The organism is Gilliamella sp. CG13, assembly GCF_046635805.1.
In the GTDB taxonomy this organism is placed as follows: Bacteria; Pseudomonadota; Gammaproteobacteria; order Enterobacterales; family Orbaceae; genus Gilliamella; species Gilliamella apicola_I.
Genome location: NZ_JBIDFM010000005.1, coordinates 57,672 through 138,488 on the forward strand (window position 1 = coordinate 57,672; position 80,817 = coordinate 138,488).

An 80,817-nucleotide genomic window follows, 5' to 3' on the forward strand; every position below is an offset into this window, starting at 1 on the left:
GCATAAATTCGCGTAATGGCTTTGCAGCTGTTGTTAAGCCTTCTTGCATCGTGATTTGATTTTGTGAATAAGGAATATAAGCATCTTGATAAATTTTATCGATCACCGGTGACATAATAAAAAATGTCATAAATAGTGCAATGCCCAAAATAACTTGGTTGGGTGGGGCTGATTGCGTGCCAAGCGCATTGCGTAATAATCCCAATACAATGATGATTCGAGTAAAACTGGTCATCAAAAGTAAAATAGCAGGTATAAACGTGAGTAACGTTAAAAATACCAATGTTTCAACAGGTAATGACCAACTATGTTCACCATTTTGTATTGTTTCAGTCATAAACGGGAGTGATGAAGGATCGGCAAAACAAAATCGGCTAAAAAACAATAAGCTTAATAATGTCGTTAGCAATATAAAAATTTTTAACCGCACAAGGCATCACTCCTTTTTCGTTTTTAACGCTGATTGCAAGATTTGCTTGAACACATTGTTATCAGCTGATTTAGCAACGGGTGTTGATTGTGATAATAATTTTTCGGCACGTTGTTCATCAATGGTATGTAGCAACGTCATATGATGCGAAGTGATACCGACAACCAATAATTGCTTATCCACCTCAACTAACATGATTCGTTCTTTTGGACTAATGCAATGCGTTGCTTTAACATCAATAAATGCATTACGTTTCTTATTATGACCCAGACGTTTAACTATCCAACCTAACAATAGAATCATAAAAATGACACCAATTAGCGCCGTGCCAATTGATGTGCCCATTTGACTGTAAAGATTTAATTCAGATGATGACGATACAGTATTGCTCGTGATAGTTTGGGTACTTGAGGTTGAGATCTTCGTCATATTTTTTAGGTTTATCGCCATTAACGGCTCAGTCTGCGCACACGCTCGGAAGGAGTAATAATATCGGTAATACGGACACCGTAATTATCACCAACAACGACAATTTCGCCTTGCGCAATTAAATAACCATTGATCAAAATATCTAAAGGTTCGCCAGCAAGTCCGTCGAGCGCAATCACTGATCCTTGAGTAAGATTGAGTAAATCTTTGATTGTCATTTTAGTTCGACCAAGTTCGACACTTAAATGAACAGGAATATCTAAAATAAGATTGATATCTTGTTTTTTATCTTCTGTATGATTAGGTGAAAGTGTTTCAAAAATGGCTTCTTTGGCGATGAGTTCATCATTGAGCGTATCATTCGCTTGGTTTTCGTCATTATTTTGTTTGTTATCAGTCATTGAATTCCCCTTCATTCAATTGTTCTAATACAGGATTAATTACTTGTTCTACTTGAATAGCATATTGTTTATGGGTTTTTCCATAGTGACCTTTTAATATAGGTACACCCCCGACAGTAACATCAAGAAGAGTTGGTTTTTCGATTACTAAAATATTATCTACTTTGAGCGCAAGTAGTTTGTCTACTGTTGTTTGAATTGTCGTAAAGTTAGCAACTAACTCGACGGTAGATTGTTTGATGCCACTGGTTAAAGAACTCATCCAAATGTTATCATCTTGATGCGTTTGTTGCTCAATCGGTGGTTTTATCAGTAACTCTTTAATGGGTTCAACCATTGAATAAGGAATACAGATACTGAACGTGGTTTTAGAGTTACCAATTTCAACTTTAAAGTTTGATGTTAAAACGACATCATCCGGTGAACTTGTGATATTGGTGAATTTGCTCTGTATTTCTGAACGAATGTATTCAGTTTCAATTGAATATATATCTGTCCAGGCATTTTGATAAAACGTTAACGCTAGTTCGAGTACGCGTTTAATAATTTGCTGTTCGGTATGGGTAAATTCCCGTTCTTCTGTATCGAGTTGCGAAGCATGGCCATCCCCACCAAATAAAGTATCAACCACGGTATAAACAATCTCAGGCGAAAACGCAAATAAGCTTGAACCTCGCAATGGATTGAGGTGCACAAGATTTAAATGGTTAGCCGCTGAAATCTGTGAAAACTCTTTAAAAGTTTGAGGTTCAATCGGTGAGGCAATGACATCCGTATTCCGTCTTAATAAGTTAAATAAACCTATTCTAAATTGACGAGCAAAGCGCTCATTCACAATTTCTAACGCAGTTAAACGTTCAGGAATAAAACTATGTTTGACTGACAAATCATAAGGTTTAACTTCAATTTTTTTTGATGATATATGATTGTCAGGATCTTTCTTATTTGTTGTCATTGGTTTGTCTTCAGACGGTGGTAAGCTATCAGAAGACTTATTCATATTGGGCGTAGGCGCTTGCTTATCCGGCATGGTAATCACCGTATGATAAAATCGGTAAACAATACTTCATCCACCTTCACTGAATGTTTAGGATCGTATTGTCTGGATAGAGCGACTTTGATTTGCTCTTGTAAATCAAGTTTACCTGTTTCAAGCTTTAAATTATTGACATATTGTTTAGACGTTAACAGTAATACATCGCTTCTGACTTCTGGTAAATATTCTAAAAGTACTGATTTTTGTTCTTCATCTGCCACGCGTAATACCATACCAACATAAAGAATTTTATTAATTTCAACACTATCTTCTGAGGTGGGTAATGAAATTGTAAACGGTTTTAGTGTTAAAAATACCGGTGATAAAACAGGTGGCTCTTCTTTAGCTTTAATTGTATTTTTAGACTGATTTTGGAACCATAAATAGGCAGTTGTTGCTAATGCTAACATTGTAATGATAATAAGTATTAGGTTTAAAATACTCACTTTTTTCTTGGAAGTTGGCATGTTTATTCTTATCTCAGTTAAAATTTGGAAAAATAATAACCAATTGAATGGTTAAAAATACAAGAATAATAGATCAAGCTGACAGAATTGATTTGAAGAATAGGCGATAAAAATATCACCTATTCAGCCTTTTTATTTGCTCATCATTTAAAAAAATAAATGCAATGCCTTACTCAGCTTTACGCAAATATACTCAACCCCGATTTTGCCAAATGGTAACTAACCTGACTAGGTTGATGAATTTCCTCAATGACATTTGAATGTTCGATTATTGGTGTTTGACGATTCTTTGTTTGTTGATATTGCGCCGACTGATCAGCATCATTCATCATTGAAAAGTCACTAATATCGGCTTGCTCTAGTGTGATACCTTGCTCTTCAAGAGAACTTTTCAAATAGGGTAAGGCAGATTCTAAAACGCTTTTGACTACGGCGTGAGCAGCCATCATATGCAAGTTCATTTTATCCTCTATCATATCCAGTTTTATATGTAATGAACCTAGCTCTTGAGGATTAAGTTTAATATTCGCCGTTTGAATTCCTTGCCGGTTAAACATGATGATCTGCTCAGTAAGTGATGACGGCCATTGTTGATTTGTGACTGCGACAGGCAAGTTTATCGACGTGGTGATTTTTGCAGGCGTCAACATTACCCCTGTTGGATCTTGTCCATGCGACAATGTGGTTATTGCTGTCTCTTGATGGATAGTCATATCGCTTGTGAACTGCTGTATCGAAACATGACGTTGTTGGTTTTGTAATTCTGCTCTAGCATTATTCAACGGAAAACAATTAGTTGCGACGGCTGATAATTGACGATTTGAACTCTTTTTCAAAGTGGCTATTTCAGTGTTATTTAAGTTTGCACTAAAATGATGTGGGTTACTTCCCTTTATTGCCATATTGTTTTGCAATGAAAGTTCATCGATTATTGCTTCACGCTCATCAAGGCTATTAACGGGTAATCGTTGATCGTCATCAGTGATGTCTGATGCGAAAGAATTTAATCTATTGATTGCACTATTAAGATGATATGAAAGATGACTTGCCGGTAATTTGTCACGCATTTCCGATTGAATCATACTGGTATCATAAGGGAAAACAGGGAAGATTAATCCATCAAGACTATTGTTTTGATCATCAAATTCACATCCCTCATAGTCAATTTGATTTAGGTTGTTTGGCTGTTCTGGATGCGATAACGGCTTTTCATTGTCAGCCAATAACTGCTGAAAAAGATTCGCATCATTCACATTAGCTTCCTCATCAAGTTGTTTTGATAGATTCGTTGATATTAATTGCATATCACTATTTAAATTAATATTCATGTAATACTCTCCTTGATAACTGTTGCTGGGCAAATTCATCCGTCATTTTTTGCTGTATTCGATTTTGAAGTTGTAATTGCTTTTTGTGCTGTTTTTCTAATAACGTGGTATAGGTATTCAAACTTTTATTGGATTGATTAAGTTCGTTGGTTATCTGTTGTTGTTTAATCGCTAATGTGAGTAGCAATTTTTTTTGTTGTTCGATACCTTGCTCAATATTGGCTATAAATGCGGTAAAATTAGTTAATTCGCATCCTTTAATACCATTCGATAAAGCGCTATTTAATTGCTGTTGATATTCAGCGTAATAATCATTAAGTACCTTAAGTTGTGATTGTGCTTGTTGATGACTTTCGTTTGCTTTTTTTAATCGAATTAAACTATCATCAATCGATTTTTGTGCTAACTGTTTTAAGGTTAAAAAAGCATGTTGTGTCGAATTTTTATTGTTCATGATACTTCCTTACGATCCCATGGCGTTAGGATCAACAATTGCAACTAGCTGTTGATAGGCTTCTTGATAACTACAATGTTCATTAATCCCTTGCTGTAAAAAGGTTTGCATAGCCGGAAATAGCGTAATTGCTTTATCTAATAAAGGATCAGTACCGGCGACATAAGCACCAACATTGATTAAATCACGATTACGTTGAAAGCTCGAAAACAGTTGTTTGAACAGACGTGATTTTTTCTCATCTTCAGGCGCGGTGAGATCCGTCATAACACGGCTAATGGAGGCTTCTATATCAATAGCTGGATAATGACCCGATTCAGCAAGTGAGCGTGAAAGTACGATGTGCCCGTCTAAAATAGCCCGGGCTGAATCAGCAATCGGATCTTGTTGATCATCTCCTTCGGTTAAAACGGTATAAAATGCGGTAATTGCGCCTTTACCATGATTATCATTACCGGCTCTTTCAACCAGAGCGGGTAATTTAGCAAATACCGAAGGGGGATAACCTTTCGTCGCTGGTGGCTCACCGATAGCTAAGGCAATTTCACGCTGCGCCATTGCATAGCGAGTGAGCGAATCCATAATTAAAAGGACATTTAACCCTTGTTCACGAAAAGATTCCGCAATTTTGGTGGCGTAAGTCGCCCCTTGTAAACGTAATAATGGTGATACATCCGCTGGCGCTGCTACCACGACAGCGCGTGACAGTCCTTCTTCGCCTAAAATATTTTCGATAAAGTCTTTAACTTCTCGTCCCCGTTCGCCGATTAAACCAACGACAATAACATCTGCTTGGGTGTAGCGTGCCATCATACCGAGTAACACACTTTTACCGACGCCCGAACCGGCAAATAACCCCATTCGCTGTCCTTGCCCAACGGTGAGTAGAGCATTGATTGCTCTAACCCCTACATCGAGCACTTGATGAATGGGCGTACGTTGTAATGGATTGAGTGTTTTACTCGATAAGCCTTGATACTCGACATTTTCCGGTAAGGGTTTTCCGTCTAACGGTTTTCCCATTGCGTCAACAACTCGCCCCAATAACGTCATACCAACCGGTAATAATTTGTGACTAAAATGGGCTAAATCGTATTGTGCGGTGTACACTCTTGCGCCCAGTAAAATACCGTCAGTGGATTCGAATGGCATTAGGTAAAGTGTATGTGCATTAAACCCTACCACTTCGCATTCAACGGCATCAATATGACCTTGGCACTGTCTTTCAATATAACAGTTAGAGCCTAATGGTAATTTTAATCCGACTGCTTCAAGGACTAGCCCAGACGCTTTTACTAATCGACCATAATGACGAATCAATGATAAATCTTTAAGCTGGTTTGTTGCTTGAAGGAGTTTGGTTGACCATTGACTTGAGTATCGCACGTTAATGGTTCTCGCCTTGTAAGTGATCAGACATCATTTGCCAATGTTGATTAATATTGCTATTCACTTCGTTGGTATCTGTCAATAATTTACATCCGCCTTCTTCAACATTTGCATCAGCAATAAATTGCCATTGGTGTGGATTAATATCATCATTTAACATCGGTTCTAACCAGCGTAAATCAGCAGGGTTAAGGTGTAATACGATTGGATCAGATAACATAGAACATTGTTCAACTAATTGATTAATCGTGTGCATTAATTGCTTTTGTTTAACTTTAGATAGGCTACCAACCGTTTTTTGTGCTGCAACTAATGCCAAATCAAATAATTGAGGCACAATTAATTCGTCAATCTCTTTAATGGATTGCTCAAAATTGTTGATTAAGTGTGTGATAGCTTGAACAGCTTGCTTTTTTTCATCATCAAGTTGTTGTTCAATCTGTTCACGACCTTGCTGTTGACCAACTAAATATCCTTGGTCATACCCAGATTGTTTGCCATTCTCAAAGCCCTCTTTATGACCTTGTTCGAATCCTTCTTGATAGGCTTGTGATTTTGCTTCTTGCTTTAACAGTTCTAACTCTTCTTCACTGATAGAGGGAGCCGGTACAACATCTATGTGTTCTGGCTCAGGCTCACTTTCTACTTCGTCAACCTGAGTAGCCATAGATTGTTGCGTTAATGGTGAAAAGTCTGATGACGATAAATCCTGAAAACAGAGCGGTTCCCAGCTTAATTTATCTGAACTATTACACATATTCGTCATCACCGCTACTTAAGATAACTTCACCGGTTTCAGCTAAACGACGCGCAATAACCAAGATTTTCTTCTGCTCCGTTTCCACTTGTGATAAGCGCACCGGCGGTCTGTTTTCAAGATCTTCACGTAAAATAGAGGCTGCGCGTTGTGACATGTTGCTAAGTAACTTATCACGTAATGCAATTGATGCACCTTTTAAGGCAATAATGAGCGTCTCGTTATCGACATCTTTAAGTAGACGTTGGATGCTTCTATCATCCACTTCAACCAGATTTTCAAACAAGAACATTTCATCAATAATTTTCTGTGCAAGTTCATTGTCGTAATCGCGTAATGCGTTGATAACCAACTCTTCTTGTTGGCTCTTCATTAAGTTAATGATTTCGGCTGCGGTTCTGATTCCGCCTAAGTTATTAAGTTTAATATTTTGTCCGTGTAATAATGTTGATAATGACGTAGATAATAATCGGAGTGCTGAAGGTTCAACACCACCAAAGGTGGCAATACGTAACATTACATCATTACGTAAATCGTCATCAAATAGATTAAGAATTTCCGCCGCTAAATCTCGGTGTAAATGGACTAAAATAGTGGCAATAATTTGTGGATGTTCTTTTTTAACCAAATCAACAGCTCGAGCAGCATCAACAAAATTAAGCATTTCAAGACCGTCGGTGGCTTCTTCAATATCTTTTCCTAACAGCTCATCGAGTAAACGACCAGCTTTTTCACTACCAATAGATTTTTCTAATACTGAACGTAAGTAGCCATTGGTATCTGTATTAAGTACCGCACACTCTTCTAGTGTTTTTTGGCATTCATTAAGAATACCTTTTAACTGTTCTTGTGAAAGCTGTGGCAAAGACATCATCGCACTACTGATTTGTTGCACCTCTTTAGGATTGAGATATTGCATCACTTGTGCAGCGATTTCTTCACCTAACACCATTAAAACTGTTGCGGCTTTTTGTGATTCATTTAAATTCATTCGTTGCTGTCCTCTTTACTGATCCAGCTGCGAATAATTAACGCCATAACACGTGGATCCTTCTCAACAATTTTACGGATGTACTGCTGTTGTTGCATATTATCTTCAAATATCTTCTGTTGTTGTTTACTGTGCGCTTTGTAATCTAATTTTTCATCAATACTTGTTTGGGTATCTGATGTATTATCTGGTGTACTAAAGTATTGTCGTTGTAACTTCATCCAAACATTACGTAATACTTTGCGCCAAATTATCCACGCAATGAAAATATAGATCAGATATTTAATGCCTGTTTTAGTGTTTTCATAAAATTGGTGAGTTTCCCAAAATGCCAATCCGTCATTTTCATCATCAAGTTGATCACTAAATTTTAAATTAGCTACAGTTAAGGTATCGCCGCGTAAATCGGAATATCCCATTGCTTGACGAGCTAACGCTTCAATATTTTTTAGCTCTTCATTATCCAGTTTGACCCATTGTGGCGTATTGTTGTTGGCTTCATTTGGTTTTTCGTCTGTTTCAGATGTTGCAGACACATTATTCACATCGGAATCTGAATGATTAGCATCTGGATCGACATATTTATAATTGACTAACACGGCAACCGATAAACGTTTGATTCTGCCTTCGGGTATCTTACTGTGAACAACTTGCCGGTTAACTTCGTAATTTAAAGTGTTATTTGACTGTAAATTATAGATTTTTTGTTTATCATCTTGTTCTTTTGATTCAGGTTGTTCATCAATTGATGCACTTGCGGTTGGCGTAGGTTGATTAGATAGTGCACCGGGCACGCCGCCTATGCCCGCATTATTACCCACTTGACGATTTTCGATTCGCTGTTTACTGCGAATAGTTTGGTTAGCGATATCACTATTTGGATCAAAGGTTTCCGATGTCGTTTCTTGTCGACTAAAGTCAATATCAGCATTGACTTGTACCATGACATTTTTTTTACCTAAAATCGGAATAATAATTTTTTCCACACGCTCACGAACGCTATTTTCAATGCGTTCACTAAATTCTAAATGAGCAACATTAAATGTTTTATCACGATAATTTTCACCCGTAAGTAAATTACCATGCTGATCGATAATGGTAACTTTATCGGCTTGTAATTCCGGTACACTACTTGAAATAAGGTGAATAATGGCATCAATTTGACGTTGTGATAGACTACGACCGGGTAATAAGGTTAATGCGACAGAAGCTGAAGGAAATTTTCGTTCTCTGACAAATAATGAGGGTTTAGGCATAGCTAAATGCACTCTGGCATCATCAATACTACTAATGATTGAAATTGTTCGGGATAGTTCACCTTCTAAAGCACGTTGATAATTGATCTGCTCGTTAAATTGGCTCATCCCAAAACTTTCTTTATCAAGCAATTCAAAGCCAACGGCGCCCCCTTTTGGTAATCCAAGTTGAGCAATGCGTAAACGCGTATCGTAAACTTTTTCTTCAGGAATTAAGATGGTTGAACCAGATGATGTGAATTTATAAGGAATATTCATCTTATCCAATTGACTAATGATTTCACCGCCATCTTTGTCGCTTACATTACTAAACAAAACCCCATAATCGTCATTTTTCATCCATAAGTAAGTCATACTTAAGATGGCTAATATTACCACGCCGGCAATAAGTAGCAGCATTTTTGGATTTTGTTTTAATTGATTGATAAAAGGTAACTTATTTAATATTGATTCGCCTTTTTTACCGACAGTTTGGCTAGTCATAAATATCCTAATTCTAAACTAATTAGATGAATTCTAGAGTTTATTATCTGTGTATTTAGAAAAATCAATAGCTAAAAAAGAAAAGGATTTTCCCCTTACTTGTGGCATTTAAATTTTTTGTTGTATGGTAAATTGAGGATTAGTTGAGCAATTTAAATAAGATTAAAATTTTAACTACATGAATACTTTAAATAATTTTGACAATAGCGTTCTCTCATCGTTAAAAGCCCCCAATCTGCTTGAAAAGAAACAATCAATTTCCAATCAATCCGGTTTTGCCACTGAACTAAAAATGGCGTTGGATTCTATTAGCCAAACGCAAATACACGCTCAAAATCAAGCAAAAGCGTTTGAACTGGGTGAACCCAATATTGCCTTAAATGAAGTTATGGTGAATATGCAAAAATCGACGGTTTCACTTCAATTTGGTATTCAAGTTCGTAACAAACTTGTTGCGGCTTATCAAGAAATCATGAATATGAATGTTTAATATACATTAAACATTGATATAAGTGCAAGATCGTTAATGTCTAGTCAATATTTTCAATCTTGCACTTAGCAAATATTTAATAAAATTTATCTGTTAAATTAAGTTAGCGACGTGTTGGTAATTTTCAATTTTACTCTGTTGACGGACTTTTTCTCCGATTAATTCCCCTAATTCAGCATGCCGTGTGGTAACTAATTGGCTGATTTGCTGTTGATAACTTAAGATATTTTGAATATACATTCGTACTCTATCTTTACATTGCGTGGGGACGTGTTCGGTAGTTAAGGTACCGTCAAGTTCTATAATATTTTCAGATAATTGTGAGTATTGATTTTGCCAACTCAGTAACGTATTCCAATCTTCCTTATGTGCGCTGATTAACATTTGTTCTGTCACATAATCAAGTTGTTCATAGTGTTTTAATAATGTTGTTCCTTTCATAACCATCTCTTTTTTTATTTTGCAATTTCACGCCAAGATTCAGCAATATTGTTGAGTAGGTCAAAACAGTTTTGTAGCTTATCTTGATCGTTATATAAATTAGCCAGTACTAATTGTTGGCTGATATAGTGATACAAGCGCTCTAAATTTTCGGCAATTTCGCCTCCTTTTTCTAAATCTAAACAGCTTTTTAGTCCGTTATCAACGATATTGATTGCTTTTGATATCGCCATTCCTTTACCTGCTATGTTTCCTTTTTGAATGTATAATTTGGCAAGTTTGATCGCATTTAGTGCGCCATCATAGAGCAATACGATCAATTGATGTGGTGAGGCTTGGCTCACACATGTTTCTAAATTAACTTGCTCATAAGCTTGGGATCCTAATTTATACATTGTTGTTAATCCTTATTTTTTCATGTTTGCCATCATTTCGAATTGGGTTGTTAAATAATTACTCATACTGTCTAATGAACTAATTAAAACATCTAATTTAGTAAATTGGACTCGATAGCGTTCGACGGTTTGTTCAATCGAATTGTTCACTTGTTCATATCGTTTATCTAACGATTTCAATGTTGAATTTAATCCTGTGGTGGCTGAATCAATCATGCCTTCACTATCTATAAATCCACTGACTTTATTAAATACTTCATTAGCAATACCGGTGGTCTCACCGTCACCGGTAAATAACGTAGCAACAGCATCACTATTTTCACTTAGCGCTTTTTTTAATTGATTTTCATTGATAGTAAGTGAACCTTTGTTATCCATGTTAACGCCAATTTGGGCAAGAACAGAAAACTCACCTGATTGACCCTTAGCAAAGATTGAACGAATACTTTGATCGATATTACGTAGTGTAGAATCACCAATTAGTGGGCCATTATTGTTGCTTAACTCGTCAGAATTGGTCTCTTTAGCGGTAAATTGAGTCAGGCTTGAAATGGTTGATTGTAATTGATTAAATGCCTCAACCCATTCTTTTATTGCCGTTTCTGCTTTTTCATTATCAGCAGTAATAGCTAAATTTTGACTGGTCGTGGTGGTTGCTTTTAAGGTGATATCAACACCTTCAATCACTTCTTTAATGGTATTTGAAGCACTTGTTATAGCAACGCCATTAAATGTTAATTTAGCATCTTGCGCTTTAGCAACTTCTACCATATTACTTGTGTCGGGTTGCTGATGATTAAATCCAATAATTTTATTGAGTTTTTCATCGTCCGACGAAATTGACGTAATGGCTTGTTGTTCACCGGTTTCTTTCGATGTGATAACTAATTGATAACTATCTGAACCACTGCGAACAATCGCTGCACTCATGGTTGAATGACTAGTTGTCCCATCTTCATTAACCACTTTGGCATTATTAATGGCGTTGGCAATGGATTCTAATGATGTTTCGTCCTTAGACAGGTTAACTTCAAGTTTTTGACCATTAGCTTGTTCAATGGTAATGGTTCTTGTTTCATTGTCATTACCTAAATTTGTGTTCTTATCATTAATGGCTGATGTTGCAATACTGTGTGAAGTCGCCAACTGATCAACAGTCACCGCATAATTACCCAATGCCGCTTTATTATTAACTGTTGTGGTAAAATAATTGTCATTACCTGCAGATGCTCGACTATAAAAAAGTTCTTTTTTTTGTAGTTTTTCAGTCGCAGAATTAAACGAGCTCAACGCATTTTTTAACTTACCGAAGCCACTGATTTTGGCATTAATCGCTTTTTGTTGAGCGGTGATCGGGGTTAAACGTGTTTTTTCAACGGATTCTAATTGACTTAATACTTCATTAAGATCGATACCAGAACCAATCCCTAAAATGCTCATTGCCATAATTTTTTGCCCTTATTTAATCACTATTTATCAACCATAACTTATCTAGCTGTTATATCGGCTTTTGGCATAAAAAGTTTAGAAGAAATTTGTGATTGATTGCTGGTTTTAAAAAAATTAAAAAATAAAATATCTTTCTTATTGATTTAATAAACTGAATTATCAAAAGATATTTTAACTATGGGGTTTACTTTTAGTTTGATAACACAACAAAAAATAAAAATTATTAAAGTTTCCTATTTTGCTACCGATAAGTTAATTATCAGCAAATATATTGGACATCTTGCTTCAATATGCCGTTGATTTGACTAATCATATTAAGGAGATAAAAAAATGGCACAAGTAATTAATACTAATACTATGTCTTTAATGGCAAAAAATAACCTGAATAATTCACAAAGCGTTCTAGGTACAGCAATTGAACGTTTATCATCTGGTATGCGTATTAACAGCGCAAAAGATGATGCGGCAGGTCAAGCTATTGCTAACCGTTTTTCATCAAATATTCGTGGTTTAACTCAAGCTGCTCGTAATGCTAATGATGGTATTTCACTTGCACAAACTACTGAAGGTGCATTAAACGAAATCAATAACAACGTACAACGTATTCGTGAGTTAACTGTTCAAGCTGCAAATGGTACTAACTCTCAAAGCGATTTAGTATCAATCCAAAACGAAATCGATCAACGTTTACAAGAGATCGACCGTGTTTCTAAACAAACTGATTTCAATGGTTCAAAAGTATTATCAGAAGATAAAACCCTTAAAATTCAAGTAGGTGCAAACGATGGTGAAACCATTGAAATCAATTTGAAAAAAATCGACAGTACTGAGCTTGGTTTAGCGGGTTTCAATGTTTCTGATAAACCAACTGCCGATCCATTAAAAACCCTTGATGCAGCGCTATCTAACATTGATGCATTACGAGGTCAATTAGGTGCGGTGCAAAACCGTTTTGAATCAACTGTAACTAACATCAACAACACAGTAAACAATTTAAGTTCTGCACGTAGCCGAATTGAAGATGCGGATTATGCAACTGAAGTTTCAAACATGACTCGTGGTCAAATCTTACAACAAGCAGGTACTTCAGTTTTAGCACAAGCAAATCAGGTGCCACAATCTGTACTTTCTTTATTACAGTAAGAGTTAAATCTATCTGATATTCTACTCAATTGAATTGTACAACATAGTAATAACGGTATTTTTGATATCGTTATTACTAATAATCATAATTACCTCTTTTTTATATCTTTATTCATCACATTAAATCTACTTGTTAACGACATAATAGTATTAAGCATATTTTTAACCTTGGCTCCTAAAAATGGATGATAGCTTATATAACTCGCAAGGCATAATTAATCAAGTCGACTGGCAACAGTATATCCATTTAGTTCGTAATGAAGCATTAAAATTAGCCGTTCGTCTGCCTACCACAATTGAACTCGATGATTTACTGCAAGTTGGTTACATCGGCCTGTTAGATACGATAAAGCGTTATGATGTATCTCAAGGCTATACGTTTGCCACTTTTGCAATACCGAGAATAAAAGGGGCAATGTTAGATGAACTCCGTAGTCGGGACTGGCTACCAAGACAAACTCGGAAAAAGATTAAAGATATTACTCAAGCCATTAATCAACTGGAACAGAAACTCGGTACCACGCCGAATGATCACCAAATTGCAGAATATTTGCAATTATCGATTTCTGAATATCGTAAAGCGTTGTTGGATTCAAATTGTAGTCAAATCTGTTCTTATGACGAAATGCAGAAAAAATTAGGGGATAACATCGATGCTATTGTCGATCATGGTGAAGATAGTGATCCTTTTTCGACTATTATCAATGACGAAATTCGTGACCAAATCGCTCGACAAATTGATAAGTTACCCGAAAAAGAAAAAATGATTTTAGCCCTGTATTACCAAGAGGAACTGAATTTAAAAGAGATTGGAAAAGTCATGGATATTAGTGAGTCACGAGTCAGTCAACTTCATAGTCAAGCGATAAAAAGAATACAAAGTAAAGTGAAACCATAGAAAAATAAAAATAAACTGCGTAAAACAAAGCGTAATTAAACGAAAATAAATTGAAATGATTTTTTTATTGACCTTTCTCGTTTAAAAATGTAATTTTATGTGTAAAAAAACAGTTAATAATAAATTTTGATTGTTTTTTGTTTTTTTACTGCGAAATAAAATAAATAGGATTGGTGATTAAATTGGGTAATATACTAGAAGACGATATTCTTAAATGTATACATCATTTAAATCTTTCAACATTATTGTTATGCCAACGAATGCTTGAAAAAGACAAAGCGATGGCGATGTTTAGATTAGGTATTGATGAAGAAACTGCTGACGCAATAAGTAATTTAACTACATCACAAATGTTAGTGTTATCTGAAACAAATCAATTAACATTTCAATTACGATTTGAAAATTCAGAAATGATTAAAAAACTGACTGAAGATTCTCGGATTAGCGATATTAAACAGATGCATACAGGGATTCTTTTATCTAGTTTACTGTTAGATTCAATCAATAAGTAGGTAGGTAATTAAGATGAGATGTACAAGTATCGTTCAATCATATAAAGAAGTCCAACTCGCTATTCGTTTAATTTCACTCGGCGCCAGAATTCAAATGCTTGAAAGTGAAACAAATCTTAGTCGTGGTAAGTTGATAAAACTGTATAAAGAAATTCAAGGTTGCCCGCCACCGAAAGGATTGTTACCGTTTTCAACAACATGGTTTATGACATGGGAACCGAATATCCACTCAAGTATTTTTTATAATGCTTATCATTTTTTAGTGAAACATGGCACCAAACCCGGAATACAATCGATTTTAAAAGCTTATCAGCTTTATCTTGAACAATGTCCGGCTTACAACGAAGAACCAGTATTAGGATTAACTCGAGCTTGGATATTAGTTAAATTTGTTGAAAGTAAAGTGATGCAACAATCATGCTGTAAAGAGTGTAAGGGGCGTTTTATCACGCATGCATACCAACCACACAACAGTTTTGTTTGTAGCTTATGTCAACCACCATCACGGGCAGAAAAAAATCATAAGACACATCAAGAAAATCAGGCTAAATGTTTGCAAGTGCTATCTGTCGCTCATGGTTTTAATTCAGAGGTTGCAAAGCAGTTAGCAAGTTAAATAAATATTAGGAATATCAGTCCTATTTACTGTTATTTTATGGAGAAAGAAGAAAGCCAATGCTAATCATTATAGGATATATTGTTGTTATTGCCTCTGCTTTATTAGGTTATGTACTTAGTGGTGGTTATTTAGCAGTACTTTTTCAGCCATTAGAATTTTTGATTATTGGTGGTACGGCTATCGGCGCTTTTATTGTCAGTAATGAAAAAAAAGTGATCAAAAAAACGCTCAAAGCATTAGGGCAGTTATTTAAATCATCCAAATACAATAAAGCATTATATTTAACGCTAATTAATTTAATGTACACCATTTTAACTAAAATCCGTCAAAGTGGCGCACTATCGATAGAAGGAGATATTGATAATCCACATGAAAGTGAATTGTTTAAGCAATATCCGCTTATTTTAGCCAATCCTCGAATTTTAGATTTTATCACTGATTACTTGCGTCTGATGATTAGTGGCAATATGGATGTTTATGAAATCGAAGCCCTAATGAGTGAAGAAATTGAAACTTATGAACATGAACTCGAAAAACCGGTTAGTGCGATTTCAAGTATTGGTGATGGCTTACCAGCTTTCGGTATTGTTGCTGCCGTTATGGGGGTCATTAACACTCTAGCTCAAGCCGATAGACCTGCAAGTGAACTGGGTGAACTGATTGCACATGCGATGGTAGGAACGTTTTTAGGTATTTTATTGGCTTATGGTTTTGTTTCGCCTTTAGCTGCATTGTTAAAGCAACGAAATTCAGACACGGTCAAAACTCTTGAATGTACCAAAGTGATATTGATCGCCAGTATGCATGATTATGCGCCACAAATTTGCATTGAATTTGGTCGCAAAATGATATTTTCTGATGAACGACCATCTTTCTTTGAATTGGAAAAATATATTCAAGACGTGAAAGATAAAAATGCCAACTCAACCGAAAATAATTAACAATGAAAGATAACTCAATAAGAATTATTACTCGCAAAAAGTCAGGGCATGGAGAAGGGCATCATGGTGGTTCGTGGAAAATCGCTTATGCTGACTTTATGACCGCCATGATGGCGCTGTTTTTAGTTATGTGGTTAATCGCAAAATCAACACCGCAGGAACTACAAGGAATTGCTGAATATTTTAGAACACCGTTACTTATGGGGCAAAATGGCGGTCAAAATATCAGTGATAGTGAAAGCCCAATTCCTGGCGGTGGTGATGATGTCACTCAGCAACTGGGTGAAGAAAAAAACGATATTGCCAATCAACAACAACAAAGCGAATTTGAAAAAAAACAACTTGAAAAAATTCAGTTGATTGAAACAGCACGCAAAATTTTTGAAATGTTTGAACTCGATCCTCGTCTAAAAAAATTAGCACCTAATTTAATTATTGAACTCACTGAAATGGGGTTACGTATTCAAATTCTGGCATCAGATGATAAACCGATGTTCAATGTAGGCAGTGCGGTTATACATCCTGATATGCAAAGCATTTTGCATGCCTTAGCACCTATTTTAAATTCATTACCTAATAAAATAACCTTATCGGGTCATACCGATGAACGTCAATATGTCACTGGTGATAGAGGTTATAGTAATTGGGAGTTATCAGCTGACCGAGCCAATTCATCAAGACGAGAACTTATTGCAGGTGGATTGGATAAAAATAAAATTATTCGTATTGTTGCGCTTGCCGATACCGTGGGATTAAACAATCCACATTATAGTAAAGATGCCAACCGACGAATCAGTATTTTAATTTTAAATAAATCGGCACAACAATATATTGAGGATGAAAACAATATGACTGGCATTGATTTTTTAAAACAGGCTAAGCCAGTTAAACAAAATTAATCCTATCGTTATATTATGAAAGGCATGAATCAAAAAAAGAAATCTGCTGAATTGAAAATAAAAATATAAAAATTCAAAAAAAATAGCAAAAATGATTAAAGCTTTAATGAATTGTGCCGATATAAAAATTAAGTTTACAAATAATCATGATGTTATTAACTAAGTTATATTAAGGAGTTTTTTAATGGCAAATTCATTGATGAATACTGGAATTAGTGGATTAAATGCAGCGCAAAATATGCTTAATGTAATTAGCAATAATATCAGTAATGCCCACACCGCAGGCTATAATCGCCAACAACAGATATTAACGCAGGCAAATGGTACTCATCATCATTTTGGTTTTGTCGGTAATGGGGTTTCAGTGACAGCGGTAAATCGTGCATTTAACCAATTTGTTGTTGGGCAATTGCGACAATCGCAATCACAAAATGGATCGATTAAATCATATTATAATGAATTATCAAAAGTTGATAATCTTTTAGCTGAAAATGAAAACAGCATTTCATCGCAAATTAATAATCTTTTTTCTAGCTTAAATAAGCTTACGTCAAATGCGGGTGATGCCTCGACAAAACAATCGGTTATCAGTAATTTGACATCGTTGGTTGGACAATTTAATAAAACCGAAAATAATCTTAAAAATCAAATTGCCAATATCAATACTGAATTAACGAATAATGTCGCTCAGGTTAATACTTATTTAGAGCAAATTGCCGAATTAAATCAAAAAATTTCAAAATTACAGGCCGTGAGTGGTGGTAATGAACCTAATGCCTTGCTTGATCAGCGTGATCAGCTGGTCAATGAATTGAGCGAAATTATAGGAATTACCGTGACGGAGCAAAATGGACAATATAATCTGTCGTTAGCTAACGGTTTAAGTTTAGTGCAGGGATCGTCGGTGAACTTACTATCTGTTCAACCGTCACAACAAGATCCTGCAATAAATACAATTGTTTACACGCATAATTCTGGTGCGACTCAAGAACTGACAAGTCAAAATATCGCATCAGGCCGATTAAATGGATTATTAACTTTTCGTGATGGACCACTTTCTCAAGCTCGCAACCAATTGGGCTTAATTGCACTTAATTTAGCTGAGCGTTTCAATGAAGTACATATGTCTGGCGTGGATATCAATGGTCATGCCGGTGAAAAAATGTTTGATTACCGTCAACCAAGTAGTATCACCAATGCTAAAAATCAAGGTAATGCTGCCGCTAAAATCAATTTTGATTCAGTCACCGAAGTTAAAGCCTCGGATTATAAAATTGAATTTAATGGTACTGATTGGGTTGTGACAAGACTGTCTGATCATCAAACTATTACCCCTAAAATTGAAGATGGCAAACTAATGTTTGATGGTTTATCAATTGAAATAACGGGTAATGCGGTGAAAGGTGACTCGTTTTTAATTAAACCTGTTGCTGATATCGCATCGTCATTAGAGTTGTTAGTGACAGATGTGAACAAATTGGCAACCGGAATTAATGATGAAGAAAACGGTGCGGGTGATAACCGCAATGTGAGCAAATTATTAGACATACAAAATGAAAAATTAATTAACGGTACAACGACCTTAAGCAGCGCTTATAGCACGTTAGTTAACTATATTGGTAGTGAAACTCAAACCGCTAAAATTTCGGCACAATCAAGCCAAAATATAACGCAGCAGATTGACGAACAAAATCAATCAATATCGGGCGTAAATATTGAAGAAGAGTATATCTCTATGCAAGTTTATATGCAGTATTATCAAGCAAATGCCAAAGTTATTGATGCTGCAACAACGCTATTTGACACTATTTTAGGTTTAGCGAAGTGATAAAAGGATAAAAAATGCGTGTAAGTACCAATTCAATGTATCAAAAAAATTTAAATAGTATTTTAAATACCAACAATAAATGGCAAAAATCGGGATTACATTTAGCAACGGGTAAAAAGATTTTATCGCCTTCTGATGATCCTATGGGCGCATCACAATCATTAATATTAAAACAAGCGCAATCTCGAAACGACCAATTTCAAGCCGCGCGTGAAAGTACCGATAAGTCACTTAGTCGTCAAGATACTATCTTAAAAGAAGTTAATACCGTCATACAAAGTATTCAAGAAACATTGGTTTATGCCGGTAATGAAACATTAAATGATGAAAACCGACGTGATTTGGCAAATAAATTACAAGGTTTGAAAGATCAGCTTGTCTCTTTAGCCAATTCAAAAGATACTAATGGCAATTATCTGTTTGCCGGTAATAAAAATGATACGCCTCCTTTTGTAGTTAGTGAATCTGGCGAAGTGAGTTATGTCGGTGGTACCACCACAATTAATATTTTTATTGATGATTCACGCGAAGTCCCACTCAGTTTTACCGGTCTTGAAGCCTTTATGACAGGCTCTACCGTTAAGTTGCCAGACGGTTCGCCAGCAGAAAGTAATCTATTTGCGAGTATCGATTATGCGCTTGACGCATTAAAGCTCGATTTAGATGACAACAATGAAGATACCATTAAGCAATATCGAGAAGGCTTATCTAAAGCAAGTTGTGGTGTTGATAACTCATTTGATAATGTTTCGACCCTTAGAGCAAAAGGCGGAACAGTATTACAAGAAGTCGAAAGATTAACAACACTGGGTAAAACGCTAGATATTGAGTTTGAAACGCAAATTAGCCAACTTGAAGATGTAGATTGGTACGATGCCATTTCAGAATACGTTATGCTTCAAGCTAACTTACAAGCAGCACAGTATACTTTTATGAGTATGCAAAGCATGTCACTGTTTCAAATGAAATAGTCGAGTGAAAACAGATAATAGTATTCATTTCTACTCATTATAACTAGAATATATATCCAACAAGTTTAGGAGGCTTAAGCCTCCTTTTTTATGTCTCTGTTCTATAAGTCAATAATAACCCGTGGAATTAAATAGTTAGTTGCTAACTGACAAGGTTTAAACAGGGTGTTAGCAAAAATCCTGCCCCCTGTAAGGGGGGACATAAAGGCAATACTTAACATGACTATTTTTCCGCCCCGACTTCGCAACGAATTTTATCCCACCCTTGGTAAGGTTCGGGTTGGATATGTTTCATTGACTCAACCCGATTTTTATGTTCTTGATTATATAGAAGTCTTTTATAAGCACCAAACTTTGATCCATCTCTAATCCGTTCATCAGAAAAAGCGGCGGAAGGATAATAAAATTGGTTATATCTTAAACCTTGCCCATAATTAATATCGTCATAATCATAGGAAGCACCAAATATTACCTCGCCATTTTTTAACACAAAATAGCCGGTATTGCCCGAAATGGTAATAGGTGCATTTCTGTTTCCTGGTTTGCTATAAACTCCTTGTATTGGCGAATCATCAACACCAATAAAAAAATCGACTTCATCACCGGGTACCGCTGCCATGGGGGATACCACAGCAATAATAAAATGCCGCCCACCATCAACCGAAACGGCAAAATCGGTTAAATTTTGAGTAGGAATGGCAATATACTGCTTGCCGGGATTGTAATAGTGATATTTAGGTAAGTCATAAGCGGTATAAAACCGTTTTTGAATTAAGGTGTGAATATTATTTTTATCGTCATGAAACCAAATATGCCCACTGCAATTTTCGCCTTGCAGTTCAAGGTAGCGGTCAGCATCATAGCGGTAAATCACCTGCCGTTTGGTGCTGACATAATAGAATGATTTTTTCAGCACTTCATCGTTTCGGGCAATGCTATAAAAAAGTTGATACCCGTCGCGCGGTTCGGGTTTAGGTGGTCGCAGTGGCATTGGCTCTGAACTTGGAAAAGGGGCAATGATTGATAAAATACCAATCAGTACAACTGGCACAGCAAATAACATAATACATAATTTAACGAATGTCTGTTTCATTGATAAGTTCCTGATTTGGCAGTACCTAGCCATTGTTGAAAGACCGTCAATAAAGACAGATTATTGGGTAATTTAACGTCATCGGCATCAAAATCGCACTGCATTCATTATTCACCGGTAAAATTTTTATATGCCCAATAACAACAGCCAATACGTGTTGCTTGCACAAGTTTAAGACGTGGTTTAAACAGGTGTTAGCAAAAATCCTGCCCCCTGTAAGGGGGGACATAAGGGCAATACTTAACATGACTATTTTTCCGCCCCGACTTCGCAACGAATTTTATCCCACCCTTGGTAAGGTTTGGGCTGGATATGTTTCATTGACTCAACCCTATTTTTATATTCTTGATTATCTAGAAGCCTATCATAGGCACCAAAATTAGAGCCGTCTCTAATCCGTTCATCAGAAAAAGCTGCGGAAGGATAATATATTGGGTATTCTTTTAACCCAAGTCCGTAATCAATTTTGTTATAACGATAAGATGCGCCAAATATTACCTCGCCATTTTTTAACACAAAATAGCCGGTATTGCCTGAGATAGTAAGCGGTATATCACCTTTTATTGGATCAAAAAAAATGTCCTCAATGGGCGAATCATCAACACCAATAAAGAAATCGACTTCATCACCGGGTACCGCTGCCATGGGCGATACTCTGGCTGTAATAAAATGCCGCCCACCATCAACGGACATGGCAAAGTCGGTTAAATTTTGGGTAGGAATGGCAATATACTGCTTGCCGGGGTTGTAATAGTGATATTTAGGTAAGTCATAGGCGGTATAAAACCGTTTTTGAATTAAGGTGTGAATATTATTTTTATCGTCATGAAACCAAATATGCCCACTGCAATTTTCGCCTTGCAGTTCAAGGTAGCGGTCAGCATCATAGCGGTAAATCACCTGCCGTTTGGTGCTGACATAATAGAATGATTTTTTCAGTACATCACCGTTTTGGGCAATGCTATAAAAAAGTTGATACCCGTCGCGCGGTTCGGGTTTAGGTGGCCGCAGTGGCATTGGCTCTGAACTTGGAAAAGGGGCAATGATTGATAAAATACCAATCAGTACAACTGGCACAGCAAATAACAAAATACATAATTTAACGAGTGTCTGTTTCATTGATAAGTTCCTGATTTGGCAGTCCTAGCCATTGTTGAAAGACCGTCAATAAAGACAGATTATTGGGTAATTTAACGTCATCGTCATCAAAATCGCACTGCATTCTTTATTCACCGGTAAAATTGTTTATATGCCCAATAACAACAGCCAATACGTGTTGCTTGCACAAGTTTAAGACGTGGTTTAAACAGGGTGTTATCAAAAATCCTGCCCCCTGTAAGGGGGGCATAAAGGCAATACTTAACATGACTATTTTTCCGCCCCGACTTCGCAACGAATTTTATCCCACCCTTGGTAAGGTTCGGGTTGGATATGTTTCATTGACTCAACCCGATTTTTATATTCCTGATTATATAGAAGTCTTTTATAAGCACCAAAATTAGAGCCGTCTCTAATCCGTTCATCAGAAAAAGCGGCGGAAGGATAATATATTGGGTACTCTTTTAATCCAAGTCCGTAATCAATTTTGTTATAACGATAAGATGCGCCAAATATTATCTCGCCATTTTTTAACACAAAATAGCCGGTATTGCCCGAAATGGTAATAGGCGCGTTTCTGTTTCCTGGTTCGCTATAAATTCCTTGAATAGGCGAATCATCCACACCAATAAAAAAATCGACTTCATCACCGGGTACCGCTGCCATGGGTGATACTCTGGCTGTAATAAAATGCCGCCCACCATCAACGGACATGGCAAAGTCGGTTAAATTTTGGGTAGGAATGGCAATATACTGCTTGCCGGGGTTGTAATAGTGATATTTAGGTAAGTCATAAGCGGTATAAAACCGTTTTTGAATTAAGGTGTGAATATTATTTTTATCGTCATGAAACCAAATATGCCCACTGCAATTTTCGCCTTGCAGTTCAAGGTAGCGGTCAGCATCATAGCGGTAAATCACCTGCCGTTTGGTGCTGACATAATAGAATGAATCATCCAGCACTTCATCGTTTTGGGCAAAGCTATAAAAAAGTTGATACCCGTCGCGCGGTTCGGGTTTAGGTGGCCGCAGTGGCATTGGCTCTGAACTTGGAAAAGGGGCAATGATTGATAAAATACCAATCAGTACAACTGGCACAGCAAATAACAAAATACATAATTTAACGAGTGTCTGTTTCATTGAAAAGTTCCTGATTTGGCAGTGCCTAGCCATTGTTGAAAGACCGTCAATAAAGACAGATTATTGGGTAATTTAACTTCATCGGCATCAAAATCGCACTGCATTTTGTCCCATCCGGTGTAATCATCGGGAATCGGGGGGATGGTGTCGGGAATGATTTGACTGCGACCTAATATTTTTTTATGTTGATCCCATTTAGATAACATATGTGGTGCTTTCGTGCCAAAAGGGCGTTCCGAGGCATGTACATTGCCATCTTTAGCTAAAATAAAGGCTTGGTCATTAACTACATCGTATTGGGGAGAATCATGATTGCCTAACCAGTACCTGTTCGCTAAATGAATGCTTCTAAAGGAACGCCCACCGTCAATAGAAGTATCAATAGCAGACAGATCTGATAAAGGAACAGAAATATAGTTTTTAGCGGGGTGACGATAGGGTTCGGTATAAATTCGTTGTGAGTGAGCCGCTAAACGATAATAGACTTGCTCTTTATCATCAATAAAATAGACTTGTCCATTACAACGGTAGCCGGTTAATAACAGATAACGATTTTCGTCAAACCGATAGACAATTTGTGAAGGCCAAACATATTTTTGCTCTTGCAAATCGGTAATGGGTGAAATAGCGAGTATGCTAAAAATATAGATAAGATAGCTGAGTACTTGCCAACCTAAATGATATCGCTTAATGAATAACCAAGAAAAGCTTATTCCTCCAATTAAGGTAAGCAATATTGCTAGAATAATCATTTATTTTCTCCTTTTGGTGATAGGTTCAGGCATTGGCCATTGTATATCTTTATCAAACATATATGGGTAGTGTTTTCTAGTAATATCAGGGATTTTAGTTGGTAAGTTGGTGACAGTATCTTTCATTAGCGAGTAAGTCCCTTCTAACGAAAAAACAAACCTAAATTCATTCACTACGCTCTTAGGTACAGTGCCTTTTAAAAGATTCATACTCTTCTTAATTCCATCAGGTAAAATCCCCGAAATTTGGTAGATTATTGTTTCTTTCTCTTCATTTTGACGCGACCGCCAGTCGGCATTATTAATTAGCCGATGCCAAGTTCGCTGATTGGCTTTACTTGCAATACTAACTTCGCCAAGGGCAAGGTCATACGCCATAATATGCGATGGTACCTGTTCGTGTAGGGTTATGCCAGAGTGGTGGCTGCTATCCACGGGTGTAGATGCTTGGGTTTTTACGTCTTCATAAATCCTTTGTCTGATTTCGTCTTCATCAGGAAAACACCAAACTTCAAATTTATAAGGGTCGTCGGTAAATCGGTAGTGGACAACGTTTTTCCATTCAGGGTGCTCTGCTTCTCGATCTCTTTTCCATTGGTAATGATTATCTATAACGTTTTTATAAACCATCGATCCTAACACTGACTTTTTGGGGCGATTAGGTCCCCGATATTCAAATTCATATTTCGGGTAAGGCTTATAATGTTCCGATTTCTTATAATCATTTTCGTAATGTCTATATTTATCTTGTTGGATAAACAGATCATGATAATAAATTGCTTTGGCTAACTCAGTTTGAGGGCTTTTTCCACAGCCGGTGTAGGTAATGGGTTCGGGTACTTGTTCGCCATTTACTTTTAACTGCTCCTCTACTGCGTAGCTAGCATTACTGTATCGGTTAGCATCAAAAACACTATCTGACCCTGTTTCTGTTGGCGAATAAAGCCCGGATTGTTGATCTTGTTTTAATCGTTCTAAGTCTTCGTCATTTATTTTGTATTGAATAATGAGTTTACTTTTGAGTATATCGTAATAGCCGTTATGATAACGACCGTTTTTAACCGGATTATGTTGATTAATTAGCGAAATTTCATCTTGGGTTAAAAAGACTCTCGTTGTAATTTTATTATCATTAACAATTTCTAAATATCTGTTGTGCAAAGCTTTTCTATCAATATAGTTGGGCAAATCAATCTTGAATGTTCCACTGGGTCTAAAAAAAATAAACTTATCAGGATTTTCACCCACCGGAAAACCATGCCCAAAAGCGCGTTGCCTTAATTTGTCCCCACACTGTTTAAAAACGTAGTTAGGTATGCCTTGCCAACCCATTCCTTGAATGCTTTTTAACGAAACGACCTGATCATTAGGACTAAAGTAGTTATACACTTTACCGAAATTGTCACGCCAATACAGCGGATTGGTAAAATCGTAATCAGGCGTGGCAGGATTGAGTAAATCGGGTTTTGTTGGGGGCGATGCCACGTATTTTTCAATTAATACTTCAGGAGTATCAAATTTCTTTTCCCGTAAACTCTGTCCATCTTTGATAGCTTCTACAAAATTGATAAAGGTCTGTTCCCGTGCTTTATTGGTTTGTACCGCCATGCCCAGTTCTTTTGATTGCCCTTCTAAAAATGTGCCGTCAAACGCATACGGTGAGTGAGCCATAATCACGCAGTCTGCCGGTAAGTAATCCTCGTCTTTAAGCATAAGATTAGCTAACATAGTAATAATGGTGCCTTGGCTGTGGGCAACAATATTAATTGGCGCATGTTTTAATTTGTTATCATCCCTAATCTCTTTTATTAATTTAGCTAATCGATAAGCAGCGAATACCATATAGATTCGGTGCGGATTTTCATAAGCTTTTGACCCTTTTGGTGACCCTAATGTAGCCACGAAATTTGTCATAGATGTTAAACCGGGACCGTACATATCGGGTATGCAGGTGGTGGCGTCAGAAAACGGTCCACCATTACGCGTAAAAAGGTGATCGATCCAGTTACCAAATTGATCACTACTTAATTTGGAAAAACCAAACATGTCTTTTAGTTCTTTGGTTTCACGTTCAACCCAATAAGCATCATAGGGTAGTTCGGCTTTTTTGTCTTTTTTTAGTCGTTCTTCGTACGCTTTTTGTTCAGCGTAATAACTATCAATATCAACCGGTCGATACCCCCAGTAAAAAGGGATAATTGGCGAGTTACCTTTATGTTTTTCCTCACACGGTTTTAATGGCACCTTAATTATCTTGGGTTCTGTCCATTCTGTAAACATTTGCATTCTGGGCGAAAAATTTTCATGGTCGGTTTGCGTCCATTTCCATTTATTGGGTTTTAAATCGTTACGTCCTAACCGTTTGTTTAACCCCGCACAAATGCCTTTATCTAAATTAGGAAATGCTTCGCCTACATCGTTAACGCCGTGAATTAAAATCACAATACATGGCAATGGTGCAGGTACATCAACGACGTGGGTTTTCATGACATCAGTCGATTTTTCCGGTACTCCAATTACGCCTTCAACACAGGCAATGACATCATCATAGCTATTTTTATCCGTCATAAATTAACTCCTTGGGTAATCTTTTTACTATAATTGAGTTATTTTTGTTATTGTTAATTTTGATTTTTTCACTATTTAATCCATGAGCTGATGTTCTATACCATTGATAAAATACGTAATGCCATTGAGTGGATTGTTTAAGACTATTGGTATTTTTATTGAGTTTTTTCAACCAATTTTTAAAAAGGGTTGTTTTAACATGATTGATTGATAAAACGCGAAAGGTGGTTAGTTTTAGGGGTAACCTGTTATGGTTAATGACAGACATGATTAAAATCGACAATTGCTTAAAATTAACAATGGTGAACAAATTGTGATTAAGCGACAAAACGTCGATTAAAAAATTTTGCTTGTTTATTGTCGATTTCCTTGTGTTCATTGTGCATTCCTTTGGTGTTCGATAGTGATAATTTTTTACCGAATCATATCACTATCAGTATAAAAATTAGTCTAGTTAAAATACGTCTTTTTTTTCAACAATGCAACTTTTTTTTGATTAAAATTATCGAGATAAGTGATTAAACATGGTGAGCAGCTTGTTAGTAATCAAGGTGATCACTAACAATATAAGGCATTTATGACTATGCGATTATTGCATTCATAAACAACCCATATTGTGTTTTAAAAAAGGTTGTTAATTGTAAAATGTTACTCGTTAGATTGGTTCTTTTAGTCAATCAATTAAACATAATTCGTTTAAAACTTGTTATATGGGTGGTGGGGTGTGTTTGAGCAATTTGTTCTATACGCGCAATAATTTGTATGAGCTTGTCACTGTAGTTGGGATCGGTTGCGTATTTGGCTGCTTGTAATGCTTTGGCGGCGGTTCTTGCATCGGGTGCTTTGACCACCGCTTGGTAGCGAGGGCTTTTGGTTAATAGATTGATATAGTCAGTTAATGCATGTTGTTTACTGGTATAGACTTTAAAATTATCTTGAATTTTTATCATTCGGTCATTGATAAATTCTTGTGTTGTTAAGCGAGTCGCATTACCTTGCCATGTCGGCGTGGCTTTGATGCCAAAGTAATTATGGCTTGATTGGTTATCTGCGGTTTTAATCAGTTTTTGTCCCCAACCTGTTTCTAGTGCAGCTTGCGCTATGATAACTTCGTAAGGTATACCTGAACTTTTAGAAGCTTGTTGAGCAGGAATAAGCCATTCTTTGATAAATGCGGTTACATGATCTTGATTTGCCTTATCGGCAGGTTTTAACGATGTGATTTCTGATGCATTTATTTTTGAAGCATTATCGATTTTATGGCTATGATAAAGCATTTGTCCTAATGCTTCAGGCGTAACAGTCGCTGATGCGTTGCTAAATAAAGATTGTGCAAGTTTAAGGTTAGGTTGTTGCGACGATTTTTGGGGTTGAATAGGAATAGTGCCCGACGATGATACATTTGGTGACAAAGGTTTGCCATGCGTGAGTTGCTTGGTAATGATATTAGCAAGCCCCAACCCTTTACCTGCTGCTTGCTGAGCAATTTGCTGATCAAACATCGAGGTAAAGAGTTGTGTTGCAGGTTGATTGAATAATCCACTGTCCGGCACTGCTTTACGCATTGATTGCATCATCATATTAATAAATAGCGTTTCAAATTGTTCAGCAACTTGTTTAATACTTTGGTTAGTCCCTTTTGCCACATCGCGCTTTAATTGATTTAGTCCATTTACATCATAGGCAAAGCGGTGAACAGATTGATTAATCAAATTATTCATATTCTATTTTTTATATCTAAATGGTTTCTAACGAAGCATGTAAGCAACCGGCTTTTTTAAGTGCTTCAAGGATTGACATTAATTCGGTCGGATTGGCACCCAGTAAGTTGAGCGATTTAATTACACTATTTAAATTCACCCCTGCAGTGACTTTTTGCAATGCACCACCTTGCTCTTCAACCGCAATTTGTGTTTCAGGTGTGACCGCTGTTTCCCCACCCGCTAAAGGTGTATTGGGTTGGTTAACTTTGAGTCTATTATTGACGACAACCGATAAGTTACCATGGGCGACAGCGCAGTTATCCAACTGGACTTTTTGATTCATGACCACAACCCCAGTACGAGTATTAATAACAACTTTGGCTGAGATCGGCGTTGCACCAATTTCAAGATTTTGTATTCGTGATAATAATTTAACCCGTTCTTGACTGGTAACAGGCATTTTGACTGTCACCGTCGTGCCGTCCTGTGCCACTGCGGTGTTTTTTTGTAATTTATTAATTGCTTCGGAGATTTTTAAGGCACGAGTAAAATCGAATTGATTCAGATGTAGGTGAATAATGTCTTGTTCATCTAATCGCATGTCTAATTCACGTTCTATCGTTGCACCATTCGGGATTGTCGCGCCAGCTAATTGATTGACACTTACACTACTTCCGCCACTACTTGCGCCCATTCCGCCCAGAAAAAGATTACCTTGAGCAATCGCATATACTTGGTTATCTGCGCCTTTTAACGGCGTCATAATTAATGTGCCTCCTCGTAAACTTTTGGCATTACCCAGTGAGGATACCACGACATCTATTTGTTGTCCTACTCGTGCATAAGCGGGTAATTTTGCTGTGACCATAACGGCGGCAACATTTTTGAGTTGCATATTGCTGCCTGTTGGAACAGTAATGCCTAATTGAGATAACATATTGGTGATACTTTGAATCGTAAACGGTGTTTGCGAGGTTTGGTCGCCTGTTCCATCAAGTCCCACCACAATGCCATAACCTACTAACGCATTATCACGTACCCCTTGTATGGTGACTAGATCACGGATGCGCTCAGCGTAACTATAAGGTATCGCTAAAATCATCATTAAGATAAAACAGATAAGAGTAGGTAATTTTTTTATCATGCTAAGACTCGTTAAAACGGTGAAAGATTGAGAAATAAACGCTGTAGCCAACCCATAGTTTGTGCTTCATCGATGTAACCATTTCCGACATATTCAATACGGGCATCGGCTACTTGTGTTGAGATAACGGTATTATTGCCGCTAATTGTTCGAGGGTTAACTACACCTGAAAATCGTATAAATTCCGTTCCTTGATTTATCGCAATTTGTTTTTCACCAATGACTTTTAAATTGCCGTTTATCATGACATCTTGTACGGTGACAGTAATAGTTCCGCTAAAGGTATTTTTAGCGTTTGCTCCTCCAGATCCTTTAAAATCATTACCGCCAGACATGTCTGTTTCGACTTTTCCCCGTCCAACCAGTCCATCTAAAAAAGTGGGCACAGCTTTTACCCCTAAATTCAGTGAACTATTACGTCCGGCATTGATTGATGAGCTTTTGCTAGCGCTGACGTTTTCTTGTAATACTATGGTTAGCACATCACCAATATTGCGTGGACGGCGATCTTCAAACATGGGTTGGTAACCAAAATTACTTGGTTGTGCTGCTTGATAGATAGAGCCGCTGGTGTTAACAATTTCTGGCATTTGCGGAACGATACTCGTTTCACCTTTGACTAATGGTTTTTTCGGTAACTGTGCGCAATTCACTAAGCACAGCGCAGCGATCACGATATACAGGGATTTCATCACGTTTATCATGGTATTAATTTATAACTGATTTAATCGTTGTAGCATCTGATCGGATGCCGAAATCGCTTTACTGTTAATTTCATAAGCACGTTGTACTTGAATCATATTTACCAGCTCTTCGGCAACATTGACATTCGATGTTTCGGTATAACCTTGGTATAGCAATCCTGCACCATTTAGGCCGGGGGTGTTTTCAGTCGGCGCACCAGAACTTTCGGTTTCTAAGTAAAGATTTTCCCCCATGCTTTCAAGTCCCGCATCATTAATAAAGGTGTGTAATGTCAGTTGACCTACTTGCACTTGTGAGGATTGGTTGGCAAGGGTGACATTGACAATACCATCACGCGCGACCGTCATTTTAATTGCATTTGCGGGAATATTAATGGTTGGTTGAATTTCATACCCGTTGGCGGTGACGAGTTGTCCATTTTGGTTAACTTGAAATGCGCCACTACGGGTATAAGCTTGGGTTCCGTCTGGTAATAGCACTTGGAAAAAGCCTTGTCCATTAATAGCAATATCACTGCTGTTGTCGGTTAATTCTAAATTACCTTGGCTGTGAATTCGTTCGGTGGCAACCGGTCTTACCCCTGTGCCAATTTGTAAGCCTGACGGTAAGGTAGTTTGTTCTGAAGATTGTGCGCCCGGTTGGCGAACAGTTTGATATAGCAGATCTTCAAATACTGCTCTTTGCCGTTTAAAACCACTGGTACTGACATTGGCTAGATTGTTGGAAATAATATCCATATTCATTTGTTGTGCGGTTAAACCGGTTTTGGCAATCCAGAGTGATTTAATCATTGGTGATACTCCTAATTAAGTCAGTGATAATATTTGATTCGCTTTTTGAGCATTTTCGTCAGCGGTTGTGATCCCTTTCATTTGCATTTCAAAATGGCGAGAATGGCTGATTAAATCAACCATTGCGACAACGGGATTAACATTACTGCCTTCCAATACGCCCGACATCAATTTGGCATTGGGATTATCGGGTAATACGGCGCCACGGGCATTGCGTGTCTGTTCAGTCAATTGAAACAAACCATTATCACCGCGAGTTATTTCGTTGGGTTTAAGTTGGACTTTTTTAATTTTACCCATTTGGGCTATGGTGGTCGGTTTATCACCTGCGCCTAAAGCTGATAAAGTCCCGTCTGAACTGATACTGACTTTTGATTGTTGCGGAACAGTTAGTACACCGCCATCACCCATTAAAGGGTATCCTTGCACACGCAATGTACCTTCTTCATCAATTTGGATCGCACCATTACGGGTATAAGCCTCACTACCATCGGCAAGTTGTACCGCTAACCAGTTATCTTCGGCTAAAGCAACATCTAATTCTCGACCAGTATAATTAAATGCCCCCATACTGGCATCAAATGTGGGGGTGGTTGCTGTGACCATTGTTCGGGTTGGCATAGTGCTGCCAACAATAGGTACCGCTTTCATTGCGGCTAATTGGGCACGAAAGCCTGATGTTGAAACATTGGCTAGGTTATTACTGGTTATTGCTTGTCGATGAAGAGTCTGACTTGCTGCCGACATGGCTGTATAAATAACGCGATCCATAATTTATTCCTTAATTAACGCAAGTTAACCAATGTGTTGAGTATCTGATCCTGCGTTTTTATGGTTTGTGAATTAGATTGATAATTGCGCTGGGCAACAATCATGTTGACTAATTCTTGACTCATATCCACATTGGATGATTCTACTGCACCGCTGGTCAATGCGCCCATCGTGCCTGAGTTTGCGATACCTAATACTTCAGCGCCGGATTGAAGTGTTGAACGCCAATTGTTATTGCCTGCTGACTCTAGTCCGTTAACATTGGCAAAATCCGCCATCGCAATTTGACCTAACAACATGGTTTGTTGGTTAGAATAGATACCGTAAATCGATCCATCATTATTGATGTTGTACCCGACTAAGTCACCCGGTGCATAACCATCAACGACAGGGGTTTTGATACTGCCCACTTCTTTGCCCATATTTTGTTGAGAGCTATTAGCCAGTGATAGTGTAAAGGTGTTGTCAGCCGAGCCATTAATACCGTTAATATTTACGGTCATTTCTGGATCACTGATTAATTTACCGGATGAATCAAATTCCATTTGCCCCATTTTTTGTAATGTTGCATTCGGGTCGCTGCTGTCAAGATAATGCACATCCCATTGATTATCGGCTGTTTTGACATAAAACAGTTGTACATTACGTTGATTACCGAGCGAATCGTAAGTTGTCAGCGTTGTTGAGTAGTTGAACGTATCGGCATCAAGTGCATTAATAGGCTGTTTTTCAGGTACTGTACTATTTGAGTTTAAGTTAGTTTGTAATGATGCTTTTGTTGTTGCGGCAGCATTTAACATTTCTTGCGAAATTTTAAGCGGCCCCGGTGCTGCACCTTGTGCAATTTGTGGCGGTGTGCCGGTGGCTAAGTAGCCAGTGAGTTGCAAACCATCCGCCGAAATGATGTTGCGCTCGGCATCTAATTGAAATTGACCATTACGGCTATAATAAATTTGTCCACTACTATCCACTAAGCGAAAAAAACCATTGCCAGAAATAGCAACATCTAAACTATTGTTAGTGGCGGTTGTTGTTCCGTCACCAAAATTTTGCATGACGGCTGCAACTTTCACACCCATACCAACTTTTGATCCGGCATACATGTCGGCAAATGAGATACTCGCACTTTTAAAGCCAACGGTTGCAGAATTGGCAATATTATTACCAATGACGTCTAATTGTTTTGATGCAGCATTCATGCCGCTAATTGCTTGAGAAAATCCCATTTGAATTTCATCTCCCTTAAAGAATTTGACGTACTTCGTCAATACTAATTGAACCAAGTATTCCTAAATCGAGTAATACTTTATTATTAACTTTACTGTTTATCACACCATAGACAACCGAATAGCCAAGTGACGTTGAGGATACTTTTTGCCCATCGTAACTGGCATTGACCGAAAAGGTATAACTGCCATCGGGTGCGGTGGTGCCATCGTTTAGCTGACCGTCCCAAGTGAAGGAGCTAACTCCAGCAGGAATCGAACCTAAATCGACTTCACGTACGACATTACCATTTTCATCTAAAATCGTAATGATGACTGAATCAGCATCACGCATTAGCTCAAAACCAAATGGTGTGGTAATGGTTTCGGTTTCGTTATCAGTACCTTCAAGCTCAGAGGTCGCCACTAAAATTTTATTGCCAGGTACCATTACCCCTTTACCAATCATGTTGCTGGCATTGACCGATAAACTATCGTCAATTTGCCCAGACACCATGCCTAGCGTGGTATTTAATCTTTCAATCCCCGCTAATGTGTTAATTTGAGCAAGTTGCGAGGTTAATTGGCTATTATCCATTGGATTGGTTGGATCTTGATTCTTCATCTGGGCAATCAGTAGCGTTAAAAAGTTATCTTGTAATTCTTTACTGGAATTGCCATCAGTTGTACTTTTTTGTTTGGTTTGAACACCGTTTACGCCTACCGATTCGGATACAGACACATTTGTTACACCCATCTATCACTCCTTGCTATTGACCTAATGTCAATGTTTTTAACATTAGGCTTTTGGCGGTATTAATGACTTCGACATTGGCTTGATAGCTGCGTGATGCTGATATGGTGTTGACCATTTCGGCAACAACATCGACATTGGGTTTTTGGATGTAACCTTTCTCATCGGCTAATGGATGATGTGGCTCATAAACTAAGTTCATAGGTGACGGGTCTTCAATCACTTGGGCGACTTTAACGCCAGCAATACTATTTTGCTCACCGTTATTATCCACCTGAAAAATAACTTGTTTTGCTTGGTATGCTTTTCCTGATGTGCTGGTGATGCTGTCAGCATTCGCTAAATTACTGGCGCTGACATTCATTCGCTGAGTTTGTGCCATTAAGGCCGAGCCAGAAATTGCAAAAATTGAAAAACTCATATTGATTATCCTTGCTGTAATACAGACATTACATTTTTAAATTGTTCACCTAAAAAAGTTAAATTGCTTTGATAGTGGATACTGTTATCCATAAATGCTGTGCGTTCTTGATCCATTTCGACCGTATTACCGTCCGCTGATGCTTGATAAGGAATACGATAAAGCATATTTACATTTGTCATAGCAGGTGCATTGATCTGTATATGTTGAGTCGACGTTACGTTAAGTTGTAGCTGATGGCGACTATTCTGATGAGTTAGTGCTTTTTTCAATTCGGCATTAAAATCAATATCACGCGCTTGATAATTCGGTGTATCACTGTTAGCAATATTTGATGCTAAGATAGTTTGTCTTTTTTCACGTACATTTAATGCTTGTTGATGAAAATTAATAAAGGTGTCTAATTTATTCAGCATAAAATTGTCTCACTTTGTTTGATATTTAAAATTTTATGTGAATCAAAAAAAACTCATCGTATAAATAACAACAAAAATTGTCCTTATTTCAACATTCAATAAAATTGTTCATACAGTAAAATCGGCTTACAAATAATTTTAAAACAAGCAAATATGATTAAGGTTATTAGATTAATACAGCTTATTTCACTGTTATTGGTGACCAATATGGCGATGGCTGATTCATTTGAAAGAGCGGTGAATGATTTAGTTTCAAAACATATAACGGTTCCTGTCGATAATATTTCGATATCTTATATATCGCCTAAACCGCAGTTAATGTGTGATGAGCCCAAAATTACACTACTGAACAATAAAAAACAGTGGGGTACGATGACCATTGGCGTTAAATGTGGTAATAAAACGCAGTATTTGCAAATAAAAGTCAGTGCTGAGGGACGTTATTTTGTCGCTGATAAACCTATAAGTGCAGGAACGATCATTACTGATGCACTGATACGGTCAAAATTGGGGCGACTTGATCTTCTAGCCAATTCGGTAATTTTAAATAAACAGCACATTATTAATCATATTGCATTACGTAACATTGAGCTTGATGAGCCAATTCGAACTTCAATGCTGCAACAAAATTGGCACATCAAGGCCGGTCAAATGGTGAAAGTCTTGATTAATGGAGAGGGGTATGTGATTGCAACAAAAGGTAAATCTCTTAATAATGGCGCCTTAGATGATCATATTAGTGTAAAGCTTAATTCTGGCAATATTGTTGAAGGTATTGTTACGCAAGAAGGTGTGACAATTTTCGATAAATAAAATTAATGATTTTTTTATTTTTGCCGATAATTAGACTAAACAAATCATTAAATTTTTGATCAAAGGTATTTTATGAGTATAGAAGCGACTAAATCGGTAACGACAATAGCAGGATTACTTAATCGTGATGTTATCAATGAGCAACAAAAAAGCCCACGATCATCTCAGCAGACAGAAAATAGCCTGACCAGCAGTGCTAATGTGACATTAAGTCAAAATACCTTATCGCTTTTACAGTCTACGCATAATGACATTGACATGGAAAAAGTTGATAACATAAAACAGGCTATTACTGAAGGTAAATTAGTGATAAACACCACAAAAATAGCTGATGAACTTATCAAACAGATGATTGAAAATATTGAATAGTTAGTAAAGTTTGAAAGGAAATAAAAATGTTAGAATTAAATGACATCTTAAGTAAAATAACCGTCATGTTACAAACACTTTCAGACATTTTGCAGACCGAGCAACAAGTGCTTATTGAAAACAGTTCTATCAATCAACTCAATGAAATCATCAATAAAAAGAGTCAATTACTTATTGAATTAAAATTATTAGATGAAAAACGAATTAATACTAGTAAACAACTCAATCTATCTTCCCCTTATAGTGAAAATCCAGAACTGGCAGAGCAATGGCAATCCATTACAACCACTACGCGGTTATTAGCGAATATCAATCGTGATAATGGTTTGATTATTCAAAATCGTATGCATCGTACTCAGCAAACTATCGATCATTTAAAAAGTATTCATAATCCGGTTGTTTATACCAATAATGGTTATCAACAAACCGAAACAATCTCATCAAAACGAGCAAAAGTTTAATGATAATTGCGGTGTGTTCAGTGTAAACGCGTTAAATACACCTTAATTTGTCGTTTAATCAAGCCAATAACTTTAGTGTGTTAAGTACATACTGTGACTATTTTATTTCTATTTAGACAGTTAGATACTATTAACCCCTATCATGGCTAATGAAAGTGATGTAGATAAAAGCGAACGCCCCACCGATAGCAAACTAAAAAAAGCTAAAGAGAAGGGACAGATACCCCGTTCACGAGAATTGACTTCCGTCATTATTTTGTTGGTGGGCATTATGCTTTTGTGGTTAATGGGTTCTGCATTAGTCCAGAAGTTAATCATCATAATAAAAACTGCGATGCAGGTCTCTTTTCGTGTAAATGATGAATCTCGTATTCTGACCAATTTGATTGAGTTAATGACCGCAGGCTTTTGGGCTATTGTTCCTCTGTTTTTTGCCTTGGCTATCTTTGCTATTGTGGCGCCGCTTTGTGTGGGTGGCTTGTTATTTAGTTGGCAATCAATTAAACCCAATTTTAAAAAGTTGAATCCGATTTCTGGTTTTGGGCGGATGTTTAGTCGCCGAATTTTAGCGGAATTATTTAAAAGTATGCTAAAAGTCATATTAATCACGATAGCTGCTTCATTGTTATTATTCGACTTATTTCCAAATCTGCTTTCTCTTCCAAAAATGTATTTAAATAGTGCATTAACAAAAGCGATAGATCTTATTTTGATTTGTGGATTATTCATGGTGATGTCACTTATTCCGATGGTCGGTTTTGATATCTTTTATCAGATTTGGAGTAATTTAAAAAAATTGATGATGTCAAAACAGGAAATTAAAGATGAGTTTAAAGAGCAAGAGGGGAATCCTCAAATAAAAGGCCGTATTCGGCAGATGCAGCAAGCCATGGCAAGGCGTCGCATGATGAAAGATGTCGCTAAAGCAAATGTCATTGTAACCAACCCGACTCATTATGCGGTTGCTTTACATTATGATGAAAAAACCATGATAGCCCCTAAAGTATTGGCAAAAGGAACCGATCAAATTGCTTTACGAATCAGGGAGATCGGCAATCAACATCATATTCCACAATTAGAAGCACCACCACTGGCTAGGGCCTTATATCGTTATGGTGAAATTGGCGAGACCATTCCAACCGAATTATATACAGCTGTTGCGCAAATTCTTGCTTGGGTTTATCAATTAAAACGGTGGCATAAATTTGGCGGTGATAAACCGATTACACCTAACAATTTGCCGGTACCTGAGTCATTAGCAGAAAATCAATCAAGGCGGTAATTAATTACATGATTAAAAATAAAATAGTTTCGTTTTTATCAACCAATGGGCTTAAAAAAGGGCATTATCAAATTTTAGCAGGTCCACTGCTAATTTTATTGATTCTTTCAATGATGGTATTACCGTTACCTGCGTTTATTTTAGACCTGTTTTTTACCTTCAATATTGCGTTATCAATTATTATTTTGATTGTGGCATTGTTTACTAAGCGTGTACTTGATTTTGCTGCTTTCCCAACCGTGTTATTGTTTGCGACTTTATTACGTTTATCATTGAATGTTGCCTCAACGCGGGTTGTTCTGTTAAAAGGTCATACTGGCAGTCATGCCGCAGGTCGGGTGATTGAAGCTTTTGGTCATTTTCTGGTAGGTGGCAATTTTGCGATAGGTATTGTGGTCTTTATCATTTTGGTGATTATTAATTTTATGGTTATTACCAAAGGGGCTGGGCGAATAGCCGAAGTCGGTGCTCGTTTTGCATTAGATGGTATGCCCGGTAAGCAAATGGCAATTGATGCGGATCTAAATGCTGGATTGATTGGTGAAGACGAAGCCAAAGCACGTCGAGCCGAAGTCACCCAAGAAGCCGATTTTTATGGTTCAATGGACGGGGCAAGTAAATTTGTTCGGGGGGATGCGATTGCTGGCTTATTGATAATGGCAATTACCATTATCGGTGGGCTGTTAGTAGGGGTTGTACAACATGGTATGGCACTAGCGGATGCGAGTCAGACGTATGTATTATTAACTATTGGTGATGGTCTGGTTGCTCAAATCCCTTCTTTAATTATTTCAACGGCTGCTGGCGTGATCGTGACAAGAGTGACATCACAAGAAAACATCAGTGAACAGATGCTAAACCAGTTGTTTAAAAATCCACAAGTATTAATCTTGACTGCGGTAGTCATTGGATTATTGGGTTTGATTCCGGGTATGCCAAATCTAGTGTTTTTACTGTTTACTGCGATATTAGTTGTGTTGTCTTGGTGGCTTAATAAGCAGAAGAAAAATGATACGACTGCCAGCACTAAGCAAGTTGATACGCAAGCAACGACACCGAGTAATATTGAAGCATCTTGGTCGGACGTCAGTATTGAAGATATTTTAGCAATGGAAGTGGGGTATGGATTAATTCCTATGGTAGATCAGACTCAGAATGGTGAATTATTGGGTCGGATACGCAGTTTACGGAAAAAGTTTGCTCAAACGTTTGGTTTTTTGCCGCCTCAAGTTCATATCCGAGATAATTTATCGCTCGCGCCTTATCAATATAAATTATTTATTAAAGGCGGAGAAATAGGAAAAGGTGAAATCGTAAATAACAAATGGTTAGCGATTAATCCGGGGAATGTGGCAGAAACCATTGACGGAATACCCACTACCGAGCCTGCGTTTGGTTTACCTGCGGTATGGATAGACGCAAGTAATAAAGAAAATGCTCAAATCTTAGGTTATACCGTTGTTGATACCAGCACCATGATTGCGACGCATTTTAATCATTTGTTACAACAGTTCGCCAGTGATTTATTAGGACGAGTGGAAACACAAGAGTTATTGGATCATGTTAAACAAGATATTCCTGAATTGCTGGAGGACTTTATACCGGGCGTCATTACGTTAACGACATTTCATAAAATACTCCAAAATTTAATCGCCGAAAAAGTGTCAATACGTGATATGCGCACAATTATCGAAACCATAAGCGAACATGCACCGAATCAAAACGATGCTTATCAATTGCTTAGCTTAGTGCGAATAGCTTTAGGAAGAGTGATAACACAACAATGGTTTCCGGGGAATGGGGCAATTAATGTTATTGGTTTAAATGTGAATTTGGAGCGGTTGTTGCTACAAGCACTCCAAAATACCAGTAATGTTGAACCGGGACTGGCGGATCATATTATTCAACAAGTGAAGCAAGCTTTAAATCAGCAAGATGCCATTGGTGCACCGCCTGTACTCTTGGTTAACCACACATTAAGACCGATGTTATCACAATTTTTAAGACCCCATTTTCCACAGCTAGTGGTGTTGTCAAACTTAGAAATCACGGATAATCGAGAAATTAAAATGACTTGTCAAATTGGTACAGAATAATACCAGAAATCTGATTAATAAAACTCAAATTGAAGTTTATCTATAAAAAGCGCTATGAAATAGTGAACAGGCATCAGCTGTTCACTATATAAAATAGATTTTTATCTTATTCTGTCACAACCGTAAAACGTTGTTTAATGTGTTTGGCATTTTCTGCTTCATCAACCATGGCAATGGCATAATCAGCATAGCTAATTTGGCTTTTTCCTTGAGTGTTGAATAAAACCTGTTCACCGCCTGCTTTGTAGTGACCTGTTCTTGCGCCATCGGCAATAAACTCAATAGCTGGGCTTAAGTAAGTCCAGTTCACATCCTGACATTTTTTTAATTCATCAAGTGCTTTAGCCATATTATTAGCTAATGGTTTGAATTCTTCTGGAAACTCGGGTGTATCAACTAAACGAACAGTATGTTCAGGATTGACATATAAACTACCTGCACCACCAACAACTAATAAACGGTTAGGTTTACCTTTTAAAATGTCAGTTAAATGTTTTAAACTTGTTTGATGTTGAGGCAGTGATTCAAGGCTCCATGTCGCAAATGCATCGACAATAACATCAAAAGGTTTCAAATCTTCATAAGTCAGATCAAACAAATCTTTCACTAAAACTTTCGCCTTGGGATCGACATGCGCATTTTGATGACGAACAATCGCTGTCACGTCATGCCCACGCGCAATCGCTTCTTTAACTATCAGACTGCCTGATTTACCACTTGCACCAATAACAGCTATTTTCATCTTTTTGACTCCTTTATTCTTTATTAATTTAATAATATTGTTGGATTCTGGTTTTAGGTTTTGTAAACAAAAATCGTTAAGTAATGAATATTTTTAGATTAATATTCAAAGTATCTATTGTAAAGTAGGTACTGAACAGTAATATAGTTACCAAAATAATACTATAATTGAATTTAAAGGATTTTTATTATGTCTCTCAATGAAAATTTACCCCCTTGTCCCGTCGAAACTACGCTTATGCTAATGGGCGATAAATGGAAAGTATTAATTGTTCGTGATTTATTAACGGGCACTAAACGCTTTGGCGAATTAAAAAAATCCTTAAACGGAATATCGCAAAAAGTCTTAACTCAGCACCTACGTGCAATGGAAAAAAACGGATTAATTCATCGCAAAGTCTATGCCCAAGTACCTCCTAAAGTGGAATATACTTTAACCGAAGTCGGACAAAGTTTAAAACAAGTGCATGACGCCATGTTAGCGTGGGGAAGTGCTTATAAATTAAGGCAATGTGTTAAGAAATAGGTTTTTAACATGAATAAAAAGCTATTTTTTGCCAATTATATTTAATGATCGTTTTGTTAATGATATTAATAGTTATTTAAGATTTTTTTGAAAATTTGACCTATATCACATATTTAATTAGATTTGTTCACTTTTTTATCTTGTTTTAAGTTAAACTTCGTTTCAAAAATTTATCTTTACAATAGATTATCTACTTTTGAAAGGAAAAACATTGGAAGCAATAAAAACATATTGGTTTTTAAGCGCTAAATTTAATGGTAGTGAAGACCAAACAGAACGTTTTGTTAAATTAGGTATTTGGGAAAATGGTTACGATAATAAATACTTAAATACCGTACGAACCATTTCAGTTGGTGATCGAGTTGCGATCAAATCCACTTATAATTTAAAAAAGAATTTACCCTTTGATAATAAAGGTCAAGCTGTTTCGGTCATGGAGATTAAAGCGACCGGTATTGTGACAAAAAATTATGGTGATGGAAAGTTATTAGAAGTTAATTGGCAAAAAAAGAATTTGAATAAAAAATGGTTTTTTTATACCAATATGGCTACTATTTGGAGTGTTAAAGATGATGAATGGTTATCAAAACAATTAATCAATTTTACTTTCTATAATGAACCACAGGATATTGACTATTTTCGGAATGCGCCTTATTGGCGATCACGTTATGGTGATGTTGCCAATCGTACCCAATTGTTCAGTTGGGTACGTTTTTATGAAGCTATTGCAGATAATTTATTAATTTATCTAGACAAAAGCAAACGTTCAATATTAATGGAATTTGTCAATCAGCTGGCCACCGAGTTTAAGCTGTCTTATTTACTCGATAAAGGTTTACAGGATATTTGTCCATTTACTGTATTAGGAACATTTAATCGTCATATTAAAGAAACGACAAGAATAGAAATCGCTAAAAAGTGGGCTGAATTTCTTAATATTGAAGAATCTGTCCCTAACTCTTTTGAGGGCATACCATTACTTAATAATCAACTATCTTGGTTTTTTACCAACTCCGAAAATCAACAACAAGAGATTGATAATTTGTGGGAATTTTATGATATTGCACTGAAATTTTCTAATGTTGATGAAAACTATCAAGATGAGTTTGAACAAAAATTTGACTTAGTCATGTCGCAATCATATTTTCCATGGCAATTAACTAGTGGCTTATTTTGGATTCGTCCTCATGCCTATGTCGTATTGGATAAAGCTTCAAAAACTTATCTTACTGATGAATTGGAGTTGATAAAAGATGATCGATTATCTAAAGAGCATTTTAATGGTAATGTTTACCTAAAATTACTTGATGATTTAGCAACGAGATTTAACGAAGATTACTTTCCTATTCACTCTTTTCCTGAGCTTTATTTCACTGCACTACGTAAATATGAAAATCGCACATTAATTAATGAAAATTTAGCATCTAATAATCAATGGCAAATTATATTATTACAATTCATCCAAGAACTTTGCCAAGATAACGGAAGTAATGTTTTTAATTGTAAAGAGTTGCTGGATAAATACGGACAACAACTTGAGGAGGAATTTCCAAATAATAGAGTTACAAGTAACTTGTTAACTTACACTTTACAACGAATGAAAGATAAAAAATTTTTTCAGTTTTTGGGGAATGGTAAATATCGGTTACTTAATCATAATATTGATGGAAAAAGAGGAGAAATCATGGAAAATGAACCAGATATTGATGCACCATTAACTGATGATCCATTATTTGTTAGGCATCCTTATACATTAAAAGATTTAATTCAAGAAGATTGTTTTATCGATAAACAGCAATTGCAACAAATGATATCCAGTATAACAAAAAAGAAAAATATTATTTTACAAGGTCCCCCTGGTACGGGTAAAACTTGGTTAGCTAAAAGATTGGCTAATATTGTAATTGGCTATAAAGATTCAAATAATATTCGAGCAATTCAATTTCATCCTAATCTATCTTATGAAGATTTTATTCGAGGTTTTCGTCCTGCTAGTGATGGTAAGTTAGCGCTGATCGATGGTCCTTTTTTGGAGATAATTCATCAAGCCAGAAATGATCCTCAATCTAAATATGTTATGGTTATTGAAGAGATTAATCGAGGTAATCCGGCACAGATTTTTGGTGAAATGCTAACACTGCTTGAAGCGGATAAGCGAACACCGAGTGAAGCATTAGAATTGACCTATCGCCGTGAACATGAAAATGGAATATATATTCCTGATAACTTATATGTCATTGGTACGATGAATATAGCGGATCGTTCTTTAGCATTAGTCGATTTTGCACTACGTCGACGTTTTGCGTTTTTTACTTTAGATCCTAATTTTTCAGAAAAATGGTTAAGCTATATGATTAAAAAAACAGGGCTCAATAGTAAGCTTCTAGAAGAAATAAAAGAAAGAATGAATGAATTAAATGAATTCATTGCTCAAGATAGAATGTTAGGAAGCGCTTTTGCTATTGGTCATAGTTATTTAACTCATCATAGAGCTATACCGAAAAGTGAAGGTTTAGTGTGGTATCAAAATATTATTGATACAGAAGTTAAACCATTATTGGAAGAGTATTGGTTTGATGAAAAAGATAAACTTAACAAAGCAATGAAACTTATTACGATTGCATATAAACAATCTCAATGAATACTAAATCGACAACAAAACAAAATACCACATTAAATAAAATACCTATTAGAAACATATGGTTACTTTTATTGTATGCATCAGATTATTATAAAGAGCTTGATGAACAGCAGCGAATAAATTTTGAAGAAAATCCTGAAAAAATTGTTGAGCTGACTGCTGAAATTTATTGCAAGGCAGTGCACAAAGGATTGAGTTATTCATTATCTAACAGTTATCAACCTGAAAAGCAGGTTTTAACACGTGTTAGAGGAAAAATTGATTATTTAACTACCACACGTAAATTATTACTTGAAAAAGGTAAAATCCATTGTCGATATGATGGATTAACAAATAATACACCAAAAAATCAATATATTCATGATGCTGCCCATGTTTTATTAAGGCAATTAACTAATGATAAATTGATAAAGCAATGTAAACAAATAACCAATCGTTTTAAAGAGTTAAAAATCGGTAAATCTAACTATTACAACCCTGTTATCGATCAGTTCAATCGATCAAATCCTCATGATAATCTATTAGTTTCGGTGGCTAAATTGGTTCATAGTTTGTCTATTCCAACAGAATTATTCGGTAAAGAAACACTTAATCAGTTGGAAAAAACAGATCAGTGGTTAAGATTATTGTTTGAGAAAGCGGTAATTGGTTTTTATCGGGTTAATCTCAATCCAAATGAATGGCAAATCGAGTCGGGAAAAAGGTTTAAATGGCAATGTACCCAATCGACGGACAACATTGGACAGTTTATGCCAGAAATGATTACCGATTTAATTATAGAAAATAACAAAACAAATTCTCGCTTAATTGTGGATACTAAATGTACCTCAATTTTTAATCATAACAGTTTTTCTTTTAAGACAGATCATTTGTACCAACTTTATGCTTATGTAAGAAGTCAAGAAAGAAGTGATGACCGATTATCCTATTCTGCATCAGGTATGCTGTTATATCCAACAACAAATCAATCGATTAATGAAAATACCACCATTCAAAATCATCAGCTATTTTTTTGTACAATTGATTTAAGTCAAGCAAACATGAGAATTAGAGAGTGTTTGCTGTCTTTATTGGCTCAAAGTACATGAGCAATTTACATCAAGATTAGACACTATTAAAATGCATTGATGCATTCACTCGAAAAGTTTATAACCAAGTACCACCTAATATGGAATTCACACATTATCCATACATAAGATAAATAAATTAATAGGATAATATTAATTAAGCAAAGAATTATGGTTCATTAGCCTCAACTTTAGAACAAATAACATAAAATTCATTCGGCTTTGAGTCTTTATCCTGACCAATAATTATTGTATCAAGATAAAGTTTATTGTCCGTAATAGGGGTAATATCTTTTCGGTATATGTCTGTATCATTCAATGGAATGGGTTCTTCACAGCTACGCAATATAGCGTTAGCACCAATCAATTTAGCGAACTTGTGCATATCACCTTTGGCTTTAGCATAAAAAGATGTGACGAAATTATCGCTTTCATAACGAATCATATTAACCCATACATTCTTGATTTTGATAGGTTGCTCAAAATGGTATTCGATTTCAGTGATATTATCTTGTTGTTTGTTTTTTTATGGTAATTTTTTGTTTTTCAAGTTCAGCAATGATTTTTTTATCTTCGATGGCAAAAGGCTTTGATTGACATAATAGAGCAGTTTTAAATTGTTCTTTAACGGTAGCTATTTCGGTGACATTACTTGATGCGTGTCCGGATAAACTGACAAAAAATAAGATATAACCTAACAGTAAATAAAATTTTTTCATGTTTAATAGCTTGTCGTAAAGTGAGATATTGAGTTAAACAGTACTACTAATGACCTGTTAAATTTTAATCTGATTCTACCATTAGACATTAAATTAGGTATATCAATATTGCATGATTTTTAATATCATCCAAGCAGCTACCATATCGCAATTTTGTTGAAACTATATTACTATAATTTTATTGATCTTTATTCAGCAAAATTATTATGAGCAAGTCATCGAGCCACTTAACCATTAAAGATATTGCCAAACTAAGCGGAGTAAGCAAATCAACGGTTTCAAGAGTAATTAACCATGACCCAATGGTGAAAGAAGCAACACGTAATAAAGTCAATGCTATTATTGAACAATATCAATTTACGCCGTCTAAATCTGCAAGAGCAATGCGAGGTTATGGCAATAAAGTGATTGGTATTATTGTCACTCGTCTCGACTCGATGTCTGAAAATCAAGCTGTCAGTAGCATGCTGCCAATATTTTATCAACATGGCTATGACCCGATTATTATGGAAAGCCAATTTAATGTTGAAAAGGTTGAAGAACATTTAGCCATGTTGAAAGATAAGCAGGCTGACGGTGTCGTAGTTTTTGCTTTTACAGGATTAGATAAGGGATCATTGTCTTTCTGGCAAAATAAGAGTGTGGTTATTGCTCGTTCATTCCCTAATCATATGTGTGTTTGTTACGATGATATCGGTGCAGTAACTTGCTTACTTGAGCATTTATACCATCAGCAAAAACAGCGTAATATTGCTTTTATTGGTATTGAACAACAAGACCAAACTACCGGTGCATTACGTTATCAAGCTTATCTGGATTTTTGTCAGCTTCATCAAATAACCCCTAATGCTTGTTTAGGAAAATTAAGTTATCTATCAGGCTATCATCTTGCTCAAACAGTCATTAAATCATCACCTTCTTCCATTGTTTGTGCGACTGAAACGCTTGCTTTAGGCTTACATAAATATCTTCATGAAAAGCAATATAAAAATATCATTGTTGCGAGTATCGGGCAGAGTGAATTGCTCCGTTTCCTTTTTCCACAAACGTTATCTGTGGAGTTAGGTTTTGATAAAGCTGGAACTTATACCGCTCATGAATTACTCCGAATGTTAACCAATGGGGTGGAACTTAAAACGGTGACGATCCCTTGCCAACTGGCTGTTAATAAATAGTAATAACAATCTAACAGTATTATATTTTTTATTAATTATGTGAGATCAATCACAAATAGGGAACGTTCCCATTTATTGTTTGTCTTTTTCAATTTATGCTGAATCCTAATTTAAACATAGCCAATGTATTAATAGCTAATTCGGCTAAATATTTATGATAGGGAGACTTGGAGATGGCTAAAGATCCTAACATCACCTCAGAATCGATAACCGCATTGATTGATTGTGTGGGTGGAAAAGAAAATATTGCGAGTGTTACCCACTGTTTAACACGATTAAGATTTGCACTGTCTGATCCCAAATTAGCCGATATAAAAGCCATAGAGGAATTACCTTTTGTAAAAGGTTGTTTTAATAATGCCGGGCAGTTTCAAGTTATTATTGGAACGGATGTTGATAGTTATTACAAATTATTGATTGATCGATTAAATATTGATGAAGCGACTAAAGAGCAAACAAAAGCCGCAGCTAAAAAAAATATGTCATGGTTTGAACGCTTAATTTCAAATTTAGCTGAAATTTTTGTGCCATTATTACCCGCACTGATTGCAGGGGGATTATTACTCGGCTTACGTAATGTTATTGGTGACATGCCAACTATAAACGATAAACCGCTTACTGACACTTATACTTGGTTGGTACCTATTCATAGTTTTCTTTGGTTACCTTGTGAAGCGATTTTCCATTTTTTACCGGTTGCCATTTGTTGGTCAACAGTCAAAAAAATGGGTGGTTCGCCTGTTTTAGGTATCGTATTAGGCATTACTTTAGTTTCACCACAATTGATGAATGCTTATGATCTTGGCAGTAAAATACCTGAAGTGTGGGATTTTGGGTTGTTCACCATCCAAAAAGTAGGGTATCAAGCACAAGTGATTCCATCGATTTTTGCTGGTTTAGCGTTGGGGTGGATTGAAACTCGATTACGCAAAATTATACCTGATTATCTTACGTTGGTTATTGTTCCGATCGTATCGCTACTGCTTGCTGTTTTTCTGGCACATTTTTTATTAGGCCCTTTAGGGCGAATGTTAGGTAATGGTATTGCCTATGGGGTTAGATATTTGATGACTGGAGACTATGCTTTTATCGGATCAGCTATTTTTGGTTTCTTATATTCACCATTGGTAATTACCGGTATTCACCATACGACATTAGCCATAGATATGCAGATGACCCAAAATATGGGGGGAACACCTATTTGGCCAATTATTGCGTTATCAAACATTGCTCAAGCCTCGGCGGTGGTGGGGATTATTTTAGTCAGTAAAAAACATAACGAACGTGAAGTGTCTGTTCCTGCTGCCATATCAGCTTATCTGGGCGTGACTGAACCGGCGATGTACGGTATCAATTTACGTTATAAATTCCCTATGCTATGTGCCATGATTGGTGCGGCCTTTGCTGGCTTAATTTGTGGTTTGTTTGGGGTATTATCTAATGGTATAGGTGTGGGTGGATTACCTGGCATTTTATCCATAAAACCGATTTATTGGGGAATTTATGCATTAGCCATGGTTGTGGCAATTGTCGTACCTATTGTTTTAACTTCAGTTGTTTATAAAATAAAATTGAAAAAAGGTACGTTAGATATTCGCTAAACACGATTTAATAACCGTTAACCGTTCTATTATGGAACGGTTAATTTATGACAGATGAATAATTAAGAGCAAACAATGAATACGAACGAAATCCCTTGGTGGCAAAATGGTACTATTTATCAAATCTATCCCAAAAGTTTTCAAGCCAGTGGTACTGGTTCAACGGGGGATTTATTAGGCATTATCAGCCGATTGGATTATCTTAAAAATCTAGGCATTAGTGCGATTTGGTTAACGCCAATTTATCCCTCTCCGCAAGTTGATAATGGTTATGATGTATCGGATTACTATAATATTGATCCGGCTTATGGCACGATGGAAGACTTTGAATTATTGGTTAAGCAAGCGCATGAACGTGATATTCGTATTATGATGGATATGGTATTTAACCACACGTCAACAGAGCATCCATGGTTTAAATCCGCCTTAGATAAAACCGGTCCTTTTCGATCGTTTTATATTTGGAAAGATGCCAAAGCTGACGGCTCAGAACCCAACAATTGGCGGTCAAAATTTGGCGGTAATGCTTGGCAGTGGCATGAGCAATCAGGACAATACTATTTACACCTGTTCGCAAAACAGCAAGCTGATCTCAATTGGGAAAATCCAACCGTACGCCAAGAGATTAAAAACGTCTGTCAATTTTGGGCGGATAAAGGTGTCGATGCATTAAGGCTGGATGTGATTAATTTGGTCTCTAAACAGCAAGACTTTTTGGATGATGTCCAAGGAGACGGTCGAAAATATTATACAGACGGCCCCAAAATACACGAATTTTTGCAAGAGATAAGCCGAGATGTTTTTCAACCTAATGGTTTAAAAACAGTGGGTGAAATGTCGTCTACTACGCTTGAAAACTGCCAAAAATATGCCGCATTGGATGGCAAAGAGTTGACCATGACGTTTAATTTTCATCATTTAAAAATTGATTATCCAAATGGGGAAAAATGGACGCTGGCTAAGCCCGATTTACTTGAACTCAAAAAGATACTTGGCTATTGGCAAGTGGGTATGCACGGAAAGGCGTGGAATGCGATTTTCTGGTGTAATCACGATCAACCTCGCATTGTGTCACGTTTAGGTAATGAAGATCAATATCACAGCGAATCAGCAAAAATGCTAGCGATGATTCTTTATGGACTACAAGGCACACCGTATCTTTATCAAGGTGAAGAGTTCGGGATGACAAACCCCCATTTTACTCATATTTCGCAATATAAAGATGTGGAAAGTCTTAACATCTACCAAGAAAAAATTGCCGAAGGTATGTCAGAGTCTGACATGTTAGCGATTCTTGCCAGTAAGTCACGCGACAATAGCCGAACGCCAATGCAGTGGGATAACACCGCCAATGCCGGATTTAGCCAAGGTAAACCTTGGATTGAGGTGGCAAACAATTATCCAAAAATCAATGTTAAGGCTGCGCTTGATGATCCCAATTCCATTTTTTATTGCTATCAAACTTTAATCAAATTACGCAAAATGTATCCGATCTTTATTTTCGGTGACTATCAAGATTTGACGCCTGATATTGCTAATTGTTGGTGCTATGTCAGACATTGGAATAATCAAACGTTACTTGTGATAGCCAATCTGACCGAAAATACGGTTAAATGGCAATTACCTAAAGCGTTAGAAAATCGTCATTGGCAAAGATTGCTAGGTAATTATGAAAACCAAACTGTATTAAAGCCAGAAATGGTGTTGCAACCTTATGAAGCTATGTATTGGTTGCATATAAGTAGTTAAACGGTTGTATCAGGTTACAAGGATATACACAAAATAATTTTGTTTTATTGAATTAAAAAATCGTTGAGCGAATTAGGTAGTAAGAAAATGCCAACACTTGTGTTGGCTTCTTGACTGAAACGCCATAATATGTTGTTCCTCAAAAATTGTGGATAGTCCATATGGGTCATCAATTCCGTTATGTTAGTTAATCAATAGTTAATCAAAATCATGTAAAATAATGGGTAAATCATACTCTCTTTATGTGTAAATCTAGCTTTCCTGTTATAAAAAACGGGTTATCAGAACGTCAACTATACTCACTTGAACAGTAATTAATTAGCATAAGTGATGAATATCAATATTGGGTTATCTTAAGATAAAGTGTTATAGAGATCATGATGAATGATCTAATTAGTAAAACTATCGAGAAATAGAGCAATAACACATTTGTTTTATACTAAAAATATTCTTCAATCATATTCATTGGGATAATTTTGATTTTTAGAATTTGGTATTTAAAAAAAATTATTATAAAATAATAAATTATAATTCCATTGAAAATAATAGATTTATCATCGTTAAAAAACATAGTAAAAATGAATACAAAAAGAAAACAAAATAAACCATTAAAAAAATCTTTTATGGATATTATATCAACAGCACTGACTTTTGGTGTTTTATTTTGGTCTCCTTTGTTATTAGTTTTTATTTTTCTAGCTGTTATAAATTTATTTATAGGTGTTGATGAATTATTATTTTCAATTCACGGTGTGTGGTTTTTTCCTGCTACTATTTTAGTATGGCTATGCATGACTCCAACTTTCCATATCACAAAGAAAAGCATTATTATTTTACCAAAAATTAGACCAAAAATTTATATTCCAATTTGCCAAGATCTTGAAGTTAAAATCATTAAGGTCGAATATTTCAAGTATCCACCTAAAGGGATACAATGGAAAAGGATAAGACGGATAGGGAAATGGCATCCTATATATATATTATTTATAACTTTTAAAAATAAAAAAGTAAAACTAAAAAAAAGCGTGATAAGTGGGGTATACACACATGACCAAATTGATTATTTTTTACGTAATTTATATTTGTCAGGTGTTCGCTATGAAGTCAAAAATTTACATATACCTGTTTAGTAAAAATTTAGAGATTTATTTCCATATAACCTTAATGATTTGGATATTTCATTTTTATAATTTGGAACATTTAGGTAATTGATTTCTCTTTCCTCAATTGTATATATTCAATAATTTTTATAGTTGTATCTATTATAATTTATACATCGAAAAAGAGTGAATGATTCAAAATAAATCTCTTGAATTAAATGGTTTGGGTGATAAATATGTTGTTTGAAAGTATAGTGTTTATTAAGAATAAACATCTATAATTTTATTGTTTAGAGATTAAAAAGAATTATTGTAATTTACTCATTAGCTGATTATTTTTTATTACTTACCATCGATTATATAACCACTCCCGCATTTTAATTAACCGAGCAATAATTTCATCTGAATCGGGCATTTCAGGTAAGGTTGTGGTTAGTGTTGCGGTTTCAATGTCATCAAATAATGATTTGGCCATATTCATAATTTCGTCATAGCTTAATTGACCATTTTTAATGGCGAGCAGTTCGTTTCGATTAGTGCGTTTATTGGTAATGGTGCCTTTGGTCATTATTTCATGAGCAACTTGTAATAAGCGAATGGTATGCATCATATTTTTAGCATCAAAATCATTACCATTTTCAATATTACTGCGATAACGTTGTTCATTACGTTTGGCAACCCATTGCCAGTAAGCCTTATAATCACGACAATGCGATGAAAAACCATCACGATTAAAACTTAAGTAAGCATTTACTGGGGTGTCAACTTTCACTGAAGACAAGCACAGCTCGGTCGAATCATCCTGTTGAATAATACCATGATAACCACAATCCCCTGATGCATCATAAAAAAGGGCATATAAATCTCGACTATGTGGAACATTCACCAAACCACATAAGTGTTGATCAAAACACTTTTCATTTAACCAATTGGTGAGAGGATAAGCATGCTGACCTTGAATAATATAACAAAAATCAAGGACCGTTTTACGCTTCATCTCGACCGGATTATTAATCTTTTTATTCAATCCATTGGCTTTTTTAATTTGTGACATGGCATAGTGAGCAAAGGTTTGTTTAGTTTGCTGGGATAAAAATAGATCAAGGGTTAACTGCTGCATAATTGGATGCTGATATAAAATACAGTCGGGTGCAGAAGCCATTACTTCTAAAATATTCGGGTTATTTTTAAGTAAAAGCTCTACAAAACGACCTAATTCATAATAGACGATATCATTGGTTTCATTACTAATTTGCGGAATATACTCGAGTCCATAAAATTTATCTTTAGGTAAATAAAACACCCCTTTGATATCTGTATCCGATGTTTCAGTAGCTAATCCGAACGAACGACTACCACTAATCACTTCAAACAAAATGAGATTTTGTGCTTTTAAATCATCAATTGTCATGTCGTATTCCTTTCCTTATTTTAAGCTCATTAACGTTTGTATAAAAAAGCGATCTAATTTATCTGCCTTAAAACGCTGTTCAGTGATAGACTCAACTTCTGCACTGATATCAATCGTGGATTGTTCAATGAACGATAAGATTTCTGGCGCAATAGTTATCGATGCTGATTCCACCATAGTTGCTTTTAATCTAATAATATCATTTATTTGCTGGCTTAAATTATCCGGTAATAGTGTTAATAATGGCACAATTGCCATAGGAGCAATTTGCCGTTTTTCTAAACACCATTTAGCACACAATAAAGGTCTTAACACATAAAACAATTTTTTAACACCAATCTGTTTGCCATTGATAGTTTGCAGCGAGCTTTTAGCAATACCTAAATAGTGATAGATGTTACCACGTGCATTAAAAAAGTCTGCACACAATTGCCATAATTGCTGAGCAATTGATTGATTTTGCCGATAAATAATTGGAGATTGCAACCACTCAAACGGCGTAGTATTGGATTTTCGGATTAACTGTAGGGTCTTTTTCAAATCCCAACCTTGTAAATCCAGTTCGTCGTCTACGGGAAAAGTAAAATGTGATTCAGGATTATCAATGGCTAAATATCTATCCAACGGATGAACATAAATAAAACGTACATCATAATCGCTATTTGGCGAAGGAAACCCCCACGCCCGACTGCCCGATTCGCAGGCATAAAGAATATGGACACGGTATTGTTGTTCTAATTCGGTAAGTTTTTGTTTTATTCGCTGTTCCATTTTAATTATTCCTTAATTTTTGACACAATTTAAGCATTTTACTCATTATCATTGATAATGAATTATTTAGAAATGAAAATTTATGATTAGAACCTTCAAATCTGAAAAAACTTAACAAAAAATAAGCTTTAGCATTTTTTTATTAAATTTGTACATTTAATATAAAATCCATCCTACCTATCAATCATGTAGTGGTTTGAGTTAATCACTGCTAAGTTTAAGAAAAATATGCTATATTATTTTTTAAGTGATTTTACAAGGTAATAAAATGGATATTAAATTAACCAAGCATGACAAACGCTATATTGAAGGCACAGACGATGTCTACAGCATTATGCAACGTGTGTTATTGCGTGATAACCAAATCGACCAAGAAAAAGAACATCTTTGGATGATTGGCATGAATCAAGCTGGTTATATCCTGTATATCGAACTGATTGCGCTTGGCAGTTATAAATCGGTCGATGTTGAACCGATGAATGTATTTCGTGTTGCGGTGATGAAAAACGCCTCACGCGTGATATTAGTACATAATCACCCGTCAGGATCGCTGACGCCGTCCGAAGCAGATAAAGATATCACCGATCGCCTAATTCAAGTCGGCCGTATTTTAAATATCGATTTAATCGACCACCTAATCATCACCCCTAAATCCTATATTAGCTTCCGCAGTACTAAGCTTATGGACGAGTTAGAACAAAGCCTAAAATATGTACCGACTTATCAAGTGGTTGATATGATCCGTAAGGAAGAAAAAAAGATCGCTAAAGAGAAGTTGGCGGTTGAAAAGGATAAGACAAAAACAGCTCAACAAAAAGCAAAAGCGGAAAAAGAACGTCGGGAAAAATCAGAGACTGAAAAGAAAATATTGATTAATGCTTTGTTGGAAAAAGGTGTTTCGGTTGATGATATTGCTAAGATTTTGGGTATTACAGCAAAGGAAGTTGAGAAGCTCGTTAATTTAAAATAAAAGTACGTTTTATAAATAAAATGATTGGTTTTAAAAGTAAAAAATCCTGATAAGGAACATAAAATGGAAGATAAGCAAAATAAAGAAAAACCGTCTGCGCCAGAATCCAAACATAAGTTTACTTTTGAAAAACTCACACCAGCATATCTATCTGATGATGAAATGCAAGGTTATACCGAAGCTCTCGACTTTGTATTCCAAGAAGATGATTTGCTCAATATTGCTGTTACAGGGCCTTATGCCTCTGGTAAAAGTAGTGTAATTAAAACTTATGAAGAAAATCATAAAAAGCTTAATGGAATACACATTTCACTTTCTTATTTTTCGCCTATATTAGCGTCAAAAATCAAAGGTAAAAAGAACGGTAATGAATTAGCCTTTGAAGATGAATTAATGTTAGAAAGGAAAATTATCAACCAACTCATCCATCAAATCGAGCCACATAAAATCCCTGCAACAGATTTTAAAGTAAAAAATGAATTATCGAAGTGGCTAAAGCTAACTTGGGCAGGCATCGTTTCTTTAATTATTTTTTGTTTAATTTATATAAATGAAACATTACTTACAAAACTCCTGAATGAGTATACAACTATTACTTTAGTATTAATGGGGGTTTCATTTATCCTTATAGGTTTTATTGCTTTTAAAATTATTGACCAACAAAGTGGTAAAAGCTTAATTAGAAAGCTGAAAGTTTTTGAGAATGAAATTGATATTTCATCATCAGAATGCGATGTTTCTTACTTTGATAAATATTTGAATGAAATTATTTATATCTTAGATAAATCAAAATTAGATTATATCGTTTTGGAAGATATCGACCGTTATGATGATAATTTAATTCTCAGTAAATTAAGAGAACTAAATTACATTTACAACAAAAAACAGTCAAAAAACAGACCAAAACCAATTAAATTTATTTATCTAATTAAAGATGAAATTTTTGAATCAAAAGAACGAACAAAGTTCTTTGATTACATTTTACCTATTGTCCCTGTTATGGATAACTCAAATTCACTAGGGAAAATGGAAAAATTATTCAAAAATCAAAATATTTATAGCGATTTTACAAGTTCTTTTTTGGACATCCTCTCTGACTACTTAGATGATATACGGCTTATAAAAAATATTTGTAATGAGTATAAAATTTATAAAACCAAAATAGCACATGATTCTAAGTGGTTTAAATATGAAAACTTACTAGCCATTATTATTTATAAAAATATTTTTCCTGAAGATTTTTCTTTAACTCGCTTAGGTTTAGGGCAAGGTGTGGTTCATCGAATTATTGAATCATTAAAAATCCAAAAAAATATAATATATGAGACTGAAATTGAAAAAATTAATAATCGAATTAAAATGCGAAAAGAAAATATTAATTCAATAGAAACAAGCCATTTAAAAAATCTTGATGAGTTAGACGCTTTATTTATCAATATCCCATGGAATATTAAAAAAGATTATAACTATATAGATGGTGTTGATATTTTCACATTAAACGCAAAAGATTTTATCCATACCTTAAAGGAAAATAATTTAACAATCTCCAATTATCGTCCAAGAGATGATTATTACTATCGTGAGCATAATTGCCAACAATATTTTAATAACCTAGAAACAAATTCAGAATATCAAGAAAGAAAAGAAGAAATAGAATTTATTACCACACATAAAAAATCAACACTTGAAGCAGAGATTAAAAATTTAAAAAAAGAAAGATTCAATTTGCAATTACCTAAAAAGATTAATGAAGTGATCGCAATTAATCTGAAAAATGGTATTTCAGCAAATACATTAATTCAAAAACATTTTAGTGAAAAAACACCTGATACAAGTGAGAATGAAAAGTACAAAAAATATAAAGAGGAGTATGAAAAATTATCCGCTTCATGCTATTTTCCTCTTTTACGTGTACTAATTATTCAAGGCTACATTGACGAATATTATAGTGACTATACTAGCTTTCTTGATAAGGAAGGACTACCTCAAAATGATACATTATTTTTACGTAATATTTATGAGTATACCGAAAATGATTGGGAGCTTGAATTAAAAAAACCAGAAATAGTTCTGCAAAGATTGAATTTAGATAACTCAAATAAATTCAAAGGACGTGCTATTTTAAATTACTCTTTACTAGACTATATCCTTTTGAATAATAAAACAGACGATCTATACAAATTTAATATTTTATTAAAATCATATAATGAAACTGATTTTGCGAATGAATATTTGGCAAGATATTATGCTTTATTAATAAATCAAGATGCTGGTTATGATCAAAAATATCTGTGTTTATTGATAAAAGAACTTAATATTCAAATCTGGGATATATGGAAATATATCGATTTGTTTAATATGAAACTTTATCTTTATCTTTCATTTATTAGTAACCGACCAATAGAATTAAAAGGGATGAATGAAGATGATGATCTAAAAAACTTCATTACACATTCAACTGATTTTTTATTAATTGATGATGAATGGAATACGATTTTTGAACTAATTGATGAGAATCAAAATAATTTACGCAAAATTGCGAATGCTTTTGTAATATTAGATATTCAATTCAAACAAATTGATAATTCAAAACCAGAATTGTTAGAATTAGTTGAAAAAAACAATAGTTATAAACTCACTTATACTAATGTAAAACATATATTAGCAAATCAATATAGTTTAACAAATTGTGATTCTAACATTATTCAAACTGTATTAGCGCTAAATGATGATGCACCAATTAAATCATACTTTCAAAGTAATACCGAAGCATTAATTATATCTATCACTGAATCCGATGTTTCAATAATCGACGATAATGAAGAGACAGCATTATTTATATTAAATCATGACGACATTTCTGTGTCAGCAAAAATAGCTTATATCAATAAACTATCAACCATTATCGATAATTTAACTCAAGCAACTGATAAAGATATATGGAATAAACTACTTGAAAATCAAAAAATAGAATACTCAGCAGAAAATATTGTCCACTATTTCTTCAATTACGAATTGGAAGATGATAACAATATTGAAAAAAGAGAAATCAATGAACAATTAGCTAATTTTATAAATCATAGTGATAAAAATATCTCTTCCGAAGACGCGTGTTTAAACAAATTGATAACTGAAGAGGATGAAATAGATTTATTTTTTAGTCAAACAATCATAAATCCAAGTTTAAATGATACTAAGTATAGTATGCTAATATCATGGTTTAATGGTAAATACTATTATAATTTTGATTATAAAAATATTGATAAAGCAAAAATATCTATTTTAAATAAATATAAAGTTATTAAACTATCGCATGAGCAAGATTTAAACTTTTTAAGAGAAAATTACCCAGAAAATATTCTGGAAATTATTACTAATAATTTTGAAAGTTATGTCGCTAAATTAAATGATGATAACGCATTAATTAGTCATGAGGAGATAGTCGACTTATTATCTGAAGATTTAAGTTTAAAACAAAAGCAATTATTATTAAATTTCACAGATGAACCGATTTCCATTATCGATAAAAATTACGTTGAAGAAATACAAAAAAATATTTTAGAAAAAAACTTTGATATCGATGATTTAGTTTATGTAACTAGTGAAGAATTCTATAATTCCGCAAATAATCAAATAAAAGATATAATAAAAAATCTGTGTATAGAACATAAAACTGAAATTTTACAATTTAAGCAAATTTCTAAGGTTTTATTAGTTGCATTACTCAAGCTTACTCAATTATCACTTGACGATAAATACACTATATTGTGTAACCAAATTTATCAATTAAATACCGGTGAAATATTCAATACATTCAAAATAATAGAACAAGAACCTGCAAATCAAAGTTTTTTTTCAAGCTTATTTATTGCTAAAAGACCAAGTTTTGAGTATACGGAATTAAACCTAAAAATAATGAAAAATTTATATGAGAAATGGCAATTTAAATTCAATATAGAAGGAGATAAAATTATTTCTTTTGGTAAAAAAATGATTTAAGGCAATGTTTTAATTAATAATCTGTAGTGTGTTTTGCAAGAGTTTTTTAAAAAGGTGAAGAGACAAAAGATATAAATAGCGCGACGAGAAATATTGAATTTAAAATCATAAATACTGGACATTAACTATTACTATTCTCAGTATTTATGATCAATATATTATTTATGAATATCTACTTTAGTATAATCAGAGCCATTACAAAGATAAGTTGTCATTTGAATATCACTTTTATCTTTTTCAAAATAAAACGTCCGAAATTCTAGTTCATCAATCTTCAAATAACGAGCAGTATCATTAGGTACGTTTTTTATAATCTTATTATTGCATTTAAAATAATTTATTGTATCTGCTTTATATGTTATAGCAACAGAAGTTTTAATAATACTTTCTCCATTAAAAACAATCAATTGACTAGGTAATGCAATACTTATGAAAACAAGGAAGTACGTTATAAATGGTAATTTATAAGAAAGTTTTCGATTTTTCGCTAAATCTAACCAAAATATGGCTATCAACTGTAAGAAAAAACTTGCGAATAGAATAAAGCAAAACCAGTATAATCCTTGTGTTATGGTTGGAATTTGTTCTGGATAAACAGATATCATATCAGTGACAAATGTTCTTCCTTGATTTTCCCCTATGAAATCAAGCACTATATAGATAAGAGTTAATAAAGCAGCACCTATAATTTTTTCTAACTCATTAAATTCTCTTTTAATTATATAAGTTATCATTATCGTTATAGCTGAAAGAAATTGTAATATAAAAAGAAGAAAACTAATTAACCAGTAACATTTAAACAAGAATGTAAGAAAAGCTAAACAACCAAATATAGCTCCCCAGCCAGATAAAAATAATATTAGATGTAATACTTTTTCGGGGTGTTTTTTTTGTTTTTTTTTGTTGATTTTCTTTTTTGGTAATGTAAATACAATTTTAAGCCAATCCTTTGTAAATTTCTTCTGCTCTTTACTGGTATAAAATTTATAATAAATTGTATACCCCACCCCCAAAACAACATAAGAAATAATAAAATAGAAAGTAACTGCTTCTCTTTTATTCATAGTAAGAATAATTACGCTCACAATGTAAGTTAGAGCTACTACCCAAAATAGAACGGGATATTTTAAAATATAATTCTTTAATTTATATAATGGTTTTTTCATTACCACTCCTTTTTTGTTATCTTTTATCTATATGCAAAACTGAATAATGAAATTATCTTGATAAAGACTAAAAATAATTTTTAATGAAAGTGAATAACATAGATTTTTTTCCATAATAACTTTCACATTTCAATCACCAAAAATTAATCGTCTAAACAAAAATATAATAAATAATAGTTATTTTGATAAATCAACAGTAAATCACACCATTGTGTCGCATACCACTTTGGTGGCATTGTTTCGATTTCATATAGATAACATTTATTTAATTCTAGGGGGGACAATATATCGATAAAACTTGAAACTTCCCTCATTCCATTTTCTCTATGCAAGGTTGGTGAATAGCTTTGCTTAAAAAAACATTTATTAATTTGCTGTATAAATTCATCAACGGTGATCTGTTTTGGTTTTATATGCCATAACTGAGCATCGAAAAATTTTCCGTGTCCATCGGCAATTGATTGAAAGTGATGGGATAATGTGTCAGTAAAATTCCCTTTATTATTCAGTAATTTCATTGAATAATCGCAATAATGGTTAAGTCCAGCATTCAAACAACACATTGCATTTAGATATCCATTTATGTAATCAAGATTTATCATACCTTAATCTCCATTAATATCGAGGATCGCTCCTCGATAGTTTTATCCCTTCACACACACCACTTGCCTTAATTGATGCACTATCTCAACCAATTCATTTTGTGCGGTCATCACTGCATCAATATCTTTGTATGCCATTGGGATTTCATCAATCACGTTGGCATCTTTACGACATTCGACATGGGCCGTGGCCTTGATTTGATCCTCAATGGTAAATTGCTTTTTGGCCGCTGTTCGGCTCATCACGCGGCCGGCACCATGCGAACACGAGCAAAAACTTTCTTTATTTCCTAGTCCTCGCACAATATAGCTTTTAGCCCCCATTGAGCCGGGAATAATGCCAAATTCTCCTTTACGTGCGGATACTGCGCCTTTACGTGTGATAAAAATTTCTTCACCAAAATGTTGTTCTTTTTGAACATAGTTATGGTGACAATTTACTGCCGACATATGGGTAGTAAATGGTTTAGTGATAATTTTCTGCATTGCCAAAATCACATTATGCATCATTGCCTCTCGATTTAGCCTTGCAAACTCTTGCGCCCAATGCACAGCCTCGACATAATCGTGAAAGTGCTCTGTACCTTCTTCTAGATAAGCTAAATCTTTATCTGGTAGATTTTTTATATGGATCTCCATATCTTTTCGAGCTATTTCAATAAAGAAGTTACCAATAGCATTACCTATACCTCGAGAACCACTGTGCAACATAATCCAAACACGATCGGCCTCATCTAAACAGATTTCGATAAAGTGGTTGCCGGTACCTAATGTGCCTAAATGACGGTAGTTATTGGTTTTTAAAAAGCGCGGGTATTTTTCCGTCAGCTTATTAAAACCTGGCGCTAGCTGTTGCCAGTACTGTTCGACAATAGCAGGGGCGTCATGCCAGCTACCATAATCCCGTCCTCGGTGTTTTGGGGTAATTCCATGCGGCACCGCTTTTTCAATTTCAGTACGTAATGGTAATAAATTATCTGGCAAATCAGCCGCCATCAACGAGGTTTGTACCGCAATCATACCGCAGCCAATATCTACCCCAACTGCGGCAGGAATAATCGCGCCGCGCGTTGGGATTACACTGCCAATGGTTGAGCCTTTACCTACATGCACATCGGGCATCACGGCGATATGTTTAAAAATAAATGGTAGTTTTGCCGTTTTGGTTAGTTGTTCTTTAGCCTCGGGTTCGACCGGTACCCCTTTAGTCCACATTTTGATTGGCTTGGCGTTTTCTGCCTGCAATAAATTATATTGTGTCATTTTTATTCCTCACACCGCCCTGCGATTGTACATGGCGGCTTAATATTTTCTTTTTATCACGCGCTTTTAGGTTGGATATTTACCAAGCCATGTAACACTTGATCAAGTCCGCCTACTACCGAGATTTTATCGATACGTTCAGCAATGCGTTCTAAAGTTTCCATCTCTTTTAACCGCAAGGCTACTGGGTTATTTTCCATTACTTTGGCGGTGTTCAATAATGAACGGGTTGCTGATGTTTCCTCGCGGCGACGAATCACATTGGCTTGCGCCACTTTTTCCGCCTCGACCACTTGTGATAGAATCGCTTTCATATCGCCCGGTAAAATAATGTCTTTTACCCCTAGTGAAACAGTTTGTAAACCATAGCCATCTAAACGCATTTTGATATGTTGGGTTACCACTTCATCAATAATATTTTTGTTCTCAAGTAACTCATCCAACGTACGCATACCAATCGCTTCGCGTAATCCAAATTGTAATTCACGATACAATAAATCAACCGGCTGTGCAGTTTTTTCAAACGCGGTTAATACGTCAGTATAGTGCCAGTTAGCCACTAAGTTTACCCGCAAATTGACTTTATCTTTGGTTAAAATCTCTTGTCCTGCCACTTCTAAGGCTTGCAGGCGAGTATCCACCATATCAACCGAGATTTCCCGGTTAAAACGCCAATAAGCGGTAATGCTAGCTGTTAATAACTGCTCAATTTTACCGTTCACTTTTAATACCCCGACATGATAAGCCGGCACTTGTGCAATTAATACGCTGTTATCACCGAGTACTTCTTTTTGGCGTAACTTTGGTTGTAGTAATTGCTGTACCATTTCATCACTTAAGGTATACCCTTGGTTTAAATCCACTGTCACCATATGCTGTTTATGGCTATTTTGCCAATATAGGCGTTTAGTACCCGGGGATAAAATTTCAACCAATAGATCGTTTTCATAACGCAAACCAGCCTGATTTGCACCGACTTCCATTGCGATACAGTATTGTGATAGTTGTTGTGGTGTACGTTGTTCTATGGCATCAGCGATACGATCATCAATGCGGTTGTCCCTTAAGTTAAATTTACCCAGTACAATCGTATGTTTAAATTGGCAATAACCGACGATTGATTCTGGCGCAATAATCTGTATTAGCTGGTTATCAACAAATAAAGTCCCAATTTGTTCATGAATAAAGTGATGTAGCACTAGTTTTTCGATATTCACAATGGCGTTATTGCTATTTTTAGCTTCAATCAATTCTTGTGCGATATCGGTTGGCAGTGCATAACCGTCTTGTAATGCCACTTTTTTAATCGCATGTGCTTTGTAGCTTTTCCAATATAAAGCTTTGTTTGTTGGTAAAATGACTTCAACCAATTTTTGCTCTTCATAACGTAAGGCAATTTCGTTTTCAGCCACATCCACTAAATAACAGTGTTGGTTAATAATATTTGGATAGAAGTTGATTAACTGTTCTGCTATGTTGGCTACAATTTTTGTCTCAGCTAAATTAATCAATTGATAACTGGAGATATTAAATGGATCAAAAATTCGGTGTACCCCCGCAGTTAATACTTTTTCAATCTCATTATTTTTAAATAAAATTGCAATTTCATATTTTTTGACTTTAATAGTTTTTATCATTTTACATTTCCTTTTTAGCACAATCAGCAACCGAGTTTGCACAATTGAAACGGGCTAAGTAACGAAATAGTAGGGTGAAGGCTAAAAGCAATAAGAAAAATAGTGCGCCACTTATTGGTATTTAACATTCTGCCTATTATCCAGTTTGTTTACCTTGAAAGTCGTGGTGACCTGACAAGTTAACCGGTTTTTTTTGCGGATAAGCTTGTTAAGGTGCTTTGTCACTTAGCTTATCTAACGACGATCACTGACTGTGTTTGTTTTTCTACTTTTGTTTTACGGTTTTTGAAGTGGGATTCGAACCCACTACATATCGATCCCTAGTCGATTGTTCTACCAGATGAACTATTCAAAATTGACTTTTCTACAGTCACCTAATCACACAATAAGGAATACATGTTGATAATCTTCCGTCCTTTTATCCCGTAGATAAACCCGTAAAGGATTCGCGATGTACCTTGCTGTGATAAAAACAGCATTTGCTTGCTTAGGTATATTTAATATTGCGAAAAGCGTGCCAAAAAATAAAAAGTAATAAAAATATTTTTTAAATATTTGATTTATAGATATAAAAAATAAATATCATATAATGTATATGATATTCAAATAGATTTTAATGACTATAAATATTATAATTTAATCTAGCTATTTATATAATATTATAAATTTAATTATGAAAAAGAATGTGATATTTGGTTTTTTGGGTAATGTGCTGGATAACCGAGGTAGAGGTAAAAAACGCTGGGCGCGTTGGCGACCAACGATTGATTTGTGCCGACAAACTGATTTAGCTATTTCTCGTTTGGAACTGCTTTATTTTGCCAATGATGAGCAGCTACTTTGTGATATTGTTAATGATATAAAAATTCTATCCCCCAATACCGAAATTAAACCCATTGTCATTAATATTGCTGATCCATGGGATTTTGAGCAGGTTTATACTTGTTTATTTGATATTGCTAAACGATATTCTTTTGATCCAGATAAAGAAGATTACTATTTGCATATCACAACCGGAACCCATGTGGCGCAAATTTGTTGGTTCTTATTAGCTGAATCACGTTACTACCCAGCTAAGTTATTGCAAACTTCACCACCAGTAAAATCAAATAAAGTTGAAGAAAGAATTTATAATAATGAGGCGGAACTGATTGCCAATAGTCCTAAAGGAAAAGCTAACACCATTGATTTGAATCTTAATCGTTATGATCAAATTCTTAACCGCTTTCAGCAGTATGCCAGTGAAGCTACCGAGCTTTTAAAATCGGGCATCGCCACGCGTAATCAACTGTTTAACCAGTTAATTGCTGAAATCGAACAAGTGGCCAGCCGTTCTTATGCCCCTATGTTATTATGTGGGCCAACTGGTGCAGGAAAATCATTTTTAGCAAAACAGATCTATTTACTTAAACAAAGTAACCATCAAATCAGTGGTCAATTTGTTGAGATTAACTGCGCCACCTTACGTGGCGATAGTGCTATGTCTACCTTATTTGGTCATGTCAAAGGCGCGTTTACGGGGGCAAATCTGGCGCGGACTGGATTGTTAAAAAGTGCCGATGGTGGATTACTGTTTTTAGATGAGATCGGGGAGCTTGGACTAGACGAGCAAGCAATGTTATTAAAAGCGATTGAAGAAAAGCAATTTTATCCATTTGGTAGTGATAAACCAATTAAGAGTGATTTTCAGCTGATTGCCGGCACCAATAAAGACCTTAAACTGGCAATTAGCCAAGGTGAGTTTCGCGAAGATCTTTACGCCCGTATTAATCTGTGGAATTATACATTGCCAGGGCTAGCCGAGCGTAAAGAGGATATCGAACCGAATATTGATTATGAACTGGCGCGTTACGCCAAAGAATATGGCTTGATGCCACGTTTTAATCGTGAGTCGCGTAGCGCCTATTTACAGTTTGCCACCTCGAATGAAGCATTATGGCAAGGAAACTTTCGTGAACTCACCGCATCTATTACACGCATGGCAACGCTGGCACCACAAGGAAATATTACGATTGAGCAAGTCGAACAAGAGATTAAACGTTTAAAACAAAACTGGCAAGGCGATCAGTCAAATAATTCATTAATTCCACAAGAAATTGATGAATTCGATCGCTACCAGTTAGAAAAAGTTATCGAGATATGTCAAGAAAGTGCCAGTTTATCAGAAGCTGGTCGAAAGCTTTTTGCTGTTTCGAGAACCAAAAAACAGAAGAGTAATGATGCCGACAGGTTGAAAAAATATTTGGCGAAGTTTGGGCTGAGTTGGGATGAGATTAAACAGGTATAGCTAAATGAATAGCATTAGAGAACTTTTTTTCTATATTATGAATTTTGACTGGTTTTAATTCGATTTTATTTGGTGTTGAACAATGATGAACTAAATAGCAAGTTAAAAAAGTTAACAGTTGAGCTCGATTAAAAAGTTGTTGGAAGGAATAAGAAATCGGCGTATCAAGATATTTGATATTTATGGATAAGGTTTTATCGATTAAATAGTTAGTAATATTTTTCAGTGGTTCACTATTTTTTTGTAATTGAGATAGTCCTAAATTCGTGGTTAATTCATAGAGAGTTAAATAATCTGATATACAACTATATTGATTGCAAAAAGTTCTAAACTGTTTTATTAAATAAGCATCTAAATAACATTCTTTAATTTTGAGATGGAAGTTTTGTGAATTATCGATAGGTTGTATAATTCCCGCCACCTCATATACTGCGATGGTCGTATAAATATAAAAACCGACTAATGTATCTTGCCCTTGTGATGATAATTCATCAAAGTTAAGGTTAGCTTTTTCGAGATCTTCCGAAATTACTTCTTTGTACAAATTTAATTGCGCTAAGAAATTTGCTTTATTCCCAGTTTTGCTATCACTAAGCACTAAATCAATTCCACAAATATAAGTTTGGTAGCAATTAAATTTAGTTGTATTAAATACAAAATGTAACACAGACTGTTTATATCGTTTTATTATTTTTGCTAATGATTTACTAACATATTTATCGATTAATTTATTCGAGCATTGCCAAGGTAAATATAATAACCCTTTAAACAATGTGTTGATTTCAGGGTTACTATTTTGTTTATTGGTGATTATTTCCAGCAAATCAATTTGTTCTTGACGCATTGATTATTTTTTCTTTTTGTTTTTATTGTTTTGCGCGCGCTCAACCTGAATTTTTTCAAGTAAGGATGCCGCTGAATTTTCGCCCGTAATTAAATCAACATTTTCAGCGCGCCATTGTGCGGTTAATTCACCACGAAACGCTTTGGCTAAAATTGATTGCGGTAAATGATTCACTTTTTCTAAAGCTGTATTAACCTGTTGTTCAATTTTATCAGCATAGGCAAATAATTGTTCTACACGACGGACGATTTCGTTTTGTTCTTCTAGTGAAGGTAACGGTATATTTAAGGCTCTAATTGAAGCCTGGTTAATCGTATTTTGTCCTGCACTTGTTGACAAACTATTCTGTAAATATAAACGTCCCTCCCCATTATTGGCCACAAATAATAAATATTTAGAAAGGATTTTTTTTTCATTTAATCGTAATCTTATAAAATGATCACAAAATCCTTCAATTTTTTTTTGTAATGAATACTCGATAAATCTTCCAGCTAAATCGACACTGCCGTTAACTCGAATAACCAAAATATCACCATTTTTTAATGTAAATTTCTCTATTTCTTTATCTGTTAAAACAATTTTCCGTTCATTCCCAAATACTCGACATGCATTTTTAAAATCTGCTAACCTTAAAACAGTAATCTCTTTACCATTAGTCCCTTTTCTTTTGGATAAACCATTTGTTGAATCTAAAATTAAATTGCCTAATATCGCTGAAATCCAACATTTATCATTTTTTCTCCAATCTTCCGTTAACTTACCACTCACGGCATCCGATAACACTGACTGCCGAAACTGTTTTAGAAGTTCGGGAATTTGTTCAAGGCGTGATTTTGTTTTTTGTGCTTCAGCTAGTAATAAGTCAAGTTTTTCAGCTATAATTTTTTGTTCTGTTATAGGAGGTAAAGGAATTTTTACATTAACTAATCCTTGCCTTGTAATTTGTGGTTGAGCCGAGCCTGAGATAACATCATTTAAGCCTCTTGCTCGCAGAACATAATAAAGTAATTTCAATCCATATAGATTTTCAATTAATCCATCCAATGCCATACCATTACCATTTACATATGAAAAAGGTTCTGTGATATGTATATTTCCACACGTTGCACCACGGCAAGTTATCATTACAATTGGTTCTTTATGTGTATATTTATTATAAAAACCAATTTTCCCATTAGCTCCATATACAGTATAACCATCATCAAGTAAATCTTTGGTTGCTATGGTTTTCCACTGTTTTGGATTTGCAACCTCAATTAACAAAATAGTTTCCCATTCGGAAGGAATTTTCTCTATAAACCCTAAAGACATTATTTTCTTCCTTCTAACACAATTAACAAACTTTCCAACTCATCCAAAGCAACTATTAACTCATCTTTAGCTTGCTTGGCGAGTATCGCTGGTTCTGGGAGTTTGGTTGCATCCACACTATTTTTATCTTTTAACCAACTGATATCGAGTGAATCATGTTTTGTGTCAGCAATCCAATCGCGGCTAAAACAGCGCCATCTTGATTGTGCTAGTTGATCATTAACGTCTAAGTTTTCTTGACTGACTGACGAGTCTGCTTCGATATCGTCTGAACTGAATGACCATTCACCTTCCTGTCTTGGGCTGGTGCCGTCGGGATTGATACCATAAACGGTTTCAAATGGTTGTAAATATTGCTCAGTAAATGGTGTACGTTTACCAAAGTTTGGCATATTGGTACGCAAATCATAAACCCAAACATTTTGCGTACAGTTTTCTTGTTGTAGTTTGTCTGTTACTGAGCCCTTAGTGAAAAATAGCACATTGGTTTTTACACCTTGGGCATAAAAAATCCCGGTCGGTAAGCGTAGTATGGTATGTAAATTACATTTATTCATTAAATCGCGACGAATATCAGTCCCTTTACCCGTTTCAAACAATACATTATCAGGTAATACTACGGCAGCGCGACCACCGGGTTTTAAATTACGGTAAATATGTTGTAAAAAAGCTAATTGTTTGTTGGTGGTTTCATAAGTTAAATCTTCACGAGTAATACTGGCATCGCCACCTTTACTGGTACCAAATGGTGGATTAGCGAGAATAATATCCGCAGGTTTAAGGTTTTGCCCTACTTGACCAAGTGAATTACCTAATAAAATTGCACCGTCATTACCGCCTTCTATACCGTGTAATAAACAATTCATTAAGGCAAGTCGACGAGTATTTGGCACTAATTCAACACCAATAAACGCTTCGTTTTTTTGAAAATCAGCATCTTTAGCATCAAGATCATAATAATCGTTGGTTTGTTGCCGTAAATACTGATCTGCTGCGACAAGAAATCCTGCCGTTCCGGCAGCAGGATCTTGGATGATATGTTTTATTTGTGGTTTAATACATCGCACCATGCAATTAATCAGTGGTCTTGGCGTAAAATACTGACCGGCACCGGATTTTGTTTCATTGGCATTTTTTTCTAATAATCCTTCATAAAGATCGCCCAGCCCATCCTTTTGAATACTAAACCAATCAATTTGATCTAATGTTTTGATCAGTTGTGCTAAATGGCGTGGTTCTCGTAATCGAGTTTGTGCATCGGCATAAATGGCGCTTATTAATGGGTCATTATGTACTGTCACTTCAATGTATTGTTCTGGATTTTCAGGATCGATTTCTTGACGCTTACCTGTTGATAAAGCTAATAACATGGCTTTATAATCATTTAATAGGGTAATACCTGATTTATCATTGAGATTAGTCCAACGACACCCAACAGGTAAAGGATGTTTTTGCAAAATCCCGGCTTCAGTATTTTCATGTACCATTTTAATAAATAATAAAAGTACTAATTCAGTTACATAATCTGAATAGTTAATACCATCATCACGCAATACATCACATAAATTCCACAGTTTTTGTACAATATTGTTATTAGTCATTTTTTATCCCAAGTTTATACTCGTATACTTAATAGGCAAGACTAGTATTTTCATCGCCATTATGAATTAGAGTAAATGTATATTTTAGTAACTTCAAGTGACTTTGCTATATTATGCGGTAAGTGCTGGCCAAATAGCCTCGCTTAATTCATCTAATACCGTATCAAGTTGATTGCCCAATATTTTATCAAGCTGCTTAGCGCCACCACTATCAGTAAAGCGATGATTAATAAATTCTTTATCAATAACAACCTCAAAAATAATTTGTTTGGCTAAACGATCTAACCAATTGCGTTGAGCCGGTGTCCAATTATGATTTTGGTAGATTCGTTGCATGGCTTGATTAACGCGTTGTTCAAAAGGAATTAATGGTTCGCCCAAAGTAGCACGTCGGATATAACCAATAATACTCGCTGCAATATCTTGATTAGTTTGATTGCGTACTGCGGTGCGTAAATTAGCTTCCGAATAACCTGCACCATCCAATAACAGTTTAACTTCTTTCAATTGCGCACGGGTTAAATCACGTGGGCGGTTAACAACCACAGACAACGCAGCACTTTCATTTAATTGATTATGAATGAAATGATTAAAACTATATAAATAATCCTCGGGTTGTTGATGTGAGCCATAACTTTGCGAGCGTTCTAGAATATGATCATCATGTTGAGAAATGAGTGGTAAACGTTCACTACCTAGCAATCGATTGACTTCAATTAATTGATTAATTAACCCATGATGTTGTTTGATAAAATTCGAAGCAGATTCAGGACCAATTTCATGTAAATAGTTATGTAATTTTTGGGGCTCAACATTCCATAAAGTTTGTAATTCATCTAACTTTTGTCTTAATTCAGGCTTATTTTCCGCTTTTTGCTCAGCCTTACGCAAGATTCGCATTAATTTTTGATTTAATTGATTTAAAATTACATCAGCATAAGTTTCACCCGCCATATCACCTAATGTTTGTAATGCTTTAGTTAATAATTTAGGATCACTTAGTTCATCAATTAATTGCTCAAGGGTGATATTAGGATCTTTAACTAACGGTTGCATAGTGTTGACGTCTTTTAATGCGACATAAATATCAACCGGATCATATATCCTAAATACCGTTTTACCTATGCTATCACATCGTCTTGTTGCGCGACCAATCATTTGCTCATATAAAATACGGGATTTGACTCGGCGCATGAAGACTAAATTACAAATTTTAGGCACATCAATACCGGTTGTTAATAAATCAACAGTGATAGCTATATTTGGATAGCGTTCATTTTTATATTGTTTGATTAATTGATCAACTTTATCACTTTGCCCGGTAATTTTTGCGACAGTAGCCTGATTATATTCGCTATTATAGAGATTCTTAAATGCTTCATCTAATAAGCGTTTAATCATATCTGCATGCAGATCGGTAGCACAGAAGATTAATGTTTTTTCTTCACCAAACGGATCGAGTTCATTTACCAATTGTTGGCAAATTACTCGGTTAAAGTTTTCATTTATTACCCGACGATTAAATGCATCTACTTCAAAATTAAGCTCATCTTCTAATTCAGAAGTTTCAATTTCACCGGTTTGCGTATTGATGGCACTTACTTTTTCACCTTTGGTAAACGTAATACCATTTTGTGTTAATAAAGTTTGATAACGTATTGGCGGTTCATGATCAATTAACCAGTCATCGGCAACAGCTTCTCGATATGAATAAATATAAACAGGCTTACCAAAAATATCGCTAGTATGTTTTGCGGGGGTTGCCGTTAGCGCAATTTTTACCGCATCAAAATAATCTAATACTCGACGATAACTTGATAAATATTGAGTGGCGTCACGTATTGTCATCTCACCTTCTGTCATTTCTTGATCTAATGTATAACCACGGTGCGCCTCGTCAATTATAATACAATCAAACTGATCGATTAAAGGTGGATTATCGCTCGTAAAAATGCGTTTGACCATTGCTTGCACGGTTGCCACTTGTATTCGTGTTTCAGCTTCAGTCACCATAGAACCAAGCTCGGCTAAGTTATAGATTTTAGATAAAGTGAGATTTTGTTCTAACGTGGCTTCATTAAAAGAATCTATTGCCTGTTTTCCTAAAGCGGTACGATCAACTAAAAATAGAATTCGTTTAAATCGTTCAGTTTTTAAAAAGCGGTACATCAAACCTATAATTGTTCGAGTTTTACCTGTTCCTGTTGCCATCGCAATTAAAGCTGTTCGTATCCCTTTGGAAAGGGTATTTTCTGTCGCAACAATTGCTTTCTCTTGATAATCCCTTAATTGCAAATAGGCAAATGGTTCTTGTTTTAGTTGTTGTTCAGCGTTTTTTCGACTACGATTAAGTAGATCTAAGAGTCCTTGTGGTGAATGAAAGGAGAATAAAGGACGCTTTAAATTGGCGCCATCACGAACATCACGAAACCATGTTCCTGACTGTTCAGCTAATTGCTTAATGTATGGACGACCATTACAAGAATAAACAAAAGGAATTTTGTAGTGGCAATCTGATTCATCAGGCCAAGCAATCGTTCTTTTTTCAAGTTCCCATGCACCAATCAAAGGTGGTAATACTTGGAAGCCTTTACTATAACGTTCAGCTTGACCGATTTTTCCGGAAACATTTTTATTCTTTTTCTTAGCTTCAACAACTGCAATTGGTGTTAATCCCGCAAATAAAACATAATCAGCCCATCCTTTTTCGCCTTTATGTTCTGTCGGCCATTCGGCAATGGCTAAATATTTATTTTTTTCTGGGCGAGTACCCTTTTTATAATTTAACTGTTCGGTGTCAGCTTGCCAACCCGCTTCAATAAGCTGCATATCAATTAAAATTCGTGTGAGTTCTTCGCTTAATTCTATTTGTTGACTTGCTTTCTTAGCTTTATTACTTATTGTATTACGAGATACTTTTTGAGCTTTTAAATCTTGTAGAGCAAGTGCTTGTTGTAAATCCTTAATCTTTATTTCATATTCTTTCTGTTGTTTGAGTAACATTGCCTCATTTTCTTGGGCCTGTTGAGATAGGGATCGCGCCTCTTCATCCATTTTTAAAGCTAAGGTTTCAAATTCAGTCTTTTCTTTAGCGAGTAATTCATTAAATTGTTGACTTGAATTGAGTTCAATATTGGCTTGTTCTAGTTCTATTTTAAGTTTACTGATTTCTGACTGTAAACTGCGCAAATGCTCGCTGGGGTCAACAAGTGGTTTAAAAGGTTCTGGTTTAAATTGCACACCAGCTTGACTAAAAGATTGGTGAAACCATATCGCTAATTTGTAAGCAACTAAAAGTCCATCTTTTGCTTCTTTGTGCTTGGTTTTAAATTGATGAGTAGCTTTATTCCCTTCAATACGTAATGTATGAAAAAGATTTCGGATAATGGGTTCTAATTTGAGTTCATTACTAATCTTATACAACAAATCAGACTGCGAAGTGCGTTCATTAAATTCAATACCAGCCTTGGCAGCAATATGTTGTGCCATTGCTTCAGCTAATTGCCGTAATTTTATTAATGTGGTATTAGGATCACTGCTAAATGCTCGCTCAGCTGTACACGCTAATTCGACAAACAGTGGATCGTGTTCAACTAGAAAACCAAAATTTGATTGCTCTTTAATTATTATCATTAAGCACTATCTCCATTGAAGTTATATCCTTTATCCTTTTTTATTATCTCAAATTTTGTATAATTTTATAGCTATTTTTTTATTTTCTAAGCATTTCTTCGGTAGACTATTTAAGATGGTGATTCGTTAATTAATTTTTTTTTGTTGATAAATTTATTTTTATCATTCGACACTCAGCATTTAACCTAGCACCTAAAAACTTATCTTTTATATAAAAAAAACATAATATTAGTAAATAGCAGTTAAATTTATCACATGCGAAATATTAACGACTAAGTTTTAGTTATCGCATCGTTCGTTAAGTTCAACATCAATATTCAGTTATTTATTACGAACGTTGTTTTGCTAGTGATAGTCAATTTTATCTTTTTAAAAGGCTAATAATTTTAAAACATCTGCATGTAAATCTTCACCAATTGGTTATAATAAAATTATAAAAATAAAAAGTGCCATTTTGTTGGTGAAAAATATTACAGGTATAAGAATTTAAGCAATAAAGTGAAAAAAATAGTCAGCAAAATGTAGAAGCTAATTTACTGTAAGAAATGACATTTTAGGATATGGAACTCATCCTGCACTATACATACTTATTAAAGGCAAAATACCTAACTTTTTGATCCCAATGGCGATTACATGCGACAATATCGAGGACAAGCAGAAGCTTTTTATGATGATGGAGATATCCCTTTTTCAATTGAACAATTTATCAAATACCATGCGGAAGATGGTGATTATGTTTCTCAACGTGAAATCACTTTAACACGAGAGGAAGCGCTGAATATTGAAAAAAAAATTATTAATGGTAATTATGCAATTGCCCCTTTTTATTTACCGTATTGTGCATATGCCATTTCATCTGTTTTAGATGAATATGGTCTACAAGAACTTTATTTGTTACCTGGTTCTTTGGAAGAAGCGGTAAAAGAGATTGAAGATAAAAAAGGACTATCTAATGAAAATAATTAATTTAGTCATTATCGTTTTATTTAATTTTATCGGTGCCTATCTAAGTTACCAATGGTGTTATCGAATGATTATCGCAAAACATCGCACACCAGAATTATATTATTTGATATGTTATGGTTTGTGTTATTTCTGTTTTATTCTGATTTCAATCTTTCTTTTAAATAAAATAAAACGACCGATAGATTTAGTGATTTGCGGAGTGCCAATTGGTTTTATCATTACCTTAATGTCACCAATTTTCTTCATGTTAATTATGGGAGATGATTATAACTCGATTTTTAATCTAGATTTTATTATGGGGATGTTAGGTATCACATCAATGATAACCCTTAATTTTATAATCTATCCAGCAATATTATTATGCTGTCATTATTCTATTGGTGGGATACAAAAAATATCAAGTAAGCTTGCTTTGAAGCAATAATCATTTGTCCGAACTAGCCAAAAAAACGCCCAACTATTTTAAACTGTTGAACTTATTAGATTGGATTGTTGATATTGAATTATCTGCTGTTATTTTAGGCGTTTCCTAATAAAAATTAGTAAAATTAGAATCCATACTAAAGTGCTAAATTATTTTTATTGCAGTTTATGATGAACCTATCTGGCAAACATAAAATAGTTATCATAGGTATGACCAAGATTAATTAACTACTGCTAAGTCTAAGAAAAATATGCTATATTATTTTTTAAGTGATTTTACAAGGTGATAAAATGGATATAAAACTAACCAAGCATGACAAACGCTATATTGAAGGCACAGACGATGTCTACAGCATTATGCAACGTGTGTTATTGCGTGATAACCAAATCGACCAAGAAAAAGAACATCTTTGGATGATTGGGATGAATCAAGCTGGTTATATCCTGTATATCGAACTGATTGCGCTTGGCAGTTATAAATCGGTCGATGTTGAACCGATGAATGTATTTCGTGTTGCGGTAATGAAAAACGCCTCACGCGTGATATTAGTTCACAATCATCCGTCAGGATCGCTGACACCTTCCGAAGCGGATAAAGATATCACCGATCGCCTAATCCAAGTCGGACGAATTTTAAATATCGACCTAATCGACCACCTAATCATCACCCCTAAATCCTATATCAGCTTCCGCAGTACCAAACTTATGGACGAGTTAGAACAAAGCCTAAAATACGTCCCAACTTATCAAGTGGTTGAACGCATCCGCAAGGAAGAAAAGTTGATTGCTAAAGAGAAGTTGGCAGTTGAAAGGGATAAGACAAAATCAGCTCAACAAAAAGCAAAAGCGGAAAAGGAACAAAAAGAAGCAGCGCTTGCACAAGCCAAGGCATTAGCAAATGCGTTATTTAATAAAGGTGTTGATATTGAAACTATTGCTAAAATAATGGAAATCACACCGAAGAAAGTTGAGAGGACTATCAGAAAAGGAGAATAAAGTGATATCTTCAATTCAAGACATTGAACATGCAATGAATAGTTATGGTTTTTTGGGGATTCTTTTTGTTATATTATCAGTATTTAACTGGTTCTTTAAAAACCTATTCCCTTATCTTTTTCGAAAATCAAAACTTGAAAAACTAGATGAATATAAAGATAAATTTAAAGAATTAGATGGTTATAGCGAAAAAACACATGTTATCAATAAAATAATGGAACAAGAATATGGTCGTATTTTTTTGAATGAGAGAGATATATCTAAACAGAAGATCATGATTTTTTTGTTAAAATACAATCTTTGTTGGACAATTAAAGAGGCTAAAAAATTTGCTACCTATTCAGTATTCAGAGAATCTAAAAAAGCTCTAATATTTGATAAATCTGGTTCTTTAAAAAAAATTTTTGGTGTACTTGTAGCTTTCATTTTTTTCTTAGGTTTATGTATATATTGTAAATTACAGGCAATAGAAAAGTCAGTCTTAGCACAAAATAATACTAATTTTGAAGTAATTGTCTGGACTATCTTTTGTTTAATGTTTTATTTGGCAAGTTTAATATGCGTGTTAATTTTTTTTCAAAAAATAGGAGATTCAATTTCTACCTATAAATTGATTAAAAAAAACTCAAGAGCTATTCAAAAAATTAGTTCTCGATTATCCGAATTAAACACCCAGAAATGCTTAAAAAAAGAAGAGAAAAATTCCAAGGAAAAATCAGCAATTGAAACAATTAAAAAAGCACATCGAAAATAATTTAAACATGCTAATGCAAAAAGGTATTAACTGGATTATAGAGTTGGTTGTTAAACGGGTAAAGAAGATCATGAACAACTCAAATATAATGTTCTTAAATGTTATTATTTAATCTATAAAATCATTAAAAGATAACGTATCACTTTTGGGTTTATGTTTATTATCTAATTCAGTCACTCTCAATTTAAGTGGCATCTGACTTAACACACCACTAAATATACATGTACCTCTTGGCAATGTCGGTATTGATTCTTCACTAACTTTATCAATATACGAAACTGCTTTTTGAATGGCATATAAATCATTTTGATTAATTAATCGATGGATGAAATAGTTATGAGCTTGTGAAATAATTGTTGGCGATATGTCATTTGGTCTTTGACTGGAAATAGTAACAAATACACCAAATTTTCGACCTTCTTTGATAATTTCTTCAAATGTTTCTAGGCGATAATCTTTCCAATTTTCTGACTCTCTATTTGATGTATTGGAAAGAATGTTATGAGCCTCATCAATTATAAGTGAAAGTGAGGATTTTTTATCTTCCTGTTTTTTATTTTCATAAGCCCATTTTGATATTAATAATGGAAGTGTTTTTTTCATTGTGAGATTAACCATATTTAGATTAATAACAATAAAATTACTTTCTTTCCAAAATTCCTCTTTTCCCGAAGTATCAAAAATTTTTTTGATATCATTTTTATTACTAACAAGTCTATTAATTACAGGGGAAACATGAGAGTGTTCGGATTGATTTGATAATATTTCTTTTATTAATTGCAAATAGCTAAATTTTAAGAAATCATCTAATAAATCTGAAGAAAATTCAAATTTTTCAGCATATTGAAATATTTTTGTGCAAGGAACATTTTCTTCTTTGTTCATAAAATTTGAACTATTTTTTATTTTCCAAACTTTATTTGCATAAAAAAATTCTAAATCAGATGTTAAATCTTGATCGTCAAATAACAACCTGAAAAAATCAATGATAGTATCTGTTTTTACTTTATCGCTACTAGTAAGTGTTTCCTTAATACTTTTTTCGAGAATTGTTCTAAAATATTCTATCGGTTTATCAACAGAGTTAACTTTAGAATAAAAATTTAAAACCCTTTTTAAAAAAGGTTTTTGTGTTTTATCAGTTGCATCGGATAAAATAGAAAGCATTTCATGTTCAAGTAACATTTCTTTAGGAATTGGTATTTTATCGCCATTATTTGTCTGAGTAGCGAGATTATAAACCTTTTTGTCGGGAGTAATACAATCATTAGAAGTATATTCACCATTAAAATCAAATAACAAAAATCGGCATTTATTTCGAAAATCATTTTGAATATTAGCATTCAATTTTTCATAACCATTTTTATACAAAGCAGCTAAAGTATTTGATTTGCCACTACCGGTGTTACCAAAAATAGCTATATGTGAATTTAATAACCCGTCAACAGGAATTGAAATATCAATATTTTCTAGGTCTGTTTTAGCAAAATTTATACTAAGATCGTTTTTAGTTGTTATAGCATGAATGCTTTGAATAATATTTTCAGTGACGATAAAAGCTTCGTTACCAATCAGAGGAAATTCCCTTGTTCCGCCTGCAAATTTTCCTTGATTATCAATGTATCCAAGTAATGATGTAGTTAAAAAACGAAGGTAATGATTTGCACTGGAACCACCGGTATTATTTAAATCATTTTTTTTATCTTCTATAATTTTTTCTGATTCAATTTTTACAATTAAACTAAGAAACCCCTTTTTTATTTCAATAAAACTGTTTACAGAAACATTTTTTAAAACTTTTCCTTTAAAAAAGAGATCACTAAGATTTTTATTTTTATCAACCAGAATAGTAATATATCTTCCTGATACTTCAACAACTTCACCAATTCTAAGTACTGCTTCATCTTCAATGAAAAATTCATTCATAGTTATAACCTAAATAATTTCTAATATTGAGCAAAACTTTTCTAAATCCATATCCTCGTCTTTTAAATAAACAATTTCTACATTGGCAAAATCTTTAAATTTATCATTATAAGATTCAGTACTGCTCTCGTTATAGGCAAATATCATTAATTTGAGTGTCGTATTTCGTAAAGCTTTTTTAGTTAATAATTCGATATGCTCATCAGCAAAAGAAAATCCAAAAACAATTAATAATGTTCCTTCTTTATCCAATTCGTTAGAATAGGTTCTTAACAAATCATAATAAATATTTTCTAAGACAGTTTCTTTAAATTTCTCTTTACGAGGAAGAACTAATGCATGTTGATTAACCCAATCTTTTTGGTTTTGGCTATCTTCAAATCGAATTGGTTTTATTGGAGGAATTTTATAATAGACATCATCACCCTCTTTTTTCCATGAAAGAGAACCATGTAATTTAATTAAGTTTATCGTTGGTAATTCAATGCTATAGTTATAAAAGTTTCCAGTGTTATAAATCGATCGATAAAAACTTTTAGAGTCATAAATATACTCATTATAAATATTTTTTCTATGGGTAAAACCATCATTTAAAATTAAATTATGTCTATATGTTGCTGCATCTTCTATAAATAAATCATAATTAGTCGTAAAAATATTTGCTCTTCTTGGAAGTAAACCAGTTCGCCTTTTAATTAAGATATTTTCTAGAATAGATATAAATTTTATATAATTTCTCTGTGTAGTTTTTACATTATTAACAAATTCTTTTAGAAAACAGTAAATAGAACTTTCATAAGTTCTATCTAACAAAATATCAGTAGCATCCCATACACCACGCAAAAAACTTTCTGAAAGATTATAATAACTAACTTCGTCTCGATTTATTATATGTTGTTGTAAGTCGAATTCAATGGTCCCTAATATATTTATGGCTGGTTTAGATGCCCCCGAACCAATCAAAAAATTAATATTGGCAGATTGAAATATGCGTTGAAAATATTCAATTTCATTTTTGTCATTTTTATTATATGTTTTTACTAATGCCACAAATATTTTTTCCTCTTCTTTATATCGGTTTAATATATCATACAAAATTCATACTAAACAAGTATCTATAATTGTATTTAAATTTTAGTCAATTAGTTTTAAATTACGTTAAATATGGAATTCAATTTCAAAGATAAAATTTAAAAATATAACTTATCCTTTTAAATTTCCTAAAATCCCCTTTTTTGCTTTAAAAATTATACTGAGTCACTTTACAACCCCATAAACTTGGTATAGAATTCGCCCGCTTTCCTGAATAGTGCTGCTGCAGGAAAACAGTAATTATCTTCTCAATTTGAGGAGACGCTTTTTTATTGTTTTCTAGGTGGCTATTATGTCTACATTTTCTCGTTTACAAAAACGTTTGTCCCGTCTTGGGATTGAAAGTCATTTTAATAATGATATTTATACTTTAGATAAAGAAAATACATCTGCTCAGATTTTGTTACCAAGTCCATTGCCATTAGAGCAAAAAGCGGTAGAACAGCTTCTGAACTTTGCATCAGTGAACGTCCCTAATAGTGTAGGGAAAGTTTGCATGGCTCGTGCTACACCTGATTTTCATCCAGGTGCGGTTGCGCCTGTTGGTAGTATTGTTGCAACTACCCAGGATTTAATTATCCCGGCAGCAATTGGTACCGATATTAATTGCGGTATGCGGCTTTTTACCACCGGTTTAAGCTTTGATCAGGTGTGTGAACAAAAATCGACAATTATTACACAATTAAAACGTGTATTATTGCAAGATGAGCGTGATGTACCTGTTACTCCGCAATCTTTTCAAGCATTATTCGATCAAGGTCTTGCAGCATGGTTATCGGCGTTACCACAGCAAGGTTTGTGGAATTCAGTTAATTATGAACGGTTACACGCAGAGCTTGATAAAATATCCGGTAATCATTTAATTAAGGCAGATTGTCAGTATGCGCCTGAAGCCTTTTTTGAAAAGCGCGATATTATCCGCCCAGCGAGTTTAGGTACTGTCGGATCTGGTAACCATTTTGTCGAGTTACAAATTGTTGATGATATTATCGATCGACATTTAGCTTATCAATTAGGTCTTGAAAAAAATAGTATCGTCGTCATGATTCACACCGGATCGCGTGATGTTGGTTTTTACATTGGTCAGCGTTGGCAAGATAAAGCAAAAGCTTTATGGCCGACTAATGAAAAACAACCAAAATCAGGATTGTTTGGTTTAACAGATAGTCATGCACAAGCCTATTTACACGCTATGGGCGTTGCTGCGCGTTATGCTTGGATTAATCGAATTGTGATTACCGAATTGATACGTAAATCACTTTCAACTATTTTTCATCAAGATGATAGTCAACTCGTGGTCGACATTTCGCACAATATCATTTTGCCTGAACATGAGATGAATATTCATCGTAAAGGGGCGACGCCTGCTTATGCTGGTCAGATAGCTTTAATCCCAGGTTCAATGGGTGATCACTCTTATGTAGCAGTGGGTAAAGGCCATCCTGATTGGTTATGGTCTTGTTCACACGGTGCTGGTCGAGCAGAAAGACGACAAGCTATGCGTAGCAAAAAAGTTGAATATGATAAGGTTAATTTGCCATGGCAATGTATTACCTTAAAAGAAGAACGCCTACGTGAAGAGGCCCCTACCGCCTATAAACCTATCACACCTGTAATTGAAGCACAGCAAAACGCCGGTTTGATTCAAACAGTGGTTAAACTTAAACCGTGGGTTACGTTTAAAGTATAATTTTGATAAAACCATGCTAGTTTTGGCTAGTGTGGTTTAGCATTGTGGTATTAATATTTTAAATAAAAAAGGCGCACAATGTACGCCTTTCTTACTTGTTTGCATCGGTGATGCGATAAAGGTTTTAAATTATTTAATAACCTTAGCAACAACACCTGCACCAACAGTACGACCACCTTCACGAATCGCAAAACGTAAACCTTCTGCCATCGCGATTGGGTGAATTAATGATACTGACATTTTGATGTTATCGCCTGGCATTACCATTTCTACGCCTTCCGGTAATTCGATTGTACCAGTCACGTCAGTTGTACGGAAGTAGAACTGTGGACGGTAACCTTTGAAGAATGGAGTGTGACGACCACCTTCATCTTTACTTAAGATATACACTTCTGATTCGAAATCTGTATGTGGGGTGATTGAACCTGGTTTTGCTAATACTTGACCACGTTCGATTTCTTCACGTTTAGTACCACGAAGTAATACACCTACGTTTTCACCAGCACGACCTTCGTCTAGTAATTTACGGAACATTTCAACACCAGTACAAGTTGTTTTTGCTGTTGG

Annotated in this window: 75 protein-coding genes and 1 tRNA gene (1 of these 76 cut by a window edge); 29 read left to right on the plus strand and 47 right to left on the minus strand. The window is 34.9% G+C overall.

What is annotated here, in order from left to right; genetic code table 11:
- From fliP to fliF, 11 genes are all read right to left on the minus strand, one after another.
- On the minus strand, window positions 1-430 hold the 5' portion of the coding sequence (gene fliP, locus ACGH6R_RS08515) for a flagellar type III secretion system pore protein FliP (protein ID WP_324101200.1). 323 nt of this gene lie to the left of the window's left edge; only the first 430 of its 753 coding nucleotides appear in the window; the start codon lies at window positions 428-430; its stop codon lies off the left edge, out of view.
- A gap of 6 nt (window positions 431-436) precedes the next feature.
- The gene (gene fliO / locus ACGH6R_RS08520) at window positions 437-859 is read right to left on the minus strand and encodes a flagellar biosynthetic protein FliO (RefSeq protein ID WP_411599426.1); all 423 of its coding nucleotides are present in this window, start codon (window positions 857-859) and stop codon (window positions 437-439) included.
- Between the two features lie 20 nt (window positions 860-879).
- Window positions 880-1,260 carry a flagellar motor switch protein FliN gene (gene fliN, locus ACGH6R_RS08525; protein WP_267360979.1) on the minus strand — a complete coding sequence of 127 codons (381 nt, stop codon included), beginning with the start codon at window positions 1,258-1,260 and terminating at the stop codon, window positions 880-882.
- Entirely contained in the window at window positions 1,253-2,290 is a 1,038-nt protein-coding gene (gene fliM, locus ACGH6R_RS08530) for a flagellar motor switch protein FliM (RefSeq protein ID WP_267349963.1), read from the minus strand. The genes fliN and fliM overlap by 8 nt, the downstream gene beginning before the upstream one ends.
- 5 nt (window positions 2,291-2,295) lie before the next feature.
- Window positions 2,296-2,763 carry a flagellar basal body-associated FliL family protein gene (locus ACGH6R_RS08535; protein WP_411599428.1) on the minus strand — a complete coding sequence of 156 codons (468 nt, stop codon included), beginning with the start codon at window positions 2,761-2,763 and terminating at the stop codon, window positions 2,296-2,298.
- A 179-nt stretch (window positions 2,764-2,942) separates the two neighbouring features.
- A complete protein-coding gene (locus tag ACGH6R_RS08540) occupies window positions 2,943-4,091 on the minus strand; it encodes a flagellar hook-length control protein FliK (RefSeq protein ID WP_411599430.1) in 1,149 nt (382 codons plus the stop codon).
- A complete protein-coding gene (fliJ, locus tag ACGH6R_RS08545) occupies window positions 4,081-4,545 on the minus strand; it encodes a flagellar export protein FliJ (RefSeq protein WP_267349957.1) in 465 nt (154 codons plus the stop codon). Before fliJ ends, ACGH6R_RS08540 begins: the two co-directional genes overlap by 11 nt.
- Before the next feature lie 9 nt (window positions 4,546-4,554).
- Window positions 4,555-5,937, minus strand: coding sequence for a flagellar protein export ATPase FliI (fliI, locus tag ACGH6R_RS08550; RefSeq protein WP_411597055.1), 1,383 nt, complete (start codon window positions 5,935-5,937; stop codon window positions 4,555-4,557).
- Window positions 5,933-6,700 (minus strand): flagellar assembly protein FliH, encoded by a 768-nt coding sequence (locus tag ACGH6R_RS08555; RefSeq protein ID WP_267378486.1) that lies wholly within the window; start codon window positions 6,698-6,700, stop codon window positions 5,933-5,935. The genes fliI and ACGH6R_RS08555 overlap by 5 nt, the downstream gene beginning before the upstream one ends.
- Window positions 6,684-7,682, minus strand: coding sequence for a flagellar motor switch protein FliG (fliG, locus tag ACGH6R_RS08560; RefSeq protein ID WP_220216119.1), 999 nt, complete (start codon window positions 7,680-7,682; stop codon window positions 6,684-6,686). The genes ACGH6R_RS08555 and fliG overlap by 17 nt, the downstream gene beginning before the upstream one ends.
- The gene (gene fliF, locus ACGH6R_RS08565) at window positions 7,679-9,421 is read right to left on the minus strand and encodes a flagellar basal-body MS-ring/collar protein FliF (RefSeq protein ID WP_411599431.1); all 1,743 of its coding nucleotides are present in this window, start codon (window positions 9,419-9,421) and stop codon (window positions 7,679-7,681) included. The genes fliG and fliF overlap by 4 nt, the downstream gene beginning before the upstream one ends.
- A 178-nt stretch (window positions 9,422-9,599) precedes the next feature.
- Here fliF and fliE point away from each other — a divergent pair, with 178 nt between their 5' ends.
- A complete protein-coding gene (gene fliE, locus ACGH6R_RS08570; RefSeq protein ID WP_411599433.1) occupies window positions 9,600-9,911 on the plus strand; it encodes a flagellar hook-basal body complex protein FliE in 312 nt (103 codons plus the stop codon).
- Window positions 9,912-10,004: 93 nt separating this feature from the next.
- Here the strand turns inward: fliE and fliT are convergent, their stop codons facing one another.
- From fliT to fliD, 3 genes are read right to left on the minus strand one after another with little or no spacing between them, the layout of a single operon-like run.
- Window positions 10,005-10,352: a flagellar protein FliT gene (fliT, locus tag ACGH6R_RS08575; RefSeq protein ID WP_267349948.1), complete on the minus strand. Its 348-nt coding sequence runs from the start codon at window positions 10,350-10,352 to the stop codon at window positions 10,005-10,007.
- Between the two features lie 14 nt (window positions 10,353-10,366).
- Window positions 10,367-10,747: a flagellar export chaperone FliS gene (fliS, locus tag ACGH6R_RS08580; RefSeq protein WP_065558120.1), complete on the minus strand. Its 381-nt coding sequence runs from the start codon at window positions 10,745-10,747 to the stop codon at window positions 10,367-10,369.
- Window positions 10,748-10,759: 12 nt separating this feature from the next.
- Complete coding sequence (gene fliD / locus ACGH6R_RS08585) at window positions 10,760-12,193, minus strand: flagellar filament capping protein FliD (protein WP_411590463.1); 1,434 nt, start codon at window positions 12,191-12,193, stop codon at window positions 10,760-10,762.
- 333 nt (window positions 12,194-12,526) lie between these two features.
- Here fliD and ACGH6R_RS08590 point away from each other — a divergent pair, with 333 nt between their 5' ends.
- The 8 genes from ACGH6R_RS08590 (at window position 12,527) to flgL (ending at window position 20,007) form a co-directional block, all read left to right on the plus strand.
- Entirely contained in the window at window positions 12,527-13,339 is an 813-nt protein-coding gene (locus ACGH6R_RS08590; RefSeq protein ID WP_267349944.1) for a flagellin, read from the plus strand.
- Window positions 13,340-13,520: 181 nt separating this feature from the next.
- The gene (locus ACGH6R_RS08595) at window positions 13,521-14,237 is read left to right on the plus strand and encodes an RNA polymerase sigma factor FliA (protein ID WP_267349942.1); all 717 of its coding nucleotides are present in this window, start codon (window positions 13,521-13,523) and stop codon (window positions 14,235-14,237) included.
- A gap of 191 nt (window positions 14,238-14,428) precedes the next feature.
- Window positions 14,429-14,749, plus strand: a complete 321-nt coding sequence (flhD, locus tag ACGH6R_RS08600; protein ID WP_411590504.1) for a flagellar transcriptional regulator FlhD — start codon at window positions 14,429-14,431, stop codon at window positions 14,747-14,749.
- A gap of 13 nt (window positions 14,750-14,762) precedes the next feature.
- The gene (gene flhC, locus ACGH6R_RS08605) at window positions 14,763-15,365 is read left to right on the plus strand and encodes a flagellar transcriptional regulator FlhC (protein ID WP_065558124.1); all 603 of its coding nucleotides are present in this window, start codon (window positions 14,763-14,765) and stop codon (window positions 15,363-15,365) included.
- A gap of 59 nt (window positions 15,366-15,424) precedes the next feature.
- Window positions 15,425-16,309: a flagellar motor stator protein MotA gene (gene motA, locus ACGH6R_RS08610; protein WP_065558125.1), complete on the plus strand. Its 885-nt coding sequence runs from the start codon at window positions 15,425-15,427 to the stop codon at window positions 16,307-16,309.
- Window positions 16,310-16,311: 2 nt separating this feature from the next.
- Complete coding sequence (gene motB / locus ACGH6R_RS08615) at window positions 16,312-17,208, plus strand: flagellar motor protein MotB (protein WP_267360993.1); 897 nt, start codon at window positions 16,312-16,314, stop codon at window positions 17,206-17,208.
- A 184-nt stretch (window positions 17,209-17,392) separates the two neighbouring features.
- A complete protein-coding gene (gene flgK / locus ACGH6R_RS08620) occupies window positions 17,393-19,036 on the plus strand; it encodes a flagellar hook-associated protein FlgK (RefSeq protein WP_411599435.1) in 1,644 nt (547 codons plus the stop codon).
- 14 nt (window positions 19,037-19,050) lie between these two features.
- Complete coding sequence (gene flgL / locus ACGH6R_RS08625; RefSeq protein WP_411599436.1) at window positions 19,051-20,007, plus strand: flagellar hook-associated protein FlgL; 957 nt, start codon at window positions 19,051-19,053, stop codon at window positions 20,005-20,007.
- Window positions 20,008-20,230: 223 nt separating this feature from the next.
- On the opposite strand, the gene ACGH6R_RS08630 is transcribed toward flgL, so the two are convergent.
- The 16 genes from ACGH6R_RS08630 to flgB all read right to left on the minus strand — a co-directional run bounded on the left by ACGH6R_RS08630 (window position 20,231) and on the right by flgB (window position 34,568).
- On the minus strand, window positions 20,231-21,100 hold the full coding sequence (locus tag ACGH6R_RS08630; protein ID WP_411599437.1) for a hypothetical protein: 870 nt from the start codon (window positions 21,098-21,100) through the stop codon (window positions 20,231-20,233).
- 249 nt (window positions 21,101-21,349) lie between these two features.
- Complete coding sequence (locus tag ACGH6R_RS08635) at window positions 21,350-22,219, minus strand: hypothetical protein (protein WP_411599439.1); 870 nt, start codon at window positions 22,217-22,219, stop codon at window positions 21,350-21,352.
- On the minus strand, window positions 22,200-22,322 hold the full coding sequence (locus ACGH6R_RS08640) for a hypothetical protein (protein WP_411599440.1): 123 nt from the start codon (window positions 22,320-22,322) through the stop codon (window positions 22,200-22,202). Before ACGH6R_RS08640 ends, ACGH6R_RS08635 begins: the two co-directional genes overlap by 20 nt.
- A 146-nt stretch (window positions 22,323-22,468) precedes the next feature.
- On the minus strand, window positions 22,469-23,338 hold the full coding sequence (locus tag ACGH6R_RS08645) for a hypothetical protein (RefSeq protein ID WP_411599442.1): 870 nt from the start codon (window positions 23,336-23,338) through the stop codon (window positions 22,469-22,471).
- Complete coding sequence (locus ACGH6R_RS08650; protein WP_411599444.1) at window positions 23,335-24,090, minus strand: hypothetical protein; 756 nt, start codon at window positions 24,088-24,090, stop codon at window positions 23,335-23,337. Before ACGH6R_RS08650 ends, ACGH6R_RS08645 begins: the two co-directional genes overlap by 4 nt.
- Entirely contained in the window at window positions 24,091-26,658 is a 2,568-nt protein-coding gene (locus ACGH6R_RS08655; RefSeq protein ID WP_411599445.1) for a hypothetical protein, read from the minus strand.
- The gene (locus ACGH6R_RS08660; RefSeq protein ID WP_411599446.1) at window positions 26,648-27,037 is read right to left on the minus strand and encodes a hypothetical protein; all 390 of its coding nucleotides are present in this window, start codon (window positions 27,035-27,037) and stop codon (window positions 26,648-26,650) included. Before ACGH6R_RS08660 ends, ACGH6R_RS08655 begins: the two co-directional genes overlap by 11 nt.
- A gap of 298 nt (window positions 27,038-27,335) precedes the next feature.
- Window positions 27,336-28,379 (minus strand): flagellar assembly peptidoglycan hydrolase FlgJ, encoded by a 1,044-nt coding sequence (gene flgJ, locus ACGH6R_RS08665; RefSeq protein WP_411599448.1) that lies wholly within the window; start codon window positions 28,377-28,379, stop codon window positions 27,336-27,338.
- A gap of 16 nt (window positions 28,380-28,395) precedes the next feature.
- Complete coding sequence (locus ACGH6R_RS08670) at window positions 28,396-29,505, minus strand: flagellar basal body P-ring protein FlgI (RefSeq protein ID WP_267349930.1); 1,110 nt, start codon at window positions 29,503-29,505, stop codon at window positions 28,396-28,398.
- Window positions 29,506-29,516: 11 nt separating this feature from the next.
- Window positions 29,517-30,197, minus strand: coding sequence for a flagellar basal body L-ring protein FlgH (locus ACGH6R_RS08675; RefSeq protein WP_267349928.1), 681 nt, complete (start codon window positions 30,195-30,197; stop codon window positions 29,517-29,519).
- A gap of 21 nt (window positions 30,198-30,218) precedes the next feature.
- A complete protein-coding gene (gene flgG, locus ACGH6R_RS08680) occupies window positions 30,219-31,001 on the minus strand; it encodes a flagellar basal-body rod protein FlgG (protein ID WP_267361001.1) in 783 nt (260 codons plus the stop codon).
- A gap of 15 nt (window positions 31,002-31,016) precedes the next feature.
- On the minus strand, window positions 31,017-31,772 hold the full coding sequence (locus tag ACGH6R_RS08685) for a flagellar basal body rod protein FlgF (RefSeq protein WP_267349924.1): 756 nt from the start codon (window positions 31,770-31,772) through the stop codon (window positions 31,017-31,019).
- A 14-nt stretch (window positions 31,773-31,786) separates the two neighbouring features.
- Window positions 31,787-32,998, minus strand: a complete 1,212-nt coding sequence (gene flgE, locus ACGH6R_RS08690) for a flagellar hook protein FlgE (protein ID WP_065558039.1) — start codon at window positions 32,996-32,998, stop codon at window positions 31,787-31,789.
- Between the two features lie 16 nt (window positions 32,999-33,014).
- Window positions 33,015-33,734 carry a flagellar hook assembly protein FlgD gene (locus tag ACGH6R_RS08695; RefSeq protein ID WP_220216102.1) on the minus strand — a complete coding sequence of 240 codons (720 nt, stop codon included), beginning with the start codon at window positions 33,732-33,734 and terminating at the stop codon, window positions 33,015-33,017.
- A gap of 13 nt (window positions 33,735-33,747) precedes the next feature.
- On the minus strand, window positions 33,748-34,152 hold the full coding sequence (gene flgC, locus ACGH6R_RS08700) for a flagellar basal body rod protein FlgC (RefSeq protein WP_220216101.1): 405 nt from the start codon (window positions 34,150-34,152) through the stop codon (window positions 33,748-33,750).
- A 5-nt stretch (window positions 34,153-34,157) separates the two neighbouring features.
- A complete protein-coding gene (gene flgB / locus ACGH6R_RS08705; RefSeq protein ID WP_411599449.1) occupies window positions 34,158-34,568 on the minus strand; it encodes a flagellar basal body rod protein FlgB in 411 nt (136 codons plus the stop codon).
- Between the two features lie 153 nt (window positions 34,569-34,721).
- Here flgB and flgA point away from each other — a divergent pair, with 153 nt between their 5' ends.
- From flgA to flhA, 5 genes are all read left to right on the plus strand, one after another.
- A complete protein-coding gene (gene flgA / locus ACGH6R_RS08710) occupies window positions 34,722-35,381 on the plus strand; it encodes a flagellar basal body P-ring formation chaperone FlgA (protein WP_267349918.1) in 660 nt (219 codons plus the stop codon).
- Window positions 35,382-35,453: 72 nt separating this feature from the next.
- Window positions 35,454-35,750, plus strand: coding sequence for a flagellar biosynthesis anti-sigma factor FlgM (gene flgM, locus ACGH6R_RS08715; RefSeq protein ID WP_220216098.1), 297 nt, complete (start codon window positions 35,454-35,456; stop codon window positions 35,748-35,750).
- Window positions 35,751-35,776: 26 nt separating this feature from the next.
- Complete coding sequence (locus ACGH6R_RS08720; protein WP_411599450.1) at window positions 35,777-36,211, plus strand: flagella synthesis protein FlgN; 435 nt, start codon at window positions 35,777-35,779, stop codon at window positions 36,209-36,211.
- A 142-nt stretch (window positions 36,212-36,353) separates the two neighbouring features.
- A complete protein-coding gene (flhB, locus tag ACGH6R_RS08725; RefSeq protein ID WP_411599451.1) occupies window positions 36,354-37,493 on the plus strand; it encodes a flagellar biosynthesis protein FlhB in 1,140 nt (379 codons plus the stop codon).
- An 8-nt stretch (window positions 37,494-37,501) separates the two neighbouring features.
- A complete protein-coding gene (gene flhA, locus ACGH6R_RS08730; RefSeq protein ID WP_411599452.1) occupies window positions 37,502-39,589 on the plus strand; it encodes a flagellar biosynthesis protein FlhA in 2,088 nt (695 codons plus the stop codon).
- A gap of 106 nt (window positions 39,590-39,695) precedes the next feature.
- On the opposite strand, the gene ACGH6R_RS08735 is transcribed toward flhA, so the two are convergent.
- The gene (locus tag ACGH6R_RS08735) at window positions 39,696-40,331 is read right to left on the minus strand and encodes an NAD(P)-dependent oxidoreductase (protein ID WP_411599454.1); all 636 of its coding nucleotides are present in this window, start codon (window positions 40,329-40,331) and stop codon (window positions 39,696-39,698) included.
- Between the two features lie 189 nt (window positions 40,332-40,520).
- Here ACGH6R_RS08735 and ACGH6R_RS08740 point away from each other — a divergent pair, with 189 nt between their 5' ends.
- The 3 genes from ACGH6R_RS08740 to ACGH6R_RS08750 all read left to right on the plus strand — a co-directional run bounded on the left by ACGH6R_RS08740 (window position 40,521) and on the right by ACGH6R_RS08750 (window position 44,585).
- Window positions 40,521-40,856, plus strand: coding sequence for a winged helix-turn-helix transcriptional regulator (locus ACGH6R_RS08740; RefSeq protein ID WP_411599456.1), 336 nt, complete (start codon window positions 40,521-40,523; stop codon window positions 40,854-40,856).
- 211 nt (window positions 40,857-41,067) lie between these two features.
- Window positions 41,068-43,497, plus strand: a complete 2,430-nt coding sequence (locus tag ACGH6R_RS08745; protein WP_411599457.1) for an McrB family protein — start codon at window positions 41,068-41,070, stop codon at window positions 43,495-43,497.
- Window positions 43,494-44,585 (plus strand): 5-methylcytosine restriction system specificity protein McrC, encoded by a 1,092-nt coding sequence (locus ACGH6R_RS08750; protein ID WP_411599459.1) that lies wholly within the window; start codon window positions 43,494-43,496, stop codon window positions 44,583-44,585. The genes ACGH6R_RS08745 and ACGH6R_RS08750 overlap by 4 nt, the downstream gene beginning before the upstream one ends.
- Before the next feature lie 148 nt (window positions 44,586-44,733).
- Here ACGH6R_RS08750 and ACGH6R_RS08755 read toward each other — a convergent pair whose 3' ends face one another.
- Both ACGH6R_RS08755 and ACGH6R_RS08760 read right to left on the minus strand, forming a co-directional pair.
- On the minus strand, window positions 44,734-45,009 hold the full coding sequence (locus tag ACGH6R_RS08755) for a hypothetical protein (protein ID WP_411599460.1): 276 nt from the start codon (window positions 45,007-45,009) through the stop codon (window positions 44,734-44,736).
- A gap of 61 nt (window positions 45,010-45,070) precedes the next feature.
- Window positions 45,071-45,283, minus strand: a complete 213-nt coding sequence (locus ACGH6R_RS08760; RefSeq protein WP_411599462.1) for a hypothetical protein — start codon at window positions 45,281-45,283, stop codon at window positions 45,071-45,073.
- Between the two features lie 206 nt (window positions 45,284-45,489).
- Here ACGH6R_RS08760 and treR point away from each other — a divergent pair, with 206 nt between their 5' ends.
- The 4 genes from treR to ACGH6R_RS08780 all read left to right on the plus strand — a co-directional run bounded on the left by treR (window position 45,490) and on the right by ACGH6R_RS08780 (window position 50,938).
- On the plus strand, window positions 45,490-46,458 hold the full coding sequence (gene treR, locus ACGH6R_RS08765; protein ID WP_411599463.1) for a trehalose operon repressor TreR: 969 nt from the start codon (window positions 45,490-45,492) through the stop codon (window positions 46,456-46,458).
- A 173-nt stretch (window positions 46,459-46,631) separates the two neighbouring features.
- Window positions 46,632-48,059, plus strand: coding sequence for a PTS trehalose transporter subunit IIBC (treB, locus tag ACGH6R_RS08770; RefSeq protein WP_411599465.1), 1,428 nt, complete (start codon window positions 46,632-46,634; stop codon window positions 48,057-48,059).
- Window positions 48,060-48,134: 75 nt separating this feature from the next.
- Entirely contained in the window at window positions 48,135-49,808 is a 1,674-nt protein-coding gene (treC, locus tag ACGH6R_RS08775; RefSeq protein ID WP_411599466.1) for an alpha,alpha-phosphotrehalase, read from the plus strand.
- 578 nt (window positions 49,809-50,386) lie between these two features.
- Window positions 50,387-50,938 carry a hypothetical protein gene (locus ACGH6R_RS08780; protein ID WP_411599467.1) on the plus strand — a complete coding sequence of 184 codons (552 nt, stop codon included), beginning with the start codon at window positions 50,387-50,389 and terminating at the stop codon, window positions 50,936-50,938.
- 316 nt (window positions 50,939-51,254) lie between these two features.
- On the opposite strand, the gene ACGH6R_RS08785 is transcribed toward ACGH6R_RS08780, so the two are convergent.
- Window positions 51,255-52,319 carry a DNA polymerase beta superfamily protein gene (locus ACGH6R_RS08785; protein WP_411599469.1) on the minus strand — a complete coding sequence of 355 codons (1,065 nt, stop codon included), beginning with the start codon at window positions 52,317-52,319 and terminating at the stop codon, window positions 51,255-51,257.
- A gap of 15 nt (window positions 52,320-52,334) precedes the next feature.
- Entirely contained in the window at window positions 52,335-53,090 is a 756-nt protein-coding gene (locus tag ACGH6R_RS08790) for a DNA polymerase beta superfamily protein (protein ID WP_411599470.1), read from the minus strand.
- A gap of 268 nt (window positions 53,091-53,358) precedes the next feature.
- On the opposite strand from ACGH6R_RS08790, the gene ACGH6R_RS08795 reads away from it, so the two are divergent.
- Entirely contained in the window at window positions 53,359-54,060 is a 702-nt protein-coding gene (locus tag ACGH6R_RS08795; RefSeq protein WP_411599471.1) for a JAB domain-containing protein, read from the plus strand.
- A gap of 63 nt (window positions 54,061-54,123) precedes the next feature.
- Window positions 54,124-58,059 (plus strand): hypothetical protein, encoded by a 3,936-nt coding sequence (locus ACGH6R_RS08800; protein WP_411599473.1) that lies wholly within the window; start codon window positions 54,124-54,126, stop codon window positions 58,057-58,059.
- A 158-nt stretch (window positions 58,060-58,217) separates the two neighbouring features.
- Here ACGH6R_RS08800 and ACGH6R_RS08805 read toward each other — a convergent pair whose 3' ends face one another.
- The 5 genes from ACGH6R_RS08805 to ACGH6R_RS08825 form a co-directional block, all read right to left on the minus strand.
- Entirely contained in the window at window positions 58,218-59,225 is a 1,008-nt protein-coding gene (locus ACGH6R_RS08805; RefSeq protein WP_411599475.1) for a hypothetical protein, read from the minus strand.
- 143 nt (window positions 59,226-59,368) lie between these two features.
- Window positions 59,369-59,827: a hypothetical protein gene (locus tag ACGH6R_RS08810; RefSeq protein ID WP_411599477.1), complete on the minus strand. Its 459-nt coding sequence runs from the start codon at window positions 59,825-59,827 to the stop codon at window positions 59,369-59,371.
- Window positions 59,828-59,869: 42 nt separating this feature from the next.
- Window positions 59,870-61,090: an RtcB family protein gene (locus tag ACGH6R_RS08815; protein ID WP_411599479.1), complete on the minus strand. Its 1,221-nt coding sequence runs from the start codon at window positions 61,088-61,090 to the stop codon at window positions 59,870-59,872.
- 56 nt (window positions 61,091-61,146) lie between these two features.
- A complete protein-coding gene (locus ACGH6R_RS08820; RefSeq protein ID WP_411597057.1) occupies window positions 61,147-62,289 on the minus strand; it encodes a slipin family protein in 1,143 nt (380 codons plus the stop codon).
- 720 nt (window positions 62,290-63,009) lie between these two features.
- Window positions 63,010-63,082 (minus strand) — tRNA-Pro (locus ACGH6R_RS08825).
- 318 nt (window positions 63,083-63,400) lie between these two features.
- On the opposite strand from ACGH6R_RS08825, the gene rtcR reads away from it, so the two are divergent.
- Entirely contained in the window at window positions 63,401-65,014 is a 1,614-nt protein-coding gene (rtcR, locus tag ACGH6R_RS08830) for an RNA repair transcriptional activator RtcR (protein ID WP_411599481.1), read from the plus strand.
- On the opposite strand, the gene ACGH6R_RS08835 is transcribed toward rtcR, so the two are convergent.
- From ACGH6R_RS08835 to hsdR, 4 genes are all read right to left on the minus strand, one after another.
- Window positions 65,001-65,858 (minus strand): hypothetical protein, encoded by an 858-nt coding sequence (locus ACGH6R_RS08835; RefSeq protein WP_411599483.1) that lies wholly within the window; start codon window positions 65,856-65,858, stop codon window positions 65,001-65,003. The genes rtcR and ACGH6R_RS08835 overlap by 14 nt on opposite strands.
- A 3-nt stretch (window positions 65,859-65,861) precedes the next feature.
- Window positions 65,862-67,169: a restriction endonuclease subunit S gene (locus ACGH6R_RS08840; RefSeq protein WP_411599484.1), complete on the minus strand. Its 1,308-nt coding sequence runs from the start codon at window positions 67,167-67,169 to the stop codon at window positions 65,862-65,864.
- On the minus strand, window positions 67,169-68,770 hold the full coding sequence (locus tag ACGH6R_RS08845; protein ID WP_411599486.1) for an N-6 DNA methylase: 1,602 nt from the start codon (window positions 68,768-68,770) through the stop codon (window positions 67,169-67,171). The genes ACGH6R_RS08840 and ACGH6R_RS08845 overlap by 1 nt, the downstream gene beginning before the upstream one ends.
- Before the next feature lie 111 nt (window positions 68,771-68,881).
- Window positions 68,882-72,403, minus strand: a complete 3,522-nt coding sequence (gene hsdR / locus ACGH6R_RS08850) for a type I restriction-modification system endonuclease (protein ID WP_411599488.1) — start codon at window positions 72,401-72,403, stop codon at window positions 68,882-68,884.
- A gap of 633 nt (window positions 72,404-73,036) precedes the next feature.
- Here hsdR and ACGH6R_RS08855 point away from each other — a divergent pair.
- The 4 genes from ACGH6R_RS08855 to ACGH6R_RS08870 all read left to right on the plus strand — a co-directional run bounded on the left by ACGH6R_RS08855 (window position 73,037) and on the right by ACGH6R_RS08870 (window position 75,542).
- Window positions 73,037-73,369: a hypothetical protein gene (locus ACGH6R_RS08855; RefSeq protein ID WP_411597038.1), complete on the plus strand. Its 333-nt coding sequence runs from the start codon at window positions 73,037-73,039 to the stop codon at window positions 73,367-73,369.
- Window positions 73,356-73,793: a hypothetical protein gene (locus ACGH6R_RS08860; protein ID WP_411599490.1), complete on the plus strand. Its 438-nt coding sequence runs from the start codon at window positions 73,356-73,358 to the stop codon at window positions 73,791-73,793. The genes ACGH6R_RS08855 and ACGH6R_RS08860 overlap by 14 nt, the downstream gene beginning before the upstream one ends.
- A 290-nt stretch (window positions 73,794-74,083) precedes the next feature.
- Complete coding sequence (locus tag ACGH6R_RS08865; RefSeq protein WP_411599491.1) at window positions 74,084-74,788, plus strand: JAB domain-containing protein; 705 nt, start codon at window positions 74,084-74,086, stop codon at window positions 74,786-74,788.
- Between the two features lies 1 nt (window position 74,789).
- Window positions 74,790-75,542, plus strand: coding sequence for a hypothetical protein (locus tag ACGH6R_RS08870; RefSeq protein WP_411599493.1), 753 nt, complete (start codon window positions 74,790-74,792; stop codon window positions 75,540-75,542).
- 108 nt (window positions 75,543-75,650) lie between these two features.
- Here the strand turns inward: ACGH6R_RS08870 and ACGH6R_RS08875 are convergent, their stop codons facing one another.
- Entirely contained in the window at window positions 75,651-77,468 is a 1,818-nt protein-coding gene (locus ACGH6R_RS08875; protein WP_411599495.1) for an ATP-binding protein, read from the minus strand.
- Window positions 77,469-77,477: 9 nt separating this feature from the next.
- The gene (locus tag ACGH6R_RS08880) at window positions 77,478-78,518 is read right to left on the minus strand and encodes an SIR2 family protein (protein WP_065562767.1); all 1,041 of its coding nucleotides are present in this window, start codon (window positions 78,516-78,518) and stop codon (window positions 77,478-77,480) included.
- Between the two features lie 334 nt (window positions 78,519-78,852).
- Here ACGH6R_RS08880 and ACGH6R_RS08885 point away from each other — a divergent pair, with 334 nt between their 5' ends.
- On the plus strand, window positions 78,853-80,250 hold the full coding sequence (locus ACGH6R_RS08885; RefSeq protein WP_411599497.1) for an RtcB family protein: 1,398 nt from the start codon (window positions 78,853-78,855) through the stop codon (window positions 80,248-80,250).
- A gap of 129 nt (window positions 80,251-80,379) precedes the next feature.
- Here the strand turns inward: ACGH6R_RS08885 and ACGH6R_RS08890 are convergent.
- On the minus strand, window positions 80,380-80,817 hold a 438-nt coding region (locus ACGH6R_RS08890; protein ID WP_411599499.1), incomplete at its 5' end, for an EF-Tu/IF-2/RF-3 family GTPase.

Coding starts and splice junctions, on each gene's coding strand:
- fliO (WP_411599426.1), bottom strand. CDS start 859: ATGACGAAGATCTCAACCTCAAGTACCCAAACTATCACGAGCAATACT.
- fliN (WP_267360979.1), bottom strand. CDS start 1,260: ATGACTGATAACAAACAAAATAATGACGAAAACCAAGCGAATGATACG.
- fliM (WP_267349963.1), bottom strand. CDS start 2,290: ATGCCGGATAAGCAAGCGCCTACGCCCAATATGAATAAGTCTTCTGAT.
- ACGH6R_RS08535 (WP_411599428.1), bottom strand. CDS start 2,763: ATGCCAACTTCCAAGAAAAAAGTGAGTATTTTAAACCTAATACTTATT.
- ACGH6R_RS08540 (WP_411599430.1), bottom strand. CDS start 4,091: ATGAATATTAATTTAAATAGTGATATGCAATTAATATCAACGAATCTA.
- fliJ (WP_267349957.1), bottom strand. CDS start 4,545: ATGAACAATAAAAATTCGACACAACATGCTTTTTTAACCTTAAAACAG.
- ACGH6R_RS08555 (WP_267378486.1), bottom strand. CDS start 6,700: ATGACGAATATGTGTAATAGTTCAGATAAATTAAGCTGGGAACCGCTC.
- fliG (WP_220216119.1), bottom strand. CDS start 7,682: ATGAATTTAAATGAATCACAAAAAGCCGCAACAGTTTTAATGGTGTTA.
- fliF (WP_411599431.1), bottom strand. CDS start 9,421: ATGACTAGCCAAACTGTCGGTAAAAAAGGCGAATCAATATTAAATAAG.
- fliE (WP_411599433.1), top strand. CDS start 9,600: ATGAATACTTTAAATAATTTTGACAATAGCGTTCTCTCATCGTTAAAA.
- fliT (WP_267349948.1), bottom strand. CDS start 10,352: ATGAAAGGAACAACATTATTAAAACACTATGAACAACTTGATTATGTG.
- fliS (WP_065558120.1), bottom strand. CDS start 10,747: ATGTATAAATTAGGATCCCAAGCTTATGAGCAAGTTAATTTAGAAACA.
- fliD (WP_411590463.1), bottom strand. CDS start 12,193: ATGGCAATGAGCATTTTAGGGATTGGTTCTGGTATCGATCTTAATGAA.
- ACGH6R_RS08590 (WP_267349944.1), top strand. CDS start 12,527: ATGGCACAAGTAATTAATACTAATACTATGTCTTTAATGGCAAAAAAT.
- ACGH6R_RS08595 (WP_267349942.1), top strand. CDS start 13,521: ATGGATGATAGCTTATATAACTCGCAAGGCATAATTAATCAAGTCGAC.
- flhC (WP_065558124.1), top strand. CDS start 14,763: ATGAGATGTACAAGTATCGTTCAATCATATAAAGAAGTCCAACTCGCT.
- motA (WP_065558125.1), top strand. CDS start 15,425: ATGCTAATCATTATAGGATATATTGTTGTTATTGCCTCTGCTTTATTA.
- motB (WP_267360993.1), top strand. CDS start 16,312: ATGAAAGATAACTCAATAAGAATTATTACTCGCAAAAAGTCAGGGCAT.
- flgK (WP_411599435.1), top strand. CDS start 17,393: ATGGCAAATTCATTGATGAATACTGGAATTAGTGGATTAAATGCAGCG.
- flgL (WP_411599436.1), top strand. CDS start 19,051: ATGCGTGTAAGTACCAATTCAATGTATCAAAAAAATTTAAATAGTATT.
- ACGH6R_RS08630 (WP_411599437.1), bottom strand. CDS start 21,100: ATGAAACAGACATTCGTTAAATTATGTATTATGTTATTTGCTGTGCCA.
- ACGH6R_RS08635 (WP_411599439.1), bottom strand. CDS start 22,219: ATGAAACAGACACTCGTTAAATTATGTATTTTGTTATTTGCTGTGCCA.
- ACGH6R_RS08640 (WP_411599440.1), bottom strand. CDS start 22,322: ATGCAGTGCGATTTTGATGACGATGACGTTAAATTACCCAATAATCTG.
- ACGH6R_RS08645 (WP_411599442.1), bottom strand. CDS start 23,338: ATGAAACAGACACTCGTTAAATTATGTATTTTGTTATTTGCTGTGCCA.
- ACGH6R_RS08650 (WP_411599444.1), bottom strand. CDS start 24,090: ATGATTATTCTAGCAATATTGCTTACCTTAATTGGAGGAATAAGCTTT.
- ACGH6R_RS08655 (WP_411599445.1), bottom strand. CDS start 26,658: ATGACGGATAAAAATAGCTATGATGATGTCATTGCCTGTGTTGAAGGC.
- ACGH6R_RS08660 (WP_411599446.1), bottom strand. CDS start 27,037: ATGAACACAAGGAAATCGACAATAAACAAGCAAAATTTTTTAATCGAC.
- flgJ (WP_411599448.1), bottom strand. CDS start 28,379: ATGAATAATTTGATTAATCAATCTGTTCACCGCTTTGCCTATGATGTA.
- ACGH6R_RS08670 (WP_267349930.1), bottom strand. CDS start 29,505: ATGATAAAAAAATTACCTACTCTTATCTGTTTTATCTTAATGATGATT.
- ACGH6R_RS08675 (WP_267349928.1), bottom strand. CDS start 30,197: ATGAAATCCCTGTATATCGTGATCGCTGCGCTGTGCTTAGTGAATTGC.
- flgG (WP_267361001.1), bottom strand. CDS start 31,001: ATGATTAAATCACTCTGGATTGCCAAAACCGGTTTAACCGCACAACAA.
- ACGH6R_RS08685 (WP_267349924.1), bottom strand. CDS start 31,772: ATGGATCGCGTTATTTATACAGCCATGTCGGCAGCAAGTCAGACTCTT.
- flgE (WP_065558039.1), bottom strand. CDS start 32,998: ATGGGATTTTCTCAAGCAATTAGCGGCATGAATGCTGCATCAAAACAA.
- ACGH6R_RS08695 (WP_220216102.1), bottom strand. CDS start 33,734: ATGGGTGTAACAAATGTGTCTGTATCCGAATCGGTAGGCGTAAACGGT.
- flgC (WP_220216101.1), bottom strand. CDS start 34,152: ATGAGTTTTTCAATTTTTGCAATTTCTGGCTCGGCCTTAATGGCACAA.
- flgB (WP_411599449.1), bottom strand. CDS start 34,568: ATGCTGAATAAATTAGACACCTTTATTAATTTTCATCAACAAGCATTA.
- flgA (WP_267349918.1), top strand. CDS start 34,722: ATGATTAAGGTTATTAGATTAATACAGCTTATTTCACTGTTATTGGTG.
- flgM (WP_220216098.1), top strand. CDS start 35,454: ATGAGTATAGAAGCGACTAAATCGGTAACGACAATAGCAGGATTACTT.
- ACGH6R_RS08720 (WP_411599450.1), top strand. CDS start 35,777: ATGTTAGAATTAAATGACATCTTAAGTAAAATAACCGTCATGTTACAA.
- flhB (WP_411599451.1), top strand. CDS start 36,354: ATGGCTAATGAAAGTGATGTAGATAAAAGCGAACGCCCCACCGATAGC.
- flhA (WP_411599452.1), top strand. CDS start 37,502: ATGATTAAAAATAAAATAGTTTCGTTTTTATCAACCAATGGGCTTAAA.
- ACGH6R_RS08735 (WP_411599454.1), bottom strand. CDS start 40,331: ATGAAAATAGCTGTTATTGGTGCAAGTGGTAAATCAGGCAGTCTGATA.
- ACGH6R_RS08740 (WP_411599456.1), top strand. CDS start 40,521: ATGTCTCTCAATGAAAATTTACCCCCTTGTCCCGTCGAAACTACGCTT.
- ACGH6R_RS08750 (WP_411599459.1), top strand. CDS start 43,494: ATGAATACTAAATCGACAACAAAACAAAATACCACATTAAATAAAATA.
- ACGH6R_RS08755 (WP_411599460.1), bottom strand. CDS start 45,009: ATGATTCGTTATGAAAGCGATAATTTCGTCACATCTTTTTATGCTAAA.
- ACGH6R_RS08760 (WP_411599462.1), bottom strand. CDS start 45,283: ATGAAAAAATTTTATTTACTGTTAGGTTATATCTTATTTTTTGTCAGT.
- treR (WP_411599463.1), top strand. CDS start 45,490: ATGAGCAAGTCATCGAGCCACTTAACCATTAAAGATATTGCCAAACTA.
- treB (WP_411599465.1), top strand. CDS start 46,632: ATGGCTAAAGATCCTAACATCACCTCAGAATCGATAACCGCATTGATT.
- treC (WP_411599466.1), top strand. CDS start 48,135: ATGAATACGAACGAAATCCCTTGGTGGCAAAATGGTACTATTTATCAA.
- ACGH6R_RS08780 (WP_411599467.1), top strand. CDS start 50,387: ATGAATACAAAAAGAAAACAAAATAAACCATTAAAAAAATCTTTTATG.
- ACGH6R_RS08785 (WP_411599469.1), bottom strand. CDS start 52,319: ATGACAATTGATGATTTAAAAGCACAAAATCTCATTTTGTTTGAAGTG.
- ACGH6R_RS08790 (WP_411599470.1), bottom strand. CDS start 53,090: ATGGAACAGCGAATAAAACAAAAACTTACCGAATTAGAACAACAATAC.
- ACGH6R_RS08795 (WP_411599471.1), top strand. CDS start 53,359: ATGGATATTAAATTAACCAAGCATGACAAACGCTATATTGAAGGCACA.
- ACGH6R_RS08800 (WP_411599473.1), top strand. CDS start 54,124: ATGGAAGATAAGCAAAATAAAGAAAAACCGTCTGCGCCAGAATCCAAA.
- ACGH6R_RS08805 (WP_411599475.1), bottom strand. CDS start 59,225: ATGAAAAAACCATTATATAAATTAAAGAATTATATTTTAAAATATCCC.
- ACGH6R_RS08810 (WP_411599477.1), bottom strand. CDS start 59,827: ATGATAAATCTTGATTACATAAATGGATATCTAAATGCAATGTGTTGT.
- ACGH6R_RS08815 (WP_411599479.1), bottom strand. CDS start 61,090: ATGACACAATATAATTTATTGCAGGCAGAAAACGCCAAGCCAATCAAA.
- rtcR (WP_411599481.1), top strand. CDS start 63,401: ATGAAAAAGAATGTGATATTTGGTTTTTTGGGTAATGTGCTGGATAAC.
- ACGH6R_RS08835 (WP_411599483.1), bottom strand. CDS start 65,858: ATGCGTCAAGAACAAATTGATTTGCTGGAAATAATCACCAATAAACAA.
- ACGH6R_RS08840 (WP_411599484.1), bottom strand. CDS start 67,169: ATGTCTTTAGGGTTTATAGAGAAAATTCCTTCCGAATGGGAAACTATT.
- ACGH6R_RS08845 (WP_411599486.1), bottom strand. CDS start 68,770: ATGACTAATAACAATATTGTACAAAAACTGTGGAATTTATGTGATGTA.
- hsdR (WP_411599488.1), bottom strand. CDS start 72,403: ATGATAATAATTAAAGAGCAATCAAATTTTGGTTTTCTAGTTGAACAC.
- ACGH6R_RS08855 (WP_411597038.1), top strand. CDS start 73,037: ATGCGACAATATCGAGGACAAGCAGAAGCTTTTTATGATGATGGAGAT.
- ACGH6R_RS08860 (WP_411599490.1), top strand. CDS start 73,356: ATGAAAATAATTAATTTAGTCATTATCGTTTTATTTAATTTTATCGGT.
- ACGH6R_RS08865 (WP_411599491.1), top strand. CDS start 74,084: ATGGATATAAAACTAACCAAGCATGACAAACGCTATATTGAAGGCACA.
- ACGH6R_RS08875 (WP_411599495.1), bottom strand. CDS start 77,468: ATGAATGAATTTTTCATTGAAGATGAAGCAGTACTTAGAATTGGTGAA.
- ACGH6R_RS08885 (WP_411599497.1), top strand. CDS start 78,853: ATGTCTACATTTTCTCGTTTACAAAAACGTTTGTCCCGTCTTGGGATT.